Genomic DNA, 115,343 nt, shown 5'->3' on the forward strand with positions numbered 1-115,343 from the left:
TTAAACCCACTTGCCAGTATTAATGGTAATGGCGAGCTAACGTTTGCAGGTAGTAACCCTCGTACCAACGGTTTAACTGTTGACGGTATTGGTCAAAATGATGACTTTGGCTTGAACTTTGGTGGCTACCCTACTTCTCAGCCTCCTGTAGCACTTGATGCTATTGAACAAGTTTCTGTTGATGTATCTCCTTTCTCAGCTTCTAAAGGTAACTTTGGTGGCGGTACTATTAATGCAGTAACAAAATCTGGTACAAATGAGTTTAAGTTCTCTGGCTTTTATGAAATCTCTACTCCAGAGATTGCAGGCGATGTCGATAGCATTGTTCAAGAAGATGACCTTGATGAGCTAGGTCATAAAACTTATTCTACAAATAAAGTAGAGCCGATTAAAACTGAAGAAAGATTTGGTTTTAACGTTGGTGGCGCAATTGTTAAAGACGAACTGTTTTATTTCGTTAACTATTCAGAATGGTCAAGCGAATTAGATCTTGATTACGGCTTTGACGGCTCTGGTGCAGCCAACGAATTTAATACTTCAGAAGCTAACTATAACCGTTTCATTTCTATTTTAAATAATGAATATGGCTTGACTGATTCATTAGCAGGTGCGCCAGAAGATACAAATAAAAACCTGTTAGTTAAGCTAAGCTGGAACGCAAGTGATGACCATCGTTTAGATTTTACTTACCAATGGCAAGACGATCAAGATGAGCGTAACACTAGCACCGGTGGCGATAATATTGTACTAACATCGAACACCTACGCCTACGTAACGAAGTTCAATAACTTTTCAACAAAGCTTTACTCTGATTGGACTGAAGATTTTTCTACTGAAATTGGTGTGTCATATAAAGATGTTACCTCTGATAGCGCAACTCGCTCAAACCTAGGTAGTATTTCAGTTGATGAAGATGGTCGAAATGGCCCTTCTTACAACTTTGGTACAGATCAATATCGTCATGCTAACCGCTCTGAAACGCAAAATTTAACTTTCACACTCGATGCTACCTATTTAATGGATGAGCATGAAATAAACTTTGGTGCTCAATATGAGTCACTTCGTTTATATAACTTATTTGCTGAAAACTCTCTTGGCACGTGGAAGTTTGATAGCTTAGAAAATTTTGAAAACCGTGAAATTGGTTCTTATGATTTCTCTTATCAGAATGCTTACACTAATGATTCAGCTGATACAGCATATGATGTAAGACGTAACCAACTAGCACTCTACATTGAAGACACTTTTTATGTAGGTGACGATTTAGAAGTTACAGCAGGTGTTCGTTATGAACGTTTATCATCAGATGATAAACCAACTCTAAATGAAAATTTTGCGAATACGTATGGCTTTACTAACCAAGAAAATCTAGATGGTCTAGACATTATACTTCCTCGCGTTGGCTTTAAATACTACGTAACAGAAGCCCTTACTATTAACGGTGGTATTGGTCGCTTCCAAGGTGGTATTCCAAATGTTTGGTATAACAACTCATTCCAAAGCGATGGTATTACATTAGTATCTGCTCCTAACGATGTAATTAACGACTACTATGCAAATAACACTGCCGATATTACTCAGGTGCCTGATGAAATTAAAAACTCATTAGAACAAGGTGCTGGTAGCGTTGCTTATATCGACCCTGATTTTAAATTGCCTTCAAGCATTCGCACCCAAATAGGTTTTGAATATGAGTTTGATTCTGAACTATTAGGTGATGGCTTTAAATGGCAAGCAGAGATTGCTTATCATAAAAAAGAGAATGAGGCGGTATGGCATAATACATCTATTAACCCAATCGGTATTGCAGCTGATGGTGAACGCGTCATAAATGAAACTATTTATAGTGGTTCTTTAGCTGATAACGCTGACATAGAAATGACGAATTCATCTGATGATGGACGTTCAATTATTATTTCAACAGGTATTGCTAAACAGTGGGATAATGGCCTGTTTGTATCGGCAAGCTATGCTCACCAGGATGTTACCGAGTCATCAGCCGGTTCAGCTTCTCAAGCGGAAGGTAACTACAAGCATAATATTACAGTAAATCGTAATGAAGATATTGCAGCACGTGGTTTTTACGAAGTTGAGCACAGCTTTAAAATCAACTTAGCATATAACACAGAGTTTTTTGAAGGGTATGCGACTAAGTTTAACGTGTATTTTGAACGTCGTTCAGGTCGTCCATTTAGTTATACAATGAACATGTATAAAGACAGTGATTTGGGTGATACGAGTAGTTTCTTCAGTAATGGTGCTTACTTACCATATATACCTACAGGTGCTGATGATCCAAATGTAAACTGGGATGAATCAGGTATGACTTGGGCTGAGTTAGAACCATTACTAGAGCGTGCTGGTATATCTCAGCGTGGTGGTATTTTAGGTAAAAATACAGCAACTCAACCTTGGGTTACTACGATGGACGTTAGCATTAAGCAAGAAATACCAGGCTTTGCTGAAGGTCACACTGGTGAGGTTTATCTAATGATTGATAATTTCGCAAACCTTCTAAACAGCGACTGGGGTGTAGAAAAACGCTTAGGTTACTCTAACCAAACTATTTATGACTTTGGTGGCCTTGATGACCAAGGCAGATATAAAATAGACAACAGCTTTGGCGGTGCAGATGTGCGTAATTACTCACAAATCAATTCATCGTCATCAGCTTGGCAGGCTAAAGTTGGTATTAGCTACAAGTTTTAAGCCTTAATAGGTAAGTAATAACACATTAAGTTAATTGTTAACAAAACCCATTGCAAATTTGTAATGGGTTTTTTGTTTTTCACACCCCAATTTCACATGTTTGTCATAAAGCCCACGTAATATATACCCCGATATAGAGTTATTGCTCAAAAAAACACTCAAATAGACAAAAATAGTACTATTTATTAAAAATATATTGCAGTTGTATTTTATTTGTAACGAATAAATAAGGTACACTAGTAACGGATTTTGAATAAATGAACTTTAACTGTTTATTTTGAAAAATTTTAAAATAAAAATATAAAAATTTAATTAATAACTACACGGGAAAATTAAATGAAAACTCAATTACGCAAAACAGCTCTTTCACTTGCTATTGCAGCATGTGTTGGTGTAAGTGGCGCTGCAATGGCTAACGAAACGACCTCTGCAATTAAAGGTCAAGTAATGGGGCCTAACGGCAACCCAGCAGCCGGCACTAAAGTAACAATTTTACACGTACCTTCTGGATCAGTAAAAACAACTGAAGTAAATGACGCTGGTTATTTTACAGCTAAAGGCCTGCGAGTTGGCGGTCCTTATAAAGTAATTGTTGATTCAGATGTATATGCAGACCAAGAATTCAATAACATTATTCTTAATATTGGTAACGATTATCCAGTAAACGTTTCTCTTGAGTCACAATCAAGCATGGAACAAATCGTAGTTTCTGGCGCGCCAATTAGCTCTATGTCTGGCGGTACTGGTCCGGCGTCTACTTTCACACTTACAGATCTAGAGAATCAGCCTGCTATTAACCGTGATTTAAAAGATATCATTCGTGTTGATCCACGAGTAGCAATAGATGATAGCCGCGGCACTATTAACTGTGGTGGCGGTAATCCAAAATTTAATAGTTTAACGCTAGACGGCGTTCGTATGAACGATAACTTCGGCTTAAGCTCAAATGGTTACCCTACTATTCGCGCACCTTTTTCTTTTGATTCAATTGAGCAAGTAGCTGTAGAACTTGCACCATTTGATGTTCAGTACGGTGGATTTACAGCGTGTAACATCAATGCTGTAACTAAATCTGGCGGCAACGAAATTCATGGTGGCGTGTTTTTCGATTACACAAATGATTCAATGAAAGGTGATAAAATTGAAGGCGAAGACGTTGATAACGGTAGTTATAATGAAAAACGCTACGGTTTTAATGTTGGCTTACCTCTAATTAAAGATTCATTATTTTTATATACTTCATATGAAAAGCTAGAAGGGGTAGCACAATTCAATTATGACCCTTTAGGTTCAAGTGTTTCTGAAAGCGACTTAGCTCGTATCCAACAAATTTCACAAAATGTGTATGGTTATGATGCAGGTACCACTCCTTCGAGTGCACCTGTAGAAGATGAAAAAATATTAATTAAATTAGATTGGAACATTAACGATTCTCACCGTGCTAACTTAGTTTATAACTATAATGACGGCTTTACATTATCTCAATCAGATACTGGTTCAACTCGCCTATCGTTAGATAGTCACTTTTATGAGCAAGGTGCAGAATTTACTTCAATCATCGGTTCAATATACTCAGACTGGAATGACGATTTTTCAACTGAAGTTCGTTTAGGTAAATCGGAACTAGATGCACGTGTTGAATCACTTGATGCTGCAAGCAGCTTTGGTGAATTCCAAGTAAACACATCGGATGGAGGTCGAGTATATTTAGGTCCAGATGATTCTCGTCAATCAAACGATTTAAATTACGATACAACTACATTTAAACTTGCTGGTACTTACTACCTTGACCAGCACACGATAACAGCTGGTTACGAGTATGAAGAGCTAGAAGTATTTAACCAATTCGTTCAACACACGCAAGGTGAATGGAGTTTTGCAAGTATTGATGATTACGAAGCAGGAATTGCAAGTGCAATTTTCTACAATAATGCCGCAGGTACGAATAATGCTGCAGATGCCGGCGCTAGCTTCTCATATGCTCAACATACTTTTTATATTCAAGATGAATATAGCTTCTCAGACATTGATGCATCACTAACGTTTGGTCTTCGTTACGACAGTTACACTAGCGATGACAAGCCTACTTTAAATGAAAACTATACTGCACGTTATGGTTTCAGTAACCAATCAACATTTGATGGTGTGGATTTAGTTCAACCACGTATTGGCTTTGAATGGTATGCAACTGATGCACTTGAAGTTCGCGCAGGTTTGGGCTTATTTTCAGGTGGTAATCCGAATGTGTGGTTATCTAACTCATATTCAAACGACGGCATCACAAATATTAGCGCAAATCAGTTTGGATCTATTGATTTATTTGCTACACCAAATGTGAATGGTGGAAAACCAGGTTTTGATGTACCACAATCACAGTTTGATAAAGTAGCTAACACAGTAATTGGTTCTGGAGATAGCTTTACGAACGCCGTAGCTTCTGATTTTGAAATCCCATCGGAATGGAAATATTCAGTAGGGGCTACTTATACAACAGAAGACGAATATGTAATCTCATTAGATTATCTCTACACCAAAAAGCGTGATGCAGCAACGTTAATGGACCAAGCCCTTACTGACAGTGGTACTACTACTTTTGATGGTCGTCCAATTTTAACCTCTATTGAAGGACGTGACGGTGATTTACTTTTAACAAATGTTAATGGTGACAGTGGTGAAACTTCAATTATCTCTGCAGCTGTAAGCAAAGCATTCGATAACGGTATTAAAGTACAACTATCATATGCTTATACAGATGCTGATGATGTTAACCCAATGACAAGTTCAACAGCGAGCTCTAACTACGGTAACTTGGCAACGTCTAACCCGTTAGATCCTGGTGTATCTTCATCAGATTATGAAATACCTCATCGCTTTACATTAAACCTTGCTTACACACATGAATTTATCGATGGATATAGCACTCGCTTTAATTTATTTGGTGAAGCATACAAAGGCTTGCCTTACAGCTTCACATTTAATGGTAACGATGAAGATACATTTGGTGATTTTAATTCAAATGATTCTCGCCAACTACTTTATGTACCGTTAGTAAACGATCCTAACGTTGTTTATAACATGTCAGCAGATGAGATTAATGAATTTAATGAGTTCATTGCATCTGAAGGATTAAAACGTGGTGAAATTTCAGGTCGTAACGCGCAAAACTCTGATTGGTTTGTTAAGTTTAACTTTAAGCTAACTCAAGAAGTACCTGGGTTCATGGATGGCCATAAAGGTGAAGCATTCTTCGTAATCGATAACTTAACTAATATGTTAAACGATGATTGGGGTGTACTGAAAAAAGGTCCTTTCGTTGGTGCTCGTATGATTTCAACAGATATTGATGACCAAGGCCGTTACGTTTATTCAAACTTTAACGGGAATAACGCAAGCACCACAACTCAACGTGATGCATCTCTTTGGGAAATGCGTGTAGGTGTTCGTTACACTTTCTAATTTAGAACTGTAGCCTAAAACATCTTTTAAAAGCCCACTTTGGTGGGCTTTTTTATGTCTTTAATTTGTTATTTAACTTTTCAAAAATACCCACTAACACTTCGTATTCTTCGTTGGTTAAAGTATTCAGTAATTGTTTTTCCCAATTCAGTGCATCGGGTGCTATTTGCTCATATAAGCTTTGACCTACTTTACTCAGTACAAGTAAGGCCGCGCGTTTGTCTTGTGCATTTAACTCACTTTTCACTAAACCTTTATCTATTAAAACTTTTACCGCACGCGACACTGTCGACTTGTCCATATTTGCTTGCGTGCATAAATCCTTTGCGTTGCTCTGACCATATTGCGCTAAATTAGCAAGTATTCGCCACTGCGGAATATTTAAACCGTATTTAGTTTGATAAACCTCGGCAAAGTCATTACTTACACGTGTTGCTACATTCGTTAATTGATAAGGTAAAAACGTTGCTAAATCAATTTTCATTTTTAGTTATCCCAGCTTTATAAGGCTTACTTTAGTGTTCATTAATATTTACACGGATGCGTAGTTGCACATTTGATATTAGTCTCACTTGAGAGTATCTTAACTGAAATAAAAATAATATTAAACCAACCCCCTCTCACAGGAGTCAGTAATGGCGACACAATTAAGTTATATGACCGGTTTTGGTAATGAATTTGAAACACAAGCGCTACCCGGTGCACTGCCAATAGGACAATTTAGCCCACAAAAAGTTAAATACGATTTATACACAGAGCAATTTAGTTCGACTGCATTTACGGCTCCTCGCGCTTCAAATCGTCGCACTTGGTTTTACCGCCTTCGTCCGTCTGTAGTGCAAGGTGATTACCAAGCAATTGATAACGGCCTAATAAGAACAGCCCCAATCACTGAAGCCGTAACACCACCAACAATGCTACGTTGGAATCCTATTGATATGCCTTCACAGCCTACTGATTTTATTGATGGGTTAGTAACGATGGCTGCTAATGGCAGTGCTAATGGGCAATCTGGTATTGGCATTCATGTATATGTCGCTAATCAGTCAATGCAAGGGCGTTACTTTTGCAATGCCGATGGCGAAATGTTGTTTGTCCCTCAGCAAGGTGAGTTATTAATTCACACCGAGTGCGGTAAGTTAAGCATTAAACCAGGTGAAATTGCTGTAGTTCCCAGAGGAATTAAGTTCTCTGTTGATTTAATTGATAATACAGCCCGTGGTTATATTTGTGAAAATTATGGCCATGCGTTAGAGCTTGCAGAGCGAGGACCTGTTGGTGCAAACGGTTATGCCAACGACAGAGACTTTCAATACCCTGTAGCGGCCTTTGAAGATAAAGAAGGTGACTTTGAGCTTGTTTCTAAATTTAACGGTAATTTATTTAGCTGTGAAATTAAGCACTCTCCTTTTGATGTGGTTGCATGGACGGGTAATAGTGCGCCCTATAAATACGACTTATCGCGTTTCAATGTAATAAATACAGTGAGCTTTGATCACCCCGATCCTTCTATATTCACTGTACTAACCTCTCCTTCTGCTACTGAGGGTATGGCAAATGTCGATTTTGTGATATTTCCACCGCGTTGGATGGTAGCCGAAAATACATTTCGCCCGCCGTATTATCACCGCAATATTATGAGTGAATTTATGGGCTTAATTGAAGGTGTGTATGATGCAAAAGAGCATGGTTTTGTACCTGGTGGCGCAAGTTTACACAATTGTATGTCGCCACATGGACCTGAAGCCGACGTATTTGAAAAAGCCTCAAACGCTGAGCTTACACCACAAAAATATGAAAACACATTGGCCTTTATGTTTGAGTCGCGCTATATAATTTCACCGACAAAATATGCATTAGAAGGTAAAGAGCGCCAACCAAATTACACCGATTGCTGGCGCACAATTAAAAAACAATTTACAGGTTCACAGGATTAATTATGAAATTATACAGCTACTTTCGCTCATCAGCGGCTTATAGAGTGCGTATAGCGCTTAACTTAAAAGCAATCGATCATGAACTTGCTATTGTTAACCTTTTAAAATCGGAGCAGCTTGGGAAAGAATACTTAGCGACTAATCCGCAAGGCTTACTACCGGCACTTGAAACCAATGATGGTGTTTTAGCACAATCGCTTGCAATACTTGAGTGGCTAGATGAAACTTATCCGCAATCGCCATTAATTACAGGGACTGCGTGGCAAAAGTCGCAAATAAGAAACTTAAGCTTTGCCATTGCTTGCGATATTCATCCTGTTAATAATTTACGCGTGCTGAAGTATTTATCAAACGAATTAGGTGTTGATGACGAGGCTAAAAATAAATGGTATCGACATTGGATAGAAGTGGGTTTTGAAAAAATAGAACTGATGCTAAACGAAAATAATGGCTACTGCTTTGGTGACCAACCAACACTTGCTGACATTTGTTTAGTGCCGCAAGTATTTAATGCAATTCGTTTTAACGTAGATATGAGCGCTTATCCAAAAATTGCAGCCATTTACGAACATTGTAATAAATTAGCTGCATTTAATGACGCTGCACCGCAAAATCAACCCGATGCAAATTAAGCTAATTTAGATTAACTTTGTAGCGCGCTATGAATAACCGTAACGTGCTCAATTAAATCTAAGCCCAGATCAGTTAAATATCCGCCATCTGGGCTATCTATAATCCCTTTTTCAAATAAACGTTGCGCTGCGCTAAGTAAGCTTGGCTCTGCGTCTGAATGTAATTTAATACCCTGCATTTTACTGTCGCGAGGAAACTTTGCTAATAGTGTGAATTCTTCGATCATTGTTTGATTAAATTGCATTGTGTGCACCTTTTTATTGTTATGTGAATAACTAAATTTATACTTAAAATCACTTTGTGTACTTTACACTAGCACGTTTTTTAGCTTAATGTATTATTTTTAACCCTCCCTATTTAAAGGCCTCTAATGCGTAACTTTTTAATTCTATGTTTTTGTTTTAGCAGCTTATCGTATTCAATACTTAGTGAAGCAACAACGCTAAAAACCCATTCAATTATTGATGCAAACCAGTTTGTAAATGAAGAAGCTAACTGTTGGTACGACAACAAACGCTATAGCGAAGGGGCATTAATACAAGTTCACTCTTTTACACTTTTGTGTGGTGCTAAAACACCCCAACACAGTAACAGCCAACTCATTTGGCTTAAAATAGATAAGCAAGGTAATGCTATTTACCCAACAGCTCCTAAAACAATCACTGTGAATTAGCGCTAAAAGCTGATTTAAGCTACAATGCATGCAGTTTAAATAAGTAGTATGGCTATGAATAATCAACCTAAAAACCCTCTACATGGGGTAACATTAGAACAAATACTTGTTGAGTTAGAACAACGACTTGGCTGGAGAACACTTGGCGAGCAAGTAAAAATTAAATGTTTTACTGATCAACCCAGCATTAAATCGAGTTTAAAGTTTTTGCGTAAAACGCCTTGGGCTCGCGATAAAGTGGAAGCACTTTATATTCACACTATAAATAATAAGCCTATTCGTAGACCAAAAAGTGCACCAAGAGAAACATCTTCTCAAGCGCCGGATACAACAGGGTTTGTTTGGCCATCAATTAAAAAGTGATGTAAAAAAAGGAGCTAATTTAGCTCCTTTTTTGATTATAACTAACGCGATTTATTGCTCTTTGCAAATCACATTTAATGAAGCCGGCTCAATAGTAATAACTAGTTTTTGAGCGGTTTTAACTTCACCATCTAGTACGTACTTAAGCTCTCCTTCACCTGTAACCTCTACTCTTTTGGCATTTGTATGGTGAGAGTTTATAGCTAAATGTGTTTGCGTTAAGCTACTAAACATCAGCTCTGCAATACTTAGTACTGTGGTTGAATCTTCATTATTTGGTGTTAACCAATTTATATCGAGTAGCCCGTCACTATGATCAGGTTGCCCGCCACCTTGAGCCAATAACGTTGTAAAAGGCGCTGCATTGGCCACAATAAAACTATTAGTACATATTTCTTTTGGCTCATTATCATCGAGTTTTACTTTAAGTAACTGCGATTTTTGCTCGCCAAACGCCTCAAAAAAACCATTTAAATAGGCAAGTTGCCCCGACTTATTTTTCGACTCTCTATCTGCTTTTTCTATCATTGATTGCTCAAAACCAATACCCGCGAGCAGTAGTACTAATTCATTATTACAATAAGCAGTATCTATTATGCTTGTTTGACCATCTATAATTAAGTCACAAGCCTGTTCAACAGGAATAAATTTAGAGGTAATACCCATCAATACATGCGCAAGGGCGTTTGCAGTCCCCATAGGGATGATGCCTAGTTTACATTGTGTATTTACAAGTACGCTTGCAACTTCGGCCACCGTACCATCTCCCCCGCATGCGATAATAATATCCGGATTTTGCGCAATTTCCTGTTTAGCCAGCTCAATACCGTTAACTTCTTTTGTAGTAGTGAGTACTTTCAGATCGTAATAATCCGATAGCCGCGCAACAATTAAGTGCTCTTTTTCTTCCCATAATCGTGTACCAGATACAGGGTTTGCAATTAAAACGGCTTTGTTTTTAATCAGTAATTCGCCTTTTTTATGTCGCTTAGCTAAATGGCGAAGTTGATGCTTATTTAAATTTGCGGTTTCGCGGGTTTCTTTTATTTGTGCAAGTACTTCATGCACATCTGCATTTTTGTTTTGGCTCAGTAAATAAGCCGCCATGACAAAAACAGAGCGCCCACGCCCTAAAGCACAATGAACGACTACGCGATGGTCTTCTTTAATATGGTGATGAATCCAATTAATAGCCTGATTTAACTGAGAATGGGTAGGAATACTATGATCGAGCACCGGAATGTTTAAATAATTAATATTCTCTTGTGTTGAACTCCACTCGAGCCCGTCGAATTCACACGTAACATCTAAAATCGCCGTAATCCCGTTATCTTTTAATGTGTCTATATCTGAGGGAAATAGTCGGCAAGCTAAAAATAGGTTTTCGTTTATTTGTTGAATGGGCGGCACTTTATCGCGCTTACGTGACCAGGCATTATAAATTTGCACACCGAATAAAAATGGCACAAACGCCCACCGTATATAAAATGGGATCACCCCATTTTCACGCTTTCTAAATATTTTTGCTGTATTAAAAATATACGCGGTACTCACTAATAAAAGTGACAGCGCAGTCCAATAAAAAACAATAGCAAAATAAACAGAGTTCACTTCCCAACCAATAAAAATAAGCAGTAGTGCTAATAGTGAATAACTAATTGCAGCCCACATAGTCTCTCCTTTGTGAAAATAATGCCGATTTATAATCTTAATTTAAACGGCTTTAAGTAGTCTTTTGCAAATATCACGCCATATAAATGCCATTTAAAATTCAAACGCGAACAGTAGGCCATTGATATCTATAGTAATTAATAAACTAAAATCTACTACAGACCGCTCTTTGTGCATTTTTTACAAACATGTGAATAAATTATACTTACACGTCTAAATTTCAAACACTGATCGGTTATTGCTTGTACTTACGTATAAAGCAGCTAATCTAAAAGGCAATTAAATTTTTTGCATCCAAATCACACTCTCAACCGTTTACTCAATGATAATAAGAAAAACAGGACCCCTATGGATAACGATGATTTACTCCCTCTTTTGTGCGCAACAGCACAAGGAGACAAAAATGCTTTCTCAAGTTTATATCAACAAACTAGCGGCAAACTTTTTGCTATTAGCTTAAATATGCTCACTAACAGGGCTTATGCAGAAGAGGCACTACAAGACGCTTTTATAAAAATTTGGCATAACGCATCTGAATATAACGCCTCTAAAGGCACCGTTATTAGTTGGATGATAAGTATAGTCAGATACAGAAGTCTTGACTCACTTCGCTATCACAAAGTACGAAAAGAGCAGTCGTTAGGCGATGACGAATATGAAAATGAAAGTGTTGACGTTAATTACGATGAAGAAACGAAACTGGTCAATTGTATCGAACAGCTTGAGCCGCAACAAAAACAAGCTATTCACTTAGCTTATTATAAGGGGCTGAGTCATAGCGAGTTAGTCGATCATATAGAAACGCCTTTAGGTACAGTTAAAAGCTGGATCAGGCGTGGGCTTATGCAGCTACAAAGGTGTTTAACATTATGAATTATAATAAACCCGAACTATTAGACGCGCTTGCTGGGCAGTACGTGCTTGGCACACTTAGAGGGCTTGCCCGAAAGCGTTTTCAGCGTCTGTTACTTAACTCAAATCAAACACGTGAAGCAACAAATATGTGGGAGCAAAACCTAAACAACTTAGCAAGTGCTATTTCACCGCAAACGCCACGTGACGATGTATGGGTAAATATACTACAGCGTATTGAAAACAGACCACAAACAAGTAAAACAGTCATACATACCAAGCCTTCAATTTGGCGTACATGGTCTTTTGTGGCAACTGCCGCATGCATTGTTTTAGCCTTTTTGGTTATTCAGCCTAGTACCAATGTTATGCAAACTCAGCAAATTGCTTTGGTTCAAAATCAAGATAAACAATCATTGTGGTTTATTGATGTAAGCGAGCAAGGGCTCTCAATTAAAGCTAGCAGCCAATTGGTTGCTCAAACTAATAAAGATTATGAGCTGTGGATGATTTTAAAAGGTCAAGATGCACCTATTTCATTGGGTTTACTGCCCAAGCAAGGCAGTAAAATATTATTTAAAGATAACCGCTTCAACGCAAGTGATATCGCATTGTTAGCAGTGAGTTTAGAGCCTATAGGTGGCTCACCAAATGGCTCTCCCACTGAAGTGCTTTACACCACAGAGCTGGTACTTTTATAACCCGACTATTATGACCAAAGTTGGCTGCTTACACAAAGCAGCCAACCTACTTTTAAACTTTTTAACAAAAAATAAAATAATTTAACTTTTTTGCATCCAATTTAAATCTCGCCCCGTTATTAGCTATGACTTCAATCAAAATTAAAGGACAAAGTCATGAAAGCTTTAACTCCATCAATACTCGCAGTAGTAATATGTAGTACGTTTGTAAGTGCACCAAGTGAAGCATCTAGCCACAGAGAAGCGCCAAATATAAGCCGTTTCCCGACTTTAGATTCAACCGATTTTTATGTATTTAATAGTTACGAGCAAGGTCGTGATGATTACGTCACATTAATTGCTAATTACATCCCGCTGCAAGATGCATACGGCGGTCCTAATTACTTTGCAATGGACCCAGATGCTACTTACAGCATTCATATAGATAACGACGGCGATGCTGTTGAAGATATTACATTTGCGTTTAACTTTAAAAACATGCTTCCTAATGATAACCAAGGTGTGCAATTAACTGTTGGACCTGAAGGTAATCAACGCACCGTGTCTGTACCGCTTAAAAATGTAGGCGGTGTATCTGCCGGAGATAACAGCGCTGCAAATTTTAGCGAATCATACACAATAAGCATGATAAGCGGCGCGCAGCGTACTGGCGAAACAACGGTATTAAATAACACTGCATCAAACTCCAGCACATTTTCTAAACCGCTTGATTATGTGGGTAATAAAACATTTGGTTCAATGAGCGATTATCAAACTTATGCTGACCAATTTGTGTATCAGGTTTCAATTCCTAACTGTGAAAGCATGGCACAAGTTTTTGTAGGGCAACGTAAAGACCCATTTGTAGTTAACCTAGGTAAAACATTTGATTTAGTAAACTATGTACCTGTAGAGGGTGATAGCGCCCCAGGTGCTGGTGACGGCGGTGGTTTTCCTGGTGGCATAACACAATCAGCTGATAACGACGACCTTGCAGATAAAAACGTAACCTCAATCGCTATCGAAATACCTAAAAGCTGTATTGTTGGTGAAGGTAATGGCGTAATAGGTTCATGGACAACAGCAAGCCTCCCTCAAGCTCGCGTATTAAATCCTAATGCTAAATTTGCTAATAATGGTGTTAATGGTGGTGCTTTAACACAAGTTTCACGCTTGGGTAGCCCGCTTGTAAACGAGCTTGTAATTGGCATTAAAGACAAGGACACATTCTCCACTGCTCACCCTAAAGATGATGCACAATTTTTAGATTATGTATCTCACCCAGCACTACCAGAGTTATTAAACATTTTGTTTAAAGATGCTGTTAATACGACCCTTGGCGCAAACTTAGAAACACTGGCACCCACAAACTTCCCGCGTACTGATTTAATCACTGCATTTTTAACAGGTTTTGCAGGCGTTAATCAGCAAGCAACTGTAACACCTTCAGAAATGCTGCGTTTAAATACAGGCATTGCAGCAACAGCGCAAGCTGATCAATCTGCATTTGGTGTAGCGGGTAATGATTTAGCCGGCTTCCCAAATGGTCGTCGCCCGGGTGATGATGTGGTTGATATTGCACTACGTGTTGTGATGGGTCGTTTATGTCATCCTATCCCTGTAAATGGTGAAGACACTGATTTAGGACTTTGTGCACCAGAGGATGCTAATACAGGCACAGTGCCATTTACAGACGGCGCACCTATTGATGCAACAATGATGGACTCAACATTCCCATACCTTGCAACACCACTTGCTGGCTCTAAATAAGGAGTAAAATAATGCGTAATTTAAAAACTACCCATATTTGTGTTCTCCTCAGTGCATTAATATTGGGAGCATGTAGTAGCGATGATGATAAAAAACAGCCTACACCGGTTGTAAACACAGCGCCGACCGCAAGTGATGCAATGCTAACTACACAAACTGAAGTAAGCATTACCGATATGCTTAGCGCAACCGACAATGATGGCGATTCGCTTACTTACTCATTAACAAGTGAACCAACTCTTGGAACTGTTACCGTTAATAGCGATGGTAACTTTACCTATACACCAAATAAAGAAGTGACAGGTTCAGATAGTTTTATGTTTGGTGTAAGTGATGGCTTTAATTCGCAAGTAACTGCAACAGTAAACATTACAATTGACGCACTACAAGTCGACTTTGCTCAATTTGCAACCGATGCATTTAATCAAGCGCCAAATGCAGAGCCGTTAACTGTTAACGGTCGGGTGTTTACAAACACAGATACCGATGTTGATGGATTAATTTCAACAAACGGTAACTAACCAAGTAATTAAGCTGACAGGCCATGGATGGCTTTTTTCAAAGGATATTTATAATGCATTTATCAATTTTTAAGTCCGTCGCATTTATTACTTTATGCCTAACGACCTTTGCATTAAGCGCTGCGCCTTTTACCCCAAAAGATGATGCAGTTATTGCCAAAAGTAATTCAACGCTTAGTGCTTCTCTGTCTGTTGAGGAGATAAATACATTAGTCACTAACAGCCAATATGTAGGCCAAACAGAGCGTTTACAGGGGCTACTTAAAACCCGTTTAGCCCAGCTATATAAACAAACACCCTCATCTCAAATTGGTTACTTATATGCTCGCGTTTTACAAAAAGAGCACCTTTTTGACGAAGCTATTGATATTGCTAACAACGTTTTGATTGGAGAGCCAAAACATAATAATAGCCATTTATTGCTAGCCAATATATTTATGACTCAAGGTAAGTTCGCACAAGCAAAAAAACACTGCGTAGCCTTAATTGGGCAAGTAAGCACTATTACTGCTAGCACCTGTGTACTTGATGTACAAAGCCAACATGAAAGCGTTTTAGACAGCTACCAAGCATTAGTAAAAATTATAAATAATAATCAAACTAGCCTAGCTACAAACCATGTTTTAAGTGAAATGAGCTACCGTTTAAATAACTACAAACAAGCATTGTCTCACTTACAAAGTGTAGATTTAGTTCAAGCCCCTGTGAGCCTTATTGTTTTATGGGCCGATATTCAAATTGCTCTAAATCAACCACAACAAGTATTAAATACATTAAGCGTACTGCTACCTGATAAAAGTAATTTAGAGGATGCTATTTTGTTAAGACTTTCAATCGCAGAAAAAAAACTAAATAAACGCGATAAAACATGGCAAAATACAATGGCGCAAAGAGTTACACTACGAGAGCTTCGTAAAGATTCTTTTCATGCAAGTGACTTAGCTAAATATTACCTTGATGTACAACCAAATCGCGAAAAAGCACTTTACTGGGCTCATATTAATTGGCAACAGGCTAAAATGAGCACCGATGAGCAATTACTTACTCAAGCAAAAGCGATGCAACGAGACACACTATGAAAACGCCTTATCTATTTATACTCACTTTAATGCTGTGTATTTTTTCAACTTACAGCTTTGCCCATCAACTAAGTACAAGTTATATAACCTTAAATAGCGAGAACAATAACGACACCAACAAAAACCAATACACGGGTACCTGGCAAATTAATATAGCCGACTTAGAGCACGCAGTACCTCTGGATTTAGATAAAAACGGGCAAATTTCGTGGGCAGAAATAAAAGCAAAACGCAGCTCAATTAATAACTTCATTGAAGAAAATTTAAATATCACGCAAAACGCGCAATCATGCCCTTTAAAAAGTGAAGGTATCTATCAGCTAGATAACCATTTTAACCAGCCTTATTTGGTGATTCCGCTGCAGTTTAGCTGTGATGACAATGAAACAATCTCCCTTTCCTATTCTGCTTTTTTTAAAACCGATGCCAATCATAAATCCATCGTAAATATAAACGGTGTATCTCGTGTATTTAATATCAACGAGGCACAACAAACGTTCAGCTTTGAGCAAACAAGTTATTTAAGTACCTTTAATCAATACGTGTATCAGGGTGTTTTACATATTTGGATTGGTATTGATCATATTTTATTTTTAATCGCCCTGTTACTTACCTGTGTTTTAAAGCGCAGCGATAAAGCATGGCAAGGTATTAGCTCTAAAAAACAAATTATTAAACACACAGCATGGATAGTAACCGCGTTTACGCTTGCGCACTCTATTACGCTTACCGCAACAGCTATGAGCTTAGTCTCACCAAATAGCCGCTGGGTAGAGCTTGGAATTGCTATATCGGTTTTATTTGCAGCATTAAATAATGTGTGGCCGCTGATACTTCGTTTAGGTTGGCTTACTTTTGCTTTTGGTTTACTACATGGTATGGGATTTGCGAGCGTACTTGGCGAGCTTGGCCTGTCGAGCGACTATCAACTGCTCAGTATTTTGGCGTTTAATTTAGGCGTCGAAATCGGTCAACTTAGTATATTACTGATAGCCTTACCAATACTCATTTATGTACGACACTACACTTGGTATAAAAAGTGGTTAATGCCAATGGGCTCCGTTGCTATCGCAATCATTGCACTTCAGTGGTCAATCGAGCGCTTTTAAATAGACTAAAATAAAAAAGCTAGCCAAAATATTGGCTAGCTTACTTTTGGTTATTTATTTTGAGCGTTACTGCGCTTCATCAAATGGCATCAGTAATGTTTTCATTGCAGGGCGAAGTGCTATTAGTACCGTTTCTTCGGTTAGCTCAGGGTAGAGTAACTTTCTGAGTAATAACCCCGCCATCATCGAAAAAATAACGTTAATTCGGCTTTCAAGTTCACGCTCATCAATGTCTTTGAGCGCACTTCGCTCGCTTGTTAAAAGCTGTCTCATGCGCCCTCTTGCTTGAATATCGGTTTCACGCAAGAGAGTTGCTACTTTAACATTTCGACCTGCTTCTGCCATCATGTCTAAATCAATAACACACGAGCCTGTGTCCATGTGCCTTTGCACACCAATATTTAAGCCATCTAAAAGAGCCGCTAAAACATCACCAGGGTGATCTTCAAACTTTTGAAAGATGGAGAACATTTCTTCCATGTCTTTTTCAATAATGCTTTCTATAATCGCCTCTTTGCTTTCAAAGTAATTATAAATATGGCCTGCACTCATCCCTGCCGTTTTAGATATTTCAGCCATACCTGCACCGTGATAACCTTTTCGGCGAAAACACTCTGCAGCAGCTGTTAATATTTGCTCACGCCTAGCCAGTGCTATCGCGGGATCTGTTTGCCTTTTTGCTTTAGGCTTCATGTTCAACTCCACTACCAAGTCATAAACTCAGTAAAGCAAGAGCTATAAATAGTCTCGCTATATAAATATGTAATGCGGCTTTAAAAGCCGCAAATATTATTTCTCTTCCTGAGTTGTTTCACTGGCTACATTCCATCCGCCACCAAGCGCTTTGTACAAGTTAATTTGACTCGCAAGATACGCTTGCTGACCCGCAATTAACTGCTGTTGCGCGCCGTACCACGTACGCTGAGCATCAAGTACTTGCAAGTAGCTATCTGCGCCTTTTTCGTAACGCATTTTTGATAAATCAAACGTGATTTGTCGACTACTTATAAGCATATCAAGGGCACTTAATTGCTCTTGGTAACCTTCTCTATCAGCAAGTGCATCGGCAACTTCGCGAAACGCATTTTGAATTTTTTGCTGATACGTTGCCACTGCAATTTCTTGATCTGCTTTTGCTACATCAAGATTTGCTTGGTTACGTCCCATATTAAAAATAGGCAAGCTAATTGTCGGCACAAAACTCCATGTCCCAGAGCCTGAATCAAACAAGCCACTTAAGTCACTTGAAGCTGACCCCGCATTGGCTGTTAAGCTTATGCTTGGATAAAACGCCGCACGAGCAATACCAATATTGGCATTAGCAGCAAGCATTAAATGCTCAGCGGCTTTAATATCAGGGCGCTGTGATAACAGGTCAGACGGTAAACCAACGGGTACTTCTGGCATACTGATCAAGTTAGTCAGGTCTTTATTAGGTAGTAAATCAGCTGAAACAGATTTACCTACTAATAAATCTAAGGCACTTTTATCACGCTTTAACAAACGTTTGTACGTTGCTATGTCTACTTTTGCCGTAGCAACTGTGCTTTTAAGCTGCTCAAGAGTAATAGAAGACGTCGCACCTAAATCAAAGCTTTTTTGCGTAAGCGATAATGACTCTTGCTGAGAGGTAAGCGTTTCTTTTGCAAGCTCTAGCAGTTGCAAATCAGTTGCATAATTTAGCCACGCATTTGCCAACTCTGAAATTAAAGACACCTGCGTGCTGTATTGACTAAGCTCTGTAGAGTATAAGTTTTGCAGTGCTTGCGCTGATTGGTTACTTACCTTGCCCCAAATATCTAACTCGTAAGAGGTAATACCCACTGTTGCACTGTATTGCGAGCTAATAGCTGCATCGCCAGTACCTGATAAGTCAGCCGGTAAACGCTGGCGCGTACCTGAGGCATTTAAATCAAGGGATGGATACAAAGCAGAGTCTTCAATTTGATATAAACCACGCACACGCTGCACATTAAGCACTGCAATTTGCATGTCTTTGTTATGCTCAAGGCTTTGACTAATTAACGTTTGTAGTTTTTCGTCATTAAAAAACTGCTGCCAATTTAATTGCTGCGCAGCGCTTTGCCCAGTATCTGATGCATAAGCATCAGATACTGGTAAAGCAAGGTCTTTTTGCTCTGGCGCTAGTTGGCAACCACTTAGCACCAATAAAGCAATTGCACTTAGGCTGAATGTTTTAATGCTCATTCTGCGCTCTCCTTCGTAGTCTCTTTAGCTTTGCCAGGAAATACACGGCGCACTAACACAAAGAATAACGGTACAAAAACAACAACTAATATTGATGATGCAAGTGTGCCGCCAATAATCGAAATACCTAACGCATTTTGCGCACCAGAACCCGCGCTTGAGGCAATAGCAAGCGGTAAAACACCACAAATAAAGGCCATCGAAGTCATAAGTATTGGACGCAAACGAAGGCGAACAGCAGCAATAGCCGCATCAACTAAGCCAAGCCCTTCTTCCATTTTATGAATCGCAAACTCTACAATCAGTATCGCATTTTTAGATGCCAAACCAATGGTGGTCAACAAGCCTACCTGCAAGTAGATATCGTTAGATAAGCCACCGCCAAGCGCTGCCATAATTGCACCAAATATACCCAGTGGCACAATCATCATTACCGCAAACGGTACCGACCAACTTTCATAAAGCGCGGCTAAACATAAAAATACAAATAACAGCGATAGGCCATATAGTAGAGGTGCTTGACCGCTACTAGAGCGCTCTTGGAATGAAATACCGGTCCACTCAGACGAAATACCATTTGGTAATTGTTTAACTAAACGCTCCATTTCATCCATTGCTTGGCCTGTACTGTAACCTGGCGCTGCACTACCTTGAATTTCCATTGCTGAAAAACCATTGTAACGCTCTAAACGCGGCGAACCATACGTCCAGTAGGCACTAGCAAACGCTGAAAAGGGCACCATATCGCCATTATCATTGCGTACATACCACTTATTTAGATCCTCAGGCACCATGCGAGATTGTACATCACCTTGCATATACACTTTTTTCACTCGACCACGGTCAATAAAGTCATTCACATAACTACTACCCCATGCTGTCGAAAGTGTACTGTTAATATCGTTTTGCGACACACCAAGCGCTTCGGCTTTTGCCAAATCTGTATCAAGTTGTAGCTCTGGCATATCTTCTTGTCCATTTGGACGCACGCCCGCTAAAATTGGACTTTGGCTTGCTAAACCTAATAACTGATTTCGTGCAGCTAAAAGTGCCTCATGGCCAAGGCCTACACGGTCTTGTAAGAAAATATTAAAGCCATTAGCAGTTCCCAGCTCAACAATTGCAGGTGGCGGAAAGGCAAAAACAAATGCTTCTTTTATCGTTGAAAAGTAGCCCATCGCTTTACCTGCAACACCTTGAACAGATAACTCGTCACGCTGACGCTCATCCCAATGTTTAAGATTTACAAAGGCAATTGCTGAGTTTTGGCCAGAACCTGCAAAACTAAAACCAGTCACGGTAAAGATACCGTTTACTGCTTCAGATTGATCGTTTAAAAAGTGGTTTTCTACCTTTTTAACAACCTCAAGCGTTTGTTGTGTTGTAGAACCCGCTGGTAATGACACTTGGTTAAACAAAATACCTTGGTCTTCGTCAGGCAAAAATGCCGTTGGCAAGCTTGAGAATACATAAACCATACCGCCCACAATCACGCCATAAATAAGTAAGTAGCGTTTAGAGTGAGTAAGCATGCGCCCTACAAAGCTTTGTGCACCTGAATTTGTTTTATCAAAACCTCGATTAAATCCAGAGAAAAACTTACCAATAAACGAGCTATCGTCATGAACATGGCTTGGTTTTAATAACGTAGCACACAATGCTGGCGTTAAAATAAGAGCCACTAAAACAGATAACCCCATCGCCGATACGAGTGTTATAGAAAACTGACGATAAATTATACCGGTAGAGCCACTAAAGAATGCCATTGGAATAAATACCGCAGAAAGCACCATGGCAATACCTACCAGCGCGCCTTTAATTTCATCCATAGATTTACGTGTAGCTTCAAGTGCCGAGAGTTTTTCCTCGGTCATTAAACGCTCAACATTTTCTACAACAACAATTGCATCATCTACCAATAAGCCTATGGCAAGTACCATCGCAAACATCGTTAGTGTATTTATTGAATAACCAAAGGTGTATAAAATACCAAATGTACCTAGCAAAACCACAGGTACGGCAATTGTTGGAATAAGCGTTGCCCTAAAGTTTTGTAGGAACAAATACATAACTACAAAAACAAGTACAACAGCTTCAATTAATGTATGAATAACTTTTTCGATAGATAACGAGACAAACGGCGTTGTATCGTAAGGTATTACCGCATCTAACCCTTCAGGGAAAAACGGTTTTAGCTCTTCAATTGCTTTTTTAACGCCCTCTGCGGTATCAAGTGCGTTAGCACCACTGGCTAATTTAATACCTAAACCTGATGCAGGTTGCCCATCGTAACGAGCAACAACGCGGTAGCTTTCACCGCCAAGCTCTACTTTAGCAACGTCCTCTAGACGTACAAAAGAGCCATCTGGGTTGGTTTTAACTAATATTTGTTTAAATTGCTCTGGCGTTTGTAATCGGCTTTGCGCCGTTACTGTTGCATTAAGTTGCTGACCATCAACGGCAGGCATACCGCCAAGTTGACCGGCAGATACTTGTGCATTTTGCGCACTAATTGATGCACTAATATCAGCAGGTGTAAGCTTATAATTTTGTAACTTTGCAGGGTCTAACCAAATACGCATCGCGTACTGAGAACCAAACAGCTGTACTTCACCTACGCCTTCAACACGCGAGACAACGTCTTGCACGTTTGATGAAACATAATCGCCAATATCAATATTGGTCATGCTGCCATCTTTAGACACAAAAGCATAAACCATTAAAAAGTTACGCGCTGATTTTGCAACTACCACACCTTGCCTTTGTACGGCTTCTGGTAATAGTGGAGTTGCTGTAGCTAGTTTATTTTGCACTTGAACTTGTGCAATATCAGGGTCAGTTTCAGCGCTAAACGAAAGTGTAAGCGTAGCAGAACCACTCGACTCAGACGTAGATGACATATAAAGCAAGCCATCAAGCCCTTTCATTTTTTGCTCAATAACTTGCGTTACCGTATCTTCAAGTGTTCGTGCAGATGCACCAGGGTACGTTGCAGTAATACTCACTGCAGGTGGTGCAATTGAAGGATACTGCGAAATAGGTAAACTCCTAATCGCCAAAATACCTGCAAGCATCACTACAATAGCGAGTACCCAAGCAAATATCGGTCTATCGATAAAAAATCGTGACATTAAAACTCTCCGTTATTGCGCTTGATCGGCTTTAGCAGACGATTGAATTTCAGATGGGTTCACAGGTGCACCAGGGCGGATTTTTTGTAAACCTTCAACTATTAACTTATCGCCATCACTTAGGCCATCAGTAACAAGCCAATCAGAACCAATAGTTCTATCTACTTTTAATACGCGGCTTTCTACTGTGTTGTCTTTACTGACAACCATTGCTGTTGGTTCGCCTTTTGAATTACGGCTAACGCCACGTTGCGGAGCTAAAATAGCACCCGCTTTAACACCTTCCACAATAGAAGCTCGAGCATACATGCCAGGCAGTAATAATTTTTCTGGGTTTGAAAATTTAGCACGCAGTGTTACTGAGCCAGTACTTGGATCAACGGTCACTTCAGAAAACTGTAATGTGCCTTTATGAGGATAAGTAGAGCCATCTTCCATAATAAGTTCAACGTCAGTTTGATTAGCCGAATCGACAGTTAGAGCACCTGATGATATTGCTTTTTTAAGTTGGGTAAGCTCATTACTTGATTGTGTTAAATCGATATAAATTGGATCTAACTGAGTTACTGTAGCAAGTGCTGTACTTTGATTAGCACTTACAAGTGCACCCACTGTTACGCTTGATTTACTAATTTGACCACTAATAGGAGAAGAGACGTGGCTGTAATCGAGATTAATTTGCGCTGATTTTAACTGCGCTTTAGCTGTTAATAATTCAGCATTAGCTTGCTTGTATGCGGCATCTGCTTCATCAAAATCTTGTTGGCTCACGGCTTTAATTTTTAAAAGTTCTTTATAACGCGATGCTTTTGATTTAGAGCTGGCAATGCTTGCCTCTGCGCGCGCTACGCTTGCTTCACTTGCTGCTAAGTCTGCTTCAAATGTAGCAGGGTCTATTTGATACAGTGCTTGGCCTTGTTTAACCTCATTACCTTCAACAAATAAACGAGATTGTACAATACCACTTACTTGTGGACGAATTTCAGCAATTTGAAATGCACTAATGCGACCAGGAAGTTCTTTTTTGAGAGTAAGCGCTTGGCTTTTTACTGTAATTACACCCACTGGGACAGCTTTAGGAGCTGAAGCTTGTGACTGCTCAGCAGCCTGATCACAACCAGTTAAAGCAACAGAACCGACGAGGGCTGACAATACAAATAAAGCGATGCGGGAACGCTGCATGTTAAATACCTTTTAGTTTAGAGTGAACGATCATTCTAAATTAAAATGCGCTGATAATGAATCTTAATAAGGAGAAATTTACACAAACTTACACTATTGAATACAATATACGCCTTAGGTAGCATTTAATGTTAATTTGATGAAAATAGAATCAAAGCTGTTTGAAAATAAAGCAATTAAACAGATTGAAATAACCACTCCTTTTAAGCACAAAACTTTTAAATAGGCACAAAAAAGCCAAGCTAAAAACAACTTGGCTAGTTATATAAACGACTATCTTACTTTTTTAAAGGGGGGTGTCGTTCTGTGGATTAATAACTCTTGAAACTAACAACTGCTCTACCCTAATGCCCTCTACATCAACAACTTCAAACTTAAAGCCTGAAAAAGTTAAATGCTCTGCACGTTTAGGGATTCGCTTCATACTGTAAATTAAAAATCCAGCGACAGTTTCATAGTGCATCTGATCTGGAAATTCTTCTATATCAAGTACCTTTGCTAAATCGGTAATTGGAGTTAACCCATCTACAAGCCATGAATTTTTATCGCGCTCTATAATTAATTCATCACCTTGATGAGTAATTAAATCACCCATAAACCCTTTCATTAAGTCTTTAACCGTTACAATACCTACCGAAAGCGCGTATTCGTTTACGACAACAGCAAATGGCTTTGCTGCGCTTTTAAACGCATTTAAAGCTTCTGATAGGCTTAATGTTTCAGGTAAGTAAAAAACATCTTTATCAATCAGCTCATCGTTTATATTGGCGGCTTCGCCTTTTAGTACTTGTCGTAAAATATCTTTAGATTCAACAGAGCCATGCAATTTATCTAAATTTCCTGACACTACTAAAAAGTGATTATGAGGGTGATCAATAATTTTGGTCGCAATATCATGGCTAGATTCGTTTAAATCAAAATAGACAATTTGGTCGCGTGGCGTCATTACGCTTGATAAAAACCGCGCTTCTAGGTCAAACACATTACCAATGAGTTCATACTCTTGCTTTTGCAAACTACCATATGCAGCACCCGCTTCCATCATGGCAACAATGTCCTCAGTTGTAACGTTGTCTTCTCGCTCAGCAGGCACTTTAAATAAGTGCAGCACAAAGTTCGTTACCCCATTAAAAAACATCACTAGCGGAGTTAAGGCAAAGGTTACCCAGCGCATTATTGTAACGACTCTAACAGCGACAGCTTCTGGCATGATCATCGCTAAACGTTTTGGCATTAAATCGGCGAACAAGATAAACAGAGATGTAATAGTAAAAAATGAGAATAAAAAGCTAATTTTTTCTAAGTGTGCACCTTGATAAAAAAGCACTAAAACACTTTCAACATAAGGCGATAAAGCCTGCTCACCCACAATACCACCCAATATCGCAATCGCGTTGAGTGCAATTTGGATCATGGCAAAAAAAGCCCCTGGATTTTCTTGTAGCTTTAATACCGCTGCTGCTTTTATATTTCCTTCATCTGCCATTACTCGCAGTTTTATTTTACGCGACGCTGCAATTGCTATTTCTGACATAGCAAACAACGCACTGATCAAGATCAATAAGCTAATCCCGATTAAATCACCCATTTAACGCTCCAATAAGTTAGCGCTTTTTTAAACAAAAAGCAGCTGGATTATAATCGGTTTTTTAAACGCAGCAATTTATATTTACGAAATATATTTAAGCTATTAATTTTCAATTATTTAAGAGGTAAAACAGTGAGTTTAAAGTGCTTAAATTTTATTAAAGGCAACTTTTAATTGAGAAACTAAAGCCGGATCCATATTTATATTACAGGCAAAAAATAACGGAGACTGAGTTGTGTTTAAATCAAGTAATGGTTCTAGTAACTCAAGCTTAGGCTCTGTTTTAACTCGATAGTTAAATTGCTTTTTGTTGAGGATAACAAAATCAAGTATATGGTGACGAGTGCTTATGAGTTTATCTATTTTATCTAGGCTATCGATGAGTAATAAATGCTTGCTTTCACTAAAGCCCCTTTCAAGCAAATAATGATGACTAAAGTTATCACGCAGTACTGCTATTTTGTATTTTTTAGCATCATTGAGAGTGTTTAACTTTATACCTCTGGATTTTAGACCATAAATGGCAGAGTCAAAGCTTTCCAGTTCGCCTACCCAGTTAAACTTACTTTCTCTATTAGGTAATCGAACAATCGAAAATATACAGGTGTTTTTATCGCGTAGCGCTGCATTGTAGGATATGGCCCAACTATGCGCCAACATAGTGTAGTTTATACCTGTACCTTCTAGCGCTTTATGAACTTTTTCGACAGAGCGGCCAACGAGTTTGTTATCTTCATTAATATACTGAAAGTCCGGAAATACTTCCGTTACTATTGTAATTTCAGCTGCATCAACTTTAATACAGCTAATGAACAATAAAAAGATCAACAATTTCATCTAGCGAGGCCTCAACCAACTCATTATATGTATTTAATAAATATAGCTGAGGCTTTATGAACTGCTAGTTTTTAGTTATGTAATGCACACTTATACGCTGATAGTGCTAGTATCTATAGCTTCTACAGCTTACTTGTTCATTGCACTAATTAAAAAGGCTGAAATTTTAGCGCCTTCTCTAAGTGTCGTCTCAGAGCTTGATTGACCAACTAAAGAGCTGTCGGTAAATGGCGCTATCTCCATCATATCTGCACCCGTAATAGGAAACTCATCCGCAATGGCTGATAAAATATCAAGCGCATGCTGAGGCGTTAAACCGTGATGCTCTGGCGTACCTGTGGCGGATGCAAATTCAGCATCAAGTGCATCAATATCAAAGCTTACGTATATTTCATCAACGTTATCGGCTTTTAACTGTGCAATAGCGTCGGCAGCAACCGCTGCTGCGCCGCGTTCAATGATTTCATGTGCCCAGTGCTGTTTAACACCAAAAGTATTTTCCCAATGCGCTTTAGGCTTACCACTTGAGCGAATACCAAATTGTATTAAATGATGCGGCGCCGGTAAAAACTCTAGTATATGTGTACACCAAGAGCCAAAGCATAAATCTATGCCTAAGCGCTCAACAAGTAAATCAGTATGCGCGTCAAAGTGAATAATAGCCGTGCGCTTACCTTGCTCACGTTTTGCTTTTAAGTACGCTTTAGTAAGTGGGTAACTAATTGAGTGATCGCCACCAATACCAAATAATCCTTTATCTTTAAACGTTGCGTAAAAACTGTCGCACACATCCTCAGTGATTGATAACGGGCTTACGTAATAGTCGTTATCTTCATCACCATATAAGGCTTTTTGGCAATTAGAAATGGTTGCATCATTTAGGTATTTGTCATGAAGTAAATGTGGGATCACACGTACATCACCTAAATCAAAAGAATGACACTGCGGTTGCTGATCAATTAATGCTGAGCGGACAAACAACGGCCCCCAGTTTGCGCCGCGTAATATCCCACCGCCACAGTCTGAACTAATACCTAACATAACGGCTTTATGTGGTGAGTTTGGTAATTCGTTTAAAGACTCGCGCCACAAATTATCAACGTTTTCAGTTTGTCCATAAAGTTTATTACGCAGTGCGGCTTTGCGCTCTTTTGCAGTATTTACTGTGTATACGCCATCACCCGGTGCGCACAAACAGTGCTCAACTTTGTTTTTAAATGCTTCAAATTGTGTGCTCATAATAAACTCCTTCGGTTTTTATTCTGTACGTAGCTAATTACTTTTGAGTAGTTATGCAAAATCACTAAAAATGCCTAAACTTCAAATAAATGTCACTTTGCTAAATAAGTCAGTGCTTAATATAAGTAAACACGTTAGTTTTTACGTGTTCACTAAAAACTTAAGCCATTGTATTTATTTGATATTAATTAAAATCTGTAATCATCCATTTAATCGTAGTTACGCGCTTGAGTGATACTTATTATGTCTGCTTGAACATGTCAACAGCGCAACAAGGCTACGTATATAAGTACTTGAGTGAATATTCATAGTTGGTGAATAAATCAAATTAGACCTTAAAATTATTAAGGCTTTATTGGAAGAGTTAAGACAAAACGGACAATCGTCCTGTACTTGATAAACGTTTCTAGCAATCATGCTAGATTGACAACAAATTATTATAAAAGGCTTAGCTATGGAAAAGGTATTTCACTTAGGACTATGTATTGACGATCTTAAAGGTGCAAAACTTGCGATTGTACCGGGCGATCCAGATCGTGCAGCACGTATTTCACAATTCCTAGACAACCCAACCTGCCTTGCTCAAACTCGCGAGTTTCATGTTTATTTAGGTCAATTAAACGGCCACTCTGTGGTTATATGTTCTACAGGTATTGGTGGTCCATCTACGTCGATTGCAGTAGAAGAATTAGCACAACTTGGCGTGCGTAAATTTTTACGTATTGGTACAACCGGTGCAATTCAGCCACACATTAACGAAGGCGAAATTTTAATTAGCCAAGCGTCTGTACGTTTAGATGGAGCTAGCCAACATTTTGCACCACTTAGCTACCCTGCTGTATCTGACTTTTATGCAACACAAGCTATGGTACAAGCATGTAAAAACCTAAATATCGATTTTCATATTGGCATTACTGCATCAAGCGATACATTCTACCCAGGGCAAGAGCGTTACGATACGCACTCTGGTTACGTTCCTAAATCACTACAAGGTAGCTGCGAAGAGTGGCAAAAATTGGGCGTGATGAACTACGAAATGGAATCGGCAACATTATTTACTATGTGTGCAGCCCTTGGATTACAAGCAGCATGTGTAGCAGGCGTACTTGTTAACCGTACTCGCCAAGAAATACCAAATGTAGACCACGGTGAAATTGAGCGTAAATCTGTAGCAGTAGTATTAGAAGCAGCTAAAGTATTACTTGATTAATACAGGTTATAGCAGTCAGTGAGTTAATTCGATAGAATGACTCGCTTTAATAAAGCACAGCTCCGGCTGTGCTTTATTGTATGCAAGCCACTATTTAAGTGGTGCGCTAATTACTTTAAGTGCAGGTAAATGCGTAAAACTGGCAAGTACAGCTTTTGCCACTTGCGACTGGTTTTCACGACCCGCTGTTTCGAGCAATGTTATTCCCTTCACCGTACTTTCGTTAAAGCTAAGCCCAGCTAAAAAGAACTGACTTAGTGCACTTTGTAGTGGCGATAAACTTGGACTGTAAGCTGCATTTTCGGCGTAACTTCCGTAAAAATCACCATCACTAAATGTACTTATTTTTACGGCGCTAAAGTTTTGGCTGTAAGGCACGTACGCATTAAGTGCAAAACGCGCAAGGGTTTCATCAAGGTCTTCAGCGCTAAAATTACCTTGCTGTGGTTTTGGGTTAAATAAGCTAAATTCGTTACCTAAATCGGTAGGTCCAAATGAATGCGGCAGTAATTCAACAAGTTTAAATTGCTGATCAGGAAGTAAAATATCAAACTCTTTCGCATCAGCTAGTTCGTTCATAAACTGGCGACAATACCCACAAGGCGCATCGCTAATAGCAATTTTAACTATTTTTTTAGCGCCGTTTAACCATGCGTTATTTATAGCCGATTGCTCTGCATGAACCACTAAACTCAATGCTTGATGATCAAACTCTACATTTGCACCAAAGTAAAAACTTACCTCACCCTTTTCATCAAGTGCTTTAACAATTGCGCCTACATGAAAATCTGACACTGGCGCAACAGCATACTCAGAAGCTAAAGGTACTAAACCTTGTAGTAATACATCATCAGACACATTGAGTTGCGCGCATAACGCTTTAATATTATTAGAATTTAATATGCCACGTTGTGATTTTAATTGACTACGTAATGACGCTGTTTGCGCTACGCTTAATGTGAAGTGCGAATTTGTAAGTGCTGTATCTTGCTGTACAGTAAAAGTTGCTGAAGCCATAATATTTTTTAATTATTCAATGGCTAAGTAGTTTAAAAGGTTAGGGTGTTAAATACCAGACTATTTAACGCAAAAAAAGGGAGCACATCGCGTGCTCCCTTTTAATACCAATAGGTATACCTAACAAAATAAAGTGTTAGCCGGTATTACGCATACCTGCAGCTATACCTGTCATCGTGATCATTAACGCATTATCAATGTCACCTTCGTTTCGTTTTTCCTCTGAGCGAGCACGGCGTAAAAGCTCAACCTGTAATAGGTTAAGTGGATCGGTGTACGGATTACGTAAACTAATCGACTCCTTAATCCAAGGTTGTTCGGCGAGTAGGCTTTTTTGTGGGCTAAGTGATTGCACCAAGCTAATCGCTTCTTGAAGCTCTTTACGAAGTGTTACACCCAATGGTTTGTACATATCTTCCACCAGCGCATTATCGTAATGCTCACTCAACCAGCAATCGGCTTTACTAAATACCATTTCTAGCATTTCTAGGCGCGATCTAAAGAATGGCCACTGTAGGCTCATTTCGTTTAGGGTTTCTGCGCCGTACTTATTAAGCGCAGCTTTTAAGCCAGTTAACGCACCTAACCATGCAGGAAGCATTAAACGGTTTTGGCTCCACGCAAAAATCCATGGAATAGCACGCAGGCTTTCAACACCACCATTAGGATTACGTTTTGCAGGACGCGATCCAAGCGGCAACTTAGACAGCTCAAGCTCAGGCGTTGCCATTCTGAAGTAAGGTACAAAGTTTTCATCGTGGCGAACTACATTACGGTAATGTTCACATGACTCCTCACTTATTAGCTTCATTACTTCGCGCCACTGCGGTTTTGGTTCCGGCGGCGGTAATAAGTTACTTTGTAGTACTGCGCCTGCGTAAATATTTAAGCTTTGCAGTGCTACATCGGGTAAACCAAATTTAAAGCGGATCATCTCGCCTTGCTCGGTTACACGCAAACCACCTTTTAACGAACCTGGCGGTTGTGAATGCAGCGCTTGTGCAGCAGGTGCGCCACCACGCCCTACTGTGCCACCACGTCCGTGGAATAAAATAAGTTCAATACCACGCTTATCAGCAAGCTGCACTAGTTTATCCATAGCTTCGTACTGCGCCCAACCTGCTGCCATCATGCCGGCATCTTTAGCAGAATCAGAGTAACCAATCATTACATTTTGGGTGTTTTTAATGTGCCCGCGATACCAAACATTATCAAGTAATGTAGTAATTACATCACTGCCTGCGTTTAAATCGTCGAGTGTTTCAAATAACGGTGCTACTGGTAAATCAAAGCTACAGCCGCTTTCTTTTAACAATAATTGTACTGCTAAAATGTCTGATGCTGTTCGCGCCATCGAAATAATATACAAGCCAAATGTTTGTTCGTCTTGCTTAGCAATAACATCAAAGGTGTCTAGCACTTCTTGAACATCAGGGCTTGGTTGCCAATGTTTTGGAATAAGCGGTCTGCGAGAGTTAAGTTCAGTAAGTAAAAAAGCTTGTTTATCTTGCTCTTGCCATTGGTTGTAGTCGCCTAAACCTAAATAACGAGTCAGCTCAGAAAAAACATCGCTGTGACGAGACGAGTCTTGGCGCACATCGAGTTTAGCTAAACGCAAGCCAAAGCTATTAATACGGTACAGTAAATCAAGCAATAATCCATCAGCAACTACTTTCATATTACACTTTAATAACGAGCGGTAGCAGACCTCTACAGGGTGCTTAAGCTGATTAATATCGGTAATTAAATCTTGTGAATCGCTACGCTTATTTTTAATTTTAGCGCCCAGGTGAGCCACGGTCTCTGCAACTTGGTTTTTAAGCTTTTTGATCACCGCTCTGTATGGTTCAAAGTCTTGACCTGCCAACTCAATAAGCTCATCACTGGCATCTGACATAGAGAGTTCAGCGCATAACGTTTTTAAATCTTGAATATATAAGTTAAGCGCCATCCAACGACCGTGGTCAAGCACCTCTGCTGTAACCTGCGATGTTACAAATGGATTTCCATCACGGTCTCCACCCATCCAAGATGTGAACTCAATTGGGCTGTAATCTTTTGGTAGCTCTAAACTTAATTGCTCTTTAACATTGGCTGAAAATTCACGTAAAAAGCGCGGAACAGCGTGCCAAAGACTGTTTTCGATTACCGCATAACCCCATTTAGCTTCATCAACTGGCGTTGGGCGAGAGCGACGAATGTCGTCGGTATGCCAAGCCTGGCTAATAAGCTGTTCAATACGATTTAAAATAGCATCTCGCTCTAGCGGTAAGTTATCTTTTCGCTCTAATGACGCTAAGCAATCACTTAGTTCAACATGTTTGTTAATAATAGTACGGCGCGTCACCTCGGTTGGGTGGGCGGTTAATACTAAGTTTATGTGGAGTTTTGAGAGTGTTTCGGCCAAATGATTACTATCTAGCTGGCCTTGTTCTGCTTTTGTAACTAACGTTTTTAATGTTTGAGTGAGAGGGTTTTGTTGACCAAGGCCAACGTCATTAAAACGCGAAACGGTATGAAATTGTTCTGCTACATTAGCAAGGTTTAAAAAATGATTAAATGAACGGGCAACCGGCAAAAGCTCTTCATCACTAAGCGCATGTAAAACGTCTATTAGCGCTTGTCTGTCGTCTTCATTACCACTGCGAGATGATTTAGATAAAGCCCGAATTTCTTCTACTTTATCTAAAATAGCTTGGCCTTGAGCATCCTTAATAGTTTGTCCTAGTAATTGCCCAAGTAAATTTACATTACCTCGCAAGGCGGCATATTGTTCACTCATTTCTCATTCTCCTTTGTTTCGTAGGACACTATTAATATCATCATGAAGAGATATTTAATAGATCCATTTGCAATGTCTTGTCGTAAAAAAGTATATATAAAATAATCACAAAGCAATTACATGATCATTTTTTACGACGGAAACTGCCCTCTTTGCAGCACCGAAATGCAGCAACTAAAACACGCAGACTCTAAAAATCTAATTACGCTTGAAGATCTTAACGCGAGCGACTTTAGTGAACGCTACTCGTATATTGATAAAGACAAAGCAATGAACTACCTGCAAGCCCAAAAGCAATCAGGTGAAATGATTTACGGGCTTGATGTAACGTACGAAGCATGGAAAATAGTGGGTAAACATAGCTGGTTGAAAATTTTTCGCTTGCCAATAATTCGCTTCTTCGCTGACTGCGGATACCTGTTATTTGCTAAGTATCGACACCCCATCAGTCGCTTTTTAATGCCAAATACTCAGTGCAGTAACGGCCAATGTGGACTAAAAGCAAAAGGTGATAAATGAAAACCATTGTTTTATTCGGCGCAAGCAGTGCCATAGCAAATGCATATATAGAACATCTACAAATAAACACGCCTACTCATCAGATTATTTGTATTAGTTCAAAAAGTATTGAATCTGACTCTAGTGTTGTCCACCTGCATACTGACTACACAAAACAAAGTTTAGCGCGTGTTACTAATTACCTGAAAGAGCAAAATGCCGATATACAACAAGTTATTATATTCAATGGTACACTGCACAACGAAACCCATATGCCCGAAAAAAAGCTGGAGGATTTAGACGCTGAGTATTTTAGCCAACTTCTCAATTCAAACACCCTAACTCCCCTACTTTGTTTGCAGAGTATTTTGCCGCTTTTAACACATAAAACGCAGTGTACTATTACAGCACTCAGTGCGCGTGTGGGCAGCATTAACGACAATAAATTAGGCGGTTGGTATACATATCGCGCCTCTAAGGCTGCGCTTAACATGCTATTTAAAACCGCAGCGATTGAGCTTTCACGCCGAGCTAAAAATACCAAGCTCGTTTTATTTCACCCAGGGACTACTGATACTGCGCTTTCAAAGCCATTTCAAAAAAACGTACCCGCTGAAAAACTCTTTACAGCTGAATTTGTAGCTAAGCAGCTTTTTACACTTACTTTTAATAACCTTCATTTAGAACTCAATGGTGAGCCTGCCTACTTAGATTGGCAAGGCAAAACCATACCGTGGTAAGGACCTTTAATGCATTTTACTAAAGAACGCATAAACGCACTTGAAAAACACACTCGTACTCATTTAATTAATTCGCTTTCGGGTTTTAAAAGCGCCAACTTAATTGGCACGCAAGACAAACAAGGCAATACTAATCTCGCCATTGTTAGCTCTGTTATTCATTTAGGTGCTCACCCGCCGCTAGTTGGCATGATAATGCGCCCAAATAGCGTGCCTCGACATACGTTCGAAAACATAATCGAAACCGGTAGTTACACCATTAACCAGGTTAATAAAGCTATTTATAAGCAAGCTCATCAAACATCAGCCCGCTACGACAAAGGCGAGTCTGAGTTTGATGCTACAGGCTTAACGCCTGAATACTTAAATGACTTTGCAGCGCCTTTTGTTAAAGAAAGCCGCTTAAAGTACTCGGTTAAATTTGTAGAAAACCAACATTTAGCCATCAATGGTACAGAGCTTGTAATAGGTGAAATCACTGATGTGTATTTAGATGAAGTAGCACTTCAAAGTGATGGCTTTTTAGATTTACAGGCTATTGAAACCGTGGCAGTAACCGGGCTTGATAGCTACCACACAAGTAATAAACTCACGCGTTTACCGTACGCTAAAAAATAATATGCCCTTTTAAGAGGCTATAAACTAATAGCCTCTTATCGCATAACATTGAATTTTACCTTGGTATTAATCACACTAGCTAAAAATCCAAGGAGAAAAATATGACCACCATAGGTATTGGTACACAATCAAGCGAGCAAGCGCTGGCAAGCCTAAGTAACATGACGCAAACGCTGACCCCTATCGCAGCTGACGAACATTTAGAGCGCATAGCCAAGGCGCAAGCGTATATGCTAGCAAACAACATAGATGCAATTTATTTAAACGCTGGCACCAACCTTACCTACTTTACAGGCATGAAATGGTACGCGAGCGAGCGCATGGTTGGCGCGATATTACCTGCCCTTGGTGAAGTACAATACATTGCGCCTTATTTCGAAATTGGTTCACTAAACGGGTTTAAAGTTATAGATGGACCTATTCACGGGTGGCAAGAGCACGAAAATCCTTATGCACTTTTTGTCGAAGTATTAAAAAAGTTAAACATTAATGAAAACGCAACCATTGGCATTGATGAAAGCGCACAATTTTTTATATTCGACGGCATTAATAAAGCGCAAACGGGTTTAACACTCATAAACGCACAACCTGTAACGGCGCATTGCCGTATGCATAAATCAGTTCATGAACTTAGCTTAATGCAACGCGCGATGGACATGACCTTAGCCGTACATCAAGCCACAGCAAGCATGCTTTATGAGGGAATAACCACCACCGAAGTAGAAGCCTTTATTAAGCAAGCACATCAAAAAGTAGGCGCGCCAGGTAACTATTTTTGTATTGTTTTATTTGGTATTGCAACGTCTTTTCCGCACGGTGTTAAAGACGCCCAAGTACTTAAAAAAGGCGATATGGTATTAATTGATACCGGCTGTAAAGTACACGATTACCTATCTGATATTACCCGTACCTATGTATTTGGCGAACCCACAATGCGCCAACGGATGTTTTGGGATCATGAAAAAGCAGCGCAAATGGCCGCGTTTAATGCAGCTAAAATTGGTGCTACGTGCGAAGACGTTGACGCGGGCGCACGTAACTATTTAGCGGCGCAAGGGCTAGGCCCGCATTACCAAACACCGGGTTGCCCTCATCGAACGGGTCACGGTATTGGGCTAGATATTCACGAATGGCCATACTTAGTTGGCGGTGATAAAACCCCACTTGCCCCAGGCATGTGCTTTAGTAACGAGCCAATGTTAGTTATACCCGATGAATTTGGCGTGCGTTTAGAGGATCATTTTTACATGACCGACAACGGCCCTCATTGGTTTACACAACCAAGTTATAGTATTGACGACCCATTTGGCCTTAACGCTTAAAACTGAATACCTTCAAGAGCAGCTGCTTAGCTGCTCTTTTTAGTTTGGTATTGATAAAGTGCAGTTCATCCCAATATCCCCTGTTATACCAAAGCAATCCTCAAAAGGATAAATATGAAAAACTTTAAAATTGATATCGTTTCAGACGTAATGTGCCCTTGGTGTGTAGTGGGTTATAAAAACCTAGAAACTGCACTAGAGCAGCTCAAAGACGAAATGAGCGCAGATATTACGTGGCATCCTTTTGAACTAAATCCAGATATGCCAATTGAAGGTCAAGACTTAAACGAACACTTAATGCAAAAGTACAACCTAAGTGAAGAACAAGGCGACGAAAATCGTAAAAACATGTTCGAAGCCGGTCAACGTGCTGGGTTTACCTTTAATTTTGATGGCAAACGTATCATGATCAACAGCTTTGATTTGCATCGTTTATTAATGTGGGCACGTGAAGAAGGTAAACAAACGAAGCTAAAGCTCGCCTTTTTTGAAGCGCACTTCACAGATTTAAAATACTTAAATCAAGAAGAAGCGTTGCTCGACGTTGTTGAAGAAGTAGGTCTTGATAAAGAAACAGCTCGCGGTATTCTACATTCAGACAAATACGTACAAGACGTACGCCAAGAGCAAGACAACTTTAAACAAATGGGTATTACGTCAGTACCTACGTTTATCATAAACGATAAATATGCACTTACTGGCGGACAACCAAGCGACTCTTTCATTCAAGCACTAAAACAAATTAGTGAAGAAGAAGCCAAGCAAGACGCTTAATATACAAATAAAGTTTAAAACTAAAAAAGGCTGCTTATTGCAGCCTTCTTCTATATAGCGAAGATTATTTCTTACTTAAAAATAAACTAAGTACGATAAAGTACTTTAATTACATGCCAGCCAAATTTAGTTTTAACTAGATGAGGCTCTAAAATTGCGCCTTTAAATGCAATTTTGTCAAACTGTGGTACCATTTGGCCGCGTCCAAATTCACCTAAGTCACCGCCTTTTTTGCCCGATGGGCATGACGAATACTTTTTAGCTAAGGTCTGAAACTTTGCACCTTTATCTAATTGCTTAATAATATCTTCTGCAATTTCTTTGTGCTTAACCAAAATGTGAAGTGCATGTGCTGTGTTTGCCATGAAAAAAGCCTTTTATACCGTTAGCTAAAATTAAACGCGGCGATTTTAACACAACCTCATAAACCTAGCATCTACTTATACTGCAGTGTATTAACGCCTAATTTATAAATAATGTTTAGCATTATCTGGGTTGGGAATTCTGCAATACTGATATTTTCCAAATAAGGTATAGCGGTTTAAAGCAACCCTATCGTATAACCAATTATTAAAACTATTTGGCAAAATACTAAATACGTTTGCTAGCTTGTATGGGTAACCTAGCTGCTTAACAACATTAAAAAAAGCATGGCTTTGTGTAAATGCTTTACCGTTTTCTAGGTAAACCATTGAAGCATATTCAATTGTTGAAAAACCAAAGTGTGCTAACAACAGTTCTCCTTTTGGAGATTGCACACTGCATAATTTAAAAATAGTCTGTGTATCATTAGCAATAATAAAATTACACCACGCGCTGCACAGCTTACATTGCGCATCAAATAATATAATTTTTTGATTTTGCATTAATATAGCTGCATCATCGCTCATGGCACTTTCCTCAAATTAAGTACTAAATTACTGCTGCACCGGCTTTTTTTGTAACTTGCGCTGCAAAGTACGTCTATGCATATTAAGTTGCCTTGCGGTAACCGACACATTGCCATTATTACTGTGCAGTACTTGTTGAATATGCTCCCACTCTAAGCGCTCCGGCGACATAACCGCATCATCAATAACACTCGATGCCGATGGCACAGGCTCGGTGTTAAGCGCTTTTAATAATGTTGCCATATCAACCGGCTTAGTAAGGTAATCGTTTGCGCCTAAACGCATTGCCTCTACTGCGGTTGCTATACTTGCAAACCCTGTTAGTAAAACAATATGAGTTTGGGGGAGCAAACTACGCAGCGGCTTTATGAGTGCAAGCCCGTTGTCGTCACCTAGTTTCATGTCTAATAAAACAAAGTCGGGCAATATTTTACGCGCGGTAAGTAACGCATCACTTTGATTATGCGCCACCTCGCAGATAAAGCTTTGTTTAGTTAAGCGCCTTGCCAGTGTGCTGGCTAAATTAATGTCGTCTTCAATTATAAGTAACTTCATGAGGCGTTATTCTCAATGTTTACAATAGCGAGTTTAACTTTGGCAACAGCGCCGCCATCAGCATGGTTAAACAAAGTAAGTGAGCCATTTAAACGCTCAAAAGTAACGTTTGATAAAAGTACAGCAAGCCCCATTCCCTGATCGCTTGGCATAAGTTGTCCGCCCAGCTCTGCTAATTGCGATGATGAAAAGCCAGGGCCAAAATCGCGAATTAACAAGTAAACGCATTCACTATGTAAGTTATCTTGCTGCCAACTCAGCTCTAATTGAGTTTTACCTTGTTTTTGATTAGCAAGCGCGGCGTTTTGCAATAAATTTAAAATAGCAGGCAATAACATCGCATCACTCAATAGCGTTGCCGCAATAGGTGGCGTAATCCATTTAATGTGCTGATCAGGGTATTGCAGTAAAAGTGTATCTGTAATTTGTGTTTGCAGCTGCTTTACGGTGGTATGCTCTTGTGAATTTTTAAGGCGTAATTGCTCTGAGAGTTTTCTAAAGTCGTTAAGTTGCGTACTACACTGAGTAAGCGGCGCTTGCATGTGCTTAACAATGGGGTTGTTTGGTTGCTCTTCTAATAACTCTTCAAACAATAGCTGTAAATTTGCAATTGGGGTCGCTAGTTGATGGGTTATTTGTGCAGCGGCCCCATCAAGGGTAACAAGCTGTTCATTACGTAATTGTTTTTCACGCACGTTTGCAATAATTCGCTCTCGCTCTTTAAGTGCCCTGCTCATTGCGCCAATAACAAGTGCGATTACGCTGGCACTTAAAACAAAATTGACCCACATGCCAATAAAGTGACCACTCATATTCATTTGATGCATATTGTGATCGGGCATCTTTATCAGTAGCAAACTGTATGAGGCAATGGCTAATACTGCAATATAAGCTAATCCTTTTTCTCGCAGCGTAACAGCTGCGATCATTATCGGGAGCAATAACAGTGATACAAATGCATTAGTTGCACCGCCACTTAGTGAGAGCAAAACCGTTAAAAATAATACATCAGCGGTTAACTGCATCAACATACCCAAAGGTTTAGCGCGACTTACATTACGATAAGCAAATAGGCTAATAAGCTGAAACACAGCCTCAACGGCAATAACAATAAGTAAAGGCAGTAATGCAATTTGATGTTCTAGTAAAAAATAAACGCTAAGTACCGCAATTAATTGCACGGCAATAGCGCCGCTTCGCAGCATTAATAATCGACTAATGGTGGGGTCGGTACGCATTAACAACAGGTTATTGCCCAATCAAATGTTTAATAAGGTTATTTTAACGGTTATATGATTTTTAATCATCATCCATCGAAATTGAAAACGGCGCACAAGGCGTTCCTTGGTGAAACACCATTTTCCATTGTTCATTACTTTTACGCCAAAGCGACATACGCAATGAATAATTAAACTCAGCGCGAGCAGAGCGCCTAAAAGCAGCTTGGTAACTAAGTTGCACTACATCATCGCTCAGCATTCGGCCCTTAAAATGCTGATTATAAAACTGTGGCACAACCTCGGTAGGTAAACGAGTTAGTACTTGGTATTTATTAAATGTAGTGCCATTGGCAGCAATTTCGATAAATTCATCATCGAGTAAAGCATCTAATGCGCGCTCAGATTGGCGAACTTCTGGGTCTAGTAACTGGCGCTCAGCGTCAATCAAATGATTAAACAACGACACTTTTATTTTGCTGCTCATAACCTTCCCTATTGTTTATAAACTTGCCCGGCTTTCATAACAAATTGCACGTTTTTAAGTACGTCGATATTTTTAAGCGGTGAGCCATTCACACTGATAATATCTGCTTGTTTACCAACACTCAAGTCGCCAATGAGTGCGCTTTGCCCCAGCAATTTAGCTGCATGTATAGTTGCTGATTTAATAGCTTGGGCTTCGCTCATACCATTGTTTACCATTAAACTAAATTCGTTAGCATTGAGCCCATGACGCGACACCCCAGAGTCTGTTCCAAAAGCTATATTAACCTTGTTTTTCAGTGCAAGTTTAAACGAAGCTTGCATTTTTGGAGTCACTTCACGCACTTTGTCGGCTATTGCCGGTGGCATATTTGGATTTGTAAGCACATCTTCACTTACCGTTGCACCCGCTAAAAGCGTCGGTACTAAATAAGCCCCCGTTTTTTTAAATAACTTTATTGCCTCTTTATCTAAATAAGAGCCATGCTCAATAGAATCTACACCGGCTTTTAAGGCCGCTTTTATACCTTGTGTACCGTGTGCATGCGCTGTAACTTTACGACCCAAGTGATGAGCAGTATCAACAATTGCAATCAGCTCTGCATCTGTAAGTTGTTGGTTAACACCAGCCGCGGTATTACTTAGTACTCCACCCGTGGCAGTAATTTTAATTACATCAGCGCCACTTTTAATTACCTCGCGTACCGCACGGCTACAATCATCCGCGCCATTACATATACCAATCCCGCCTGTAACCGCATCTGTAATATCTTTTCGATAACCGTGCATATCTGCGTGCCCACCGGTAGGCGATATTGTATTACCCGCTGCAAAAATGCGAGGGCCGTTAATATCATTTCGCTCAATAGCACGTTTTAGCGGAAATATTACTTTGTGATCGCTACCTAAATCTCGCACTGATGTAAAACCCGCATCGAGCGTACGTTGTAAATATTTAATTGAGCGCAAAGCATAATCGGCGTCATGTTCTGTTGCCCAGCGGTGAGGGTTTGCTTTAGCATCTCGCTCAAACGTAACGTGAACATGCATATCAATAAGACCAGGCATTACAAATTGATTTTTAAGATTTATAACATCGGCATCAGGTAGGTTAAGTTCTGCTTTTGTGAGGTAGCCGTTTTTAATGGCTGTTATTGTATTATCTGTTATGACTAACGTTTGCTCTGTTTTTACTTTTTGATCCTCGGATGCAAGTAAACTGCCCGCATAAATAATTTTATGCTGTTGAGCAAAAGCCCCATTTGCTATTAATGCCAGCGTCATTGCAGTGAATGTTGTTATTAGTGTTGTTTTCATACTTGCTCATTTTTTATACTAGCATTACCTTAAATAACCTGTAATTGCGAATATTTACGACACAAAGCATGCTATAAACTAGTCTTGAAAGCCGTTTTTTGGTATAACTCACCCATTAGTAATACATGTCAGACCACCTTAAGAGAACATACTATGCCTTACGCACATATCACTGGTTGGGGTAAATGCATTCCACCAGCAAGCATTAGCAACGATGAAATTAGTGAAATAGTTGATACCACCGACGAGTGGATAACCTCGCGTACAGGCATTAAATCTCGCCGAGTGAGCCATGTAAGTACCGCCGAGCTGGCAACCGTTGCTGCTAAGCATGCTATTGCGTGCGCAGGCGTTGATCCTAAAGATATTGATTTAGTAATATTAGCAACCTGTACACCTTCTACTGTTGTGGCAAATACCGCCTCACAAGTGCAAAAAAATATTGGTGCAACAGGCGCTGCCGCAATGGATACAAACGCTGCATGTTCGGGCTTTTTATATGCGTTGCAAGCCGCAACAGCACAAATTCAAGCCGGTATGATCAAAAAAGCCGTGGTCATTGCCGCTGAACGTATGACCTGGTACGTAAACTGGGCACGTCGCGACAGCGCTGTTTTATTTGGCGATGGCGCAGGTGCAGTAATACTTGAAGCTGCCGATACGCCTGCTGGTTTACTTGGTACCAAAACCGGTTGTGACAGCGAAGACCGCGATATTTTACACATCACCAACTTTGGTAGCGATTTAAATAAGTATGAGCCAATTGGCCCTTCTGATTTATTATTTGAAGGTCGTGAAATATTTAAACGTGCTGTAAAAGGTATGAGTGAAGCCTGCGACGACGTACTTAAGCAAGCTGATTTGAGCCTTGACGACATTAATGTACTCGTTCCACACCAAGCTAACTTACGTATTATTCAGGCTATTCAGCATCGCTTAAAAGTACCTGACGAAAAAGTAATGGTTAACATTGGTGAGTATGGTAATACCTCTGCTGCGACTATTGCTATTGCGTTATGTGAAGCGGTTGAGCAAGGGTTAATTAAACCGCATTCAAATATTATGTCTGCTGCATTTGGTGCAGGTCTTACGTGGGCTGCAAGTTACATAAAATGGGGCGAACGTGTAACGCCTATTAGTGTAAGTGATGCCGCTTTACCGCCATGTGATAAAACTGGTTTAGAGCTTGTAGCATCGGCTGTTAAAGCATGTAAAGAAGCGCAGCCTAGCTAACACAACATGTAATAAGCCACATTTAAAACGCACTTATTTAAGTGCGTTTTTGCTTTTTAAGGAATTAAACTTGAAGCTTTTAGGTATTCATCACGCTGCGATTATTTGTAGTGACTATGTACGTTCTAAACACTTTTATAGCAATGTACTTAAACTTGACGTTATTAATGAGCACTTTAGAGCTGATCGTAATTCATATAAGTTAGATTTAGCCATGCCCGATGGTAGCCAAATAGAGCTATTTTCGTTTGATGGATCGCCCGCAAGACCAAGCTATCCCGAAGCACAAGGCTTAAGACATTTAGCTTTTAAGGTAGCGGATGTACAGATTGCAAAAACGTATTTAGAGTCGTGCGATGTAAACGTTGAGGATATTAGAGTGGATGAAATAACCGGCAAAAAGTTTACCTTTTTTGCCGATCCAGATAACTTGCCACTTGAGCTTTATGAGGTTTAAAACTCATAAGCTCAAGTTCTTACTATTGAATCAAAAACTTACTTATTAAAACGATTTTGTAAGTAGTTAAACACTGCACGAATACCTAATGCTTCACCACCCGTTGGACGACCTGGTAATGCACGTAAGTTCCACGCCATTACATCAAAGTGTACCCACGGTGTTGTTGGCTCAACAAATTCTTTTAAGTAAAGCGCTGCAGTAATAGCACCACCAAACGGTGTACTTGCACAGTTTGCCATATCGGCTACATCACTTTTTAGTAAGTTTTTGTATTGCTCAAACAACGGAAGTTGCCAAACAGGATCATGTACACTTAAACCTGCATCAATAATACCGTTTGCTACATCGCGCTCTGTTGAGAAAAAGCCCGGAAGCTCCGTGCCCAGTGCAACACGACATGCACCCGTGAGGGTAGCAAAATCAATAATTAGCTCAGGATTATCGTTTTGTGCTTCGCTTAATGCATCACACAATACTAAGCGCCCTTCTGCGTCTGTATTATCAATTTCGACCATAATGCCTTTGCGTGTTTTAACAACATCGCCCGGGCGAAATGCATTGCGCGATACTGCATTTTCAACAGCAGGTACAAGCACTCGTAATCTAATTGGTAAGTTAGCTGCCATAATAAGCTGTGCTAGTGCAATTACGTGCGCCGCGCCGCCCATGTCTTTTTTCATGTTACGCATGCCAGAGCTTGGTTTTAAATCAAGTCCGCCTGAGTCAAAACATACGCCCTTACCTACTAGTGTAATTAATGGAGCATCTGTTGCGCCCCATTTTAAATCAAGTAAACGCGGTTTATTTTCGCTTGCACGACCCACCATGTGAATAGTCGGGTAGTTTTGCTCTAGTAACTCATCGCCAATCCACTGTGAAAATTCGCCATTGTAAGTTGCAGCTAAATCTTCCATTACTTGCGATAAATGTTGCGGCATCATGTCTACCGCTGGTGTATTAACTAAATCACGTGCAAGTGTAATGGCATCAGCTTGTTGGCTAATACGCTCAAACAACGCTTTATCGCTAATGGCTAATTGCGCTTTTGCTGTTGGTTTTTCTTTATATTCACTAAATTCGTAACCACCAAGCACAAACCCTAAAGCAACTTGCTCTACAAAAGCGCTCTCGCCTTGAATTTGATAAGTACCAGTAGGAAGTGTATTTGCTAAATTACCCGCAGCCCAAAAATCATCGCTACTTTGCATTAAACAAAATACCTGGCTTAACTCGCCCGTTTTAGCATCAGGAATTAAAGCAACACCTTGCTTTTCAAAACCTGTATTAGTTAACCAATTTTGTATAAATGCAGGCTGCTGTGCTTGCCAGTCAGATAATTCGTTTTTAAGAATAAAAGATAAAGGAATACCAGAAGATGTATGACGTAGTAATGCACTCATTAAAAAGCTCATATAATATAAAAATGGTACTTAAGAGCATATCAATAAGCGCACCTAAAAGGTATCGCTAATTTGAAGGGATTTTAGCTACTTTTTTAAGCTATTTTTGGATTCTTGCTTTTGATTTTCTTGATCTATTTTAGCATCAAGTTCTTTAATTGATTTGTTCATATTAAACGAACTTGGCAGTACATCAACTCCCACTAAACTCCCTAATTTAACAACTAAAGGAATTGTAAGCGGGGCAAAAGGTAATACTGCAAACACACCAAGCCCTAACCCTTTTAAAATATCAACAAACTGTTCATTAGCGCGCTTTAACTCCTCTTTACTTGTTTGGCCTTGAGTGTAGCGCCTATAAATAGAGAGCATTTCTTTGGTTTCTTGTTTTTCTTGCGCAAGTGCAATTTTAAGCGCCACCATAGCACGGCGAAAACGCAGCTGTTGGCGTTTTTTACTAATTTTAACTACCCGCCAAGGTGCACGGTGAATAACTTTATATAATCGCATAACTTTTATTTTCACACAGCAGCACGGGTTCACAAAGAATAATTTACTTACAACATCCTTTAACTTATCCTTTGCACCAAATTAGTATTAAATACATACAACAACACTGAATATGACAAACCAACTACCGCAAAAACCTGAAAAACCAAAATCTGATGAATGTTGTGGTGGTGGCAGTTGCTGCCCCTGCGTGTGGGATGAATATAAAGAAAAATTAGCAACTTGGCGATGCGCACAAAACATTGAAAACCCCACCAAAAAGAAACAAATAAATAACATTTAAATACTGATAACGCATTAATTTTCCTCTCAACAACCCTATTTGCACTTATTTAGTTCATTTTAGCTTTACTTTGCACCATTGTTGCATTTTTTCTTAAATTGAATCTTTTTGTTATCAAATAGTTAATTAGCAATTGCCCTTCCAGTTTTTTACCTATAGTCTGTAAATAGGACTTCACAAAAAGTAAGCTTAATTGATTAGGCTTTTGAGCTAAACCCTCAAACTTATGTGAAACAAAAAATTAAGTAAAAAATAAATGATGTGAAATTAGCATCAAAAATAAGAATTATTCTAACTGGGGAAAATTAGAATGAAATTAAAAAATAATGCGCTAAACCAAGCAATCAAATTTGCTTTAGCTACAACCACTGCAGGGTTGTTTTTTTCGGGTTCTGCTATTGCAGCAGACGAGCAACAGCAAACTAAAGTAAATAAAAACGTAGAGAAAATTGCCGTAGTAGGTACGCGTTCAGCTCCTCGTTCAATAGGTGACTCACCGGTTCCAATCGACATTATTGGCGGCGAAGAGCTTGAAAAGTCAGGTAACACTGACATGCTTGAACTTTTAAAAGGTGCAGTACCATCGTTTAACGTACACCAAAACCCTATCAGTGATGCGGCTTCTCTTGTTCGTCCAGCTAACTTACGTGGTTTACCGTCAGACAGCACATTGGTTCTTTTAAACGGCAAACGTCGTCACCGTGCTTCTGTAATCGCATTTTTAGGCGGTGGTATTAACGATGGCGCGCAAGGCGCAGATATTTCAGTTATTCCAAGCATTGCTATTAAACAAGTAGAAGTACTTCGTGATGGCGCGGCTGCACAGTATGGTTCTGACGCAATCGCCGGTGTAATGAACTTCCAACTAAAAGACGCTTCTGAAGGTGGTAAATTAGAAATCCGCCATGGTCAATTTTATGAAGGTGACGGCGATACAACACAAGTGTCGGGTAACGTGGGTTTACCGTTTACCGACAATGGCTTTGCTAATTTAAGCTTTCAATATAAAACAGCTGATGCAACAAGCCGCTCAGTTCAACGTGCCGATGCCGCAGCACTTTCAGCTGCCGGTGTTCCTGATGTATCTTCTCTTGCACAAGTATGGGGCGCACCAGAAGTAAACGACGATATTACACTTTTTGGTAACGTAGGTTTAGAGCTAACAAACGATTCTGAATTTTACATGTTTGGTAATTACTCTGAACGTGATGTACGTGGTGGCTTTTACTACCGTAACCCGCAAACACGTTCTGGCGTTTACTCAAATGATGGTGGTGAAACACTACTCGTTGCCGACACAACACCTGATATGAGTGCTAATTGTCCTACTATTGCAATAACAGATGGCAACGTACTCGATGATCCTGCTTATATAAATGGTGTAGCAAACAACCCAGATTGTTTTGCCTTTAATGAGATGCTTCCAGGTGGTTTTACACCTAACTTTGGCGGCAACATTACTGATACTTCTTTAACTATTGGTACTAAAGGTCGATTCACTGGTGGCTTCTTAAAAGATACTTACTATGACTTAAGCGGCACTGTAGGTTTAAATGAATCACGTTACTTTATTTACGACACGGTTAATGCCTCTTTAGGTGCAGATACGCCACGTGACTTTAGCCCAGGTAAATACGAACAGCTAGAGAAAAACTTTAACTTTGATTTATCAAAGGGTGTCGACTTTGGTTTAGCATATGATGTAAACATTGCCGGTGGTTTTGAATGGCATGAAGAAACATTCACTATCGTCTCTGGTGATGAAGAATCTTACACTGCAGGCCCTTTAACAGCACAAGGTTTTGGTATTGGCTCTAACGGCTTTCCTGGTTTTAAACCATCACAAGCAGGTGAATTTTCTCGTCGTAACTATGCAGCATATGTTGATGTTGAAGCACCGTTTACTGAAGACTTCTTAATGGGCGTAGCACTTCGATTTGAAGACTACGACAGCTTTGGCACTACCACTAACTACAAAGTAATGGCTCAATACCATTTAACTGAAGATTTAAATATTCGTGGTTCTGTAAGCAGTGGTTTCCGTGCACCAACGGTTGGTCAAGCTAACGTAAGTAATGTACAAACAAGTTTAGATGGCGGTGTATTACAAGATTCAGCGCTTCTTCCACCAACAAACCCAATTGCAGTGCAATTAGGTGGTACAGAGCTTGAGCCGGAAGAATCACAAAGTTATACGCTTGGTGCTGTATACACAATTGGCGAATTATTTTTAACGCTTGATTACTACAACATCCAAGTAGATGACCGTATTAGCCAATCAGATAAAATCAACTTAAGCCAAGCAGACAAAGATACCCTTGCAGCAGCAGGAGTACCTAATGTACAAGGTCTTGCTCAGGTAAGCTTTTTTACAAACGACTTTGACACAACGACACAAGGTATCGATTTAGTTGCAAACTATACAGCTGAATTAATGGGCGGTAGCTCTACATTTAGCCTTGCATATAACTGGAATGATACTGAAGTAACTAAATTTAGTGAAATTACAGGTGCGTTTAAAGTTAAGCGTTTAGAAGAAGATTTACCTAATCATCGTGCAACGTTCACATTGTCTCAACAATGGGAATCAGTTTCTGCATTTGCTCGTGCAAACTACTACGGCGAATACCAAGGTGTTCACGTTGATTATGATGCAACAGCTAAAACAGCAGATGCTGCAGTCACTATTGATGCTGAAGTAACTTACTTCTTAAATGAATCAGTTAGCTTCTCAGTAGGTGCTCAAAACTTATTCGACCAAGATGCTGAAAAACTTGATTTTGCAGATGCAACGGGCACCCCTAATAACAACTGGGGTGGTCAGTTCTACGAAACATCTCCGTTTGGTATTAACGGTGGCTTTTACTACGCTAAAGCAACATATGCTTTTTAAACTATTTTCATGAAGAACCAAAGGCGAAATGTTAAAGACATTTCGCCTTTTTAATTTTATAGTTAATAAAAATAATAATGAACAATACCAATTGCATTGAATAAGTGTTCTATTATAGCGCTCAGAAAATAGCGTAATAACAAGGCGAAAACTATGATATATAGTTGCTCTATATGAATAATTTTTAACGCAGTGAGTACGCTATTTAATGCGATATAATGATTATTTTTTTAATAAAATTGGTATAACTATGCTACTTGAAAAAGCCAACCAACTACTGCAACAAAATAAACTCAAAGAAGCCGAGTTCCATTTTAAAGCAATTTTAAATAGTAACCCTGAAAATGGTGAGGCTTTATTTGGCTTAGGCAGAATTGCCTTACGACTAGAACGTTACGACGCTGCTGTATACCTACTCCAAAAAGCTTGTGAGCGCTTGCCTCATATGCTTGAACCATTACATGCCCTTGCTGATGCATTTAACGGTGTTCATTCGCCAAACGATGCACTAACGGTGCTTGAATACGCAAAAAAATTAGCAAGTCATAATCCAGAACCTCATTATTACTTAGCACAGCACTATTTAACACATGGCGAGTTAGATAAAGCTCATACAACTTTTGCTCATGCACTCAGCATTGGTGTATACCCTGTAACAGCCATATTTTATTTGAACTTGTACAATTAGGTCGCTTTGATAAAGAACATAATTATGTAAGTAATTTGCACCACTTATTAACTCAAACGAGTAATTTACGTTTAAAAATGGTGTGTTACTACGCATTAGCAAACAGTTACGATGCACTTGAGGATACCGAGCAAGCATTTAATTATTTTATATTGGCGAATAAATTACAAAAAAAATTAAGTGAATTTAACACTAAAGATTTAACCCCTTTTTACGATGAAATAATAAAATACAACACCGAGGAGTTTATAGCCTCTGCCGATAAAAAGTTTACGGGTAATATCACGCCTGTATTTATTATTGGCATGCCTCGTAGTGGTTCTACCCTTGTGGAGCAAATGTTGGCAAGCCATAGTCAGTTTTCGAGCCTAGGAGAGAGCACGAGTATTAGTAATAACGCAGTTGCTTTTATCGAACAAAAAACGGGAGTGACTTACCCGCAATGTTTAGCACATTTAACGCCGGATTTAATCAAAAAAGCCCGCGAGCTGTATATCACAACATTAAAAACAGCATCGCCCATCAGACCTTTTATAATAAATAAACTGCCGAGTAATTATCAGTCGCTCGGACTTATATATATTCTATTTCCAAATGCTAAATTTATAAATTTAAGTCGTGATTTTAATGCCACCGCATTTTCTATCTTCACTAATTACTTTGCTGAAAACGAGCCTTACTTTTGCTCACTACCTGAGTTTAAGCTTTATCATAAGTTGTATGAAAAATTGATGAGCCATTGGCACTCTTTTAAAGAGATGCCAATTTATGATGTCAGTTACGAAGATTTAGTGAGTAACCCAAAAGAGCAGCTAACGCAGTTACTTGGTTTTTTAAACTGTAGTTTTGAAGCGCGCTGCTTAGCATTTTATAAACAAAAAACACCGGTAACGACCTTGAGTAAACATGCTATTCGCCAACCTATTAATAACGCCGCAATAGCTAAGTGGGAGCGTTACAAAACACCTCTTTTAAAGTTACTTGATGAGAATTAATTAATCGGATGTGCTTTAAACCAATTAAGTAAATCTTTAAATTGATCATCACGCGCACTTGGGTGGGTAAGCATATTAATATGATCGTAATCAAAATTATGCCCGTGTTTACGACCGTAAATTTGCATTTGTTGAATGCCTAGCCCCGATTCGTCCATAAATTTTTGAATATCGATTGGTTGCGCTAATGCTTTATCTTTTACCGCAGCAATATGAAGCGTTGGCGGTAAATGCAGGTTGTTTAGCGCTTTTGCATAATCAAAATTATCATCAGAATCTATCCATGGCTTCTTTTTAGCCCATTGCATACTTTGATAATGCGACTTTTGAGTTTCGTTATCGCTTCCCCACTTATAACCTTTAGCATTTAAATAGCCATGTTTTTTAGCAAGTAAAGGCGCCATAAAATACCAAATTAAATTGGCTTGTAATAATTTTTGAGGATGATTATTAAATAAAGAACGCTTAGAGCCAAAATACACACACGCTTTTACATCATTAATATATTCTGGAAAACGTGCAAACGCGCTGTTCATTAATACCCCGCCCCAAGAGTGAGCGACCCAGTAGTCAGGCTTCTTGCCTTCAATCAACCCTATTTGCTTAATAAAGGCTGGAATATCTTCTAAAATGGCCTCGGTCTGACCGTACTTAGCGTCACTTGAAATAATCGGCTTACTATCACCTCGGCCACGTAAATCAGCCACATAGCATCGGTACCCATGCTCAGCCAAAAAAGGGGCTAGTCCTTTATTAGAATGGGTGTAAAAAATTTTACCGTTTTCTACAGCTCCATGCATAAAAAATACGACAGGCCCTTGCTGATTTTCATCGCTGATACGGCGTAAATGAAGTGTTTGGTGAGCGTCTAAATTAATAATTATTGATTGCTGAGAAATCGCCACAGTTATTCCTTTTTATTATTTTCAACTCATCCTACCAGCAATATTAAATATACCAAAGGAAATGTCTGCACTTTACTCATCAGCATTTGTTACAATCACCACATTATATATGTTGTTAAAATGAAGCCATGAAAGAAAATAAAGCACGTTCAAAATTACACCCTCGTAACCTACATAAAAATGGGTACGACTTCGATTTATTAACAACAGAGCACCCTGCTCTACTGCCTTTTGTTATAACCACACCTGCAGGTACTAAAAGTATTGATTTTAGTGATAACAAAGCCGTTAAAACACTCAATCAAGCCCTTTTGAAAGCACATTATAATATTGATTTTTGGGATATTCCCGAGCACAACTTATGTCCACCTATACCTGGGCGTGTTGACTACATTCATTACTTAGCCGACTTATTAAGTGATGATAACCAACAACAAATACCTTTAGGTAAGCAAATTAAAGTGCTTGATATTGGCACTGGCGCTAACTTAGTTTATCCGCTTACTGGTACAAGTGAATATAAGTGGCATTTTACAGGGACTGATATTGATGCAGCTTCGGTAAAGATAGCAAAGCAAATTGCTCAGTTTAATGGTTTAAAAATAACCCTAAAGCAACAAAAAAACGCATCACATATTTTTAAAGGCGTTATAAATCAAAAAGATCTATACCATTTAACGCTCTGTAACCCTCCGTTTCATGCAAGTGAAGAAGAGGCAAGTAAAGGCAGTGAACGTAAGTGGAAAAACTTAGGAAAAACACCCAGTAGCACGCTTAATTTTGGTGGTCATAATAATGAATTGTGGTGTGAAGGCGGTGAAGTACAGTTTATCTCTAACATGATTAAAGAAAGCGAAGACTTTGCAGAGCAAGTACTGTGGTTTACGTCGTTAGTCTCTAAAAAGGATAATATTGCAGCCCTTGAAGAAGTATTAAAAGCTCACCCATTAGCACAGTATAAAATAGTTGATATGGCACAAGGTCAAAAAATTAGCCGCTTTATTGCATGGACCTACTTTGATAAAGACACTCGTGAGCAAATTTGTAGCGAGCTTGATTAATACCAATTTTATTAACAATAATAAAAAGGATAAGGCAATCATGATAGATTTTCGCTCTGATACAGTTACAAAACCAACAAACACAATGCGCGATATTATGTACAGCGCACCGTTTGGTGACGATGTATATGGCGATGATGAAAGCGTTAACCAACTAGAAGCTTATGCGTGTGAGCGTTTCAATTTTAAAGCCGCACTTTATTGCAGCTCAGGTACACAAGCCAACTTACTTGCAATAATGGCACATTGTGAGCGAGGTGACGAATACATTTGTGGCCAAAATGCTCACAATTATAAGTTTGAAGGTGGTGGCGCAGCTGTTTTAGGGTCTGTGCAACCACAGCCTATTGAAAACGAAGCTGATGGCAGCATACCTTTTAGTAAAATAGCGGCGGCTATAAAACCAGACGATTGCCATTTTGCAAAAACGCGATTGCTCAGCTTAGAAAATACCATTGGCGGAAAAGTACTCCCGCTTGAGTACTTAGCCCAAGCTCGTGACTTTGTTAATACGCATAATTTAGCGCTGCACTTAGACGGCGCACGTGCTTTTAATGCCGCTGTTGAGCTAAAAGTTGATATCACTGAAATTACAAAGCACTTTGACTCAGTTTCTATTTGTTTATCTAAAGGTTTGGGGGCGCCCGTAGGCTCTTTATTACTAGGCTCACCAGCACTTATTAATAAAGCAAGACGATGGAGAAAAGTACTTGGTGGCGGTATGCGCCAAGCCGGAATGCTTGCAGCCGCTGGACAATTTGCACTTGAGCACAATGTAGAGCGCTTAAAAGACGATCATGAAAATGCACGTTATTTGGCTCAACAATTAAGTGAAATCAGTGGCTTTACTGTCGATATGATTAACACCACTAATATGGTTTACGCAACATACAGTAGCAGTATAAATATTGAAGATATTGCTGAAGCGCTTAAACAACAAGGCATATTATTTAGCCCAAGCAAGCAGCTTAGGCTAGTTACGCATTTAGATATAACCCGCGAAGATATTGATACATTTTTAAATGCTTTATCGGCCCATATTTAACGCAGCTTTATAATGTTTGCGGCATACCGAAACATATCGGTCATTACCGCCAATTTCTACTTGGTTACCATCGGCTATTGCTTCGCCATTTTCATCGGTACGCAGTACATGGTTAGCTTTACGCCCGCAGTGGCAAACAGTTTTAAGCTCAACTAACTTATCAGCCCACGCAAGCAAATATTGCGACCCTATAAATAGCTCGCCTCTAAAGTCGTTACGCAGGCCATAACACAATACCGGTATACCGAGTTCATCAACCACATCGGTTAATTGCATTACTTGTTCTTTTGATAAAAATTGGCACTCGTCAACTAACACACAATGGCGCTTTTTATCATTATTGAGTGATTGAATAAGATCAAAAACATCTTTACTGGCATCAAATACATGCGCATCAGCTTGCAAACCAATACGAGACGATACTTTACCCACGCCTTGTCTATCATCAATGGCAGCAGTCAGGATCACAGGTTCCATACCACGTTCTTTATAATTAAATGCAGATTGTAATAACGTGGTTGATTTACCTGCATTCATTGCAGAGTAGTAAAAGTATAATTGAGCCATTGCGGTGCCATTTCATAAAAAGTCCGCTTATGCTACCTTAATATTAAATTAATACCAATTTACAAACGCGAATTTTATTTTGTCAGGGCCTGTTTATTTAAGTGTTTGTAAGTATTTAATATACACAGGTGCACTTTCAAATTTTGATAACCACTGCCACATTTGTAAGCTTAGAGCATTATTTTCTTCATAGAATTTTTTTGAAAAAACAAGATAACCATGGCTGGTTTCGTAAGGGGGATAAATAGGTTTAACATTATTACCCTCATACGGATAACTCGACACTTTTAAGCCATCTACTTGGCATAGATCAACGCTCGCCTGCACCACGCCCTTATCTAGCAACTCAAAAGCTTTGCTTTTAGAAAACGTATTATGAATAAAAAATGGTTCTTCTTTCAACGCGCTATTTAGTCCATAGCCATTAGGAATAGCTATCGTAAATGCTTTATTTTGAAATACTTCGCGAGTCTCCCATTCTTTATGAAATTTATAACGCCCTATAAGGCAGCTACTAAATTCACTTACTGCATAGTCATCTTGTAACTTACCTTGCTCATCAACAGGGTAAACAGCAACGTTTTCTCGTCCTTTGCGGTAACTGGCAATAACAGCATTAACTCGATTAAATTCTAAATCGCTTAAGCATCTACGCCATGGTTTTCTAACAAACTTAATCTCAACACCATCAATCGCTTTATCTAATAAACTTAAAACCTCAACTGAGGCATCAGGTTGATCAATAGGTATAGCCTTATCAACACCTAAAAATAGTGGTGCTGCGTTTTTATCTTCATAACAAAAAAGTAATTCTTTGGCCGTAACGCCATCGCAAAAAACAATACACTTCAAAACAAAAATATAAAGTAACGTTCTAATTTTCATAGTGATTTTTATTTATAAACTAAATCTACAGTGTAGTATGTAGAACTAAACATACAAAATATTCGTTAAATTAATTTACATTAATCCTTCGTGTTTCAGCAACCAAAGTTTCCTATCAATCCCACCAGCATAGCCCGTTAACTTTGCATTTGCGCCAATAATTCGGTGGCAAGGCACTATAATACTAATCGGATTTTTACCATTCGCAGCACCTACTGCCCTCACTGCTTTTGGATTATTGAGTTGGTTTGCAATATAGCCGTATGTTTGCGACTTTCCAAAAGGTACCGTTAATAGTGCTTGCCATACGCTTTGTTGAAATACCGTACCGTTTGTATCAAGTGGTACATCAAAAGTAGTACGTTTTTTTGCAAAGTACTCATTTAACTGCGCAGCACAAATAAGCACCGCCTTGTTAGCGACTTGCTCAAATGGCGTATGAAGGTGCTCAACTGGAGGATAAAACCCAACGTAACTCACTCCTTTATCTGTCGCTTGAATAATTATGTCGTCTATAGGGCTCGAAATGGATGTTTGAATGATCATTATAATTGCTGCCAAAGTTGAAAAGTTAAGTAAGAGCGAAAAGGAGCGCTGTTAGCAGGTACGAAAGGGTTTGCCGCCGCTTGAGCTTTTTTAACACCTAAGTCGCCATCAAGTAATATATCGGGCTGGCTTTGCCCTCGCAACTTTGCATAATTTACCGTCCAAGGACCAATTCCCTTTAAATTAAGCCATTCGTCTAAATCGTCATTTTCAGGATTTAGTGCACAAAACTGGGCTAAGTTGTGTAGCGCATTTTTGCGTGCTTGTGGCATTTTAAAAAATGCAAAATCACTATTAGCAACAATTTTAGCCGTAGGAAAATAAACGGCATCGCCCTCTTTTTCGCCTAATTCGTCAACTAACTTTGTTACTAAATTATGCGCCGCAGTAACACTCACTTGTTGTCCGAGTACCGCCCTTATACCGGCTTCAAAACTTGACCAAATCCCTGGAAGTCTGAGCCCTTCACACACTGTAAACGCATTGTTTATATTGGCGCTTAAATGCGTTTCAATTAAATTAATATCAGCATCTAAATCAAGCACACGGCGTATATTATTTATAACAGGTTGTAAGTACACCGTATTGTCTATATTGATAGATACACTAAAGTGATTTTTACTCGCTATAAATTCAGCGGTAAAGCTTCCTTTATATTCCTCACTTGCAAAAGTACGTCCGTAGCTCGTTTGTGTTATCCACTCCATTGGTTTTATCAAGCGCCTTTGTAAAAAGCTCTGCAAAGCAGGCCAATTATAAGGCGGCCTAAATGGCAGGGTTAAAGTGAGTGTTGACGTTGGTTTTTTATCGCCACTGCGCAGCTTCGAGGGAGCTATATTTAACTGCTGTAAAAATGCATCATTAAAGCGCCTAATGCTTTTAAAGCCTGCGGAAAACGCTATTTCGGTAAGGGGTAAGTGTGTTTCTTGAATCAGCTTTTTAGCAAAGTGACATTGGTTAAATAATCGATATTGCGTAATCGACACGCCAAAATACTGCTTAAACAACTGTCTTAAATAACGACTACTTACACCTAAACGAGCTGCTAATTTTTCGCAGTCGTGCTCGTCATTTTGATCTATTAACTGTTTTGCTCTAAGTGCCGTCGTTTTTGTACCCTGCCATGCTGCGCTGCCTGGGGCACTATCGGGCCTGCAACGAATACAGGGCCTAAAACCATCTTGCGCCGCGTTATGGGCAAACTGATAATAAGCAACGTTTTTTTCGTGAGCCGTTGGTGCAGGGCAAATTGGTCTGCAATAAATACCGGTACTTTTTACCGCTACGTAAAAAAGCCCGTCAAAACGAGGATCGCGACTCTGACGTGCTTTTTGCCAATGTGAAGTGTCCATAAACGGCTCTATAAATTAATCTAATAGAGCCTAGCTTATAGAAAATAAACTGTATTACTAGCCATATTCGGCACTCAACTTACTGCGGCTAGGTAGCGTTTTTCAACTTCAGTCCAATTAATTACATTATAAAAAGCAGCAATATAGTCAGGACGCTTATTTTGATACTTCAAATAGTAGGCATGCTCCCATACATCAAGTCCCAAAATAGGGGTATTTCCCTGCATTAAAGGGCAATCTTGATTAGCACTATTTTCTACAATCAACTTTTTATCTGGGGTCACACATAGCCACGCCCAACCACTGCCAAATTGACTAATTGCAGCAGCAGTAAATTCCTCTTTAAACTTATCAAAACTGCCAAACTGTTCATTTATTGCCTGAGCTACACTACCTTCAGGTTCACCTCCTCCTTGAGGGCTCATTACTTGCCAAAATAAGCTGTGATTAAAATGCCCTCCTACATGCTCTTGTACTGCTTTTTGTAAATTACTAGGCAGACTGTTTATTCCCTTAAGTAATTTTTCAGCATTTGCGGTTGCATAAACAGTATCTGCTAAAGCAGCATTGGCTTTATTGATATACGTTTGATGATGCAATGTGTGGTGAATATGCATTGTTTTACCATCAATATGAGGCTCAAGCGCATCGTACTCATAGTTAAGTGCAGGCAAAGTAAAAGCCATAAATACTCCTTTTTCTTTTAAATTAGTGCAGTTGATTGTTTGTAGTGCTCTCTGAGCATAAGCAAAAATTCACTTGCTCTATTAGCTCAGGTAAAAAATGATAGCGTCTTGCAAATAATACAAGTTCAGAGGACGTTTTAGTGTAATGATGCTTACTCACTTTTTGTATATCGTAATGAGTATGCTTAATTAGCGAACAGAGTGTTAAGTGTACTTCGCATAGCCATTTGCATGCATTTTCAGGCTGTTGCAAAGCTATATAGGTATCAGCTAAATTATGCGACGCAACAACAAGTGCAGGTATGCAATGCTCAATAGCATGGATGACATTGTTATTAATCTGAGCATATAAAAACTGCTGAAGAAGATGATCTGCAAGTGTTTTAGCTAATAAGTATTTATCGCGGGCTTCGAGAAGTGCACCTTGTTCAAATGCATAATTACCTTGCATTATATTCGACTGCCAAGGGCTTAATGCTTGATCAAGACAAAGTAAATCTGAGTGGGATTGTTTTTGATTTGAGATCATATAATCATCTGCACGTTTATTTATGGGCGTGTAGTTAACTTACACACCCACAAAACTAAATGCAAATGATTTTCATTAACTATTTAGCGAAGTCTAGTAATTCCTGCCCTGTTAAGCGATATATAATCCATTCGTTTTGCGGCTTTGCACCAATGCTATTGTAAAAATCGATAGCGGGTTTATTCCAATCAAGCACTACCCATTCAAAACGACCACAGTCATTACTAATCGCCTTATTAGCTAAGTGCTTCATAATGGCTTTACCTGTACCATTGCCACGGCTATCTGGGCTTACGTATAAATCTTCAAGGTATAGGCCATTTTTACCTAACCATGTAGAGTAATTATAAAAATAGACCGCAAAACCAATTGGCTCATCACCTTCTAAACAAATTATGCTGTGCGCAGTAGCACCTTCACTAAACAGAGTATCTAAAATAGCCTGTTCGTCTGTTTTAACTGCATCCGGTTCTTTTTCATATATGGCAAGTTCGGTAATAAAGTGCAAAATTGTTTTCGCATCACTTGGCTTTGCATCACGTATTATAACGGGTTGGCTCATTGTATTTTTACCTTAAATATACTGCTCTAATTTATCTTTTAAAATATCTAATTGAATCGGTTTGCTCAAGTAGTCATCCATTCCAGCGGTTATACAACGCTCTTTATCAGAGCCCATTGCGTTAGCCGTAATAGCAATGATCCTAATGTTTTTGTGTTGTATACCCGCCATACCTTTACGTATAGCTGCAGTTGTAGCAAAGCCATCCATAACAGGCATCTGGCAATCCATAAGAACGAGCTTAAAGAAACCAGAATCGTGAGACTCTAATATATCTATCGCTAATTGACCATTTTCGGCAATTGTAACGTCACAATTAAGCTTTTTGAGCATTAATGTAGCCACTTGCCGATTAATTGGATTATCTTCTACAAGTAATATTTGGGTAGGTTCCTGCACCTTTTCTTTTTTAAGAGAGGAAATATAGCCTGAAGTAACAAGTGGGAGTGTCTCATCTGAATCATTACTTGTTATGACTGACAGTGCAGAAATTAAATCGGCAGTGGTTACAGGTTTGGGGAAATATGCCTGAAAGCCTGCATTAGAATAGCGCTGCGCACCTTCCATACCAGCAATACTGGTCATCATTACAAGTGGCATTGATTTATAATGTTCATGTGCTTTTAGTGCTTTACACAGCTCTATACCATCCATTCCTGGCATTTGCATATCAAGCACTGCAATGTCATACATGTAATTGTTACTTTTATACTGCTGCGCGCACATATCAAGAGCTTCGCGTGCGTCACATGCAAGCGCAACTTTAGCGCCCCAGTGCTCAAGCTGCTGTGAAATTACAATTCGATTTGTCTCGTTATCATCAACAACCAAAACGGTTAGCTCTTCCATATTAATATTAGGAATATAACGTTCTTTTTGATCTCCCGGAGTCAGCATTATAGTGGCAGTAAAAGTACTCCCTTTACCGGCTTCGCTAGTGAGAGAGATAGCTCCCCCCATTAGTTCACAAAGCTGCTTACAAATAGCCAGCCCTAAGCCACTGCCTCCATATTCACGCGTTGTTGATGCATCGACTTGAGAGAAAGGGGTAAATAACTGCTGTTGCTTTTCTTCACTTATTCCTATGCCTGAATCTTTTATACTTGCAACAAATTCTAAACCTTGAGCCACTTTATTAATTTTGGCGCTTACAACAACCTCGCCCTTACTCGTAAACTTAACGGCGTTACTCAGCAAATTAGTAAGTACTTGTCGAATCCGCCCAGGATCTCCGCATAACTGCGAAGGCTCTAGCGCTACCAAATCTAAAATTATTTCTATACCTTTTTCTTGAGCAGTCAATGCTTGTGCGGCAGCAACTTCGCCAATTAAATCACGTCCATTAAAGTTAATCTCTTCAAGTTCAATTTTACCCGCTTCGGCTTTAGAGAAATCTAAAATATCGTTAATTACACCCAATAAAGAGTGCGCACTTGTTTTGGCTATACCTACTTTTGTTTCTATTGGTTTAGGGAGTGACTCTAATTGAACAAGTTCTAGCATACCGAGTACACCATTCATTGGCGTTCTTATTTCATGGCTCATGGTTGCTAAAAATTGGCTCTTCGCAATGGCTGCATCTTCTGCTTTTACAAGGGCTACTTTTAACTCCTCACTGATTACTTTTCGTTGCTGAGAAATTAAAGTACTTCCCACTAAAGTAGCCAATGATCGAAGATAAGTTTCTTCACTTTGCGTCCAATTGTGATGTTCGCCTACCGTTTCAGCGCACAAAATACCTAAATTACCATCACCAGTTGCTATTACTGCATCAAGCATCGATTTAATATTTAATGGCTTTGTATACGCTTCTATAAAATCAACAGTTGCTGGGTGCGTATAAACATCATCAATGGCTACTAAGTTTTGCTTATAAATGGCGCTATAATATGCAGGGTAGTCTTTAGCAGTTAAAACAGCATCTGTATCTACAAACCCTTGTCCATCTATGTATAAACTATGACATGTCATTACATCTCGTTGATCGTTAAAAATCCATACCGACGCACGTGCAACATTTAGCACTTCGCACATAGATTTAACGGCTAGCTTTTTAACTTGCTCTACATCACTATTTTGCACTTCAGGTGCGACTGTAAGCGCGGCTAAATTTTTGTTATAGCGGTTTGCTTTTTCGCTTTCGAGTTCAAGGCGCTTATGTGCATCAATACTTTGAAATGAACCAAAAACACGTACGCATTTACCATCTTTAAGCTCTGCTTGGCCCATTGATTTAACCCAATGCTCTTGCCCCGAATAGGTCAAAATAATAAGCTCTACACTCCAGCTTTCACCTAAAGTCACAGCGCATTCAAATAAGGTACTTATAGTGTCTCGGTGTATTCCTGGTTTATAAAAATCAATAGCAGTATCTATCCTCGGCTCAAATCCCTCTGGTACTTCGTGGATAACTTTAACTTCATCAGACCAATAAAGAGTATGCGCATCTAGGTCCATCTCCCATGCACCAATCTGTCCTTGCTTACTCATTGATTCAAGCAGGCTTTGCTGACGGCTTATTTTTAATTGTGTATTGTAACGTTCTGTAATATCTAAAATAAATCCATCTAAATACAATATATTGCCATCATCTGCGTAAATCGCTTGGCCTTTTTCGTTTACCCAATGCAAAGAGCCATCGCGGGCTTTAATTCTATACTCAACAGACCATGACTGCTTAGCGCTAACACAACGGACAATTTCATCTTTTATTTTTTTAGAATCGTCTTCACATATTAAATCAAAGAAGCAAAGGTCTTCATTGTGTATCAACTCATCGGGTGAATAACCAGTTATTTCACTCGCTTGCTCGCTCATGTAAAGCATGCTTAATTTGTCATCAAACTTACATCTATAAATAATGCCAGGGATATTTGATACCAAAGATGCAAATCTGTCTCGGCTTCCTTGTAGCTCAAGCTCTGTAGATTTTCGATCTGATATATCTAAATGCGTACCGATCATGCGTTTTGGAGAGCCATCGGTATTCCACTCAACTATTTTTGCAGTATCGAGAACCCAAATCCAATGTCCGTTTTTATGCTTCATGCGGGCTTCACTAACATAATAGTCAGTCTCGCCGGAAAAATACGCTTGAAGTTTTTTCTCCGACATAGCTAAATCATCAGGGTGAGCGTAGGTATACCAAGTATCTATAGTACAAGGTTCAATATCACTGAGCTTGTAACCTATAATCTCGGCCCAGCGGTTATTAAATGTCACATTTTTAGTATCAATGTACCAATCCCAAATACCCACTGCTGTTGAGTCAATCACTAGCTGCAACTGTGTTTTGTGTTGCTCAAGCTCTAGCTCTTGTAATTTCAGGGCTGTAATGTCAGTACGAATAGCAATATAGTTTTGCGGTTTTCCATTTTCATCTAAAAATGGTGCAATGGTGGTATCTACCCAATAAAAACCACCATGCTTAGCTTGATTGCATATTTGCCCGTTCCATATATCACCACGTTTAAGCGTTTTATACATATTTTTAAAAAATGCTTTTTCGTGTTTACCTGAATTTAAAAGGCGATGGTTTTCGCCTATTAATTCGTGTTCATCGTAGCCACTAATCTCACAAAATTTCTTATTTACAAAAGTGATGGTGCCATGCAAATCAGTTACAGCAACAATAGCGTGTTCATCTAATGCACTTTTTTGCTCGGCTAATTGTTTTAATGCAATTTGAAGTGCAGAGCGTTGTTTTTGTAATATACTTTGTTGCTCTTCTTTTACGGCTACTAAATTACGTAAACCCAATGAAAGCTGGTTAAACTCAATACTGTCGTTTATTACAGGGACTTTTACCTTGTCTCCTTTTGTAATACTTTCAACAATTTTAGCTAAGTTAATTAAAGGTCTAGAAAGTCGACGCCCAAACCACCACGATGACGTTAATATAAACAGCAATGCCCCCGCATTTGTTAATAAAGCAAGCTGTTTATAAAAATTAGCACCTTGTAGTGCAACTTCTTTTGGTTTTGTTACAAGTAACTGCCATCCAGATTCATTTAAAAACTCTAGAGAATCAATATACCCGTATAAAGTCTCTTCATTTTTATTACTGTAAGAAAAGACACGTTGCGTTGGGGAGCCGTTTTGAGAGAAAAATACTGGTTGAGAATCGTCTGAATTATTATTTTTTTGAATTTTATTATTATGCATAACATAAAATGTTATGTCTTTATTTACAGCGTGTATTTTACTTAGATTATTTAATAAGCCGTTTAAATTTATATCTGAGAGCAATATGGCTTGTAGCTTATTTTCGGTATTTACTAACGGTAAGCCAATAATATGATACTCACGCCCTGAGACTGTCATTGACTGAAATTGGATTTTACCTGTATTTTTAATACCAGAGAGTATGTTATTAAAACGTTGATCTTTAATAATATTAAAAAAGGGAGATGAAGGTAGTGATTTAACGAGGTTTACATCAATAAGCTCTACATGATTAACAAAATCATACTGCTCAATAAATTGATTAATTAATTTTTGCTTTTTATTGGGGCTGATATCAAACTGCGCCCTAAGCAAATATAAATCTTTAACATGGTCTGTAAACCAAATATCAGCAAATTGCTTACCTATATTATTAAGCTCGTTAAGTTCAGTGTCTGCATTTTGTTTAAGCGTGCTATTTACATGTTCAAGACTAAACCACGTAAGTATACAAAGTGGCCCTAAGGCTATAATTATAAAGGTTATAATTAACTTACTTCGAACAGACTGTCCTTTACCTGTTAATTCACCAAAGTTTAAACCTTTGTCCATGCTTAATATCCAGCAACTTATAATCATTTAATATTACTTACATTAATGCACTAAATATATAAAGACGCAAGTTTTGAGCGGTAAACTCCTTAAAAACTGGGTATTTAGCGTTACAATCTTAAATTCACATTTTTTAAAAAATACGCCTTTATTACTAACTTATAATTACGCTTGCTTACGCTACAACTTCTGTAGCTGTTTTAAACTCCTCGTGATATAAGCAGTATTTAATCAATGCGTTTGAGGGCATTATGGCGCACGATCACTCACATAGTCATGTTGACGAAAATCAAAGCAATAAAGAGCTCACCGTTGCTGTGGTTATTAATGTATTGCTAACCGTAGCCCAAGTTATTGGCGGGATATTTTCGGGCAGTTTGTCACTTATAGCCGATGCACTTCATAATTTAAGTGATGCTGCCTCTATATTTATCGCGCTCGTTGCACGTAAAATTGGTAATAAACCTGCTGACACCACTCATCATTTTGGCTATAAACGCGCTGAAATACTTGCCACACTTTTTAATAGCAGTACATTGATATTAATTGGTGTGTATCTAATTTTTGAAGCCATTTCGAGCTATTTAAGCCCTCAACAAATTAATGGTTGGATAGTTGTGTGGGTGGCAGCAATAGCATTGATTATTGATTTAGCAACCGCATATTTAACCTACCGAGCTGGCGCAAATCACAGTATAAATATAAAAGCGGCCTTTATTCATAACGTATCAGATGCAATGGCATCTATTGTTGTTATTATTGCAGGCACCTTAATTATTTTATACCAGTGGTATATCGTTGACTTAATTGCCACTGTGCTTATTTCTCTTTATGTAATTTATCATGGCATTTTACTATTAAAGCAAAGCTGCAAAATTTTAATGCAAGCAGCGCCTAGCAATATTGATACAGATGCAATATCACATGCTATTAGTAATGAATTTAATATCGAATCGGTAATGAGCATCAAGCTTTGGCAACTAGACGATAAAGAAAATTATTGCGAGCTTATTATTAGCACTCAGCACGTAATTGATTTAGCCGCAGTTAAAAGTTTTTTACACAACAATTTTAATATCGAAAATTGCATAATAGAAATCCGACCAATCGCGAATAAAAGCCTAATTTAATGTTCTTAATAACAAGCTAAACCAAATACATAACTATTTAATTGAAAACAGCTCGTATTATCATTTACAATATTGTCATTAACTCATAATGAGATACCGTTTTTGAAACTTTGGTTACGTAGAATTCATTTAGGCCTTGCCCTAATTAGCGGACTATTTTTATTAATAGTGAGCCTAACCGGTGCTGTTATGATTTATGCAAAAGACATACAGCACCTAATAGAGCCTGAGAAATGGCAAGTAACACCCAAAAAAAACTTAATGCCTTACGATGAACTTATACAAAATGTACAAGCTCAAACTAAGCAAAAAATCACCTTTTTTATGCCCGAACAAGCGCCAAACGCAGCATGGCAATTTCGGTTAGCCAATAAACACTACGCCAGTGTTAACCCCTACTCTGGGAGTGTACTAAACATCTATGAATCAACCGATACGATTTATGGGTTTGCTATGGGATTACATCGTTGGCTGTTGTTTGAAAACAGTAAAGGTGAAAAAACCTTTCGAAATTGGATGTCGGTGTGTGCATTGCTACTTTTAATAAATGTATTACTGGGCTTTTATTTATGGGTAAAGCCCAAAAACAGAGTTAAACGTTTAGCTATAAAACCAAAAGCCAAATTTAGAGTGCTCATGTATCAATTTCATACAGTGCTTGGTGTTTACTTTTTTATACCGCTTATACTGATTGCATTTACTGGTATGGCATTTAACTGGAAAACACAAACTCAATCGGTATTAGAATTTGTGACCTTAAACAAGGTAGAACAAAGACCTAAAGCACCAAAAGTAATAACCCCTTCTCAAGCTGCTTTAAACTACAATGAAGCAATTAAAAATGCAGAGAACGTATTTCCAGACGGTAAATTATATAGAATTTACTTACCTAAAAAGGATGACGAAGCAATTGCACTGAGAATGCAAAACCCTGGCGAAAGCCACGCTTACAGCTGGGTTTGGACTAACCCATTTACTGGTGAAGTATTAAACTCATTTGACGCCAGTAAAACCAACTTCACAACACAAGCATGGAACTTTAAGTATAAGTTTCACATTGGTGATTTTGCAGGTCCTATTGTGCAGTTTTTATGGTTATTAATAGCCCTTTCACTCGCATTTTTTATTGTAAGCGGTGTATATTTTTGGTTAAAACGTCATAAATGGAAATAAATCTCATTAACACTTGCGTCATTAGTTGATAATAATTACCATTACGTAAATTGTTATCAACTAAGACACCCCATGTTAAAAACTTCGCTTTGCCTTATTGCTATTGCAATAAGTACTAACACGTTAGCAAATGAAAATAATAAAAATGAATACACTTCTGATCAGTTAGAGCATGTCATTGTTTCAGGCAGCCGCATATCAGAAAGCATTGACGAAGTACCTGCCTCGATTACCGTTATTAATCAGCAACAAATACAACAGCATTTAAAAGTAAGCTCAGAATTGGGAAGTTTACTCGCGCAAATGGTTCCTGGCCTTGCCCCAAATACAGGCAGCTCAAGTAATTCAGGACAAACGCTACGCGGCCGCGCGCCATTAATAATGATTGATGGTGTACCGCAATCAACTCCTCTTCGTAATGGTTCTTTAGGCGTAAAAACACTTGATGCAAGTGCAATAGCGCGCATTGAAGTAATAAAAGGCGCAACGTCTATTTATGGTAATGGTGCCTCAGGTGGCATTATTAACTACATAACAAAACAGGCTCGCAGTGATGGTAAACCAGAAGGCGAAATAAGTATTTCAAGCCGCTTTAGCGCTGTTAAGTTAGCAGAAAGTGGTGGCGGCAGAATAGCGGCTGCAGTAAACGGTAAGTTCGAAAAACTAAGCTACCTGTTAACAGCAAGCTATGAAGAAAATGGCGTACAACGCGATGCGCAGGGCGATATTTTAGGCTTGCAATATGGTTTATCAGACTCTGAGACTCAAAACTATTTTACCAAACTAACTTATGATTTTGACGACGAAAAGCAACTGCAGTTTAGCTATAACTATTTCAGTTCACAGCAAAAAACTGATTTAGGCGATGTTACTGGCGATGGCAATATAGGAGAAAAAACATACGCTATACACGTCCCCTTAGAGCTTCAAAAACAAGGTAAGCCGCAAGGACCCGATGGCAACGAAAATATAACCCTAAAATATGTTGATTACGCGTTGTTTGAAAACACACAAATGACCCTCGATCTTTATAAACAAGATATAGAAAACGTATTCTTTTTCTCCACTAACCTAGCTAACCTCGATGAAGGCTATACAGGTGGCCAATCCGTTATTAAATCAGACAAGCAAGGTGCAAGGGCTACATTTAATAGTCAGTTTGATTTTGAAAACGTAACAGCCACCTTAATCTACGGTATTGATGCCTTAAACGATAAAACCTCGCAACCTTTAGTGGATGGCCGTGTGTGGGTGCCCGAAATGGACATGGAAAGTGTGGCTGGCTTTTTACAAACCAAATGGGTAATAAACGACGATATTATTGTAAAAGCAGGTGTAAGAAACGAAAGTATTGATTTGAGCGTAAGTGATTACCAAACATTAAAACTGTGTAGAACCCCTTCGCAATGCTCAGTCCCATTAAATGTGCGTGGTGATACCATAAACTATGACGCTACAACGTATAATGCAGGCATAAAATACAATTTAACAGATGCATTCAGCCCATTTTTTAGTTATTCACAGGGATCTGATATTTCTGATATTGGGCGCTTACTTCGCGCTGCAACCGTCGACGATATTGCACTTATTCAGACACAAGCATCTATAATTGACAACTACGAAGTTGGTTTTACTTCACAGTTTGAAAACGTTCGTTTTGAATTTGCACTGTACAGAAGTACTTCAGAGCTTGGCACCAGTAATGAATTTAACGAAGTAACGGGTGTTTACGAACCCGTACGCGCACCTCAAGAAATATGGGGTTACGAAGGTTTAGTTAATTATACTATTAATCAAGATCTTAAATTAAGTGCTACATACAGCTACGTAGAAGGTAAAAACACCGAAGCGGATGAATATTTAGGGGCAAAACAAATCAGCCCGCCGAAAGCCACTGCTAATTTAACATGGCAAACCAACGAAAAGTTATCACTTGCAATGAGTTTTTTATATGTAGGCGACAGAAAGCGTTTTGATAAAAATGCACAGGGCCAATACTCTGGCGATCAGGGCCCTGTTAGCAGCTACAACACATTTAACTTAAGTGGCCAATACAATGTTAACGCCAGCTGGAGTGGCTATTTTGGTATCGAAAACCTGTTCAATAGCGATTACTACCCTGCCCGCGCACAATCTTACACTTACGGTGGATATAACATTAAAGGATTAGGAACAACGGCTACCCTAGGTGCTAAATACCAGTTTTAATTAGTAATAAACTCAATAAATAGGCATCATCAGCATGCCTATTTATTTAAAAAGATAATATGAAAAGCAGTATATCTACTTATTATTTATAAATACCTCTAGTAATCATTCTCAGATACTAATACAAATAAAAAACTTTCCACAAACCAAGCAGTAACGCAAACTTAAATAAGAATCAAAACCAATAGTAACGCAATGATTTTTATAGAGAAAACTTGCAATATTGGCTATTTGTACTACACTGCATACAATTGAAATAGTTAAGGCGATTTATCATGAAAGGTAATCAAAAAGTAATCGATGCGTTTAATACATTGTTAGCTAACGAGTTAGCAGCAATCGATCAGTATTTTATACACTCGCGCATGTATGACGACTGGGGTTTAAATAAGCTATACGAGCGCCTTAACCACGAGATGGAAGAAGAAAAAGATCACGCAGACTGGCTTATTAAGCGCATCTTGTTTTTAGAAGGTGTACCAAATATGACTAAGCGCCGTGATTTACTTATCGGTAACGATGTAAAAAGCATGATGCAAAACGATTTAACACTAGAGCTTGAAGTAGTTGCGTGTGTTAAAGACGTCATCGCAATATGTGAAGAACAACAAGATTATCAATCTCGTAGCATTTTAGAAAAACTGTTATTTGATACCGAAGAAGACCATGTTTACTGGTTAGAGCAGCAACTTGGCTTAATTGATAAGATTGGTTCTGAAAATTATCATCAAGCACAAATGGCTTAGTAGGAGCATATTATGAAAGGCGATAAAGACGTTATTGCAGCGCTTAATAAAGTACTCGCTAATGAGCTTGTTGGTATTAACCAATACTTTTTACATGCACGTATGTTTAAAGATTTTGGCTTTACACAGCTTGATAAAGCAGACTACAAAGTATCAATTCAAAAAATGAAAAACGCTGATCGTTTAATTGAACGTATTTTGTTTTTAGAAGGCTTACCAAATCTTCAAGACCTAGGCCGATTACGTATTGGTGAAAACAGCGAAGAAATGATTGCTGCTAACATGAGTTTTGAACTCGATACTATTGATGAGTTACGTAGCGCAGTTAAACTGGCTGAAAGTAAAAAAGATTACATTACCCGTGAAGCCCTTGATCACATTTTAAATGAACAAGAAGAGCAAATTGATTGGTTAGAAACCCAACAATTACTTATTAAAAATACGGGTATCAAAAACTACTTACAGTCTCAACTGTAAATAGTAACAAGCATAGAAAAAGCAGCTAAAAAGCTGCTTTTTTTATATCTAAATTTTATATGTAATTAAGCAACTTGATCCGTTACATCCGCAATTTGAATAAGTCTGCGATTAAGGATCTTTTTAGTACAACCACAACACTTACCGCATTGGCTGCCTACTTTAAGCTCTTTGGTTAATTCACGCATGGTCGTTGCACCATCGTCAATTGTTTGCTCAATTTTTTTATCAGTCACACCGTGACAAAGACAAATATACATCAATACAAACCGTGTTAATTACATTCAATAGATGCATACTAATCTAAACGACAATTGTTATCAATAGCTTCCTCACTAATAAATATAAATTATTTATTAAAAGATGGTATTTGTTCTCTTAACTATATTTACCTAAGAATAAAGTTATGGAATAATGGCCGCCTCTTAGGGGAGTAGCCCGCTCAGTAATGAGTAAACTTATCAACATAATTGCACCTCATGTGCATGGTAAGTTTGTAATGTTGTAGCAAGCGTTATCGGCGAGACCTAGGTAGACACTATCCTCATGGCGGGAGATAGTTGTTTGCCTTGGTTTAGTATTCCCGCCTGTAAGAATCAATAATGGAAGTTTTTTTAACCTCAACCGTCACTGTTACACTTGCCGAAATTGGCGATAAAACCCAGCTTTTATCACTCCTGTTAGCTGCCCGTTTTCGTAATAAAAGCGCACTTATTCTTGGTATTTTAGCCGCAACTTTACTCAATCATGGCCTATCAGCGTGGTTTGGGCAGTGGTTAAGTAATAGTTTTTCTTCTGAATATTTACCTTGGCTTGTAAACATCAGCTTTATTGTTGTTGGCCTTTGGCTATTAGTTCCAGACAAAGACGAAGATGTAAGTAGTAAATACGATAGCTACGGGGCTTTTTTAGTTGCTTTTGTATTATTTTTTATTGCAGAAATTGGTGATAAAACACAAATAGCGACAGTGTTGCTAGGCGCACAATATCAGTCTGTGTTTTGGGTAACGGTAGGAACCACGTTAGGTATGCTAATTGCTAACGTGCCTGTTATATATGCTGGTAATGCATTACTAAAAAGAATATCTCTAAACACCGTACGTGCTATTGCTGCTTGTGTGTTTGTGTCATTAGGCATTTATGGCTTAGTTACAATTTAATCAATGTTAAAGCTCGAACCTATTAATTTAAGTGCGAGCTTTAATTTTTTCTGCACGTTATTTACGCATTATTTACACAATAACATCCCTTGGTTTGTGTAATTAAGAGGTTTGAGTTAAAACCTGCAGCTAAATTAGTGACCGCAGTTTCAACAAAGCCACTTCCCTGGGCACACGCTAACCCTTCGGAGAGCGGCCCTGCATAAACAAAATCACCGTTTTTATTAATAATAACGGCGGCAGGCGTTGCCGGAATAACAAGTTTAAGCTTTGGTGTTAATTCAACTTGTACAACCTTCATAGCTTTATTGGCAGCAAAGGAGCTTAACGATGAAATATGCGGCTTGGCTTGTATGGTGCACCCGCAATTTTTTTCAGTTATAAGCACTAACGACGCTTCATTAGTGTCAACCCAGTCCAATTGCTTTTTAAAGTTATTAAACCAGTGCTTTTGCAATAAAACTTTTGAGCTATCAAACGGTTTAAGTTGCTCTAACTGAAAATAAACTAACCCTGCAACAACACAAACAAGCCATATAGTTATAAGCGAAAATACGAAAGTGTTAGATTTATTTAAACTTGGCAATGCTTTGCTCTAGTACATCTATACTTACATCAATTAGCTGCACTTTAGCGGTTAACTGCTGCACTATTTGCGTATCTTGGTATTGATTTTGTCGCATATTATCAGTACTACTTGCTATTAACTCAGTATTACCTGCTTGCTCAGCTACCACTTGTGCAACTGAGTCAGAGCTTGAAGACACAGCGGCTATTTGCTCGCTCATTGCCGAAATATTTTCTTTCATTGCAGCGCTAATACTTGTTAAATCAACTACGAAATTTACACACTGACTCATTGATTGCGTTGACGTTTTACTATTATTAACAAGATCTTTGAGTGTTACGCCTATTTTGTCGGTGGTTGCTTTACTGTGGTTCGCCAACGATCTCACTTCAGATGCGACAACTGCAAAACCTCGTCCATGTTCACCTGCACGGGCAGCCTCAATAGCAGCATTTAAAGCAAGTAAATTTGTTTGCTCAGCAATACCTGATATTTCATTAAGTAAGCCCGAAATAACATCGCCCGCTGCCACTAAGTGGTTTATTTTTTCTTCAGTATGATTAAGTAGTGTTAACAGCTCTCTACTTTTAGCGTCTGTTTGAAGTACTTCTTTTAATGCGTCGCTTGCAGCTTGTGTAATATGGTCTACTTGACGCTTAAGCACCTCACTTTCTTCTTCTACAAGCTTAAAACCATTAGCAACTTGAGCGCCAGAGTTAGCAATATCATTTGTTTGTTGTGTACGCTGCACTGCACCACCGGCCAGCTGATCATGAACATGTATAAGCTCTTGTGAGTTTTTTTGCAGTGATTCTGATTGAGTTTGTACCTGCTTAATAACATCAGATAAGTAATCTAGTAACGTGTTAAACCCTGCTACAGCCTGGCTTTTAGTGTCATCAGCGCGTAGAGATAGTTTAATATTCTCAGGATCTTTCATTATTTGCTCTGTCGCATAACTTAAAGATAAACCCGCACGACGTTCGCGTTGTAATGTTTTAGCTATATAACCTGCAACTAACACTTCAACTATTGCATATCCTGCATGTATAAGTACTGTAGTAAAAGCAAGCCTATCGGGGTCAAATACGTAGAAACCCGTATTTTGAGTTTGTAGATAATAAAAAGATAAATGGTGAACAGCTACAAAAATAATCGCGGTAATAAACACTCGCCACTGTACAAAAACAATTAACATGGGCATTAAAATAAATATTTCAAAATGTACTTCAATCAACCCAAAAGTTTGTTGTATGTGCAAAAATGAAAACATCATTATGGCCGCAGCCACCACATGCGGCGTTACAGGACTATCCCCCTGTGTGTTTAAAAGCCATATAGGTAACAAACACAATGGCAAACCTATCATAAAAGCCTGCGCTAACGTGTCGAAGTACAAACCAATAGCGATAGACTCGACAAACAAAAGACTGAAAATAATCGTAAATAACCGGCCAATACTAGACATAAGAACCTTAAAATTGTTGTTTGCATTATTGTTTATAAAAGCAGTCTGCAATATACGTACATAAACAAGTTTCAGTTCACTGAGCACAGTAATAAACTATCTGCACAACCATAAACATATTCAATTTACATTACATTCCGTCTACTTAATTATAGGCAGTATTTTTTTAAACGTAAGCGTTGCTGCTTTTTTTGTCCATTGAAAAATAACTATTTCAGCGCATGAAATTACCGCACCTGCTTGGCGTAATTGCTCAACTGCCAGGTTTTTATGTTCTGGATTTCTAGAACCAATTCCATCGTGTGCAACAATAATTTCAAAACCATTTTTAATTAAATCTAAGCATGTTTGTAAAACACACACATGTGCTTCAGTGCCAACAACAACAACTTGCTTTTTACCATAGCTTTTTAACTTATCAACAAAGCTAGGCTCTGCACACGCACTAAAGTACGTTTTATGAAGATACGTAGCATTAGGTAACGTATTTTTAATTTGCTGATTAGTCTCGCCCAACCCTTTGACATATTGCTCGGTTATTAAGACTGGGACACCGTGAATAATACCCGCCTGCGCTAACTGCAATGTACTTTTTAAAATATTCGGAAAGTCTTTAATTGCAGGAGCAAGCAACTCTTGTAAGTCTATTATTAATAACACGCTATTTTTTGCATCAATATTAGATAAAACCACTATACTCTCCTTATGAACATTAACTGTTATCTATATAGATTAGCTCACTATTTGAAAATAGAGCTTTTAACTTTACGTATATTATTTGTAATTAAAAAATAAAAACTTATGCTATATTTACTATCTAGCTAAGTATCATCCTATCCTCCACTGAGAGTGTTTATAAGTGCGTTTGAGCAAACTTTTTTTTCATATCACCATTGTTCTTTTGCTATGCATTCAAAACACTTTTGCATCACAAAACTATGCTCAACAATTACAACGTATTTCTACTGACGAAGGTCTCTCGCAAAGTTATGTTTTGCAGACACAAGAAGATGAAATTGGCTATATTTGGATAGCTACCCAACAAGGTTTAAATCGCTTTGACGGGTATAAAGTAAAAACCTTTAGTGGCGGCTTTGGCCTAGATAAACACTATATTTATGCATTATTTAAAGCCGAAGACGGAAAAATCATTGTCTCAACAAATCTTTCTGGTGCCTATATAATAGATCCCCTCACTTTAAAAACCGAAAAAATCTATTCAGGTCAAATAGATAAAGAACAAAAAATATTTTCTCCAATCTCCGCAATGACTCAGCAACAAAATACTTTTTACTTCGCCATAGATGCTCAAATATATACATTTGATGAGACGAGTAAACGCTTCACATTTAAGCTAGCTCTGCCAAATAAAGGTGACTACATTAGAGCATTAACGATATATAAAAACACTTTATACATTGGTACAAATGATGGTTTATACACTGCAAATATAGATAGTTCAGAACTTGTAAAAATACCTCTTCATCCCCCTAAAAAAAATACGATAGATAATGTAAACGTCAAATTTTTAAGTGCTGATAATGAATTAGGATTACTTGTTGGTACTGTTGAAGGCATGTATCAATTAGCATTAGATAATAACAAAAATATATCTGCAGCAAATATTACAACTTTAATCCCTGATTATAATATATGGGATTATGCCAATACTGTTTACGGGGAGTTTGTAGCAACCGAAAGTGGGTTATTTAGTTATCATCGCGAAACTAAAGAACTAGAGTTCGTATTAAATTATGAAAAAAGTAAGTTTAACATTAAAGAAAACTCAATCAGTGATCTCATGGTTGATAAGTCAGGCGTGCTTTGGCTTGCATCAAGAACCCAAGGCGTATTTACTTGGCCAATTAAAACTCGACGGTTTAAACACATTACGTTACCTGGCAACAATACTATTCATGCAACCTATCAAGACAAAAATAATATTATATGGTTAGGAACAGAAAACGGAATTGCACGGTACGAAAAAGCTACAAATAAAAGTGATGTATATCTAAGCTCCACCGACTCAAAAGCAATATACGGGGCATCTGCGGTTTATGATATTTTTGCGTCTTCAATTGGTGATAATCAATTTCTTTGGCTTGTTACTTATAACGGATTTGAACTTTTTGATAAGCAAAGTGGTAAAGTTATTGAAAATAAAGACACAGACAATAACGTAATTAACCAATCCAATTTATTTGGCTTTGCCCAATTATCTGCAGACACATATGCATTTATGTCTGATGATAATTTTTATGTTTTTAATGAAACAACAGGTAAAACAAGAATTATTAAGGGGCTCAAAGAGCAAGTCGACCCTTTATTTTCTTACGCCTTTTATAAACCCCTTAAAACGCACCCTGAAGAGTTTGTGATTGGTACATCAAAAAGCTTTTTTAGGTACAACGAAAAAACTAAAACTTTAACGACTATATTCCAGTCTTTTAATCCTAAAGAAGATATTTTTTACACTGTAGAAAATTTTTACTTAGACTCAAAACGAAATATTTTATGGTTGGCAACCACCCAGGAAGGCTTGCTTGGTGTTGACCCAGTTACTTATGAGAGAAAACACTACATAGGATTAAAAAATTCATTTAATACTGACTCTATCTATTCGTTACTTCCTGATGAAAATGGTTTTTTATGGGCAAGTACCGACAATGGTTTATATCAAATAAGCCTAGATACACTCAATGTGGTGAGTTATTCAGTAAAAGACGGGTTGAATATAAACCAATTTACTCCTATTGCAGCAACAACATTAAATGATGACCGGTTAATTTTTGGTAGCAATGCCGGAGCTCTACTGTTTAACCCTTTAGACTTTGATGAAAAAGAATTATTTAAAAAAAATAATGTAGCGATTACCGATATAAACCTTTTTACCAAAGAGCTCAATTATTACCCTCATAAATACCTTAGCCAACCACTTGATCTCAGTTATGAAGACATGGGCCTTACAGTTAGTTTTTCTAACTTTTCTTACCCTAATATTGATAAAGCATATTATAAAGTAATCCTTTCAGGGCCTACGTCTCTTACATATGAAGATTTACAATCTAATCAAGTGTTTTTCACAAAGCTTCAACCTGGTAATTACTCACTAAAAATATCAGCACATAATCGTGATGGTATTATTACAAGCGAGCCTACAACACTTAATATCAACGTGGCGTATGCTCCTTGGAGATCGCCCATTGCTATAGCCGCCTACATTATTTTAATTCTTGGGGTGTTATTTTTTATTTTTTGGCAGTATCGCAGCCGCCGAGTAGCAATTAAACAAGCCCATAGAGCGACTATTCATTCGCAAAAGCAAACAGAACTCGCGCTTAAAAATAATAAAAGCGGCGTATGGGATTATAACTTTAAAGACGCTTCCGTAAATACGCTCAGAGGAAGTGAATTAGGCTATACAGACTTACCTGAACGCGTGCATATAGATCAATTTTTAGCGCTTATACACCCAGACGATCGACGTCGTTTTGAAAACCAATGGGAAAACTACTTCAAGTACAAAAAACAACAAAACTGGCAAGCAACTTACCGTTTACAGCATAAAAATGGGCATTGGTTATGGTATCAAGATACAGGGCAAGTTATATACGATCCTCAAACAAATGAGCCTCTATATGTTTCTGGCATATATACCAATATCACCGAGCAACGAGCTAATGAGCAACAAGTAAAAATTTTAGGTGAAGCGTTTAGCCAAATAAACGATTGGTTACTTATACTCGATAAGCGTTTAATGCCATTTTCTGCGAACAATAGTTTTATTGAAACATTTTCAAACGAGCAAACGGCCACCAAAATTAGCCCTAAATTGTTTATTAAAGCAATTGGTAAAGATAAGTGCAGAGAGTTTGCTAGTATTTTAAAAAAATTAAAACCAACTGAAAACTGGCAAAGTGATGTTTATATAAGAACAGCAAAAAGTAACGAACATCCAATACATATAAGTGCCACAGCTGTAACAAAAGACACTGCAAGTTACTATGTGATTGTTATTACAGATTTAACTGAACAAAAACGTGCTGAAAACGAACTGCGCTATTTGGCTAATTTTGACCCTCTAACACATCTACCTAATCGTAGTTTAATGTATCAAAACATTGAAAAGGCGATTAAATATGCCGATAAAAACAATACCCAATGCGCATTATTATTTATTGATTTAGATAAGTTCAAACCTGTTAATGACTCTTTTGGTCATGCAGTAGGTGACAAGTTGTTATGTAATATTACCCAAAGAGTAAGCGGCATGCTTAGCGAAGACGCTATACTTGGCCGCCAAAGTGGTGATGAATTTTTAGTGCTGATTCAAAATATAAAATCGCTTCAGTCTCTTCGCGATACAGTAAGAAAAATTAGTAATGAGTTAGCTAATAAAGTAATTATTGAAGACTTCTCTATTAATATTTCAGCCAGTATTGGCGTCGCTTTATACCCATTCGATGCTGTAACCACCGATATACTTATCCGTAATGCCGATGTTGCGATGATGCACGCTAAACAAGGCGGGAGAAACGACTTTAAGTTTTTTAGCGATGAAATGAATGAGCTGATAAAACAAAAGTTACTGCTCGAAAATGATTTAAAAGATGCAGTAAAAGACAACCGATTTTTTAATCACTATCAGCCCATTATCGACATAGAAGAAAAAACAATAAATGGCGTGGAATTACTCATGCGCTGGAAAAATGAAGGCCAGTTAATATCTCCAGCTCTTTTTATACCGGTAGCAGAAGAAACCGGTTTAATAGAACTCCTTACTGAGCAAGCCTTGCACCGTTCACTAATTGAACTTGCACCTATACTCAGCGAAAACCCGTTGTTTTATATATCTTTAAACTTATCGCCTAAACACATTTTAAAAACAAACATAACACAGCGGCTGATGTCTATATTAGCTGACTCTCAAGTTCATCCAAGACAATTAAGGCTCGAAATAACAGAGAGTATTTTATTAGAAGATAAACTTAAAGCAGCCAAACAGCTGCAAAACCTAAAAGCTGCTGGGTTTAAATTACTGCTTGACGATTTTGGTACAGGATACTCATCACTCACCTACTTAAGCCAATTCCCTATTAATGTTATTAAGATAGATCAAAGCTTTGTAAATAGTATTGGTATAGATAAAGGGGATGAGTCAATTATTAAGACCATTCTTTTATTGGCCGAAAACTTAGATCTATACTGCATTGCAGAAGGAGTAGAAACGCGCGAACAGATGCTCTTTTTAGCCGAGGTTGGCTGCCATGTATTACAGGGTTATTACTTTGCAAAACCAATGAATGCTAAAGACTTACGTAAAAGCGATTGTTTTAGCAATATCATTGATTTGATTTGATTTGATTTGATTTGATTTGATTTGAAACATTAAAAGCGTGCTAATCATTATTACACGCTTTTATATTAATTAGATGCTATTAATGGATATGATGGCATTCATGGCTTTCAATTTGTAATACACTATTACGTACATTAAATTTTTCGGCTAACAATTGCTCTACCTTCATACGACACGCTTCATCATGTTTTTCAATCGTACAATGTTGTTTAAGGACAACGTGCGCCCCGACTACTACACCCTTATATTTGCGCGTTACAGTGACGTTATGGACATTGTGAACATGCTCCATATCTGTAATCTCACTTTCAATATCTGCTACTTTAGGGAGTTTGGCCTTATTTAAGCGTAAACCTTTTATACAACTAATAATGACCTTAACACCGGTAAACAACACGAAAGAGGCGATTAACATGCTCGATAAAATATCGATAACAACCCAGCCCGTAAAATATATAAGAATACCGGCAACAAATGTCGATACGGTAGAAATCAGATCAAAGAATGAATGTAAAAATACCGCGTAAACATTAATACTCGCTTTGCGGCCTTTATATAAAACCCATGCAGCAGCACTATGAAACAAAAAACCAATAGCAGCAATAACCGACATTAAATAACTATTAATAGCCAGCTCATTTCCTTCATGTTGGTGTATATAGCGCTCACCACCTTCATACAAAATAATTAAACTGATTGCTAGGTATAAAAACCCGTTCACTAGGCCACCAAAAAGCTCGGCTCGTTGATGGCCATCGTTATAGGTTTTGGCAAAATGAATAGCGAGACTTGATGCTATCAGTGCGATGAATAACGAGCTATTGTGAACAAACAAATGCCCCGCATCAGCAAGAACAGCAAGCGAATTAGAATAATAAGCACCTATAACCTGAATTACCATAAACGAACACGTAATTGCTAGCGCAATGAGTAACCGACGACGAGAAGCTTGGTGTGTAGTGATTTCTGTCATGAAATGCTTGAATAACCTATACTTAAAGTGCAAATAAGCCAAAGATGGCTTAGAGTAGAAATGGGTAATGATATACAGTATCAATTATAATACGTACCGCCATCAAACGCACTAAAAACTTAGTAAATCAAAAAAATGTGCTAATAATTAGCAGGGCTTGTTGAACTTCGGTGGTTGAATTTGCAGTAGTATTTTTGGTTTTGAGGCAAGGCAGAGTCTATGTAGTGTAGCTATTCCCCATAAATAGGCGATAACGCAGCATAAATACCAAGCATGAGCTGCCCTTTGAGCTCGATCTAAGGACGATTAACACGCCCAAGTAAAAACAATAAAAATACAATAGATAACAATTTAATTGTGGCTTAAACACATGGAGAGTTGAGTGAGTAATAACCTATCAAATGAAATATGGCGAAACTTGGAGTTACTGCCGTTTTGTGTATTACTTTATGATGCCAATGAAAATATATTTAAAGTTAACAGCCAAGCACAGGGCTTGTTTGGCTTAAGAAATAAATCACATTTTAATAAAATTGATTTTTCACACATCACTTTGACCAATCATCACAGTAAAAAAGAACTATTAGTCGAGGAGCTATTCTTTGATTATTTCACTGCAAATAACCAATGCCAGTTTGTTTTATCAAAACAGGTATCTAAATTGCTACTCAATGTAAAATTTGCAAAATTACCTAACTCAAGCTCCATTATTATAATCGATGTATTGAATAATAATGTAGATGAACAATATGATTTTGATAATATTATTTCGAACATATCAACTGACTTAATTGATATTCAAAACGACGACGTTGCTAAGCATATCAACTACGCATTAAAAGCTATTGGTACCGTTTGCCACGCAGATAGAAGTTATCTTTTTAAGTTTGCCGAGGATGGTAAAACCATAAATAACACCCACGAATGGGTCAATAATGATATACAAGCATTTAAAGAGGACTTACAAAACCTTCCGAAAAGCGATCTCCCATATTTTTTTAGTTTGATGGCACGTACTCACTTATTTAGAGTTAACGATGTAACGTCGTTACCCATTCAAGCAATGAGCGAAAAAACAATTTTCCAGCGACAAAAAATAAAATCAGTACTTTGCATTGGATTACGTTATGACAAAGATCTGGTTGGCTTTATAGGCTGTGATTGCGTTGTTCAAAAGCGAAACTGGACTGATTTAGACCTTATTCGCCTAAGGTTAGTAGGTGAAATGCTTGCTAATGCTTTCAAAAATTTAAATTATAAGCAAGAGCTTCAACAAACTCAGCAGCAACTCATTAACGCCAACCAAAAACTCAATAAGCAAGTCAATACTGATGGCCTTACAAACATTGCTAATAGACGCTGTTTTGATCAGACTTTGAAATGCGAAATTAAGCGCTGTGCACGTAATAAGGAACCCATTAGTTTAATTATGTGTGATATTGATTTTTTTAAGCGTTATAACGATAACTATGGGCATCAGCTTGGCGATGAAGTGCTAAAGCGAGTGGCCAAAGCGCTACACAATATTTGTAAACGGGAAGGTGATCTAGCAGCTCGTTTCGGGGGTGAAGAATTTGCGATAGTTTTACCTGCAGTCGACACAGAACACTGTCAAAGGTTTGCTGTTCTTATTCAGGAAAAAATCGCAGAACTCGCAATTGAACATAATTTTTCAAGTGCTAGTAATTACCTTTCTTTGAGTATTGGATTTTATAGCCTTATACCCAATCAAAAAACAACATCTAAAGAAGTTATAACTAACGCCGACATAGCCCTTTATAACGCAAAAGAAACAGGCAGAAATAAAATAGCCAGTTTTAAAAAACCGACTAAGTCGGCGCGCTACAGTGAGTTTTAGTGGTTAAAAGTTCGCTGTAGTGACAATCTATACACGCTTAAGTTATAAACAATACAACCACTCAACGTTTAATTATTAACACAAAACGGCGCCTTCTCCATAGAGTACTTTGGAGTACTAATCAGCTATCACTAAATATAACACCTCACTAATTGTTGATGGAGTTAATTTACTTATCAATGATTGACGCTTACAAAGCTAAGTATGGCGTTGAAATGAGGTCCCAGGTACAGAACAAGGTTTAACTACACATCAATACTCTGGTATCAGCTGGAAACTCAAAAGTGAGCAACCAATTATCGCCGGTACTGAGGTTTTAGTAACCAAAAAAGAAGTGGGTGTTATGTGGGTTATGCCTAAAAGCTAATCATCACTGTAAATTACAAGTCACAGTAAAACGGGCGGCTCAAACTGCCCTTTTTTTATACCGGAGATCTGAAATACAGCGCCTTGTTCACTAACAGTATTATTAATCGCTTCATCAAATGCCGATGTCACAAGTAACAATTCAGCATTTTCACCACCAAATGCGGTGCATGTCGGTTTTATTGCACAAAGCTTTATTGTTTTAATTAGCTCACCGCCTGGGGATAAACATATAACACACCCCATTCCCCAAACAGCTAGCCACAAATTACCTAATTGGTCGGTTACGCAGCCATCGGGGTCAACATCAGTGTTATTAAATTGATAAAAAACACGTGGCTCAGCGCAAGGCTCACCAGTTTGCTCATCCAAATCTAATACATAAATACAACTCGTTAAAGAGTCGCAGTAATAACCGCGTAAACGGGACTTATCAAAACACAATCCATTTGGGATACTCAAGTTACTTACAACGACTTTAAGCTGGTGTTTATAATAACGGTATATTTTACCGTCACCTTTTTTAGCATTTACGTCCACTGTACTTAACCAAAAACCACCCCATGGATCAGCGCGGCCGTCGTTTGAACGTCGATTTAGCTGTGTATTTTCAATACTAAGGATAAGATGGCGAGTGCTTGAATTAATATGGTATTTGTATATACCAGTACTTGTACCTAGCAATAAGTGCTGCTCATCAATCCACGCTATTGCACTGAGCGTATCGGGCATATTCACGGTTTTTAGTTGGCTTTTGCTGTGTATATTTTTGCTTAAAAGTAATTTTTTATTTATATCGACCCAAAAAAAAGTGTTCAGCATAGGATGCCAAAGAGGACTTTCTGCAAGCTGACTCTGTGTGCTTTCAAAAATGGTTACGCTAGGATCAAACATAAGTAATTATTCTTTATTACTAACAAAGCCTTGTAATACTAAACCTTACCAGAAAACAGTGAATTTCGCGATGTGTACCCGGCTTTAATTTTTTATCATCTTCAGTAATCTCTATCGCATTTTTTAGACTGAGTTGATAACATCAAATTTCATAAAAAGGATTGGCCATGAACAACAATAATAAAAACACACTCGTCGTTGAAGGCGGTGCAATGCGCGGTATATTTGCCGCAGGTGTGCTTGATGAGTTTTTAAAACAGCAATATCAGCCGTTTGAACGCTATTTTGGTGTTTCAGCCGGGGCAACTAATATAGCCGCATTTTTATGCAAACAACCAATGCGAAATTATAAAGTGATTACTGACTACTCATGCCGTCCTGAATTTATTAATTTAGCGCGCTTTATTAAAGGTGGTCATTTATTTGATTTAGATTGGTTATGGCAAGAAACTATTCGCGAAATACGCCTTCATACGGAGGTCTTTGAGCAAACTCCACACGATTTTTATATTGTATCTACGGCAATCGAATCAGGCAAAGCACACTATTTAAAGGCCACCAGCGCCGATATGGTGGATCAATTAAAAGCATCATGCGCTATACCCATTGCATATCGTGACTACCCTATTATTAATGACATAGCGATGACCGATGGCGGTGTTGCTGATTCAATTCCGGTAATAAAAGCTTACGAAATGGGTGCACGCGAAATCACCGTTATTTTGTCTCAATGTTTAGGCTATCGTAAAAAACCAAGTAAGGCACCTTGGCTCACTAAAAAAATGTATAAAAACTATCCCGCATTAATTCAAACGACCTTAAACAGGGCTGATTTTTATAATAAGTCTATCGATTTTATTATGAATCCACCTAATGACTGCAAAATCAATATCATTGCACCACCGGCTAATTTTAAAGTTGGGCGTACCACTAAAAAGTTTGAAATACTTAATAGTGGTTACAACATGGGAGTTGATACTGCTAAGGTCTTTTTAGCTAAATAACTGCATTATTTAACCTAATAATTGCGGTGCTTTACCCGCAATAACTGCGGTTAGTAAACCAGCTAACATAGCTCCCACAACGGTGCATATTGCACCGCCTAAAATACCGTAAACACTCATAAAACATATCAGTGCTAAACCAAATAGCAGTGCACTTAAAAATGTTTTAGTCGCTAATGTAAGTGTGTTTTTTCGTAGGTTGAGCATCATGAGTAGTAAACTTACCATCGCAATTGTAATTAGTAGCTCGTTCATACGGGTTGTACCTCAATTTGTAATTTTTGTGTGTTTTTTATTTTTAAGGCAACAAACATACACACGATACCCACCACCATAAAGCTTATATCTACTACCGCGACAAGCGAGCTATTAAGGTTAATAACATTGCTAACGCCAAGTAAAATATTAAGTGGCAGCACCAAAGCAAGCGAAGCGCCGCATAGTAAAAGTGTCAGCTTAAAATAGTTTTTATAACCTATGGGCAATACACTTAATAGTAACCATGCCAACCACGTATAAAAGAACACGGGTCCAAAAAAGCTATTTTGCGCCACACCAACAACGCTATAATTAAGTAAAACTTGCACAGGAAATAGCACAAAGCTTGCTAATACCAAACCGCCACAACTGCCAATAATAAAACGATTCCAGCGTGCATATGCCTGCATACTCAGTGAAGGGCTACTGCCACGTGTGCGCTTTGTTAGCCACATCATCATGCCCGAAATAGGTAAAAGCGCAGTACTTAAGCCAAGCAATACCCAAAGTAATTTTACAAACACTCCTGCAAAGTTCCCAAAGTGCAGCGGAAACATCAACTCAATTACTTTTATCGAAACACCTGAAATATCACCAAAACTACTCATCGACTGCACAAACTCACCATTGCCCTGATAATGCAGTAACTGAGAAGCAACAGCCTCGCCACCTAACAAACGCAAATATACCTGCGCATTCGCATCGTTATGCGCCATTATTGTGACATCCCTAATTATTGCTTCAGGGTAACGACTATGAGCATGCTCTAAAATAGTGTCTATTTTTGTAGGTTGCTTAATGTGGCTAACTACAGGTTCAGGAATGGCAGTAAACGTTTCTATTAACTTATCTTGATCGCCACCAAAGCTCACAAACGCAGCTGCTGGTAGTAAAATAACGGTCGCGAGCCCTAAAAATGATCCTGTAAAACCAATCACAATATTAAATACGCTGCCCCAAATACCTATAACCATATGAGCATCGCTTACTGCAATATCTAACCCTTTATCTCGCCTAAACGTAAAGAGCTCTTTTATCAATTTGCGATGAATAAACAAGCCTGTCACTGCACTTACTAAAAGCGTTAAACCTAAAAACCCAGTGAGTATTAACCCAATTGGTCGCCCTAAATGCAAATCTGCATGAAACTCACCTATATAAGTTGGCGCATCCGTTTTTTTATTGGCGTAAAACTCTTTACTAGGCCCATAGTAAGTATTTTCCAGCGCCAACGTATCGGGATGAAATTGAAATACTCTGGCCACCTCTTGGTCGTAATTTTCATCGCCATGGTGGGATTCAAATAACAACGTTAACAAATGAAAGTTATGCCCACTTGGTAAAAACACATGAATGTTTTCGCCAAATTCACTAGGTACTTTTTTATGGTATTCGTTTACTAGTCGGTTAATTTGCGCGCTGGCAACGTATTGGCTAGATTGTAGTTCTGGGTTAGCCCATATTTTTAACTCAGGTCGCGACAGAACTGCTAACGCCCCACTAAATGCAACAATAAATAGCAGTACCGCAGTAATAATTCCTACCCAGCTATGTAATAAAAATAGCTTTTTTAACGTAATCGACTTCATCCCTGCCCCTGCGTTAACGCCCAAAAACTCAATAAACCATGTAATACACACAATGCAATCATTACTACAAAAGGTTGCCATACTTTTTGCGCCAAATACGCATAAATAAACAACGCAGTCCAAATAACAGGAAAGAGTAAAATAGGCAGTAATATTTGTTCATTCATTTGAAACGGTAAATAGGTTGTCATACCCGGAATCATTATTACCGCTGTAACTAGCGCTAATACACACGCAATTAAGTGCCTTCGCCGTGTAGCTGTAAACGTTTTTTTATTATTCATTATTCGCTCAATAAATTTGCCCAAACATATACAAAACAGTACATACAAATGATAACGATTGTTATTATATTGTGCATTTACTGCTTAATGCAATTTATTAAACACATTAAGTCTAAAAATACTGTTGGTTTGCTTTAAGAGCTTTTATGCTACGCCTCGCAATTTAGGTACGCAGTAATGCGTCATTTCAGTTAAGCCGAGTTCGGGCTTTTTAATTTTTCAGGAAGCAGTAAACCGTGGATATAATTAACGCGATTATTTTAGGTATTATTGAAGGTATAACAGAATTTTTACCCATATCATCAACCGGGCACTTAATTGTAGCGTCAAAGTGGTTAGGCATTGAATCAACAGACACTAACCTCGCCTTCGAAGTCATTATTCAACTTGCCGCCATTTTAGCGGTACTAGCTAACTATAAAGACAAGTTTAGCCCTAAACATTTTAATTTATGGATTAAAGTTGCCATTGCATTTATTCCTTTGGGTATTATTGGTTTTATATTTAGTGATGTAATAAAAACACTGTTTAGCGTACCGGTAGTAGGTGTTATGTTTATTGTAGGCGGTGTGATTTTTTTACTATTAGAGCGCAGTTATAAAGAGGCTCACTGCACAACTACCGATGTAACCCAAGTTACTTATAAACAAGCACTTTGGATTGGCGTAGCACAAGTATTTGCGTTAGTTCCAGGGACTAGTCGTGCTGGAAGTTCTATTGTTGGTGCCATGTTGTGTGGTTTAAACCGAAAAACCAGCGCTGAATTTTCATTTTTACTTGGTTTACCTGTACTTGCAGCAGCCTCAGGGTACGACTTACTTAAACATTACCAACTGTTTAGCTTAGATGACCTAACTGCCCTTGCTGTGGGTTTTTTAACGTCTTTTATAGTTGCTTATTTTACTATTAAACTATTCATACGCTTTCTAGAAAATTTCACTTTTGTTAGTTTTGGTCTTTACCGAATCGTATTTGGTGTTATTTTACTAACTAACCTGAATTCTGGTTAAGAGATTTAAAAACACTATAAATAATAACGATATTTAAGTCTGTTTCTCTCTAGCTAGAAATTTTTGGTGAAAACAAGGCGAATTTACGCGTCAATAGCTGGTCTATTGCAAGGAAATTCAACGCAGTTAGCGCTAAAAATAGCTGCTTGAGATAGATTTATTATCCAGAACTCAGGTTAACTATAGCCTACACATAAGAGAATATTATGAGCGAAAAAATAAACGAAGAAGCACTCCACGCCCTAAAAATAGCTTTTACTTACATGCCTAAAGCGATTGAAGTGACAAAGTATGAATATGGCGAGCGCTACCAAAGCGTACTTGATCACATTGAGGCTGTACGTGAAACACTGCTTATTAACGATGTTGACCCAGAGGAAGTAGGCGGCGATATCAACCCGCAATATACCCCAAATTCAACGTATTAAAAGTATACCGCTGAGTATTATATGCTCGGCGGCATGCTGCGCTATATACAAGGGCCGGTTTATCTTTCGAGGTTAAATTTGCAGCAGAGTGTTTGGTATTTAGGCAAGGCAGAGCCTATTTAGTGTGGTTATTCCCCATAAATAGGCGATAACGCAGCATAAATGCCAAACATGCGTTGCCCTTTGGGTTCTGCCTAGGGACAATTTTTAATCCTGAAAGGTCAACAGGCCCTACTACTATTAATAAACCACTAACTTAGTTCATAAAAACATAAGGTTATAAAATTTAATACGTATCAATTTTAGTTATTAGTAATTAAAACTGCTAAACTGGATTTTAAATTAATACCAATGCCCTTATTGGCCTATGTATTATATAAATTGAACAAAAGCTTACGGGGTGTTTTCTTTTGAATTTTTTACGATGTTTTCACGATATAGTTTCTAATCAATCTCTTGATTTTGAAAATAAAATTAATAAGCTCTTAGTGTTTGGGTTAGAAGTTTTTGACCTTGAGCTAGGTATTATTAGTAAAGTAGATAAAAACAGCTACACCGTTTTATATGCCAAAACCCCTGACAACTCACTTTTACCCGGTACCGTGTTTGAATTACAAGGCACCTATTGCGTACATACGCTCGCTGCTGGCTCTGCACTTGCCTTTCATAAAGCATCTCAAAGTGCAATTGCAAACCACCCCTGTTATATAAACTTTCAGTTAGAGTCTTATATTGGCGCGCCAATAAAAATTGGTGATAAAATATTTGGCACCGTTAACTTTTCATCCGCAAAAGACTCCCTCGCTTTTAACGATGATGCTTATGACTACATCGAATTATTTGCACAATGGCTTGGATCGGAATTTGCTCGCACCCAAGCTAAAGAACAACTCATAAAAAATAGTAATACTTTATTAAAGTTAGAGCACATTGCAAATATAGGCACGTGGGAAGTTGATCTAATCTCCGATAAAATTACCTGGAGTGAGCAAACCTACCTCATACATGAGGTGGATGAACAATTTCAACCGCAAATGAATTCTGCAATCGAGTTTTATAAAGAAGGCCCAAGTCGTGAAGGCATTACTCGCGCGGTAGAATTAGCCATAGAAAAAGGCAAAAAATGGAATTTAGAACTAGAAGTAGTAACCGCTAAAAATAAACACTTATGGGTGGCTACCTTTGGTGAGGCCGAATTTGATGAAGGCCGATGCGTGCGGTTATTTGGCACCTGCCAAGATGTAACCGAATCAGTAATGCTACGAGAAGAGCTTAAACAAAAGCAAGCTCAAGCAGAGCGCCTACTTGAAGACAGAAGCATGCTATTTGCTAAAATCAGCCACGAATTAAGAACCCCACTCAATGGTATTACAGGTATGCTTACAACATTAATCGACGAGCATAGTGAAGAAGTGCGTGCCGAAAAAATTAAAATCGCACTTAGAAGCGCCGATATTTTACTCAGTATAATTAACGAAGTTCTCGATTTTTCTAAAATTAATCATGGTGAGCTAAAGCTTGAACCTACTGACTTTTTACTAAAAACAATTTTTACCGATTTAACTTCTTTGTATACACCTCTATTTAAAAACACGCATGTAACGCTACAAGTAAATAATACAATTGATGACAACTGCTGGGCGTTTAGCGACAACACACGCCTTAGCCAAATAACCTCTAACTTACTAAGCAATGCGCTGAAATTTACTGAAAATGGTTCAGTTACATTAAACACAAACCTTTCTAAAATAAAAAATAAGCTAATTTTAAATATTGAAGTGTCTGATACCGGCCGAGGAATGAGTAAAGGCTTTTTAGAATCACTGTTTTCTCCTTTTTCTCAAGAAGTAGATGCTAAAAATTCAAAAGGTGGAACAGGCCTTGGCCTTGCAATAGTAAAAGAACTTGTTGAATATATGGGCGGCAAAATAAAGGTAAAAAGTACACCTAATAAAGGCACTACGTTTTTAGTAAATATTCCTATTGAGCAAGGGACAGAACAAAAACAAGAAAGTCTTAAATCAACGTTAGATATCAACGGCAGTGAACTATCAGTGCTTGTAGTAGATGATAACGACATTAATAGGTTGGTACTTCATGCTTCTTTAGGCAAACTTAATATAAAAGCCGACTCTGCAGTTGATGGCCAAGATGCTGTATTAAAATGTCGCCAAAAACATTATGACCTTATTTTTATGGACTGCATAATGCCCATACTCGATGGATTTGAGGCAACAAAGCAGCTTAGATCAGAAAACATCTGCTCGCATGAAGAAACCTACATAGTGGCTATAACTGCTAATACTTCATCACAAGACAAACTTGCCTGCAAACAAGCCGGTATGGATATGTTTATATCAAAACCGTTTAAACTACCCATACTTGAAAAAGCGGTTATTAACGCGCTTGAGCATACAGCTAAAGTTAGCTAACGTTTGTAGTCAACTGATTGGTTATATAGGATATAAAATGAAAAACATAATTAGAACTATATTACTAACAGTACTTATTGTTGCAGTATTTAAAGGCGTTTCCACTGGGCAATGGAGCTCATCAATAACAATAGTTATCGTATCAGGCGTATTGCTGTTAGTTACATTTATCAGTGCTAAGTCATCACGTGGATCATCCGCTTATACTGGCAGTGACTCATCAGTTTCCTCTAGCAGTAACTCATCGCATTCTCATACAAATTGTAGCGGCGGCGATTCTGGTGGTGGGTGCGATTAAATCGTGTGCTAATTCTTAAGCATTAAAAAAGCCGCCTTTGGAGAAGGGCGGCTTGGGTTAACAAACAGCTATGGGTGTAGCCTTGCTGTTATATCAAGAGAGTTTTTACTAATTACATTAAGCAGCGCTTTGATCAGCTTCTTCAGAGTGACGAATTAAATAATCAAATGCACCTAAACTTGCTGTTGCACCGCTGCCCATTGCAATAATAATTTGTTTAAACGGAGTATTGGTTGCATCCCCCGCGCCGTAAATTCCTGGTAGTGAAGTTGCGCCTTTAGCATCAATCAGTATTTCACCAAATTTGCTTAATTCAAGGTCGCTGTCTTTTAACCATTCGGTATTTGGTATTAAGCCTATTTGTACAAATATACCGGCAAGTTCAAGCTCTTTGCTCTCTCCCGACACTCTATCTGTGTACATTAAGCCAGTTACTTTTTTACCATCACCAAGTACTTCGGTAGTTTGTGCACTTTTGATAATAGTAATATTAGCCATGCTTTTAGCTTTACGAATAAGCACTTCATCAGCACGTAGTGTGTCTGCAAATTCAAGTACCGTAACACTTTGCACAATATTAGCTAAATCGATTGCTGCTTCTATACCTGAATTACCACCGCCAATTACGACAACAGGTTTACCTTTAAATAAAGGGCCATCACAATGTGGGCAATATGCCACACCATGGCCGCGATATTCTTGCTCCCCTGGTACGTTCATTTCGCGCCAACGTGCACCAGTGGCAAGTACGAGCGACTTAGCTTTAAGCACTGCGCCATTTTCTAGTGTAATTTCGTAGCCATTGTTATAACCAAGTGCCGCTGCACGCTGATTATGCATTACATCTACATCGTATTCTTTAACGTGCTCTTCAAGCTGAGCAACCAATTTAGGACCTTCAGTCGCTTTAATCGAAATAAAGTTTTCTATTGCTAGTGTATCGGCAACTTGTCCACCAAATCTATCAGCCACAATGCCTGTATTTAACCCTTTTCGTGCTGAGTAAATTGCAGCCGACGCGCCCGCTGGGCCGCCACCAACTACCAGTACATCAAACTCGTCTTTTTCGCTTAGTGCTGCTGCTTGTTTAGCAGCCCCTTTGCTATCTACTTTATTAAGTATGTCAGTAAGGCTTAGTGCACCTTGGCTAAATGGTTCGCCATTTAAATATACAGCCGGTACAGCTAAAATATTTCGCTCTTCTACTTCATCTTGAAATAATGCACCGTCAATCATGGTGGCTTTAATATTACTGTTTGTTGCTGCCATAGTGTTAAGTGCTTGCACTACTTGCGGGCACGTTTGGCAACTTAAACTTATGTATACTTCAAAGTTCAGCTCTTGAGTAAGCGATTGTATTTGCTCAATGTCTTCGCTTTTAGCTTTACTTGCGTGTCCGCCAGTATGCAAAAGTGCTAACACTAAACTTGTGAATTCATGACCCATAGGTACGCCTGCAAACGTAATATGAGTGTTTTTAATAGGTGAATGTACAACCATTGACGGGCGACGCGCGCTTGTATCTGGGTTGTTCATTACCGTAAATTTATCGCTCAGTGAGGCTAAATCGTTCGCTAAGCTTTCTACTTCTGCTGATTTTTTGCTGTCATCCAAGGCAATAAGCAGCTCAACAGGTTGAGTAAGCGATTCAAAATGGCTTTTTAATTGATTTTTTATGTTGTTATCTAACATGGCTTAACCCTTTTAGGAAAATTTAAACAGCAAGCCTCCCATGCCAAATAATGCATGTGCTTAAACAAGTATATTGATATAGGAGGCACCAACAAACGGATGTTCGTTGATTTAAGGGCAGTTACCTGCCCTTATAGTAGGAATAAATCTATACTTAGATTTTACCAACTAGGTCTAGTGAAGGTGCAAGTGTGTCTTCACCTGGCTGCCAAGATGCAGGACAAACTTCACCGTCGTGAGTTGCAATGTATTGTGCAGCTTGTACTTTACGAACAAGTTCTTTAGCGCTTCGGCCAATCCCTAAATCGTGAGTTTCGATAATTTTAATTTCGCCTTCTGGGTTCATTACAAATGTACCGCGAAGTGCTAAGCCTTCTTCTTCAATCATTACGCCAAAGCTACGAGTAATACGTCCTGTTGGGTCGCCAATCATTGGGTAAGTAATTTTACCAATTGTGTCTGACGTATCGTGCCATGCTTTGTGAGTGAAGTGAGTGTCAGTAGATACTGAGTAAACTTCTACGCCCATTTCTTGAAGTTGTGCGTAATAATCTGCAACATCACCAAGTTCAGTAGGACATACAAATGTAAAGTCTGCTGGGTAAAAGAAGAAGATTGACCATTTACCTAGAACATCTTTTTCAGACAATTCTACAAAGTCACCGTTGTGGTAAGCGGTTGCATTGAATGGTTGTAATTTAGTATTGATTAATGAAGTGCTCATGGTATTTCCTCATCTATATTTAATGTATTTAAAAAGTAATCAACGCTCTCGTTTAAAACGACCTTCTGCGTTGGCTTGGTTAATACAATAAGGCTAATGGATAATTAAATAAAATTGATTGTTTAGATTAAAACAATCGGTTTTTTTGGATTGAACTATATAATCCCTGTTATCGTAAGCATTATTTGGATTGTAAACGCTGGCGAATTATTAAGATCGCTAATCGCAATACTGCTACAATAGCCGCGCTTCAAATAAGTCATTAAATATAAGGCACGCCGTAATGGAAAAATTTTTTAACCACATACAACTAGGTTACTTAGGCTTAATCCCGTTTTTAGGGTGTGTGGGTTGGCCACTTATGTTTGGCAGTAATAGCCTTAACTTAGAGTTTTTTACTTTTTACAGTATCGCCATTTTAGCATTTATGGCAGGTAGCTTGTGGCGCGCCGGAGAGCAAAGCTATAGCAATGCAATTAAAGCGGTATTACCTGTTATCCCAGTTCCATTTTTATCATTTTTACCTGTAGAGTGGGCACTGGCTTGGCTAGGTGCTAGTTTTTGGTTAGTACTTATATTTGAAAAAGCCACGCCGCAATGGCAAACCTATCATAAAGATTATCAAAAAATGCGTGTAGTACTTACCTCTGTTGTGTTTGTTTGTCATATCCTTACTATTGGTATGAGTATTTACCCTAAATAGCAGCTGTAAACTTAAATATTGCGTGGTAATAAGGTAATATCCGCGCACTGCTATTTGAGGACACACCATGATTGACCAACTACGCCAACAACTCGATGAACTTGGCGAAAACTACGTAGAAAAAAACGCTGCATTTAAAATCAAAGTGATCCCATTTTTTTGTGCTATTCGCATTAAAAAAGATCATAAGAGCGAAGGTCGTTTAAGCTTTTATTCAAGTCAATTACTCGAAATATTTTTAGTTGTCTTATTTTTGCTATTCGGTTTAACACTGTACGATACAGATGCAGGGTTCACTCACGGCCCTATTCATATTGCCTTTGCCATTTTAATTACCTTTAATCTTATTATTAAACAAATCGCTATTGAAGGGTTAAAAACCAGACTTGCGTTTCATCGTTTACTAGCAAAAGACTCACAAACAAATAGCGATATAAATAATACTGCTACAAACATAAACGCTAAATAAAATATGTATTTAAATCCTCAATGGCGAATACTCACCGTAGGCGATGGCGATTTATCGTTTTCGAACGCTATTTACACTCATCTATCGCCAAAAGCTTTGGTTGCATCCACTTACGATGACCAAACTACTATTGAGCAAAAATACCAGCACAATGCACTTAGCAACTTAAAAGCGCATAACGTTGAGGTACTTAATAGTTTTGATGTAACAAACCATGCATGTTGGCAAGCTCTAAGTGAAAACCAGCACAGCTTTGATGTGGTTATTTTTCAGTTTCCGCTTATACCTGCATTTGTTGGCCGTGAAGCGTTTGAAAACAACACGCGCCAAACCAGTATGAACGTATTAAACCGCGCTTTACTGCACCAATTTATTAAATACGCTAACGAATACGCGCTTGATAAAAATGGGCCAATGCTTTGTTACATCACCTCAAAGGATGTAAAACCTTATCGTGAGTGGAATATAGAGGGGAGTTTAAATAACGGTTTAACCGCAGATTATTTAGGCCAAACCCCATTTGATATTAGCCATTTTGAAGGTTATAAAATTCGTAATGTTGACCGCGACAAACACGTTAAAGACACAAGCGGCATAACTTACGTTTTCAGCCCAAAAAGTCTCGATAAACATACTAGCGAATTAAGCTCACGCCTTACAAAGCCTGCATACTTAACATCTAACCATTGCCCCCTATGCCGCGTTGGGCCTTATGTGGCAAGCGAGGACGAAGCCAAGCATCTAAACGCTAAAAAGCATCAGCAAATGCTACATCTTGAAAGCGATTGGCAACAATGGCTAAATGAGTTTTATCGCTAATTAATAGCCCTGCTATTGTTAATTCAATTATACGTTTTCGTGTTTAATTAAATCAGCCGCTTTTTCAGCAATCGCAATTACCGGCGCATTTGTGTTGCCGGTAATAATAGTAGGCATAATCGACGCATCAACTACGCGTAAGTTACTTACCCCGTGTACTCGTAAATTAGTATCTACTACTGCCATTGAGTCTTGCCCCATTTTACATGTCCCTACTGGGTGATATTCGGTATCTGCAGTTTGGCGTATAAACTCAATTAGCTGCTCATCATTATTTATATCAAGCGGGTAGAGCATTTTACCGCGTATGTTATCAAAAGCGTTGCTTTGCATAATAGCGAGTGTTTTTTTAAGACCAGCAAGCATTACAGTTAAATCATCTGGATGGCTTAAATAATTAGGGTCAATAAGCGGTGCACTACGCGGATTGTTATCAGCTAATGTAATAGTACCTCGGCTTTTGGGGCGCATAATACTGCTGTGTATACTGTAACCATGCCCAGTGTGTAATTTACGACTATGATCGTCCACCAGCCCAATTACAAATTCTAGCTGCACATCGGGCGCTGGCGAGCCTTCAAATAATTTAATAAACGCGTGCGACTCTGCAAAATTACTGGTTAATCGCCCTTCTCGTTTACTAAACCAGTTAACGCATCCTTTTAAAATGCTGGCAATGCCAAGCGGGCTTATACCAAATGTGCCTTTACTTGTTTTTGATTTATAAAGTGGCACTACCGTTAAGTGATCTTGTAAATTAGCGCCAACACCTTCAAGTACGTGCTGAACCTTAATGTTATGTGCACTTAACTGCTCTTTTGGGCCAATACCCGAAAGCATTAATATTTGCGGCGAATTAATAGAGCCAGCACTGAGTATTACCTCTTTTTTAGCACGTAAATTAATAACCTCCTTATTACGCCCTATTTGCACGCCTTGCGTTATCTTATTAGCTATATTTATTTTATTAACGTGGCTATGGGTTAATACCGTTAAATTCGGGCGGTTTAAATGCGGTGTTAAATATGCTTTTGCTGCACTACAACGCTCGCCATTGTGCTGAGTTACCTGCGATAAACGCGCGCCGCTTTGCTCTTTACCATTTATATCACCGCTTAAATTAACGCCCTGCTCAGCACAGGCATTTAAAAAATATTGGTTTACATTGCTTGGGTTACTTAGCTCTTGTATATGTAGCGGGCCTTTTATTCCGTGCAACTCATTATTTATAAACGCTTTATTGTTCTCAGCTTTAATAAAGTACGGGAGTAAACTCTCAAAATCCCATCCCGTATTGCCATTAGCAGCCCATTGGTCGTAATCGTATTTGTTACCGCGAATATAAACCATTGCATTGGTAGAGCTTGACCCACCCAATACTTTGCCGCGCGGCACAAAACCACAGCGGTTATTAAGCTCTTTTTGTGGCACCGTATTGTAATGCCAGCTATTTATGCCATAAGGCACACTCGCTGCTATGCCAGCTGGCATTTGCACAAATGCACTTTTATCGCTGCCGCCAGCTTCAATTAAACACACACTGACATTTTTATCCTCAGACAATCGCGATGCCATAACGCAGCCGCCACTGCCTGCACCAATTATGATGTAATCATACTCTGTGCTCATACAACTTGCCGTTTACTTTTTATTTACACCACAATACATAAAACCAGCTCATTAATCGCTATTTATATTGCATAAACCCTCAGCTAAAAAACGACGTTAATTAAAGCCTAAACACATTAAAAACTTAACCTTTAAAACAAACACGCCAAAATTTAAAATGATACAATTATCGCTCTTATATTTTCCAAGGAGTGAGCATGAACTTTGTTATTGTTGGCACCAATTTTATTAGCGACACATTGTTAGCCGCTGCAAATACGTTAAACGATTTTAATTTATATGGGGTGTGCTCGCGCGCAGTATCTAGCGGCGAAGCATTTTTAGCCAAACACCCACAAAATGCACAAGCAAAAATTTTCACCTCAATCGAGCAAGTTTGCCAAGATCAAAATGTCGATGCTGTCTACATAGCCGCCCCTAATAGCTTACACAAACAATATGCCGTTATGTGTCTAGAAGCGGGTAAACATGTCCTTGGCGAAAAACCATCAGCTGCCAATTCTAAAGAGCTTGCAAGCATTATAGCTACAGCAAAAAAACATCAGCGCCTTTACATGGAAGCCATGATGACCACTCACTTGCCTAACTATGAACAGCTACAACAGGCAATGGTAAAAATTGGCACACCACGTAAATATATTGGCCAGTACAGTCAATACTCATCGCGTTACGATAAGTATAAAAATGGAGAACGCCCAAACACATTTTTACCCGAGTTTGCAAATGGTGCTTTAGTTGATTTAGGGATTTACCCGCTGTATTTATTAATTGCACTTTGGGGGGCACCAAAAAGCGTGAGTGCCAGTGGCGTATTGCTCGATACTGGTGTAGATGGTGCGGGCGATGTATTACTAAACTATGCAGATAAACAAGCCGTTATTAGTTACTCCAAAATATCGCAAGGCGACAACATAACCGAAATACAAGGCGAGCTTGGGCGCATACGTATAGAAGCCGTATCGCAACTTAAAAAAGTGGAATTTATTACTAATAATGGTGATGTAGAGATTATATCCCAGCCGTTTGATGAGCACTTTATGAAATACGAAGTTGAGCATTTCATGTCATTAGTGAAGCAAAATATCCTTGAGTCACCTGTTAATACGCACATTTTAGCCAGTAACGTAATGAGCGTTCTTGATGAAGCGCGCAAACAGCTTGGGGTTGTGTACCCTAACGACTAATTAAATAAAATATGGGCGTTAACCAACGACAGCTAACGCCCAGAAGAAAGCTTAAATAGCTCTCGTACAACGACACATTTTACAAAACACTTTAAAATAGCGATCCCCATCCATGGGCAATCAAATACTTCTACAACAAACTTAACACTGACAACCCAACTCGGTTTATTACCAATATTTATTACTCAATAACCTTAAATCTAACCTAACACATAAAAACATTACCAATCAAGCTGGCCAATTACATTATTTTAAACTAAATTGGTGATACAAGAATGCAACCGTTGGTGTAAAGTGGTTTTTAACCCTAACATCGCGTTAGAATTTTGACATAATAGTGAATTTTAAGGTAACCTCTGACATTAACAGTTGGTTTTGACTTATAGGCCCCAGAGGCCACTATTCCTTAAGGTAATGAAGGTAAAGTATGGGTAATCGTCGCTTATTTTGGCGCATAGTTGATAAAATTGAGTCTTTAATAAATCAAGGCGAATTTTCTGCTGGGAGTCGTTTACCACCTGAACGTGAACTTGCAGAAATGTTTGATGTAAGTCGCCCTACCATTAGAGAAGCTATTATCGCATTAGAAGTACGTGGCCGAGTTGAAGTTAAAACCGGCTCTGGTGTTTACGTAGTAGAACAAAAAAATGCATCTATAAAATCAAAAGAGATCAGTGCATTTGAACTTACTCAAGCTCGCGCATTAATTGAAGGCGAAATTGCCGCTTTAGCTGCTCAAAGCATTACAGAAGAAGAACTAGAGCAACTAAATAAAACATTAATTGCTATGGAAAAAGGCCTGTATGTTGAGCAAGCCGACCGTGAGTTTCACGAAATTATAGCTAGAGCAACGCGTAATAAAGCACTTGAATTTGCAGTGTCTAACTTGTGGGATTTACGTTTAACAAACCCACAAATTGTTGCTGACTATGGCAGTGTGTGTAAAAACAATAACGAATGCGTTATGGACGAACACACCGCTATTTATACAGCCCTAAAGTCGCATGATGCAAATGCAGCGCGCAGTGCAATGCACAAACATTTTAACCGCTTAATTAATGCTTTATTTGACGCTGTAGAATCGCGTGCACTTGAAGAAATTAAACGCAAAAATGATGAAAAACGAGGCCTCTACTCGCTTGATGGCTTAGTTAATAAAAGTGCCCACTAAGGCCTTTTAACCAACTGATTAAAGTTAGCAAACGCCTGTTTGCTAACTTTACCTCTTACTTTATTTACCTGCCCTATTTAATATACTTTTAATTGCGCTATTTTTGGTCGCAAACACTTACCTATAAATTTAAAAAAAGATACTATGCCGCCATTAATATCGGGCGGGTTTAGCTTTTATACTCCCTGCATTACAATTTAACTAATTGATAGAGTTACTCAACTCAAGGATAAAAATGCAATCATCTTCAAAAAGCTTTTTACTAGCAGTGTTGTGCGTACTAATGGCTATGGTCACCATACAGTCTGGCGCCTCAATTGCTAAACAACTTTTCCCAATTGTTGGCCCTGAGGGTACGACGGCACTTAGGCTTGGTTTTTCTGCTCTAATACTTTGTTTAGTGTTTAAACCGTGGAAACACTTACCCACACGAGGCAATCGTATTCCTATAGTTGTGTATGGTTTAAGTTTAGGCGGTATGAACATTTTGTTTTATTACGCCATTGAACGTATTCCACTTGGCATAGGTGTAGCGCTTGAATTTACAGGCCCGCTTGCTGTTGCCTTATTTTCATCGCGCCGTAAACGTGATTTATTTTGGGTTGCCTGTGCTATTGCCGGTATTTTGCTTCTGCTTCCAGATATGAGCGGCCAAGACAGCCTTGATCCATTGGGTGTAGCGCTTGCGCTTGGTGCTGGTGCATGTTGGGCAGGTTATATATTATTTGGTAAAAAAACGGGCACACAAAGCTCTGGTGGAGCAACTGTCGCATTGGGTATGACCGTTGCCGCTATAGTGCTAGTACCATACGGCGGCATTATGCAAAGCGCCGCGTTTACGTGGGAAATTATCCCACTGGGTATTGGTATTGCTATTTTATCAAGCGCACTGCCTTACACACTTGAAATGGTTGCACTGCGTAACATGCCTTCACAAGGGTTTAGCGTAATGATGAGTTTAGAGCCTGCAATAGCTTCGCTCGCAGGGTTTATTATACTGGGTGAATTGCTTACTTTATGGCAGTGGCTCGCTATTTTACTTGTAATTATTGCATCTGTTGGTAGCTCGTTTTCAAACGCAAAAAAACAGACTACTTAGTTAACTACCAAATAACCTAAATAATCTAAATAAAGTCACCACGCAACATGGTGACTTTATTCTGTTGTATCCAGTAATTTTTTAACTCACAGCCTTACTTTGCTTTTTAGTTGTAACCAAATAGCCAATCAACGAAATAAGCGGCATGCCCGTCGCGACCAGAGCAATACCTGTCCACCCGCACGCTTCATATAATGGGCTGGCAATAAGCGAGCCTACTGCGCCACCTACAAATATACTCGTCATGTAAATAGCGTTTAAACGCGCACGGCTTTGCGGCTCTAGTGCATACACTGCACGTTGACCCAATACCATATTGGCCTGCACAGCAAAATCAATAAACACACCGGTTAATGCCAATACTATAATGCCGTAAGGTAGCTCAAATAAGCTTGGTAAAAAGCACACTGCTGCAATTACTTTGGCCAGTAACGATACCTGATGTGTATAGCCTTTATCTGCCAAGCGACCAACAATGGGGGCAGCTACAGCACCTGCCGCACCCACTAATGCAAACAATGCTATTTCTGATTGCGATAAACCATACTCACGGGCAAGCACAACCGGTACGCTCGTCCAAAATAAACTGAACGATGCAAACATTAATGCTTGAAAAAGTGAACGTTGGCGCAGCATTGGTTGGCTAATCATTAACTGTTTAAGCGATTTTAATAACTTAAAATACGTTGTTTTATGGGTAGGTTGCCTGCTTGGAATAGCAAAATAAATTACGCCTGCAATAAACACCATACACCCTGCTGCAAAGTAAAATACAGCACGCCAACCAAAGTGATCGGCTATTAAGCTCGATATTGGCCTTGCAAGCAAAATACCTAACAGCAAACCTGCCATAATATTACCAAGCACCTGTCCGCGTTTTTCATCCGACGATAAATGCGCAGCAAGCGGAATAAGAACCTGAACAGACACCGAGCTTATACCTATCATCAAACATAAAATAAGCATTACATTAGGTGAATCAGCCAATGCCGTACCCACTAAACTTAAAAACGACACAGCGAGCGTTATAAGCATTAAGCGTTTGTTTTCTATTAAGTCAGCTAAAGGCACTAAAAAAAACAAACCTAAGGCATAACCTATTTGTGTAAGCGATACGATAAGGCTGGCACTATGCGAGCTTAACCCCACCTCTGGTGCTAGTAACTCAATGATAGGTTGAGCGTAGTAAATATTGGCAACAATAAGGCCGCAGCACAAAGCAATAATAGTGACGAGTGTATTGCTAAGTGGTTGTGGTGAAACGCCTGTTTGGGTCATGTGTATCCTACTTTACAAAAATAATAAAACCCAACCAGCAAACGCTGATTGGGTTTTTACAAAAAACTAAACTTTACTTAATTGGGGATGGCTGCCCATGTGGGCTTGAGCGTAAATACTGTTTAGGTGCAGTCACTGTAGCACCAAGCTCTGCAGCAACATGCCACGGCCAATGCGGGTTATATAAAATACCACGCGCAAGTGCTACGCCATCGGCTTGCTGCTCACTAATAATATCTTCGGCTTGTTGCGCCTCAGTGATTAAACCAACGGCTATTACAGGCATTTTAACAACGTTTTTTATCGCTGTTGCAAATGGCACCTGAAAATTAGGTTTTACTGGTATTTGTTGCTCAGGACTTAAACCCGCCGTACTTACATGAATAAAATCACAGCCGAGTTCATCAAGCGCTTTACTAAGCACTATCGATTGCTCTAAATCCCAGCCGCCTTCAACCCAATCGGTTGCCGAGATACGCACACCCACTGCTTTTTCACTTGGGAATACCGCGCGTACTGCTTTAAATACCTCAAGCAATAAGCGCATTCTGTTTTCTAGGCTACCACCGTAGTTGTCATCGCGCTTGTTTGAAAGTGGCGACAAAAACTGGTGTAACAGGTAACCGTGCGCACCATGTAGCTCGATTAAATCAAGGCCGAGTTCATCAGCGCGTTTAGCTGCACTGACAAAGTCTTTAATTAGTGAGTCAATATCGGATTGGCTCATTGCTTTTGGTACTGGGCTGTTAGCGTCATACGCAATTGCCGAAGGGGCGAGCGTTTGCCAGCCATTAACATCATCAGGTGCAATGGCATCGCCACCGTCCCATGGTTTTTCAGTTGATGCTTTGCGCCCAGCATGCGCTAACTGAATACCAATAGGCATAGGGCTGTATTGCCTTACTGCTTTTAGGCTTTTGTCTAGGGCTTGCTGGGTTTCGTTATTCCAAAGCCCTAAATCGCCATAGCTAATACGCCCTTCTGGGTTTACTGCTGTTGCTTCTAAAATAAGTAATCCTGCACCACTTAAACTCAATTGGCCCAAATGAATAGTATGCCAATCGCTAGCAGCGCCATTGTTTGCTGAATACTGGCACATGGGTGCAATAATAATACGGTTATCTAACGTTACTTGCCCAAGTGATAAAGGCGAAAATAGTTGGCTCATTGTTAATCCTTAAAAACACGCACAAAAAAGTGCTGACAAAACAAAAAAAAGAATACGAAGCGGCAATCAAACACGCTCACTCAATAACTTACACAGTTACTTATAATTCCGACTTAACACTCTTAATGGGGATAAAAATATACTTTAATAGTGCTGATAAAAGCATAATTAATAACATTATAAACTATCAATTTTAATGTAATAATTTGTTTAACGAGCACATCATAAAGCCATTTTTAAAAAATGAATGACTATTTACCTTTAAACAAGAGTGCGATTTTTAACCTAGCTGTACCTAATAGGACTAAGCTATTGCTTATATTGCCTATTAACTAAATACCCCCCCCCCACAAACAAAATATATTTATTCTATAAAAGTGAATTAAAATTCCAAGCTACTTCACTCCCTGATAAACTGCTTAACTTAATTTACTAATGTAAAACATTTGAACCGGGGATCACTTTTTATGTTTAAACCAAGCTTGTTAACCTTGGCTATTTCGAGCGCTGTTTCTAGCGTATTTTTATTGCCTAATGCCGCACTTGCTCAAGAAGAAGTTGCAGCTAAAAACAAATCACTCGAAGTAATCGAAGTTACAGCAACAAGGCGCAGCGGCTCTGTGCAAAATGCACCGCTAAATATTACAGCCCTTGATGCAGATATTATGAAAGATCAAAATATCAATGAGCTTGCCGATGTAGCGCGCTGGGTACCTGGTTTAACAATTACCGATCAAGGTGGTCGCTCAGGCTCGCCTATTATTGTTCGTGGTTTAAATACCAATTCATCTGGTCCATCATCAGATGGCGGCACGGTATCTACTTACATTAACGAAATTCCGGTTTCGGTAGATATGCGCCTTGTAGATATTGAGCGTGTTGAAGTATTAATTGGGCCACAAGGCACCCTTTATGGTGCAGGCACATTAGGCGGTGCAATTCGCTACATGCTTAAACAGCCTGAGCTTGATTTTACATCGCTTGAAGTTTACGGCGACCTGTTTCAAACAAAAGAAAGTGACTCTCTAGGTGGCGAAGGCGGTTTTATATTTAACCTTCCTATTATCGAAGATAAATTAGCGGTACGCGCCAGCTTAAATGTATATGAAGATCCGGGTTTTATCGATTACGGCTATGTAGTACGTGAACCTGGCGTATCGTTGCCAGATCCAGATTGGAGCGATAGCTCAGCAGTTAATAACAACCTTAAAAATGTAAAAGACGCCAACGGCGAAACCACCACAACAGGTCGTATTTCCGTACGCTTTAAACCAAATGAATCGTTTGAAGGTACGCTTAACTACTTTTACCAAAACCAAGACAGCGAAGGCCGCTCGATTGTTCATTACAACAGCCTTAATGCAAATAACGGTTTAAGCGATGTAATAGGTAAATACGAATCGGCTTATCGCTTTGAAGAACCTCGCGAGAAAAAAGATCAATTACTAAGCCTCGAACTAAAAGCCGACCTAGGTTTTGCAGAGCTAGTATCGGCAACCGGTATTTCAAGCTTTGATGCCGACGGTCAACGCGATCAAACAGACTTACTAATTCGTCTTGATTACGGTTATGAAGAGTTTCCTTCGTTTTCAACGTTTACCCGTGAAATTGACGAAGAAGATACCTTTACTCAAGAAATTCGCTTAGTGTCGCAAGGCGACAGCGACTTTAACTGGATTGTGGGTGGCTTTTACAACAAAACAGAAACCGAAGCATCAAGCCGAGAGTTTACCCCTGGGTTTGACCAATTCGCTATCGATAACTTTGGTGGCGAGCAGCTAAGACCTGACTCATTAGAATACTTAGAGCTTACAAAAAGTACCGTCACTGAGTCTGCACTATTTGGTGAAGTTGGCTACCAAGTTACCGACAAATTAGATGTGACCATTGGTGCCCGTTTTTACAAATACGATATAGAGTCGCAAGCGGCTTTTGACTTCCCGCTAGCAAATACATTATATGGTGGAGTAGATCCTGATGTAACCACCGTTGCATACGAAAAAGACGAAGCAGGCGATAACGGTAACTTATTTAAATTTAATGCTAAATACCAGTTCACTGACTCAGTAATGGGCTATGTAACAGTAAGTGAAGGCTTTAGAATTGGTGGTTCAAACGGTTTAGTGTCTTGCCCTGATCCAATTGTTGAGGATCAACAAACAGGTTGTGGTAAACCTGACGAATTATTATATGAAGCCGACACCACAACAAACTACGAGCTAGGCTTTAAAAGTACATGGTTTAGAAGCCAGCTACACTTTAACGCCGCGTTATTTAACGTAGATTGGGATGATGCACAAATTACAGGCGCTACAGATATAGGTCAATTAACGTACCTTTCAAACGCAGGCAGCGCTAATGCAAGAGGGGTAGAAATTTCAACCCGTGCTATTTTATCTGACTCGTTTTCAGTTTACGCAACCTATGCTTACACAAAAGCAGAGCTAACATCAGACGCACCATTTTTGTTTAATGCCGATGGTACCGATGGCGCAGAAGACGGCGACCGTTTACCAGGCTCACCTGAAAATCAATTTTCTATGGGTGTAAACTATCAAACAGACGTGTTTAACGACAAAACGCTTGATATTAACTACGGTTTAACCGCGCAAAGCGACGTGCTTTCAAGAGTAGGGCTTCGTGATAACGGCGAAACACTACCAGGTTACAGCTTAAGTAATATATCAGCTAAATTAACAGCCGATGCATGGTCAACTACGCTATATGTTGATAACCTATTCAACAAATACGCGGTTACATCCGTTCGTCGTTCAGATGAAGACATAACATCAGCTAATGGCGCCGACATACAACGTAACTACGGCCATTACATTAATCGCCCGCTTACGGTAGGTGTTAAATTTAACTACAAATTTGAAATATAATTTAAGCGACTTTTAAACAGTCTCACTTTTTAAATACTGTTTTAAGGCTCAAATTTATTTGAGCCTTTTTATTTTCTTTTACAAAATAATAATTACCAAAACCATGCAGCCAAATTTAAAGCAACTTCATCAAAGCGCAATACACTCCCTAAACCAAGGTAAAATAGAGCAAGCACACAAAGCCCTAGTGGAGTTAGTGACACTCAAACCAGACTTTGCTGATGGGTATTTTTTGTTAGCTATGGTTAATTTAACTGTTGGGCAAATACACAAAGCAATAAAGCTCATCGAAAAAGCCCTTACCCTTGGCCAAAGTATTGAATACACCGCGCAACTTGCTAAATGTTACGCACTTACTGGCGAATTACAAAAAGCAAAAAATACCGCACTATCGGTGCCATTAAAGCAAATAACTAAAGCCCTTGATGCCGACACACTTGGCGTTGCACTTACTCAAGCAGGTATTCACGAGCAAGCACTTAACTACTTTGAGCGCGCTATTACACTGGCTACAGCGGCTAACAAAGCTCAACCACCGTTTTATTATAACTACGGTGTAAGCGCTAAGTTTTTAGGGCTATTTGATAAAGCCCAACTCGCTTTTGAAAATGCCATAGCGCTTAACCCGCTGCACCACCAAAGTCATTTTGCATTAAGTGATTTAACTAAAGTAAGTACACAAAACAATCATATTGAGCGCTTAAAAAATGTATTTGAGCAAGTAACACACCCCGATGCAAAACTGCATATTGGCCATGCACTCGCAAAAGAGTATCAAGATATTGGTGAATATTCAGAGGCTTTTAACGCGTTAGAGCAAGGTAAAATAGTAAAACGTGCTGTGCAGCCGTTTGATCATAAAAGCTCAACTGAGTTATTTGAACACATTAAACACTTAAGTGAGCAGCACACACAAGCGCTGACACAAGGTAACCCAACGGCCGAACCTATTTTTGTATTAGGCATGCCCCGCTCTGGCACCACATTGGTTGAGCGTATTTTATCGAGCCACAGCGACGTGCAATCAGCCGGTGAATTACAAGACTTTGGCCTAAGTGTTAAAAAGCTGAGCCAAACACAAACACCCCATGTGCTCGACACTCAAACGCTCAGTAAAGCCTACGAGCTTGATTTTAATCAGCTTGGGTCAACCTATTTAAACGCAACACGCGTAATAACAGGCAGCCATAAACACTTTATTGATAAGCTCCCGTTTAACTTTTTTTATATCGATTTAATAACCAAAGCACTGCCAAACGCCAAAATAATTTGTATGCTGCGCGATCCAATGGACACCTGTATTGGCAACTATCGCCAATTATTTACCATTAATAACCCCTACTACGCGTACTCGCTCGACTTACTCGACACAGCAAAATTTTACAGCCGTTTTTACAAACTAATGCAGCACTTTAGTACCCTGCACAGCAATATAAAATTAGTAAAATACGAAGAATTAGTCGCACAGCCCGAGCAACAAATTAAAGAGTTAGTCAGCTTTTGTAACTTAGAATGGCAAGCACAATGTATAGACTTTCACTTAAACACCGCTCCGGTATCTACGGCCAGTAAAGTGCAAGTACGCCAACCATTAAATAGCAAAGCAATTGGCCGTTGGAAGGCATTTAAGCCCCATACTGATAAAGCAGTGGAGTACTTTTTAAAGCAAGGTATTAGTATTGAATAAACGTTTTATTTTACCGGTGGGAAAATCCAAATAGGCGGCTTTGTGCCAATGTAGGTCGGATAAGCGAAGCGCCATCCGACACAGTAAAATACCTTGCCAATTATTATCAACATTTTATGTTGTGGAGTGGCGGAGAATGCCAACAGCAGATATTACCTTTCAAAGCCTTTGAGTGGGACTGCTAAGCCACCATTGCAGTCATTGAGGTTTAAGTTAAAGAGCCAATAAAACTAACACTTCACTTTGTCATCCATTGCTCTACTATGTATAACCAAAATCAGGATGAAATAAGGCCATACATTTCTGTTATTATGAAAAATCTATTATCTATTCGTTCTTATAGCACAAAACCAACCCGTCACTCACATCACTTTAATCAATTGGTTTTACCTTTACGTGGTGTCATAAATATATGCGTTGGTGATTTCAATGGTAAAGTTGCGCCAAGTGAATGTGTTGTAGTTAAAGCCAATGAAGAGCACTTGTTCACTGCAGATACTGAAGCTAGATTTGTAGTTGTGGACATGAAAAACCTACCCCTAAATATTTCATCTTCACACTGTATTGTTTTTGCAATTAACTCATCCCTTAAAAGTTACTTAACCTTTATCGAAAACCAATTAGAAAATAAAGTTAATGCTCAATTAGAACAGGCGATGTTTGAAATGTTCAATTTACTGCTTGCAGAGCAACCTTTATTGCCAAAAGTAGATAACCGTATTGGTACAGCAATATCCTTCATAGAGCAAAATATTGCAGAGCAACTTCACATTAAACGCCTGGCTGAATCTGCTTTTCTAAGCGAAACGCAGTTTAAGAAACTATTTAAGCAACAAACAAATATGACTGTGATGAAATACGTAACCAAACTTCGTATGGAAAAAGCGCAAGCTTTACTAACACACACAGATTATCCACTATCAATCATTGGTGAAAAAGTAGGCTGCAAAGAGCCGTCAGCCTTTAGCCGAAAGTTTTCACAATACTTTGGCCTACCACCTAATAAATTCAAAAAGTAAACTTAGTCTTTATTGTCAACGATAGCGTCTTAATTGTTAAAAACTCCTTTCATCATTAGCATACAATTTCTGTATTGAAATAATAAAAAAACAGGTATCACTATGCAAAGTCATCACGGAAGTTTTAAAGGTGTAATTGCTATCATTATTGCTAGTTTTTTGTGGGGAACAACAGGCACCGCAGCAAGCTATTCCCCTGATGTGAGTCCGTTTGCAATTGGTGCATTCTCTATGGGAATAGGGGGAGTGCTACTTGTTATTACAGCACGAAAAACGTTATTTATAGATTATAAGCTCATGATTTCACAGCCTAAGGTATTACTTTTAGGTGCCGCTTCTGTCGCTATTTATCCATTAGCATTTTATACTTCAATGCGTTTATCAGGTGTTGCAATTGGCACTGTAGTTTCAATTGCTACGGCACCTTTTTTTGCTGCAATCCTTGAAAGCCTAATTAGTAAAAAAAATATATCACTGGAATGGGTACTGAGTTTTGTTATTGGAGCTATAGGTATTACTTTATTAACGTTAGGTAGAGATCAGAGTAATGATCCTTCATACAGTATTAATCAACAGAGCCTGGGTATTCTTTTGGGGTGTATTGCTGGATTAACCTATGCAGGTTATTCATGGGCAGCAAGGAGTTTAATTGAAAGTGGAGTTCATTCGAAATCGTCAATGTCAGGACTGTTCGGTTGTGCTGCTTTATTGTTACTCCCTTCATTATGGTTTACAGGTGATAACTTATTTTCAAGCGCAACCAATGCATTGGTATCTTTGTATATGGCAGTAATTCCAATGTTTTTAGGATACTTACTATTTGGTTTTGGCTTGAATTATATAAATGCAAGTAAAGCGACATTACTTACCTTAATAGAACCATTAGTTGCAACTGTTTTAGCCGTTTTCGTTATTGGTGAAAGGTTTAAGATAATTGGTTGGATAGGTGTGGCTTTGGTATCACTATGCCTATTAATGCAAACCATCAAACCTCAAAAGCAATTAAGATTACCTATTAAATCTATGTAGCTTAAGAGCATTAACAATACTTTTAAAAGCCTGCCATAGGGTATGATTCATTTGTATAAAGTAAAAAACATGAACGCTCGTAACGAACGTTCATAAAATGTAATAACCAAGGAGACGAGTATTGACTTCATACATCATAATTTCTCACAGTCTGCCTCACGCTCACAGCCGAACTTCGCTAAAGTGCCATTTATAGTATTTGAATTTAGGTCTAGATTGATGATCGTAAATGCCAGCATAGCGGTTGTTCAAGTATTTATATTTAGATGACTTATTTGTATCCCCCTAATCTCTGCCATATTAGAAAGTTACTGGTTAAGATTAGGTTTTTGTATCGCTGATAAAGATGCATATCATGTTCATCACTCTTCTTTATCCAGCAACTCCATTAATCCAACCAGTGCAGCGAAAAGTACAGGCCAAATTATCCAAGTTACGCCCCAATCCATAGTCCATAAGCTCCAACCAAGAAAGATAGCGATTAGCAAAGGCCAGTAGAATGCAGCGAGTTTTTCAGCACGTTTTACACGTCTACTCTTTACGGTATCTAGAGGCTCGGCGAAATTAGACAGCCACTTTAATTATACATACCAAACTGTGTCATAAAATTTATCTTTTAGGTTAAAAATTTACCTTTCCTACCAACGGTGAAACTAGACAGCCACTTTAATTATAATTAATCCAACCAGTGCAGCAAAAAGTACAGCCCCTACAGGCCAAATTATCCAAGTTACGCCCCAATCCATAGTCTATAAGCTCCAACCAACGGCGAAGCTAGACAGCCACTTTAATTATACATACCAAACTGTGTCATAAAATTTATCTTTTAGGTTAAAAATTTACCTTTCCTACTGGATTACTTCCATTTCACCTATTAAATAAGTCATTAACTCTATTAAACCTAAATCACACGCATAAAAATGGCTGCATGGTGCAGTTGTGATTTATTACTGAATAGTTTTACTGAGTAGCTTAAGTTTTATGCAAGTAGCTTTTCGCAGTTACTGATATTCGCCCGTCGCTTTCTGTTTAAATTTTACAGTAACTTGCTTGTGAACTTGGCCTGCCTACTGCACCATGAAATACACGCGTAAATTGTGTGGTGAGTTTTAACCAGTTTTCGGGGGGATATATTCACTCTTTCGAGTAAGGGTAGGTGCGAACTTTCAATATAACCTCGTTTGTCTTCTCGTATACAATGTCCAGTTAACTCAACAAGTTCAAGGTACGATTTAAACTGAAACGGCAGCCCTTTTGGCATAATTTGACATGGCATGCCTGCAAAGCGCAGTAGTTGTTTTGGTTGCTTGCCAACCTTTACATACGTTAAACGCTGTTTGATGCTGGTATGGTATGACTCCTCTGGGGTGTTAGCCATTTTGGCTCTAATTGGGTTTAAATCGACATACGCCATACAAGCAGCAAGTGCCGCTTCATCCAGAAGTGCTTGGGACGTAAAACGTCCCTCCCAAAACCTACCTGTGCAATTATCTTCTTTGTTCGCTCTGCGGGCAATATCTTCATTTAGTAATCGCATAAACCAGCTAATACTGGATAGGCGCTCGCGGTATTGGTTTACTGTTTGATTGAAAAAGATAAGTTCGGCTTTACTTAGCTTTTCACCTTGTACATATTTTTGCGTAAGTACAGTGCCTTTACAGAGCTTATGCCAGCGAATGATAATCGCTTTATCGTTTAATCGATTCGCTTTTTTATCATCAACATACAGTACTAAGTGGGTGTGATTACTCATAACAGCGTAAGCACATACATCAATACAAAATACCTTCGCTAATTCAAGCAGCTTATCTTCAACCCAGCCTCTGCGGTGCTCGTAAGACTTGCCTGTAAAGTGGTCTTCACCACACAAAAGCACGACGCACGCAACGAGAAATACAGTGGTAGTATTTTGTATCAACCAAACTTATTAGGCCCTTTCTTGCGATAGCCATAAGACACTCTGCTTGTTTTGTGAACTAAATAAAGCCCAGTACTTCTTTTCATAAAGTGCAAAATTTAGAGTGGGTGTCTTTTCTATTGTCTATCCGACACAGTAAAATACCTAGTCAATTATTATCAACATTATATGTTGTCAAGTGATTGGAGGGTGGCCATAAGCGGACTTTACCTATAGTATTTTCTTATGTGCTTAAAGCTTGAGCTCTAAACCATAGCCAACAAATTACAGAACTGTTTTAATTTTATATCCTTTTATTGGCATTACATTCTTACTCCAGAAATCTTATGCAGCTCAATTGTTTTATAACACTGCAGATATATCGCTATTTCTCGAAGTGATTTACTTGCTGCCAACCCTCGTGAAATGCTTTCTCGTTGTGCAAGAGTTAGTGTTACTTGTGAGCATTTCGGCTCAAGCGGCCATACGCCGCCTGTTTTATGGATAATACCTAATATAGATGAATAGTATCGTCCAAATAATCTTCCTATATCATCCGCACTATCACCATGCTAATTTCGACCCCAAATTAACCTTTTTTGTTCTGCATTATTATAAATACGCTTTCTCTGTTTCATGTAAACGCTTCTTTAACTAATAATAAGGATAGCGTTGCATTCTTCAGTTGAACTCTCAGCCTCAAGCAGAAGTAATGTAACTTGATTGTTCAAAAGTAGCACCCGATCGACAAGTTAACACCAAAAACTTAAAAGATTGTTTTATGTTTTGAATAGTAAGATAAAATTTACACCTTAAAAGTACAAAACATTTATAGTAAACGTTTAATAAAGCTTAATTGGATCGCTTTATTTCGGCATGACCAAGCCATAAACTTATCGCTACCAATAAAACTATAATAGCTAAGTATAGTAGTTCAACCATAGATTTAGGTTTAATTTCAACAAGGTAAGCAAATACCTTGATCACTAATAGCATGATAACAACTTTACCTAGCTTAGCTTTTAGCTGATCTATCGTTTTTATCTCATAAGCTTTTGATGTATGCTGCCGTGAATTTTCTATTGGACTGATAAACAGTTCGTATAAACCAAAAGCAAAGATAAATAATATAGCTGACAGCAGAAACGTATCTAAAATTTCAACTACAAAAAGAATAATATTGTCGCGGGTTACATTGCTTGAGTGAGTAATTAAATAATCAAATAAAGCTGAAATTAGATGAATAACTTCATATAAGCCCAAACAAATCAAAGCGACACCAGTCACCATACATGAGATAACACCAAAAACGAGTACAATTCGGCTGTTCCAAAGCATTGACTCAAACAGTTTTTCCATACTTCCCTCTTATAATTAAGCGCGCCATTCACTAATTTTTTTAATGAATGGTTTAAAATGGTTATTTTTTTCAGTGAACATACTTATATATTCAGGTAAAACAATGCCGCCAGCCATATGCCTATGTCCGCCACCAAAACCTCTATTGGTATTATTTAAGGTTTCTCTTGCTAACTGCCCAACATCAACATATTGGCACTCAGAACGAAACGATAGTTGCAAACCATTATTTTGTTTAACAGCTATAATAACAACATCAAATTCGTTAACGGATAAAAGAAAATCTCCCAGCATACCTAGCATATTCTTAGGACATGGTTCAGGTAGTATCACAGAGGCAACACCATTATTAACAGACAAATTTCTAAACGCGTGCTCAAAATTCCTTAGTTCCTCTTGCATCAAGGTATTTCTCAACACACGATTAACAAAGGATAAATCTGAGCGGGCATTTAAGTAAACAAAAGCCTTAATATCAGCTTTACAGAAGCCCCTTGTCATATTCGCGGTATCAACATTTAATCCTACTAATAACGCGCTCGCCACCTGTACTGACATTTCTATACCAAGTAACTTATAATATTCCCAGATAATGGTCGCAGTGGCTCCATAATCACTACGAATATCTTTAAACCAAAATGATTTAGTAGGTTTAATAGTGTGATGATCTATTACTGCTATCTCATCGCCCGGCACGTCTGTTACATTTTTCTCACCGATGCAACCATCAACATTAATGATTTTATCTGACGGATTTAACTTTACTTGTGAGCAATGATAAATTGGAATTTCTAACCATTGGATCAGGTTGGAAAGTGAAATTCTGTCAATTTCTCCGTTGTAAACAATCAGAGTGCTGATCCCATAGTGAGATAGCAACACTGATAATGCATACGCAGAAGAAATAGCATCATGATCAGGAAAATCATGCGCCTGAATTATCACCCGCTGAAGCGGGGATAACCGTTTAATAAAGGCTAAAACCTCTTCTTTGCTTTTCATAACAATAAGGTATCTACTGCAATCATAATTGTTATTTAGTTATAGATTTTATTGTATTGTCTATTGAACAAAACATGTTTGTACACTCACCTGAAAGCATGACAATCATGCCACGCTTTATACGTGATTGGTGTTCTTCTTCAACTGTTATAAATGACTTTCGATTAAAAATATTGTCTTTATCTACAAGTTCACCAGCAGCAACTTTGACTAACTCACCACCCATCTTTAGATAAATAGCAACCGCCTGTTCTGCTTTAGCGCCGTGTATACGACCTAAGTTAGTTTCAAAATATATTTTACCTTCAGCTTGCTTAGCACCAGTAACTATTCCTTGTGAACCTACATATTTGCTTAAAGTTACGTAATCGTCATCACCTTTTTCAAGTAACTCACCAATAGCCCCTTTAATTACGCTATTTACCATACCGCCCTCATTACATTTACGACTAGAAGGGCTCTCTTGTGAGCTAGACTTACGACCAGATAAATTCACAGATAAAATTTGCTGCATTGAAGGTAATGAACGAATCTGGATGTTACCTTTTGCTCGGCCTGTGTAATCACATTCGTCAGGATGCCTTGTGCTCTCACCTTTTTTATTTTTAGTAGTGTAAGACTTTTCATATTCACTACCCCAAGAGTAACTTGTGATCGTTGGAATAACTAAGAACTTAGCTTCTACCGGACCTTCATAAGCATCATAGTCTTCAGCTAAATTTTCTTTTAATTGAATTTCATCAATAAAACGCTGCGCCATTTGACGGTCAATAACTTCTGAGCCACTATCAACAACGAATTCTCGAATGCTGTCAGCAAATAAAGCCTGCACATACTCTGGCACACCTACTTTTGTACCTTGAGCAACGAGTAATTTACTACTTTGAATACTACCTAAGTCATCTGGCGTGCCCGGTACAGAGCCAATATTAACATCTGGAAATGTTGGTAATGCAGTTGGTGGCTGAGTAGAAACACAACCGGTAATGGTTAAAGCGGTTACCATGCTAACTAAAAGGTTCTTCTTGTTCATTTGTAACTTCCCTTTATCAATTATTTAATTTGTATTTTCTGTAATAAGCTTTTTTCAGCTCTTGCTAAAGACTGAGATTTTGACTCAAATGAAGAACCTTTCACTTTGAATGATTCTTGATATTTCAAAGTGTCAGTTTCATCGAAAACTAAAATTTCAGTATTTAAAATTGTGAGATGGCTTTTATAGGCTAGTGTCTGTTTTTTCTTAATATTGAATTGCACAACACCAGTATTTTCACCACTGCTAACAACATAAAAGCCATTGTTTTTTAAAAACTTTATTGTTGATCTTTTAAATTCAGAACTAACCAATTCTGAAAAAGTTAAAGTGTATCTATTACGTTTTTTACACTTTTTAAACGTACGGTCGAAGGTATTAAGGGTCTGATAAAACTCATCTTCTGAACCATCGCTAATACCAGAGCCAACATAAGCAGGAATGAGCTCATTCAACTTTTCTTTGTTACTCGCTTCATCAGAAAGCGCATAGAAACATGATGGCGTATATTTACCTTTAAATTCTTCTAAAGCGAAAAGTAGATCATCATTTAAATTTACCAGTTGATGCTTGATAGAGCGTTGCACTAGCTTACGTTCAGCACGCACTAAAACATACCAATTCCCTAGCTTTTCTTCACTCGCCACTACTTCAACATTCGGTAGTTCAATACCACGACTAACCGCCTCAGTTTGTTGAGTAGCACGTGTTTGTGTTTGGTTGTTTTCTTTCGTTTGAGTGATTTGAGACTTAGCCGTAATACGGGTTGATAACTTCATGACAATATCAGCCATCGCTGATTTTTGAGCTTGGTCGTAGTTTATATCAGTACCTAATCCATAAATGAATTGCTTGTTATCTGCAGGAACATCTAATGCAAAGCTCTTCAAAGTGATTAAGCAAATAAAAGTAGTAATTATATAACGTAAAAACATAGCCTTTCCTTATATATGCTCTGCAAAATAGTTTTTACTATTTACAACTTTGATCAGGTAACGCTGAGTTTCTGTATGGGTTTTAGTTTTAATTACTTCAAACACTTGCTCTGGTGTCATCTTATTAATTTTATTAATCGCTTTCATACGACCTCTTTCACCATTATTGAAAGCTCTCGCTAAATTGCCAATACCTGTGTTATAAGCTGCAATTGCGCAATACATACGGCTTGTTGGGTTTTCAACTTCTTTTAAGTAGCGGCTCATTAAAATGTTGAAATAAGCACTGCCATATTCAATATTTTTTGTACCATTAAATAAAAGCTCTGGCGTAGGATTTTTGTTGATGGAAAATATTTTTTTATTTACATCGGCACCGGCAGTGGATGGCACTATTTGCATTAAACCGTAAGCAGGAATGTGTGATTTAGCCATAGGGTTAAAGTGACTTTCAGTTTCCATAATAGCAAGTAAGACCTCTTGATCAACCTGCCACTGATTAGCTTGCATAGCCACTTGGGATAAATACTTTTCAGCTTTATTAAAGCGATCTCGTTTTAGCTGAATTTTATAAGACTTTATATTTTTCTTCGTTACTGTATCTTGCTTTTGACTTAATTCATTCAGCTGACTGTTTAACTCCGCAACTTGACCTTGAGCACGTTTTATTTGTTTCAAGGGAAGCTCTTCACGTTCAATAAACTGATCAACCTGAGCAATTTGTTGCAAAAGCCTTTTTTCTGTTCTGGCAACAACTATCGCTTGTTGTTTTTCTGCCGGAACTTCTTCAACCATACTTAAGACAGCCTTTAACTCTTTTCCATCCTCAATTCCAAGATGCGCTAACAAGGTATCTTGTTTTAGAGATATTTTTTTCGCTGGTTTTTTGATCTTAGAGGATAAAGTAGTTTGCGGGGTTTTCGCTGGCGTAAAAGCAAATTCAATATTTTGTTTAGCAGCCATTTTAGGGGCTACATTGAGCGCTTCTATAATCGCATCACGTACCATCACTTTTTCGTCATCCGCCGTGATTCGACCTTGAGCATCTCGTTGAATACTGACTTCGATAGTGTCGTTTTCAAAGTTAGCAATGATTTTAACGCTTTTATCATCAGAGTAAGTAACATATTCAGTGTCTGAGCTTAGCTCTGCGACACCCCACTTTTCAATCAGCTCTTTTTTATAAGCTTCATAATGTTGGGTGTAGTCATCTGTATATTCTTTGTGCTTGCTCTGGTATTTCTTTTTGAAATCGGCAAAATCATTTTGCACCTCATAAGCAGCTGAACTTGCTGATGACGCACAGATAACAAGTGCTAATGACAACATTCGCTTTAAAGCCATGATAAAAAACATCCTTATTTTTTGTAATACAACGAATACTCAAAGTCTGTTAATACTGAATCTGCCACTATCGACAAACTCACCTCACCAACACCGTAAAAGTTGTTTCTCACCTGCTTAGTAAGTCGCTTAACGCCTGCCAATAAACTTGGGGCTTCATCATTCATATTAAGCTTTTCATATAAGCCTTTGAACTCGGCTTTTGAAGCATTAATATTTTGCTCATAACCAATAGCACCAAAATATTGATTGACAAACAGTTTTTCTTTACCCAATTCTTCTTTCACGAGTAAGAACTCAACATTGTTAAAATCTAATGTAAAGTCTTGAAATTCAGTATAATTATCAGCAATCGATAAGGTATTTTCTTTTTCTCGCTTATCAAGTAACCCATAAGGAACAAAGTCGTCAACTAAACCAGTAATGGTATAAGCGTTTACTCTGTCACCTTCTAAAATTAAAGTTAGAATAAACTTTTTTTCAAGGTAATACGCAAAGTTTAAATTTTTATGATGTTTACTTTTTTTAATTAACTTTGGCTTACCAAAATGTGTTGAGATATAGTCTAAGTTACTGCCGACATTTACATGATTTAACGATTCATATTCATACTTATGTGTGAAGTTTGACAGCGTTAACTGCCAAGCTTCGACTGCAATATCTTTAGTATCACCCCATTGCCCTATTGCCATTAAGCCTAAGGCAATAGCGACAAAATATTCATAGAGAGATTTTTTTTTTTACATTTTCTTGCTGTTCTTCATCACTGTTTTGCATTTCTGTTGCCATTATATTTGTCCTAACGACTATTGTGCGTTTTCAGCTTTAGTGAAGTTTAAATACAGTAAAGTTTCATTTTCTGGGCTTAACTTAACTGGTGCCTTTTTTATCACTTGTTTAAATAGTGATTGTGCAGCTTCTTCTGTTACTGTCACTAAAGCGCATAAGTTTTTTTGTTCACCCATTTGTGCATAGTCAACTTTAATAACTTTTGATGAACGTAAGGCTTGCTCAGTAAACTGAGTCGTCGTGTTTAAGAATTTTGATTTTGATACGGTTTCATCTAGGTTAGTAATTTTCTCAGAATACTGTTC

The 115,343-nt window shown here is 38.5% G+C and carries 97 protein-coding genes and 4 pseudogenes (2 of these 101 cut by a window edge); 49 read left to right on the forward strand and 52 right to left on the reverse strand.

Going from position 1 to position 115,343, the window contains the following annotated elements:
• Positions 1-2,709 carry the 3' portion of a TonB-dependent receptor gene (locus tag I6F10_RS03210; RefSeq protein WP_165742534.1) on the forward strand. Its footprint begins 474 nt before the window's first position, so 2,709 of the gene's 3,183 nt are visible here — the last part of the coding sequence; the start codon falls outside the window, past its left edge; its stop codon occupies positions 2,707-2,709.
• Positions 2,710-3,045: 336 nt separating this feature from the next.
• Positions 3,046-6,165, forward strand: a complete 3,120-nt coding sequence (locus tag I6F10_RS03215) for a TonB-dependent receptor (RefSeq protein ID WP_165742535.1) — start codon at positions 3,046-3,048, stop codon at positions 6,163-6,165.
• A gap of 52 nt (positions 6,166-6,217) precedes the next feature.
• Here the strand turns inward: I6F10_RS03215 and I6F10_RS03220 are convergent, their stop codons facing one another.
• Positions 6,218-6,649, reverse strand: coding sequence for a MarR family winged helix-turn-helix transcriptional regulator (locus I6F10_RS03220; RefSeq protein ID WP_165742536.1), 432 nt, complete (start codon positions 6,647-6,649; stop codon positions 6,218-6,220).
• A gap of 151 nt (positions 6,650-6,800) precedes the next feature.
• On the opposite strand from I6F10_RS03220, the gene hmgA reads away from it, so the two are divergent.
• Together hmgA and maiA are read left to right on the forward strand one after the other, a co-directional pair.
• Complete coding sequence (hmgA, locus tag I6F10_RS03225; protein ID WP_165742537.1) at positions 6,801-8,102, forward strand: homogentisate 1,2-dioxygenase; 1,302 nt, start codon at positions 6,801-6,803, stop codon at positions 8,100-8,102.
• A 2-nt stretch (positions 8,103-8,104) separates the two neighbouring features.
• A complete protein-coding gene (gene maiA, locus I6F10_RS03230; protein WP_024591819.1) occupies positions 8,105-8,734 on the forward strand; it encodes a maleylacetoacetate isomerase in 630 nt (209 codons plus the stop codon).
• An 11-nt stretch (positions 8,735-8,745) separates the two neighbouring features.
• Here the strand turns inward: maiA and I6F10_RS03235 are convergent, their stop codons facing one another.
• A complete protein-coding gene (locus I6F10_RS03235) occupies positions 8,746-8,979 on the reverse strand; it encodes a TIGR02647 family protein (RefSeq protein ID WP_007375551.1) in 234 nt (77 codons plus the stop codon).
• Between the two features lie 126 nt (positions 8,980-9,105).
• Between I6F10_RS03235 and I6F10_RS03240 the strand changes: the two genes are divergently transcribed.
• On the forward strand, positions 9,106-9,408 hold the full coding sequence (locus I6F10_RS03240) for a DUF1496 domain-containing protein (protein WP_002959040.1): 303 nt from the start codon (positions 9,106-9,108) through the stop codon (positions 9,406-9,408).
• A gap of 54 nt (positions 9,409-9,462) precedes the next feature.
• A complete protein-coding gene (locus I6F10_RS03245; RefSeq protein ID WP_024591820.1) occupies positions 9,463-9,771 on the forward strand; it encodes a VF530 family DNA-binding protein in 309 nt (102 codons plus the stop codon).
• Between the two features lie 51 nt (positions 9,772-9,822).
• On the opposite strand, the gene I6F10_RS03250 is transcribed toward I6F10_RS03245, so the two are convergent.
• On the reverse strand, positions 9,823-11,442 hold the full coding sequence (locus I6F10_RS03250; RefSeq protein ID WP_165742538.1) for a diacylglycerol kinase family protein: 1,620 nt from the start codon (positions 11,440-11,442) through the stop codon (positions 9,823-9,825).
• Between the two features lie 348 nt (positions 11,443-11,790).
• On the opposite strand from I6F10_RS03250, the gene I6F10_RS03255 reads away from it, so the two are divergent.
• From I6F10_RS03255 to I6F10_RS03280, 6 genes are all read left to right on the forward strand, one after another.
• Complete coding sequence (locus I6F10_RS03255; protein ID WP_007582398.1) at positions 11,791-12,315, forward strand: sigma-70 family RNA polymerase sigma factor; 525 nt, start codon at positions 11,791-11,793, stop codon at positions 12,313-12,315.
• The gene (locus tag I6F10_RS03260) at positions 12,312-12,995 is read left to right on the forward strand and encodes an anti-sigma factor (protein ID WP_165742539.1); all 684 of its coding nucleotides are present in this window, start codon (positions 12,312-12,314) and stop codon (positions 12,993-12,995) included. Before I6F10_RS03255 ends, I6F10_RS03260 begins: the two co-directional genes overlap by 4 nt.
• A gap of 156 nt (positions 12,996-13,151) precedes the next feature.
• A complete protein-coding gene (locus I6F10_RS03265) occupies positions 13,152-14,744 on the forward strand; it encodes a DUF4331 domain-containing protein (RefSeq protein WP_197098432.1) in 1,593 nt (530 codons plus the stop codon).
• A gap of 11 nt (positions 14,745-14,755) precedes the next feature.
• Complete coding sequence (locus I6F10_RS03270; RefSeq protein WP_165742541.1) at positions 14,756-15,265, forward strand: Ig-like domain-containing protein; 510 nt, start codon at positions 14,756-14,758, stop codon at positions 15,263-15,265.
• Positions 15,266-15,318: 53 nt separating this feature from the next.
• Entirely contained in the window at positions 15,319-16,344 is a 1,026-nt protein-coding gene (locus I6F10_RS03275; protein ID WP_197098433.1) for a hypothetical protein, read from the forward strand.
• Positions 16,341-17,453, forward strand: coding sequence for a HupE/UreJ family protein (locus I6F10_RS03280; protein ID WP_182194811.1), 1,113 nt, complete (start codon positions 16,341-16,343; stop codon positions 17,451-17,453). The genes I6F10_RS03275 and I6F10_RS03280 overlap by 4 nt, the downstream gene beginning before the upstream one ends.
• A 66-nt stretch (positions 17,454-17,519) precedes the next feature.
• Here the strand turns inward: I6F10_RS03280 and I6F10_RS03285 are convergent, their stop codons facing one another.
• The 7 genes from I6F10_RS03285 to I6F10_RS03315 form a co-directional block, all read right to left on the reverse strand.
• On the reverse strand, positions 17,520-18,146 hold the full coding sequence (locus I6F10_RS03285) for a TetR/AcrR family transcriptional regulator (protein WP_197098434.1): 627 nt from the start codon (positions 18,144-18,146) through the stop codon (positions 17,520-17,522).
• A 96-nt stretch (positions 18,147-18,242) separates the two neighbouring features.
• Complete coding sequence (locus I6F10_RS03290; protein WP_182194806.1) at positions 18,243-19,661, reverse strand: efflux transporter outer membrane subunit; 1,419 nt, start codon at positions 19,659-19,661, stop codon at positions 18,243-18,245.
• Positions 19,658-22,792, reverse strand: a complete 3,135-nt coding sequence (locus I6F10_RS03295; RefSeq protein WP_197098435.1) for an efflux RND transporter permease subunit — start codon at positions 22,790-22,792, stop codon at positions 19,658-19,660. The genes I6F10_RS03290 and I6F10_RS03295 overlap by 4 nt, the downstream gene beginning before the upstream one ends.
• Before the next feature lie 12 nt (positions 22,793-22,804).
• Positions 22,805-23,974, reverse strand: a complete 1,170-nt coding sequence (locus I6F10_RS03300) for an efflux RND transporter periplasmic adaptor subunit (protein WP_197098436.1) — start codon at positions 23,972-23,974, stop codon at positions 22,805-22,807.
• A gap of 286 nt (positions 23,975-24,260) precedes the next feature.
• On the reverse strand, positions 24,261-25,562 hold the full coding sequence (locus tag I6F10_RS03305; RefSeq protein WP_182194800.1) for a hemolysin family protein: 1,302 nt from the start codon (positions 25,560-25,562) through the stop codon (positions 24,261-24,263).
• Positions 25,563-25,709: 147 nt separating this feature from the next.
• Positions 25,710-26,399, reverse strand: a complete 690-nt coding sequence (locus I6F10_RS03310; RefSeq protein ID WP_002959026.1) for a transporter substrate-binding domain-containing protein — start codon at positions 26,397-26,399, stop codon at positions 25,710-25,712.
• Positions 26,400-26,528: 129 nt separating this feature from the next.
• On the reverse strand, positions 26,529-27,638 hold the full coding sequence (locus I6F10_RS03315) for an arginase family protein (protein WP_024605708.1): 1,110 nt from the start codon (positions 27,636-27,638) through the stop codon (positions 26,529-26,531).
• Positions 27,639-28,092: 454 nt separating this feature from the next.
• Here I6F10_RS03315 and udp point away from each other — a divergent pair, with 454 nt between their 5' ends.
• Positions 28,093-28,848: a uridine phosphorylase gene (gene udp, locus I6F10_RS03320; protein ID WP_007375563.1), complete on the forward strand. Its 756-nt coding sequence runs from the start codon at positions 28,093-28,095 to the stop codon at positions 28,846-28,848.
• A 90-nt stretch (positions 28,849-28,938) separates the two neighbouring features.
• Here udp and cdd read toward each other — a convergent pair whose 3' ends face one another.
• Positions 28,939-29,865, reverse strand: a complete 927-nt coding sequence (gene cdd / locus I6F10_RS03325) for a cytidine deaminase (protein ID WP_024605707.1) — start codon at positions 29,863-29,865, stop codon at positions 28,939-28,941.
• Positions 29,866-30,001: 136 nt separating this feature from the next.
• On the reverse strand, positions 30,002-32,647 hold the full coding sequence (gene ppc, locus I6F10_RS03330) for a phosphoenolpyruvate carboxylase (protein WP_197098437.1): 2,646 nt from the start codon (positions 32,645-32,647) through the stop codon (positions 30,002-30,004).
• Between the two features lie 120 nt (positions 32,648-32,767).
• Here ppc and I6F10_RS03335 point away from each other — a divergent pair, with 120 nt between their 5' ends.
• The 5 genes from I6F10_RS03335 to I6F10_RS03355 all read left to right on the forward strand — a co-directional run bounded on the left by I6F10_RS03335 (position 32,768) and on the right by I6F10_RS03355 (position 36,599).
• Positions 32,768-33,166 carry a thiol-disulfide oxidoreductase DCC family protein gene (locus I6F10_RS03335; RefSeq protein WP_024594554.1) on the forward strand — a complete coding sequence of 133 codons (399 nt, stop codon included), beginning with the start codon at positions 32,768-32,770 and terminating at the stop codon, positions 33,164-33,166.
• Positions 33,163-33,885: an SDR family NAD(P)-dependent oxidoreductase gene (locus I6F10_RS03340; RefSeq protein ID WP_197098438.1), complete on the forward strand. Its 723-nt coding sequence runs from the start codon at positions 33,163-33,165 to the stop codon at positions 33,883-33,885. The genes I6F10_RS03335 and I6F10_RS03340 overlap by 4 nt, the downstream gene beginning before the upstream one ends.
• 9 nt (positions 33,886-33,894) lie before the next feature.
• Positions 33,895-34,503 (forward strand): flavin reductase family protein, encoded by a 609-nt coding sequence (locus tag I6F10_RS03345; RefSeq protein WP_197098439.1) that lies wholly within the window; start codon positions 33,895-33,897, stop codon positions 34,501-34,503.
• 101 nt (positions 34,504-34,604) lie between these two features.
• The gene (locus I6F10_RS03350) at positions 34,605-35,825 is read left to right on the forward strand and encodes a M24 family metallopeptidase (protein ID WP_197098440.1); all 1,221 of its coding nucleotides are present in this window, start codon (positions 34,605-34,607) and stop codon (positions 35,823-35,825) included.
• A 114-nt stretch (positions 35,826-35,939) separates the two neighbouring features.
• Positions 35,940-36,599, forward strand: coding sequence for a DsbA family oxidoreductase (locus I6F10_RS03355; RefSeq protein WP_197098441.1), 660 nt, complete (start codon positions 35,940-35,942; stop codon positions 36,597-36,599).
• 86 nt (positions 36,600-36,685) lie between these two features.
• Here the strand turns inward: I6F10_RS03355 and I6F10_RS03360 are convergent, their stop codons facing one another.
• From I6F10_RS03360 to I6F10_RS03385, 6 genes are all read right to left on the reverse strand, one after another.
• Positions 36,686-36,964, reverse strand: a complete 279-nt coding sequence (locus tag I6F10_RS03360; RefSeq protein WP_197098442.1) for a peptidylprolyl isomerase — start codon at positions 36,962-36,964, stop codon at positions 36,686-36,688.
• 102 nt (positions 36,965-37,066) lie between these two features.
• The gene (locus I6F10_RS03365) at positions 37,067-37,489 is read right to left on the reverse strand and encodes a thiol-disulfide oxidoreductase DCC family protein (RefSeq protein WP_197098443.1); all 423 of its coding nucleotides are present in this window, start codon (positions 37,487-37,489) and stop codon (positions 37,067-37,069) included.
• Positions 37,490-37,516: 27 nt separating this feature from the next.
• On the reverse strand, positions 37,517-38,044 hold the full coding sequence (locus I6F10_RS03370; RefSeq protein WP_007375575.1) for a response regulator transcription factor: 528 nt from the start codon (positions 38,042-38,044) through the stop codon (positions 37,517-37,519).
• Complete coding sequence (locus tag I6F10_RS03375) at positions 38,041-39,282, reverse strand: sensor histidine kinase (RefSeq protein WP_197098444.1); 1,242 nt, start codon at positions 39,280-39,282, stop codon at positions 38,041-38,043. The genes I6F10_RS03370 and I6F10_RS03375 overlap by 4 nt, the downstream gene beginning before the upstream one ends.
• A gap of 61 nt (positions 39,283-39,343) precedes the next feature.
• Positions 39,344-39,748 (reverse strand): nuclear transport factor 2 family protein, encoded by a 405-nt coding sequence (locus I6F10_RS03380; RefSeq protein ID WP_024595765.1) that lies wholly within the window; start codon positions 39,746-39,748, stop codon positions 39,344-39,346.
• A gap of 8 nt (positions 39,749-39,756) precedes the next feature.
• Positions 39,757-41,064, reverse strand: a complete 1,308-nt coding sequence (locus I6F10_RS03385; protein ID WP_197098445.1) for a metal-dependent hydrolase family protein — start codon at positions 41,062-41,064, stop codon at positions 39,757-39,759.
• 153 nt (positions 41,065-41,217) lie between these two features.
• On the opposite strand from I6F10_RS03385, the gene I6F10_RS03390 reads away from it, so the two are divergent.
• A complete protein-coding gene (locus I6F10_RS03390) occupies positions 41,218-42,297 on the forward strand; it encodes a ketoacyl-ACP synthase III (protein ID WP_197098446.1) in 1,080 nt (359 codons plus the stop codon).
• A 70-nt stretch (positions 42,298-42,367) separates the two neighbouring features.
• Positions 42,368-42,754, forward strand: a complete 387-nt coding sequence (gloA2, locus tag I6F10_RS03395) for an SMU1112c/YaeR family gloxylase I-like metalloprotein (RefSeq protein WP_024605693.1) — start codon at positions 42,368-42,370, stop codon at positions 42,752-42,754.
• Positions 42,755-42,792: 38 nt separating this feature from the next.
• Here the strand turns inward: gloA2 and I6F10_RS03400 are convergent, their stop codons facing one another.
• Both I6F10_RS03400 and I6F10_RS03405 read right to left on the reverse strand, forming a co-directional pair.
• Positions 42,793-44,157 (reverse strand): leucyl aminopeptidase family protein, encoded by a 1,365-nt coding sequence (locus tag I6F10_RS03400; protein WP_024605692.1) that lies wholly within the window; start codon positions 44,155-44,157, stop codon positions 42,793-42,795.
• A gap of 87 nt (positions 44,158-44,244) precedes the next feature.
• Positions 44,245-44,667: a hypothetical protein gene (locus tag I6F10_RS03405; RefSeq protein ID WP_007582356.1), complete on the reverse strand. Its 423-nt coding sequence runs from the start codon at positions 44,665-44,667 to the stop codon at positions 44,245-44,247.
• A 112-nt stretch (positions 44,668-44,779) separates the two neighbouring features.
• Between I6F10_RS03405 and I6F10_RS03410 the strand changes: the two genes are divergently transcribed.
• The 3 genes and pseudogenes from I6F10_RS03410 (at position 44,780) to I6F10_RS03420 (ending at position 49,526) form a co-directional block, all read left to right on the forward strand.
• A complete protein-coding gene (locus tag I6F10_RS03410; protein WP_010553991.1) occupies positions 44,780-44,950 on the forward strand; it encodes an oxidoreductase-like domain-containing protein in 171 nt (56 codons plus the stop codon).
• Positions 44,951-45,260: 310 nt separating this feature from the next.
• Positions 45,261-47,843 carry a TonB-dependent receptor plug domain-containing protein gene (locus I6F10_RS03415; RefSeq protein WP_197098447.1) on the forward strand — a complete coding sequence of 861 codons (2,583 nt, stop codon included), beginning with the start codon at positions 45,261-45,263 and terminating at the stop codon, positions 47,841-47,843.
• Positions 47,844-48,093: 250 nt separating this feature from the next.
• Positions 48,094-49,526: pseudogene (locus I6F10_RS03420) on the forward strand (tetratricopeptide repeat-containing sulfotransferase family protein).
• Here I6F10_RS03420 and I6F10_RS03425 read toward each other — a convergent pair.
• A complete protein-coding gene (locus I6F10_RS03425; protein WP_197098448.1) occupies positions 49,523-50,431 on the reverse strand; it encodes an alpha/beta fold hydrolase in 909 nt (302 codons plus the stop codon). The pseudogene I6F10_RS03420 and the gene I6F10_RS03425 overlap by 4 nt on opposite strands.
• A 128-nt stretch (positions 50,432-50,559) precedes the next feature.
• On the opposite strand from I6F10_RS03425, the gene rlmF reads away from it, so the two are divergent.
• Positions 50,560-51,492, forward strand: a complete 933-nt coding sequence (gene rlmF, locus I6F10_RS03430; RefSeq protein WP_197098449.1) for a 23S rRNA (adenine(1618)-N(6))-methyltransferase RlmF — start codon at positions 50,560-50,562, stop codon at positions 51,490-51,492.
• 40 nt (positions 51,493-51,532) lie between these two features.
• On the forward strand, positions 51,533-52,537 hold the full coding sequence (gene ltaE, locus I6F10_RS03435; RefSeq protein ID WP_197098450.1) for a low-specificity L-threonine aldolase: 1,005 nt from the start codon (positions 51,533-51,535) through the stop codon (positions 52,535-52,537).
• On the opposite strand, the gene I6F10_RS03440 is transcribed toward ltaE, so the two are convergent.
• From I6F10_RS03440 to I6F10_RS03475, 8 genes are all read right to left on the reverse strand, one after another.
• Positions 52,520-53,104, reverse strand: coding sequence for a thymidine kinase (locus I6F10_RS03440; RefSeq protein ID WP_154902930.1), 585 nt, complete (start codon positions 53,102-53,104; stop codon positions 52,520-52,522). The genes ltaE and I6F10_RS03440 overlap by 18 nt on opposite strands.
• 93 nt (positions 53,105-53,197) lie before the next feature.
• Positions 53,198-53,989, reverse strand: a complete 792-nt coding sequence (locus I6F10_RS03445) for an amino acid ABC transporter substrate-binding protein (RefSeq protein ID WP_197098451.1) — start codon at positions 53,987-53,989, stop codon at positions 53,198-53,200.
• Between the two features lie 75 nt (positions 53,990-54,064).
• On the reverse strand, positions 54,065-54,535 hold the full coding sequence (locus I6F10_RS03450) for a methylated-DNA--[protein]-cysteine S-methyltransferase (protein WP_197098452.1): 471 nt from the start codon (positions 54,533-54,535) through the stop codon (positions 54,065-54,067).
• Positions 54,535-55,887 (reverse strand): DNA-3-methyladenine glycosylase 2 family protein, encoded by a 1,353-nt coding sequence (locus I6F10_RS03455; RefSeq protein ID WP_197098453.1) that lies wholly within the window; start codon positions 55,885-55,887, stop codon positions 54,535-54,537. Before I6F10_RS03455 ends, I6F10_RS03450 begins: the two co-directional genes overlap by 1 nt.
• Positions 55,888-55,961: 74 nt before the next feature.
• Positions 55,962-56,573, reverse strand: coding sequence for a superoxide dismutase (locus I6F10_RS03460; RefSeq protein ID WP_197098454.1), 612 nt, complete (start codon positions 56,571-56,573; stop codon positions 55,962-55,964).
• A 22-nt stretch (positions 56,574-56,595) separates the two neighbouring features.
• Positions 56,596-57,102, reverse strand: coding sequence for a hypothetical protein (locus tag I6F10_RS03465; protein ID WP_182671093.1), 507 nt, complete (start codon positions 57,100-57,102; stop codon positions 56,596-56,598).
• 79 nt (positions 57,103-57,181) lie between these two features.
• Positions 57,182-57,664: a GNAT family N-acetyltransferase gene (locus tag I6F10_RS03470; protein WP_197098455.1), complete on the reverse strand. Its 483-nt coding sequence runs from the start codon at positions 57,662-57,664 to the stop codon at positions 57,182-57,184.
• Positions 57,665-57,676: 12 nt separating this feature from the next.
• Complete coding sequence (locus I6F10_RS03475; RefSeq protein ID WP_197098456.1) at positions 57,677-62,440, reverse strand: PAS domain-containing protein; 4,764 nt, start codon at positions 62,438-62,440, stop codon at positions 57,677-57,679.
• Positions 62,441-62,691: 251 nt separating this feature from the next.
• Between I6F10_RS03475 and I6F10_RS03480 the strand changes: the two genes are divergently transcribed.
• From I6F10_RS03480 to bfr (I6F10_RS03500), 5 genes are all read left to right on the forward strand, one after another.
• On the forward strand, positions 62,692-63,570 hold the full coding sequence (locus I6F10_RS03480) for a cation diffusion facilitator family transporter (RefSeq protein WP_165742561.1): 879 nt from the start codon (positions 62,692-62,694) through the stop codon (positions 63,568-63,570).
• A 102-nt stretch (positions 63,571-63,672) separates the two neighbouring features.
• A complete protein-coding gene (locus I6F10_RS03485) occupies positions 63,673-64,743 on the forward strand; it encodes a PepSY-associated TM helix domain-containing protein (RefSeq protein WP_165742562.1) in 1,071 nt (356 codons plus the stop codon).
• 72 nt (positions 64,744-64,815) lie between these two features.
• Complete coding sequence (locus tag I6F10_RS03490) at positions 64,816-66,951, forward strand: TonB-dependent receptor (RefSeq protein WP_165742563.1); 2,136 nt, start codon at positions 64,816-64,818, stop codon at positions 66,949-66,951.
• A gap of 275 nt (positions 66,952-67,226) precedes the next feature.
• Entirely contained in the window at positions 67,227-67,697 is a 471-nt protein-coding gene (bfr, locus tag I6F10_RS03495; RefSeq protein WP_002958985.1) for a bacterioferritin, read from the forward strand.
• A gap of 12 nt (positions 67,698-67,709) precedes the next feature.
• Complete coding sequence (gene bfr / locus I6F10_RS03500) at positions 67,710-68,174, forward strand: bacterioferritin (RefSeq protein ID WP_002958984.1); 465 nt, start codon at positions 67,710-67,712, stop codon at positions 68,172-68,174.
• A gap of 65 nt (positions 68,175-68,239) precedes the next feature.
• Here bfr (I6F10_RS03500) and I6F10_RS03505 read toward each other — a convergent pair whose 3' ends face one another.
• A complete protein-coding gene (locus tag I6F10_RS03505; RefSeq protein WP_002960627.1) occupies positions 68,240-68,434 on the reverse strand; it encodes a (2Fe-2S)-binding protein in 195 nt (64 codons plus the stop codon).
• Between the two features lie 342 nt (positions 68,435-68,776).
• Between I6F10_RS03505 and I6F10_RS03510 the strand changes: the two genes are divergently transcribed.
• Positions 68,777-69,334: a TMEM165/GDT1 family protein gene (locus I6F10_RS03510; protein ID WP_024605680.1), complete on the forward strand. Its 558-nt coding sequence runs from the start codon at positions 68,777-68,779 to the stop codon at positions 69,332-69,334.
• A gap of 61 nt (positions 69,335-69,395) precedes the next feature.
• Here I6F10_RS03510 and I6F10_RS03515 read toward each other — a convergent pair whose 3' ends face one another.
• The 3 genes from I6F10_RS03515 to I6F10_RS03525 form a co-directional block, all read right to left on the reverse strand.
• Positions 69,396-69,920, reverse strand: coding sequence for a DUF6436 domain-containing protein (locus tag I6F10_RS03515; RefSeq protein WP_165742564.1), 525 nt, complete (start codon positions 69,918-69,920; stop codon positions 69,396-69,398).
• Positions 69,904-71,370, reverse strand: a complete 1,467-nt coding sequence (locus tag I6F10_RS03520; RefSeq protein WP_165742565.1) for a methyl-accepting chemotaxis protein — start codon at positions 71,368-71,370, stop codon at positions 69,904-69,906. Before I6F10_RS03520 ends, I6F10_RS03515 begins: the two co-directional genes overlap by 17 nt.
• A 141-nt stretch (positions 71,371-71,511) precedes the next feature.
• Positions 71,512-72,063 (reverse strand): hydrolase, encoded by a 552-nt coding sequence (locus I6F10_RS03525; RefSeq protein WP_165742566.1) that lies wholly within the window; start codon positions 72,061-72,063, stop codon positions 71,512-71,514.
• Positions 72,064-72,229: 166 nt separating this feature from the next.
• On the opposite strand from I6F10_RS03525, the gene I6F10_RS03530 reads away from it, so the two are divergent.
• A complete protein-coding gene (locus I6F10_RS03530) occupies positions 72,230-76,729 on the forward strand; it encodes an EAL domain-containing protein (protein ID WP_197098457.1) in 4,500 nt (1,499 codons plus the stop codon).
• 79 nt (positions 76,730-76,808) lie between these two features.
• Here I6F10_RS03530 and I6F10_RS03535 read toward each other — a convergent pair whose 3' ends face one another.
• Positions 76,809-77,702: a cation diffusion facilitator family transporter gene (locus I6F10_RS03535; protein ID WP_197098458.1), complete on the reverse strand. Its 894-nt coding sequence runs from the start codon at positions 77,700-77,702 to the stop codon at positions 76,809-76,811.
• Positions 77,703-78,084: 382 nt separating this feature from the next.
• On the opposite strand from I6F10_RS03535, the gene I6F10_RS03540 reads away from it, so the two are divergent.
• Positions 78,085-79,560, forward strand: a complete 1,476-nt coding sequence (locus I6F10_RS03540) for a diguanylate cyclase domain-containing protein (RefSeq protein ID WP_197098459.1) — start codon at positions 78,085-78,087, stop codon at positions 79,558-79,560.
• 229 nt (positions 79,561-79,789) lie between these two features.
• Positions 79,790-79,927: pseudogene (locus I6F10_RS20120) on the forward strand (NfeD family protein); the annotation flags it as partial.
• Between the two features lie 20 nt (positions 79,928-79,947).
• On the opposite strand, the gene I6F10_RS03545 reads toward I6F10_RS20120, so the two are convergent.
• Positions 79,948-80,820 (reverse strand): SMP-30/gluconolactonase/LRE family protein, encoded by an 873-nt coding sequence (locus I6F10_RS03545; RefSeq protein ID WP_197098460.1) that lies wholly within the window; start codon positions 80,818-80,820, stop codon positions 79,948-79,950.
• 167 nt (positions 80,821-80,987) lie between these two features.
• On the opposite strand from I6F10_RS03545, the gene I6F10_RS03550 reads away from it, so the two are divergent.
• Positions 80,988-81,824 (forward strand): patatin-like phospholipase family protein, encoded by an 837-nt coding sequence (locus I6F10_RS03550; RefSeq protein WP_165742570.1) that lies wholly within the window; start codon positions 80,988-80,990, stop codon positions 81,822-81,824.
• A gap of 9 nt (positions 81,825-81,833) precedes the next feature.
• Here I6F10_RS03550 and I6F10_RS03555 read toward each other — a convergent pair whose 3' ends face one another.
• The 3 genes from I6F10_RS03555 to I6F10_RS03565 are packed head-to-tail and all read right to left on the reverse strand — an operon-like array spanning position 81,834 to position 83,955.
• The gene (locus tag I6F10_RS03555) at positions 81,834-82,079 is read right to left on the reverse strand and encodes a hypothetical protein (RefSeq protein WP_007581829.1); all 246 of its coding nucleotides are present in this window, start codon (positions 82,077-82,079) and stop codon (positions 81,834-81,836) included.
• On the reverse strand, positions 82,076-83,671 hold the full coding sequence (locus tag I6F10_RS03560; protein WP_197098461.1) for a PepSY-associated TM helix domain-containing protein: 1,596 nt from the start codon (positions 83,669-83,671) through the stop codon (positions 82,076-82,078). The genes I6F10_RS03555 and I6F10_RS03560 overlap by 4 nt, the downstream gene beginning before the upstream one ends.
• The gene (locus I6F10_RS03565; RefSeq protein WP_024600574.1) at positions 83,668-83,955 is read right to left on the reverse strand and encodes a hypothetical protein; all 288 of its coding nucleotides are present in this window, start codon (positions 83,953-83,955) and stop codon (positions 83,668-83,670) included. The genes I6F10_RS03560 and I6F10_RS03565 overlap by 4 nt, the downstream gene beginning before the upstream one ends.
• Positions 83,956-84,191: 236 nt before the next feature.
• On the opposite strand from I6F10_RS03565, the gene I6F10_RS03570 reads away from it, so the two are divergent.
• The 4 genes from I6F10_RS03570 to I6F10_RS03585 all read left to right on the forward strand — a co-directional run bounded on the left by I6F10_RS03570 (position 84,192) and on the right by I6F10_RS03585 (position 88,123).
• Positions 84,192-84,965: an undecaprenyl-diphosphate phosphatase gene (locus tag I6F10_RS03570; RefSeq protein ID WP_165742571.1), complete on the forward strand. Its 774-nt coding sequence runs from the start codon at positions 84,192-84,194 to the stop codon at positions 84,963-84,965.
• 206 nt (positions 84,966-85,171) lie between these two features.
• Positions 85,172-85,393: a hypothetical protein gene (locus tag I6F10_RS03575; RefSeq protein WP_007581825.1), complete on the forward strand. Its 222-nt coding sequence runs from the start codon at positions 85,172-85,174 to the stop codon at positions 85,391-85,393.
• Positions 85,394-85,803: 410 nt separating this feature from the next.
• Positions 85,804-87,825, forward strand: a complete 2,022-nt coding sequence (locus I6F10_RS03580; RefSeq protein WP_165742572.1) for a GAF domain-containing hybrid sensor histidine kinase/response regulator — start codon at positions 85,804-85,806, stop codon at positions 87,823-87,825.
• 37 nt (positions 87,826-87,862) lie between these two features.
• A complete protein-coding gene (locus I6F10_RS03585; protein ID WP_010555288.1) occupies positions 87,863-88,123 on the forward strand; it encodes a hypothetical protein in 261 nt (86 codons plus the stop codon).
• A gap of 117 nt (positions 88,124-88,240) precedes the next feature.
• Here the strand turns inward: I6F10_RS03585 and ahpF are convergent, their stop codons facing one another.
• Entirely contained in the window at positions 88,241-89,815 is a 1,575-nt protein-coding gene (gene ahpF / locus I6F10_RS03590; RefSeq protein WP_165742573.1) for an alkyl hydroperoxide reductase subunit F, read from the reverse strand.
• Positions 89,816-89,969: 154 nt separating this feature from the next.
• On the reverse strand, positions 89,970-90,539 hold the full coding sequence (gene ahpC / locus I6F10_RS03595) for an alkyl hydroperoxide reductase subunit C (RefSeq protein ID WP_007581822.1): 570 nt from the start codon (positions 90,537-90,539) through the stop codon (positions 89,970-89,972).
• Between the two features lie 283 nt (positions 90,540-90,822).
• On the opposite strand from ahpC, the gene I6F10_RS03600 reads away from it, so the two are divergent.
• The 3 genes from I6F10_RS03600 (at position 90,823) to I6F10_RS03610 (ending at position 92,530) form a co-directional block, all read left to right on the forward strand.
• Positions 90,823-91,242 (forward strand): DUF3429 domain-containing protein, encoded by a 420-nt coding sequence (locus tag I6F10_RS03600; protein WP_165725021.1) that lies wholly within the window; start codon positions 90,823-90,825, stop codon positions 91,240-91,242.
• Between the two features lie 67 nt (positions 91,243-91,309).
• A complete protein-coding gene (locus tag I6F10_RS03605; protein WP_002960599.1) occupies positions 91,310-91,711 on the forward strand; it encodes a hypothetical protein in 402 nt (133 codons plus the stop codon).
• Positions 91,712-91,714: 3 nt separating this feature from the next.
• On the forward strand, positions 91,715-92,530 hold the full coding sequence (locus tag I6F10_RS03610) for a class I SAM-dependent methyltransferase (protein WP_165742574.1): 816 nt from the start codon (positions 91,715-91,717) through the stop codon (positions 92,528-92,530).
• 27 nt (positions 92,531-92,557) lie between these two features.
• Here I6F10_RS03610 and I6F10_RS03615 read toward each other — a convergent pair whose 3' ends face one another.
• On the reverse strand, positions 92,558-94,159 hold the full coding sequence (locus I6F10_RS03615) for a GMC family oxidoreductase (protein WP_165742575.1): 1,602 nt from the start codon (positions 94,157-94,159) through the stop codon (positions 92,558-92,560).
• A 197-nt stretch (positions 94,160-94,356) separates the two neighbouring features.
• On the opposite strand from I6F10_RS03615, the gene I6F10_RS03620 reads away from it, so the two are divergent.
• The 3 genes from I6F10_RS03620 (at position 94,357) to I6F10_RS03630 (ending at position 97,613) form a co-directional block, all read left to right on the forward strand.
• Entirely contained in the window at positions 94,357-95,343 is a 987-nt protein-coding gene (locus I6F10_RS03620; RefSeq protein ID WP_165742576.1) for a Gfo/Idh/MocA family protein, read from the forward strand.
• Between the two features lie 427 nt (positions 95,344-95,770).
• Entirely contained in the window at positions 95,771-96,514 is a 744-nt protein-coding gene (locus I6F10_RS03625; protein ID WP_002960591.1) for a FadR/GntR family transcriptional regulator, read from the forward strand.
• Between the two features lie 235 nt (positions 96,515-96,749).
• Positions 96,750-97,613, forward strand: coding sequence for an EamA family transporter (locus I6F10_RS03630; protein ID WP_165742577.1), 864 nt, complete (start codon positions 96,750-96,752; stop codon positions 97,611-97,613).
• Positions 97,614-97,694: 81 nt separating this feature from the next.
• Here the strand turns inward: I6F10_RS03630 and I6F10_RS03635 are convergent, their stop codons facing one another.
• A complete protein-coding gene (locus I6F10_RS03635; RefSeq protein ID WP_165742578.1) occupies positions 97,695-98,891 on the reverse strand; it encodes an MFS transporter in 1,197 nt (398 codons plus the stop codon).
• 73 nt (positions 98,892-98,964) lie between these two features.
• Positions 98,965-100,059: an NADH:flavin oxidoreductase/NADH oxidase gene (locus I6F10_RS03640; protein ID WP_165723381.1), complete on the reverse strand. Its 1,095-nt coding sequence runs from the start codon at positions 100,057-100,059 to the stop codon at positions 98,965-98,967.
• 467 nt (positions 100,060-100,526) lie between these two features.
• On the opposite strand from I6F10_RS03640, the gene I6F10_RS03645 reads away from it, so the two are divergent.
• From I6F10_RS03645 to I6F10_RS03660, 4 genes are all read left to right on the forward strand, one after another.
• Positions 100,527-102,944, forward strand: coding sequence for a TonB-dependent receptor (locus I6F10_RS03645; RefSeq protein ID WP_165742579.1), 2,418 nt, complete (start codon positions 100,527-100,529; stop codon positions 102,942-102,944).
• A 103-nt stretch (positions 102,945-103,047) separates the two neighbouring features.
• Positions 103,048-104,631: a tetratricopeptide repeat-containing sulfotransferase family protein gene (locus I6F10_RS03650; RefSeq protein ID WP_165742580.1), complete on the forward strand. Its 1,584-nt coding sequence runs from the start codon at positions 103,048-103,050 to the stop codon at positions 104,629-104,631.
• Positions 104,632-104,942: 311 nt separating this feature from the next.
• On the forward strand, positions 104,943-105,650 hold the full coding sequence (locus I6F10_RS03655) for a helix-turn-helix domain-containing protein (protein WP_165742581.1): 708 nt from the start codon (positions 104,943-104,945) through the stop codon (positions 105,648-105,650).
• A 102-nt stretch (positions 105,651-105,752) separates the two neighbouring features.
• Entirely contained in the window at positions 105,753-106,679 is a 927-nt protein-coding gene (locus I6F10_RS03660) for a DMT family transporter (RefSeq protein ID WP_165742582.1), read from the forward strand.
• A 979-nt stretch (positions 106,680-107,658) separates the two neighbouring features.
• Here I6F10_RS03660 and I6F10_RS03665 read toward each other — a convergent pair.
• From I6F10_RS03665 to I6F10_RS03700, 9 genes and pseudogenes are all read right to left on the reverse strand, one after another.
• Positions 107,659-108,631: pseudogene (locus I6F10_RS03665) on the reverse strand (transposase).
• 319 nt (positions 108,632-108,950) lie between these two features.
• Positions 108,951-109,214: pseudogene (locus I6F10_RS20520) on the reverse strand (IS30 family transposase); the annotation flags it as partial.
• 214 nt (positions 109,215-109,428) lie between these two features.
• The gene (locus I6F10_RS03670; protein WP_165742583.1) at positions 109,429-109,935 is read right to left on the reverse strand and encodes a YqhA family protein; all 507 of its coding nucleotides are present in this window, start codon (positions 109,933-109,935) and stop codon (positions 109,429-109,431) included.
• A gap of 15 nt (positions 109,936-109,950) precedes the next feature.
• On the reverse strand, positions 109,951-110,937 hold the full coding sequence (locus I6F10_RS03675; protein WP_197098462.1) for a DHH family phosphoesterase: 987 nt from the start codon (positions 110,935-110,937) through the stop codon (positions 109,951-109,953).
• Positions 110,938-110,968: 31 nt separating this feature from the next.
• Positions 110,969-111,970, reverse strand: coding sequence for a hypothetical protein (locus tag I6F10_RS03680; RefSeq protein WP_182194895.1), 1,002 nt, complete (start codon positions 111,968-111,970; stop codon positions 110,969-110,971).
• A gap of 20 nt (positions 111,971-111,990) precedes the next feature.
• Positions 111,991-112,905, reverse strand: coding sequence for an LPP20 family lipoprotein (locus tag I6F10_RS03685; protein WP_197098463.1), 915 nt, complete (start codon positions 112,903-112,905; stop codon positions 111,991-111,993).
• 9 nt (positions 112,906-112,914) lie between these two features.
• On the reverse strand, positions 112,915-114,249 hold the full coding sequence (locus tag I6F10_RS03690) for a transglycosylase SLT domain-containing protein (RefSeq protein ID WP_197098464.1): 1,335 nt from the start codon (positions 114,247-114,249) through the stop codon (positions 112,915-112,917).
• A 14-nt stretch (positions 114,250-114,263) separates the two neighbouring features.
• Positions 114,264-114,941 (reverse strand): ETEC_3214 domain-containing protein, encoded by a 678-nt coding sequence (locus I6F10_RS03695; RefSeq protein ID WP_197098465.1) that lies wholly within the window; start codon positions 114,939-114,941, stop codon positions 114,264-114,266.
• A 114-nt stretch (positions 114,942-115,055) separates the two neighbouring features.
• On the reverse strand, positions 115,056-115,343 hold the 3' portion of the coding sequence (locus I6F10_RS03700; protein ID WP_197098466.1) for an LPP20 family lipoprotein. Its footprint extends 264 nt past the window's final position; the window shows 288 of its 552 coding nt (coding positions 265-552); the start codon falls outside the window, past its right edge; its stop codon occupies positions 115,056-115,058.

The sequence above is a fragment of the Pseudoalteromonas sp. SWYJZ98 genome (genome assembly GCF_015864495.1).
GTDB classification, from domain to species: domain Bacteria; phylum Pseudomonadota; class Gammaproteobacteria; order Enterobacterales; family Alteromonadaceae; genus Pseudoalteromonas; species Pseudoalteromonas distincta.

Bases quoted from the DNA above. Each gene is read 5' to 3' on its own strand.
- I6F10_RS03215 (WP_165742535.1), top strand. From the start codon at position 3,046: ATGAAAACTCAATTACGCAAAACAGCTCTTTCACTTGCTATTGCAGCA.
- I6F10_RS03220 (WP_165742536.1), bottom strand. From the start codon at position 6,649: ATGAAAATTGATTTAGCAACGTTTTTACCTTATCAATTAACGAATGTA.
- hmgA (WP_165742537.1), top strand. From the start codon at position 6,801: ATGGCGACACAATTAAGTTATATGACCGGTTTTGGTAATGAATTTGAA.
- maiA (WP_024591819.1), top strand. From the start codon at position 8,105: ATGAAATTATACAGCTACTTTCGCTCATCAGCGGCTTATAGAGTGCGT.
- I6F10_RS03235 (WP_007375551.1), bottom strand. From the start codon at position 8,979: ATGCAATTTAATCAAACAATGATCGAAGAATTCACACTATTAGCAAAG.
- I6F10_RS03240 (WP_002959040.1), top strand. From the start codon at position 9,106: ATGCGTAACTTTTTAATTCTATGTTTTTGTTTTAGCAGCTTATCGTAT.
- I6F10_RS03245 (WP_024591820.1), top strand. From the start codon at position 9,463: ATGAATAATCAACCTAAAAACCCTCTACATGGGGTAACATTAGAACAA.
- I6F10_RS03250 (WP_165742538.1), bottom strand. From the start codon at position 11,442: ATGTGGGCTGCAATTAGTTATTCACTATTAGCACTACTGCTTATTTTT.
- I6F10_RS03255 (WP_007582398.1), top strand. From the start codon at position 11,791: ATGGATAACGATGATTTACTCCCTCTTTTGTGCGCAACAGCACAAGGA.
- I6F10_RS03260 (WP_165742539.1), top strand. From the start codon at position 12,312: ATGAATTATAATAAACCCGAACTATTAGACGCGCTTGCTGGGCAGTAC.
- I6F10_RS03265 (WP_197098432.1), top strand. From the start codon at position 13,152: ATGAAAGCTTTAACTCCATCAATACTCGCAGTAGTAATATGTAGTACG.
- I6F10_RS03270 (WP_165742541.1), top strand. From the start codon at position 14,756: ATGCGTAATTTAAAAACTACCCATATTTGTGTTCTCCTCAGTGCATTA.
- I6F10_RS03275 (WP_197098433.1), top strand. From the start codon at position 15,319: ATGCATTTATCAATTTTTAAGTCCGTCGCATTTATTACTTTATGCCTA.
- I6F10_RS03280 (WP_182194811.1), top strand. From the start codon at position 16,341: ATGAAAACGCCTTATCTATTTATACTCACTTTAATGCTGTGTATTTTT.
- I6F10_RS03285 (WP_197098434.1), bottom strand. From the start codon at position 18,146: ATGAAGCCTAAAGCAAAAAGGCAAACAGATCCCGCGATAGCACTGGCT.
- I6F10_RS03290 (WP_182194806.1), bottom strand. From the start codon at position 19,661: ATGAGCATTAAAACATTCAGCCTAAGTGCAATTGCTTTATTGGTGCTA.
- I6F10_RS03295 (WP_197098435.1), bottom strand. From the start codon at position 22,792: ATGTCACGATTTTTTATCGATAGACCGATATTTGCTTGGGTACTCGCT.
- I6F10_RS03300 (WP_197098436.1), bottom strand. From the start codon at position 23,974: ATGCAGCGTTCCCGCATCGCTTTATTTGTATTGTCAGCCCTCGTCGGT.
- I6F10_RS03305 (WP_182194800.1), bottom strand. From the start codon at position 25,562: ATGGGTGATTTAATCGGGATTAGCTTATTGATCTTGATCAGTGCGTTG.
- I6F10_RS03310 (WP_002959026.1), bottom strand. From the start codon at position 26,399: ATGAAATTGTTGATCTTTTTATTGTTCATTAGCTGTATTAAAGTTGAT.
- I6F10_RS03315 (WP_024605708.1), bottom strand. From the start codon at position 27,638: ATGAGCACACAATTTGAAGCATTTAAAAACAAAGTTGAGCACTGTTTG.
- udp (WP_007375563.1), top strand. From the start codon at position 28,093: ATGGAAAAGGTATTTCACTTAGGACTATGTATTGACGATCTTAAAGGT.
- cdd (WP_024605707.1), bottom strand. From the start codon at position 29,865: ATGGCTTCAGCAACTTTTACTGTACAGCAAGATACAGCACTTACAAAT.
- ppc (WP_197098437.1), bottom strand. From the start codon at position 32,647: ATGAGTGAACAATATGCCGCCTTGCGAGGTAATGTAAATTTACTTGGG.
- I6F10_RS03335 (WP_024594554.1), top strand. From the start codon at position 32,768: ATGATCATTTTTTACGACGGAAACTGCCCTCTTTGCAGCACCGAAATG.
- I6F10_RS03340 (WP_197098438.1), top strand. From the start codon at position 33,163: ATGAAAACCATTGTTTTATTCGGCGCAAGCAGTGCCATAGCAAATGCA.
- I6F10_RS03345 (WP_197098439.1), top strand. From the start codon at position 33,895: ATGCATTTTACTAAAGAACGCATAAACGCACTTGAAAAACACACTCGT.
- I6F10_RS03350 (WP_197098440.1), top strand. From the start codon at position 34,605: ATGACCACCATAGGTATTGGTACACAATCAAGCGAGCAAGCGCTGGCA.
- I6F10_RS03355 (WP_197098441.1), top strand. From the start codon at position 35,940: ATGAAAAACTTTAAAATTGATATCGTTTCAGACGTAATGTGCCCTTGG.
- I6F10_RS03360 (WP_197098442.1), bottom strand. From the start codon at position 36,964: ATGGCAAACACAGCACATGCACTTCACATTTTGGTTAAGCACAAAGAA.
- I6F10_RS03365 (WP_197098443.1), bottom strand. From the start codon at position 37,489: ATGAGCGATGATGCAGCTATATTAATGCAAAATCAAAAAATTATATTA.
- I6F10_RS03370 (WP_007375575.1), bottom strand. From the start codon at position 38,044: ATGAAGTTACTTATAATTGAAGACGACATTAATTTAGCCAGCACACTG.
- I6F10_RS03375 (WP_197098444.1), bottom strand. From the start codon at position 39,282: ATGCGTACCGACCCCACCATTAGTCGATTATTAATGCTGCGAAGCGGC.
- I6F10_RS03380 (WP_024595765.1), bottom strand. From the start codon at position 39,748: ATGAGCAGCAAAATAAAAGTGTCGTTGTTTAATCATTTGATTGACGCT.
- I6F10_RS03385 (WP_197098445.1), bottom strand. From the start codon at position 41,064: ATGAAAACAACACTAATAACAACATTCACTGCAATGACGCTGGCATTA.
- I6F10_RS03390 (WP_197098446.1), top strand. From the start codon at position 41,218: ATGCCTTACGCACATATCACTGGTTGGGGTAAATGCATTCCACCAGCA.
- I6F10_RS03400 (WP_024605692.1), bottom strand. From the start codon at position 44,157: ATGAGTGCATTACTACGTCATACATCTTCTGGTATTCCTTTATCTTTT.
- I6F10_RS03405 (WP_007582356.1), bottom strand. From the start codon at position 44,667: ATGCGATTATATAAAGTTATTCACCGTGCACCTTGGCGGGTAGTTAAA.
- I6F10_RS03410 (WP_010553991.1), top strand. From the start codon at position 44,780: ATGACAAACCAACTACCGCAAAAACCTGAAAAACCAAAATCTGATGAA.
- I6F10_RS03415 (WP_197098447.1), top strand. From the start codon at position 45,261: ATGAAATTAAAAAATAATGCGCTAAACCAAGCAATCAAATTTGCTTTA.
- rlmF (WP_197098449.1), top strand. From the start codon at position 50,560: ATGAAAGAAAATAAAGCACGTTCAAAATTACACCCTCGTAACCTACAT.
- ltaE (WP_197098450.1), top strand. From the start codon at position 51,533: ATGATAGATTTTCGCTCTGATACAGTTACAAAACCAACAAACACAATG.
- I6F10_RS03440 (WP_154902930.1), bottom strand. From the start codon at position 53,104: ATGGCTCAATTATACTTTTACTACTCTGCAATGAATGCAGGTAAATCA.
- I6F10_RS03445 (WP_197098451.1), bottom strand. From the start codon at position 53,989: ATGAAAATTAGAACGTTACTTTATATTTTTGTTTTGAAGTGTATTGTT.
- I6F10_RS03450 (WP_197098452.1), bottom strand. From the start codon at position 54,535: ATGATCATTCAAACATCCATTTCGAGCCCTATAGACGACATAATTATT.
- I6F10_RS03455 (WP_197098453.1), bottom strand. From the start codon at position 55,887: ATGGACACTTCACATTGGCAAAAAGCACGTCAGAGTCGCGATCCTCGT.
- I6F10_RS03460 (WP_197098454.1), bottom strand. From the start codon at position 56,573: ATGGCTTTTACTTTGCCTGCACTTAACTATGAGTACGATGCGCTTGAG.
- I6F10_RS03465 (WP_182671093.1), bottom strand. From the start codon at position 57,102: ATGATCTCAAATCAAAAACAATCCCACTCAGATTTACTTTGTCTTGAT.
- I6F10_RS03470 (WP_197098455.1), bottom strand. From the start codon at position 57,664: ATGAGCCAACCCGTTATAATACGTGATGCAAAGCCAAGTGATGCGAAA.
- I6F10_RS03475 (WP_197098456.1), bottom strand. From the start codon at position 62,440: ATGGACAAAGGTTTAAACTTTGGTGAATTAACAGGTAAAGGACAGTCT.
- I6F10_RS03480 (WP_165742561.1), top strand. From the start codon at position 62,692: ATGGCGCACGATCACTCACATAGTCATGTTGACGAAAATCAAAGCAAT.
- I6F10_RS03490 (WP_165742563.1), top strand. From the start codon at position 64,816: ATGTTAAAAACTTCGCTTTGCCTTATTGCTATTGCAATAAGTACTAAC.
- bfr (WP_002958985.1), top strand. From the start codon at position 67,227: ATGAAAGGTAATCAAAAAGTAATCGATGCGTTTAATACATTGTTAGCT.
- bfr (WP_002958984.1), top strand. From the start codon at position 67,710: ATGAAAGGCGATAAAGACGTTATTGCAGCGCTTAATAAAGTACTCGCT.
- I6F10_RS03505 (WP_002960627.1), bottom strand. From the start codon at position 68,434: ATGTATATTTGTCTTTGTCACGGTGTGACTGATAAAAAAATTGAGCAA.
- I6F10_RS03510 (WP_024605680.1), top strand. From the start codon at position 68,777: ATGGAAGTTTTTTTAACCTCAACCGTCACTGTTACACTTGCCGAAATT.
- I6F10_RS03520 (WP_165742565.1), bottom strand. From the start codon at position 71,370: ATGTCTAGTATTGGCCGGTTATTTACGATTATTTTCAGTCTTTTGTTT.
- I6F10_RS03535 (WP_197098458.1), bottom strand. From the start codon at position 77,702: ATGACAGAAATCACTACACACCAAGCTTCTCGTCGTCGGTTACTCATT.
- I6F10_RS03545 (WP_197098460.1), bottom strand. From the start codon at position 80,820: ATGTTTGATCCTAGCGTAACCATTTTTGAAAGCACACAGAGTCAGCTT.
- I6F10_RS03550 (WP_165742570.1), top strand. From the start codon at position 80,988: ATGAACAACAATAATAAAAACACACTCGTCGTTGAAGGCGGTGCAATG.
- I6F10_RS03555 (WP_007581829.1), bottom strand. From the start codon at position 82,079: ATGAACGAGCTACTAATTACAATTGCGATGGTAAGTTTACTACTCATG.
- I6F10_RS03560 (WP_197098461.1), bottom strand. From the start codon at position 83,671: ATGAAGTCGATTACGTTAAAAAAGCTATTTTTATTACATAGCTGGGTA.
- I6F10_RS03565 (WP_024600574.1), bottom strand. From the start codon at position 83,955: ATGAATAATAAAAAAACGTTTACAGCTACACGGCGAAGGCACTTAATT.
- I6F10_RS03575 (WP_007581825.1), top strand. From the start codon at position 85,172: ATGAGCGAAAAAATAAACGAAGAAGCACTCCACGCCCTAAAAATAGCT.
- I6F10_RS03585 (WP_010555288.1), top strand. From the start codon at position 87,863: ATGAAAAACATAATTAGAACTATATTACTAACAGTACTTATTGTTGCA.
- ahpF (WP_165742573.1), bottom strand. From the start codon at position 89,815: ATGTTAGATAACAACATAAAAAATCAATTAAAAAGCCATTTTGAATCG.
- ahpC (WP_007581822.1), bottom strand. From the start codon at position 90,539: ATGAGCACTTCATTAATCAATACTAAATTACAACCATTCAATGCAACC.
- I6F10_RS03600 (WP_165725021.1), top strand. From the start codon at position 90,823: ATGGAAAAATTTTTTAACCACATACAACTAGGTTACTTAGGCTTAATC.
- I6F10_RS03605 (WP_002960599.1), top strand. From the start codon at position 91,310: ATGATTGACCAACTACGCCAACAACTCGATGAACTTGGCGAAAACTAC.
- I6F10_RS03610 (WP_165742574.1), top strand. From the start codon at position 91,715: ATGTATTTAAATCCTCAATGGCGAATACTCACCGTAGGCGATGGCGAT.
- I6F10_RS03615 (WP_165742575.1), bottom strand. From the start codon at position 94,159: ATGAGCACAGAGTATGATTACATCATAATTGGTGCAGGCAGTGGCGGC.
- I6F10_RS03620 (WP_165742576.1), top strand. From the start codon at position 94,357: ATGAACTTTGTTATTGTTGGCACCAATTTTATTAGCGACACATTGTTA.
- I6F10_RS03625 (WP_002960591.1), top strand. From the start codon at position 95,771: ATGGGTAATCGTCGCTTATTTTGGCGCATAGTTGATAAAATTGAGTCT.
- I6F10_RS03630 (WP_165742577.1), top strand. From the start codon at position 96,750: ATGCAATCATCTTCAAAAAGCTTTTTACTAGCAGTGTTGTGCGTACTA.
- I6F10_RS03635 (WP_165742578.1), bottom strand. From the start codon at position 98,891: ATGACCCAAACAGGCGTTTCACCACAACCACTTAGCAATACACTCGTC.
- I6F10_RS03640 (WP_165723381.1), bottom strand. From the start codon at position 100,059: ATGAGCCAACTATTTTCGCCTTTATCACTTGGGCAAGTAACGTTAGAT.
- I6F10_RS03645 (WP_165742579.1), top strand. From the start codon at position 100,527: ATGTTTAAACCAAGCTTGTTAACCTTGGCTATTTCGAGCGCTGTTTCT.
- I6F10_RS03650 (WP_165742580.1), top strand. From the start codon at position 103,048: ATGCAGCCAAATTTAAAGCAACTTCATCAAAGCGCAATACACTCCCTA.
- I6F10_RS03655 (WP_165742581.1), top strand. From the start codon at position 104,943: ATGAAAAATCTATTATCTATTCGTTCTTATAGCACAAAACCAACCCGT.
- I6F10_RS03660 (WP_165742582.1), top strand. From the start codon at position 105,753: ATGCAAAGTCATCACGGAAGTTTTAAAGGTGTAATTGCTATCATTATT.
- I6F10_RS03670 (WP_165742583.1), bottom strand. From the start codon at position 109,935: ATGGAAAAACTGTTTGAGTCAATGCTTTGGAACAGCCGAATTGTACTC.
- I6F10_RS03675 (WP_197098462.1), bottom strand. From the start codon at position 110,937: ATGAAAAGCAAAGAAGAGGTTTTAGCCTTTATTAAACGGTTATCCCCG.
- I6F10_RS03680 (WP_182194895.1), bottom strand. From the start codon at position 111,970: ATGAACAAGAAGAACCTTTTAGTTAGCATGGTAACCGCTTTAACCATT.
- I6F10_RS03685 (WP_197098463.1), bottom strand. From the start codon at position 112,905: ATGTTTTTACGTTATATAATTACTACTTTTATTTGCTTAATCACTTTG.
- I6F10_RS03690 (WP_197098464.1), bottom strand. From the start codon at position 114,249: ATGGCTTTAAAGCGAATGTTGTCATTAGCACTTGTTATCTGTGCGTCA.
- I6F10_RS03695 (WP_197098465.1), bottom strand. From the start codon at position 114,941: ATGGCAATAGGGCAATGGGGTGATACTAAAGATATTGCAGTCGAAGCT.